Here is an 85,000-nt window from a genome sequence, read left to right on the forward strand (position 1 = left end):
AGCCCCCGCCCATCAACCCCAGCCGCCGCCAATCCTGCAAAATCCCCGGCCAGATCGAGTTCTGCTACGGCTGAGTTTCCCCGGACAGCCCTGCGGCGTGCGGGGAGAGGCGGAGTGCTCAGCTCCTACCTGCCATTGCCGCGGCACGCGCCGCCGGGACCGATATGGTAACCGCGCGGGCAGGCATGCGCGGCCGGGTTGGCGAAGTTCCTGAGGCAGCCGCCATTGGGGCCACGGTGCCAGCCGTCGCCGCAGCCGCCAGCGACCGCGATGACGTCGCCATTCGCGCCCGCACCGAACGGCGCCAGCGGCATGGCCTGGGCCGAGCCCGTGATCGCGCCGAGCGCGAAGGCTACGGCAAACAATGTGCGCATCATGTCTTGTTCTCCCGAATGCCGTTGCTTCAATGGCCGGCGGCGAATGCGATGCCGGCGCGCACTTCTGCGATTGCCTGGTCGATCAGCCCCATCGCTCTCTCGCGATGACCGCCTTTGTTCGGCTCAGCCTTGCCGAGCTCGGCGCGGGCCGATTGCAGGATCGCAACGGCTTCGTCCATGTGCGGCTGCGCGCCCAGCGCGTAACCGATGCAGAGGCTGGTCGCGATGGCGCCGCCGAGTACGAGGCTGCGGGGTAGAGAGGTTCGCATGTGATTGTCTCCTCCAGCGGGCGTCAGGCTGGGGCCGCCCGGTTGCCCGGATGCAGTCCCGTCTGTGGCGGGATATCGCATCCGCTATTTGAATAGGGTGGGCGCGTGTGGGCCGTCTTGGACTGTTCGGCGCTGGAAACGCGGCCACTTGGACTGACCGGCGCAGCTTGATTCACGTTGGCGTGCTGATAGCCTAGGGACACCGGCCTACGAAGTTCGGCAGGTTTTGTGCGCGATTTTTTCGACAAAGTCTTTCTTGGAAGTTCTTTCGATGTCCGTCATCAGGAAAGCGCTCTCGACCGACATGCTGCCGCAGGACTTGTCCGACCGGCAGCGCTTCATCCACTTCGCTGAATTGTTCGAGCATTTCTCCAACACCGGCGAGCTGGATCCAGCCTCCGACGTGCCGTTTCGCGCCACGATGAATTCGATCCATGTCGGGACCACCATGCTCGGACGCTGCGACGGCAGCTTCGTCACGGTGCGGCGTGAGAAGCGCCAGGTGATCGAGACCGGCGACGATCGTTTTTGCCTCGCGCGCAACACTGGTGATCGCACTTCACAAGTGATCCATCGCGGCCGAGAATTCACCATGCGGCCGGGGTCGATAGTGCTGCTCAAGCTGGACGAGCCATTCTTCGCCGCCGACGGCGCCAGCCAAAAGCGCTTCACCAACGTGCATCTGCCGGTCGATACGCTGCGGGCGATGGTCCCCGATGTCGACGACCTCGTCGGCTGCGAGCTCGAGCCCGGCGGCGCGCTGTCGCTGGCGATGGATTACAGCGATCTCCTGCTGCGCCATCCCGCTGCCGCCGACGAGGCCGGCATGGCGATCGCCACCCATTTGCTCGACCTCGCCGCGATCGGTCTCGGCGCCCGCAGCGATATCGCCGCCGCCGCGCAGCGCCGGGGCCTGCGCGCGGTGCGGCTCAAGGCCGTGCTGTCGGTCCTGGAGATGCGCTTCCACGAGCCGGATTTTTCCGCGCAGAAGCTCGCCGCCGCCGTCGGTCTGTCCGAACGCTACGTCAACGAGCTGCTGTTCGAGGCTGGCGCCAGCTTCACCACGCGCCTCAACGAACTCCGCCTGCGCAAGGCCGCCGACCTGCTCGCGCACCGCGAAGGCCGCATCAGCGACATCGCCTTTGCCTGCGGCTTCAACGATCTCTCTTATTTCAACCGCTGTTTCCGCAGGCGGTTCGGGCTGACGCCGACCGCGGCGCGGGGGAAGTGAGGGGGGCGCACCCTACAAAACATCGACCCGCGGCGGCGGATAACGCCGCGCCAGCGCTGACAGCGGTAAATGCCGCTCGCCGTCCGGCAATTCGAGAAAGGCCAGCACGAGCGGCCGCTTCCAGTCGCCGACGCCGAAATCCATCGCCATCCATTTTTGCGGCTCGGGGCCTTCGAGGCCCCGGACCCAGACGAAATAGCGGGGGAGGTCGTCGGCGTCAGCTTCCGTCGTGCGTCTCCTGGCCATCAAAGCTGCTCGCTGCATCACCATCCGTTGCGGTAGGATATAGGTATCGGCTCGCTGAAGTCGAACTCTCAGCTGCCGGTCCTGTAAGGCTGGACCGGTCGGTTAATGCGCAGGCCTGAAGATATGAACGAAGCCACGATCGATAGCTGGGGTGACGCCTCGGAAGTCACGAAAAAGCTGATTGGCTCGTGGTCCCTCAACCGGGTCATTGAAGGCCAGGCCACGATGCAGGGTATTGCGATCTTCACGCCACTGGACAGGGGGCGGCTGGCCTATCGCGAGCAGGGATATCTGAAGCTTGCGAACGGCACCATTGTGCAAGCCGAACGCGAATATTTCTTCAGCAACAGCGACGAAGGGTTCAAGGTCTTCTTCAAGGAAGATCCACCGCGGCTGTTTCACGAGATCTCACTGTCCGCGTCTTCCGGAGGAGCGCTGAGCGGACGCGCGGGCCATCTCTGCAAGCGCGACGACTATCAGTCGGCCTACATGTTCCTGCCGGATGGCACGTTCGTCGTCCGTCATGTGGCGTCGGGCCCGGGCAAGGACTACGCGATGAATACGACCTACACGCGTCTTGTGTGATCAAGCCGGTGCGATGGCGACGGCCGCGCCGCCTTTCACTGCCAGAGCTGGCTCTCCGCGACGCGGTTGATATCTTGGAGACGCCGGTTGGCGTCGGCGTTCAGATCGATACTCTCAACCAGCGTCAGCAGGCGGTGATAGGCGCCATCGGCGATTTCCACCGGCAGCGGGGCTTCGTCAAAAGTCTCGATATAGCTGCCGATGAGACCGCTGAGCAGGCGGCAAAGGCCGCGCTGGGCGGGATCGTCGCGGCCGAGGGTCTCGAGCTTTTGCTGGAATGTCCGGAAGCCGTGGTGCTGTTGCGAAAGCCATGCGTGCAGGTCGTTCATGTGAGCTCCTTCGAGTTACGGAAGAAGCTGCCGGTTTATACAGGAGGGATATGACGATTGCCAGTGGTGGGGGAGCGATCTTCGTTGAACCAGTCCGCCTTCGCCAAGGCTTCGGCGGGACAGCCTTCGCAGCTTCGCTTCGATGGCGCGGCGCTCGGCCCGCCCAGCCGTAGCTGCGAAGCAGCGAAGGCTGGTGCCCCTGGCCGGAATCGAACCAGCACTCCTTGCGGAACTCGATTTTGAGTCGAGCGCGTCTACCAATTCCGCCACAGGGGCCCTCGGTCGGTCCCCTCAACAGGGGCCTTGCGAAGCCGGCGGACTATAGCCATGGACAAAGCGGGGTCAACCCGCGCCAAAGTGATCCCAGCCGTTCTCGACAGCCGCATCGGCCGGGGTTAGAGGCTTAAGAAAGCAACCCACCGGAGGCTGCCGTGACGACCCAGAGTGCCGCACTACCTGCGTTCAAACCGGCGGCTGCCAGCCCCGCGCTGACCGCCGCACTTCTCGTCACGCTGATTGCGGCTGCGACCATCGCGGGCGCCTGGTTCTTCCAGCTCGTGCTCGGGATCGTGCCCTGTCCGCTGTGCCTGGAGCAGCGCTACGCCTATTATCTCGCGATTCCGCTCGGCTTGCTCGTCGCAATCGCGGCGCGAGGTGGCATGCCGCGGCCGCTGCTGCTCGCGGGGCTCGCGATCCTCGCGCTGGCGGCGCTCGCCAATGCCGGGCTCGGCACCTACCATTCCGGCGTCGAATGGGGTTTGTGGAAGGGCCCGACCGATTGCTCCGGTCCCGTCGTCAATCTCGGCTCCGCCGCCGATCTGCTATCGAAGCTCGACACCGTGAAGGTGGTGCGTTGCGACGAGGTGCAGTGGCGTTTCCTCGGCCTTTCGCTCGCCGGCTACAACGTGCTGATCTCGCTGTTGATGACCGCGATCGCCGCGTGGGGATTTGTGGCGACGGCGAAGCGCTAAGGCTTAATCGTCCACATCGTCCTGCGTGCGCCCGAACAGGTGCACGATGCCTGGCGTCGCGATCGTCACGAACACGAAGCGTGACAGATGATGGGCGCCGACGAAGATTGGGTCGATGTGCAGCGTCAGCGCCAGCGCCAGCATCGCGTCCATCGCGCCCGGGGCGAAGGCGACGACGGTGTCTGAAAACTTCACCTGCGTGGTGAGCGCCACGATCGCGACGAAGATGCCGGAGACGACTATCGCCACGGCAAACGAGCCCAGCGCCGCATTGATGTGGCCGGCGAGCGTCTTGATCCGCATCCGTGCAAAACGGCTGCCGATCAGGGCGCCGATGCCGATCAGCGCCACGCCGCGCACCCAGTTCGGCAGGCCGCCATCGACCCAGCCCGCCCCATGCAGCACGCTGGAGCCGATCATCGCGCCGAACATCCAGCTCGCGGGAAATTTGATCAGCCGCAGCACGAGCGCCGCAGCGAGTGAGGCCGCAACCAGCTCGACGAGGTCGAGCGGCGAGGCGATCGCCGTTGTCAACGACGGTGCCACGGAAGGCGCCACGCCCGCGATGGCCAGCACCATCGGTAGTGCCGCAGTGAGGATGATGACGCGCATGGTCTGCACCACGGCGATCCCCGGCAGGTCGGCGCCGCGCTCGACCGCCAGGATCGTGATCTGGGACAGCGCGCCGGGACTGCCGGCGAGGAAGGCCGAGGTGCGGTCCCAGCCATGGATCCGTTGGAGATAGTAGCTCGAGCCGAAGGTCGAGCAGAAGGTGGCGAGCGCAAGCAGCCCGATGGTGAGGGGATAGGCGCTGACCTGTTGAAGCAGATGGCGCGAGACGACCGAGCCCAGCGAGATGCCGAGCAGCACCAGTACGGTCTGGGTCAGGATCGGCGGCAGCATCAACTTGCGCCCGGCGATCGCGGCGATCCCGACCGCGATCATCGAGCCCGAGATCAGCCCGCCGGGAAGGCCCGCAAGCAGAAATATCAGGCCTCCGGCGGTGCCGATGACGAGTGTCTCCACCGTGCTCAAGATATTGGCACGGCTTGGCAATTCGAACGGCAGGGAGGCGGCGATCTGCTTCACACCACCTTATTGCAAATCAGCGAGAGGCGCACAATTGCAGGCTCGTCATGCCGCAATGCGTCCCGACTATTTCTGAACGAAATAGAAATCCTGTCGGCCGGACACGGAGCCGTAGCTGAACGGCTTCTGCTTGCCGCCGGTCATCTCGATCACGTCGTCGCGGACCGTATCGAACAGCCGCCGGACCTCGAGTCCCGGCACGCGAATATCCTTGATGAACGCCGTGGCGAACGGGCTGTGGGCGCCGTCTCCATCAAGCGCCACTTCGCCGTCCTTGGCCGCGAACACGACCAGCGTCCCGGCGTCGGGTTCGATTGGCGCCAGCCCGCGGGAGACCGAACGCGACGCGACGGACAATGTTCGCTTCATGCGGGCGGCGAACGGGTTGTCCCGGCATGCATCCAGAACGACCAGCCGCAACTTCTTGGCCCGTTCCGCAACGTTGAGGACCTGATCGAGCGCGATTGCTTCGAAAGACATGTCGCGATCCGAACTGATCGTCGCGTCGACGGGAATCAGGTAGTTGGTCCCGCCAATTTCTATGCCGTGACCTGCATAATAGATCACGGACCAGTCGGCCCTCTCGGCCTGTGTGGCAAAAGCGCGAAGCGCCTGAATGAGTTGATCGCGGTCGAGGTTGGTCCGCAGCGTGACGTTCTCGAAGCCCGTCGCCCTGAGCGCGTTGGCAACCTCGGCAGCGTCACGCTCGGGATTGGGCAACGAGGGAACATTTCTGTATCTGGAATTACCCAGCACCAGTGCGACGCGATGTTCGGATTCTTTCTGCCGGGGAGTGTCGAGCGCCGCGCCGTTCGCCGGGGCTGCAGGCGCCTTCGGCGGCAGCGGTGCGGCCGAGATCTGCGGATCGGCAGGAAGCTGCCCCTGTCGGGGCGGTCGGCTCTCGTGTTTCGTCGAGGCTGTGTCCTGCTTCGAGGGCGTCACCGCTTGCGTGGACGGCGCCGTGGCTTCGGTCTTGCAGCTACTGCGAAATGCCCTTCGTTCGGGGCCGTGCAGTCCACGAGCATCGGCCTGCTTTGAACATTCCTGCGCAAGGGAACGAGAGTTTGGTTCGACCTGCGCGTCTGCTGGCCCGGCGACACTCACTGCGACAACAAGACCAAGCAGGCGAACCCTCTTCCATCCGCTCATTCGACCCCTTGGCCCGTACCTGTTCAATTCGTAACCGCGCTTGCCGCCGAGCGCGGGGCCCTGAAGCAGTTCACCGCCACGACAGTGATCTGGTTCCCTCTGATCATAAGTGAACCAGCATTTGAGCCAAGTAGCGAGGGCCAAAAACACATGGGCTTCATCCTCCCCTGCGTCCGGAGGAGGATGAAGCCCAAAATGTCCGCGGCTACTTCTTGTCGGCGGCGGCCGGAGCGGGAGCAGCCATGCCGGCCTTCGCGCTCTTGACGCACTCCGAGCGGAATTTCTTGCGCTCCTTGCCGTGCAGGCCCTTGGCGTCGGCCTGCTTGGAGCATTCGAGCGACTCGGCCGAGTGCTCCTTCGGCGCCTTCTTGTCGGTGGGGGCGGCGGTCGTGGTCTTGGCGTCGGTCTTGGCCGCCGGCGCGGCGGCCTGGCCGAAGGCGGTGCCGGTGGCGAGCAGGGAGGCGAGGGCGATGGCGGCGAGGCGAGACGTGAAGGTCATGGTGTTGCACTCTTCTTGAGAGAATGGCGAAGGGTTGGGAACGTCGGCTCGTGTTGCTGAACGCGACATGAATAATCTGAACAGGGGGGATCACTATATTTTGGCGGCGGGTGCCATCGCTTCCTTGTCGCAACTCGCCGGCGCGCTAGGATAGCAGTCCTCGGTTCACTTCCCCCGGGGGAAGACCAAGGAGGAGACCAAGGATGACCATTCAATCAAAATTGTTGTGTGCCGTTGCGGTGTCGGGATTTGCCGCGCTGGTGGCGGCCGCGCCGGCCCAGGCTTTGACCTCGCAGGAGTGCAGCGCGAAATATCAGGCCGCCAAGAAGGACGGTTCGCTCGGCGCCACGAAGTGGAATGACTTCCGCAAGGCCCAGTGCGGTGCGGACGCGACGCCCGCTGCTGCACCGGTCGTTGCTGCTCCGGCCGCGCCTGCCGCTCCCGCCGAGCCGAAGGCCGCCGCGAAGAAGGAGGCGGCCCCTGCCGCTGCGCCGGCCTCGACGATGCCGACCATGCCGATGGGCAACGCGGTCTTCCCGAACGCGGTCGATGCGAAATACGCCAAGGAGACCGCCGGCAAGGCCCGCCTCCACACCTGCGTCGACCAGTACAACGCCAACAAGACCACCAATGGCAATGGCGGCATGAAGTGGATCGAGAAGGGCGGCGGCTATTACAGCGAATGCAACAAGAAGCTGAAGGGCGCCGCCTGAGCTTCGACATGATGCGATGGCCGGAGCAAAGCTCCGGCCATTTTATTTAGCCCAACAGCTTCTCGGCCGATTTCGCCACGAGCTGCGACCGTTTGCGCGGACCGCGCTCGACGAACAGCAGGCTCTGTCCGAAGATGAAGCAGTAGAACAGGAAGGCCTGTGCATCGGCCTCCTCGGCCTCGAGGCCGGTCGCGCGATAGAGCTCGGCGACGTGCCTAAGCCGCGCCGCATCCACGCTCGCCACCGCCGCCGCCGCGTTCTGGTCCGAGCGGGCCCATTGCCGGATCGCGAGCTCGATCGCCATGCCTTCCGGATTCAGCCGCTCGGAATACAGCTGGATCATCGCCTTCAGCCGCTCGCGGGGCGCCTCGCCGTCGAGGCTCGTCTGCTGCGCGATTGACGCTGCGCGTCCCTCCCGCCAGCGTTCCAGCATGGCCTCGAGCAGCGCGGCGCGGTCGGCGAAGCGGCGGTAGAAGCCGCCCTTGGTGACGCCGAGATTTTTGGCCAGCACCTCGACCCGCACCCCCTCGACCCCTGAGCGCGCGAGCTCGGTAAACCCTGCCTCGACCCAGACATCGCCCTTGCCGTCGCTCATGAAGGAAGCCTCACCGGTTCTTGATACGGTGCCGTATTGCTAGCGCGGCGAGGCCCTGATACGCTACCGTATCAAAAATCGAAAGGGCAGGGAGAACGGCGATGGAGCAGGAGGCGACCTATCGCGGCACGGTCTATCCGTGGCAGTGCGAAATCTCGGGCGTGCACATGGACCGTGAGCTGCGAAAGTCCGCGCCGTTCGCCGATGCCATCCGCCAAACCGCCTTGAGGCATCGCACTGAGCGGGCCGAGGCCTGAGCCGTGCCCCCGTTCGAGCCGAAGAATCCGGGTTATCGTGCGGCGGCCGTTGCCATGTTCGATCGCCAGCCGGCGATGCACGCGCTCGGTATCGTGATCGTCCGCCTTGCGCCGGGCGAGGCCGAGCTGGCGATGCTGCATTCGCCTCAATTCACGCAGCAGAACGGTTTTCTCCATGCCGGCATCATCACGGCCGGGCTCGACAACGCCTGCGGCGTTGCCGCCTTCACCCTGATGCCGCGCGAGGCCGACATCCTCACCGTCGAATTCAAGACCACGCTGCTCGCACCCGCCCAGGGCGAGCGCTTCGTCTTCAAGGCCGAAGTCGTCAAGCCGGGCCGGACGCTGACCTTCTGCGAGGCCAGGGCCTTTGCCGAGCACGAGGGCAAGACCAGGCTGATCGCCACCATGACCGGAACGTTGATGACGATGCTGCCACGTGAGGCTCCGCAGGCGCCGCGCACGTCCCCCGCGATGCGCGCCGATTGACAAGCCTGCCGTCGCATTCCTTGATGCGGCGGTCATGCTCGGAAGTCTTGGTCTCATTTTGCTCTGCCAGTTGATCGGCGAAGTGGTCGTGCACGGTCTCGGCCTGCCGCTGCCGGGTCCCGTACTCGGTCTGCTGTTGCTCCTGATCCTGCTGCTTGCCCGCGACCGTTTTTCGCTGCTCGCGCGTGGGCCCTTGCGCAACGATGGCGTCGAGACGGCGAGCAAGGGCCTGCTGGCGCATCTGTCGCTGCTGTTCGTGCCGGCGGGCGTCGGCGTCGTGCAGAAGCTCGACCTGCTCGCATCCCACGGCATCGCCATCGTCCTGGTGCTGGCGCTCTCGGTGGTGGTCACGCTGCTCGCGACCGTGCTGACCTTCCGCCTCGTCAGCCGCCTGTTGAAACAACAGGACGCGCGATGAAGGACAATCCGTTCTCGCTCTGGGTCTATCTCTCGCAGTCACCGCTGCTCTGGCTGACCGTGACGCTGCTGGTCTATGCCGGCACGGATGCGGTGTCGCTGGCGACGCGGCGGCATCCGTTCGCCAATCCTGTGCTGCATGCGATGTGGATCATCGGTGCGTTCCTGCTTCTGACCGGCACCTCCTACACGACCTATTTCGCCGGCGCGCAGTTCGTGCATTTCCTGTTGGGGCCTGCGACGGTCGCGCTCGCCGTTCCGCTCTACGAGAACCGCAAGCGCGTGGTGTCATCCATCGTGCCGATGCTGGTGGCCCTTGTTGCCGGATCGGTCACGGCTGTGGTGTCGGTGGTGCTGCTGGCCGAGTTCGCCGGGCTTCCGCGCGAAGTGGTCCTGTCGCTGGCGCCGAAATCGGTCACGGCCGGTGTTGCCATGGGCATCGCCGAATCCCTGCACGCCGATCCCTCGCTGGCGGCGGTCTCCGTTATCCTCACCGGCATCATGGGCGCGATTATCGTGACGCCGCTGATGAACCGGACCGGCGTCACCGATTACCGCGCGCGCGGCTTTGCCGCCGGTCTTGCGGCGCACGGCATAGGGACTGCCAGGGCGTTTCAGGTCGACGAGATCGCCGGGGTCTTTTCCGGTATCGCCATGAGCCTGAATGCTTTGGTGACCTCGTTCCTGGTCCCGCTGGCGGTCACGCTGCTGGTGCGATGACATTGCGGCGGCGACACTCTATATGGTCGGTAACAATTCGCAGTCCCGATCCGTATTTTGCGGGAGATGGGACCGAAACGGGACGAGATATGACTGTATTTCTGAAGAAGGGCCTTGTGCCGACGCGGCGCGCCGCACTGACGCTGATCGGGGCGGGTGCCTTCGCCGCGGGCGGGATCACCCTGGCACGCGCCGCCACCGACGATGACGAAGTGCTGACCGAAGCCAAGGTGCTGCGAGACCCCGACGTTCCCGTCGCCGGCAATCCCGACGGCAACATCAGCATCATCGAATGGTCCGACTACAATTGTCCCTATTGCCGCAAGCTCGAGCCCGAGCTGCGCCAGGTCATCCAGGACGACGGCAAGGTGCGGCTGGTGATGAAGGACTGGCCGGTCCTCGGGCCGGTGTCGGTCACGGCGGCCCGGATCGCGCTCGCGGCGAAATATCAGGACAAGTACCACAAGGCCCATGACGCCATGATGGGCGTCAGCTCGCGCCTGACCGAGCCGCGTATCGACGAGCTGCTCGCGGCTGCCGGCGTCGACATGGACCGGCTGAAGCGCGATCTCACCGACCATGCCAAGGACATCGACGCGGTCCTCAAGCGCAACAACGAGCAGGCCGAAGCCTTCGGCTTCCGCGGCACGCCGTCGTTCATCGTCGGCAAGTACCGCGTGCCCGGCGTGCTCAGCATGGCCGAGTTTGAGCAGGTCATTGCGGACGCCCGCAAAGCCAAGATGAACTGACGCCAACCGCCTCCATCGTGCTCAGCACGAAGGCGCCGCCGCGGACCCGCGACGGCGCCTTGTTCATGTTTGGCCGGTCGAAATTATTTCGACGAAATCCGGACCCAGTCCTTGTGCGCGCGATCTTGCAGCGCATTCCAGTCGGCCTTCGCGACATCCCAGTTCACGATGGTGCGATTGGCGGTCGCGACCTCGCCGTTGGCGACTGAGGACGTCTGCATGGAGTCATAGACATACACGCCGCAGCCGAGCAGCAGCGCACCCAAGATCATTCCAAAAAAAGTCTGCATCGCGAACCTCCGGTGACGGCTGATAACGTCGGCACGGCGCGATGGTTCCGCGGCCATGCGGCGCATCTAAGGACAGGTTGTTCATTTTCCATTCAGCCACGCCAGCAGCTCCGCGTTGATCTCGCGCGGATAGGTGTGGCTGAGATCGTCGATCTCGCGATAAATGACGTCGGCGCCGGCGGCGGAGAGCGCAGCTTGTGTTTGCCGCGCGGTCTGCACCGGAAACATCCAGTCGAGCTTGCCGTGAGTGATGAAGATGGGCAGGCCCTTGAGGCGCGCGGCATCCGCCATCTCCGCCATCAGCGGATGGAAGGTCGCCGACACCGGCGCGAGATGCGTGAAGGGCGAGGCGCCGTCGAGGCCGGAGACATAGCTGAAGGTGCCGCCATCGCTCATGCCGGTTAGCAGCATGCGCGAGGTATCGACCGTCCAGCGGCTGCGCACGGTTTCGAGGATGCGCATCAGGTTCGGCGTGTCGGCGTCATCGCCCATCAGCGCCCAGGTCGGACCGGTCGCAGTCGGTGCCACCAGGATCGCACCAAAACTGCGGGCATCGCGCAGCCAGCTCCACAGGAAGCCGCGGCCGTTGCCGCTGCCGCCATGCAGCGCCATCACCAGCGGCATGGCGCGATCGGGCGAATAATATTCGGGGACATAGACCGAGAAGCCGCCGCGGCTGCCGGGCTCGTTGTGGTCGTGGAAGATGCCGGTATCTTCGCTCGCGCCCGTTCCCAGTCGGGCCAGCAGATCCGCGTTCTCGCGATTGGCGGCGTTGAGAAAGAAGCTGCTCACGGGTGGAAACTGCACGGCCAGCGGATAGAGTGCCTCCTGCGCGCGCGGGACGTGGCGCAGCGCGCGGAACACGGCGACGAGATCGCCATTGCCGCGCTCGACCTCGCGAATGCCGGCAAAGGCGGCGAGCGTCTCGTTGCAGGCACCGTCGAGCCGGCTGCGCAAGCCGGCGAATTGTTCGGGCCATTCGCCGATCGCTGCGCGTGCGGCTTGTAGCGCCTCGTCCGGCGCGCCGATCGCATTCATCACCGATGCGAAGGCCGGCGGATGCAGATGCCGGGCGAAGAAGCCGAGCGCTTCCAGCGCGTTCAGCAGCGGCGGCAGCACCGTCACGATGTCGTCAACGACGGCCTCGGTCATCGCCGCTTCCCTAGCGTCAGTTCGGTGGTGTCAGTGCAGCTTCGGCGCCTTGAGCAGCTTGAAGCGATCGGTCGAGGTCACCGTGACGTCGAAGGTGACGCCTTCATGATGCACGGTCAGCGGTACGTCGACGCCGGCAGCACCGAGCCCCCACATCTTCTTGTAGAAGCCGGTCTGGCTCGTGACCTTCTCGCCGTCCACCGCCAGGATGACGTCGCCGGTCTTGAGCTCGGCGCGGGCGGCCGGGCCGTTGGCGGAGATCCCGATCACCACCACGCGGTTGTCGATCTCCGTCGAAAAGAGCCCGAGCCACGGGCGCGACGGCTTGTTGACGCGGCCGAACTTGCGCAAATCGTCGAGGATCGGCTTCAACAGGTCGATCGGCACGATCATGTTGACGTGCTCGGCCTTGCGTTCGCGTTCGCGCTCCAGCTGGAGCGAGCCGATACCGATTAGCTCGCCGCGCGCGTTGAGAAGCGCCGTGCCGCCCCAGTTCGGATGCGCGGGATGGGTGAAGACGGCCTCGTCCAGCAGGTACTCCCAATAGCCGGCGAATTCCTGCTTGGCCACGATCTGGCTTGCGACCGAGCGCGTGCGCCCGCCGGCGCCGCCGACCACGACGCGGTCGCCGATCTTTGTTTCCGCCGAGTTGCCGAGCGGCAAGGGCTCGACGTCGAGATGACCGAGCGCCTGCACCAGGCCAAAGCCGGTGACGGAATCAAAACCGAGGGCATGCCCTTCGACGACGCGCCCGTCGGCGAGGTGCAACCATACAGATTGCGCCTCGGTGATGAGATAACCGATGGTGAGCACCAGTCCGTCGTCGATCACGACGCCGTTGCCGGCGCGTTCGGTGCCCAGCGTCTCGGCGCTGAAGGCGTCCGGCGGGATGATGGCGTGCAGGCCGACGACGGATGCGAGCGCACGGTCGAGATCGAAACCGTAATCGCTCGCACGCGGCTGGTTGGCCGGCGGCACTCTCCATTCGGTCAGGGCGGGCATGGAGTTCTCCTGGCTGAGTGCGTCGCCCCGCTGTGGCTAGCGGAACGAGGCGCGAAGCACCGATAATTTAGGCCGTAGGAGGCCGTCTTGAAAGCCTCGTTCCCCAACTATTCCGGAGAGCGGCGTATGAAATCTTGGAAAGGCATGGGAACGCCTGCATAGGCGGCAAGCTGCCGCTGAATTCGGCCGGCACCGACCGCATGGCTGCTGTCCGGCGAGGTGCTAGGCGGGCTGCAATGAAGCTGCTAACCATTGCCGCTTCGTTTGACCAAGGGATCACGGACCGAAGCATGGACAACCGCAGCGACATCTGGCGTGGCGTCGACACGATCAAGGCGCGTTTCATCGACCTCAGCGACAAGGTCTGGGGCATGCCCGAAGTGTGCTATACCGAAGCACGCTCCGCCGCCGAGCATCTCGCCGAATTGCGCCACCAGGGTTTCCGCATCACCGAGAAGGTGGCGGGCATTCCGACTGCTGTGATGGGCGAATGGGGCGAGGGCGGTCCGGTCATCGCCTACATGGGTGAATATGACGCGCTGCCGGGCCTCAGCCAGGAGGCGGGCGTCGCCGAGCACCGGCCGGTCGAGACCGGCGGCCATGGCCATGGCTGCGGTCACAATCTGCTCGGCTCTGCCGCGCTGCTCGCCGCAACCGCGATGAAGGACTGGCTTGCCGAGAACAAGGTGCCGGGCCGCGTGCGCTATTACGGCTGCCCGGCGGAAGAAGGCGGCGCGGCAAAAGCATTCATGGTCCGCTCCGGCTCGTTCGAGGATGCCGACATCGCGATCACCTGGCACCCGAGCAGCCTATGGGAGGTGGCGGTGACGCCGTCCCTCGCGAACACGCGCGCCGATTTCATCTTCACCGGCCGCACCTCGCATGCGGCGGCCTCGCCGCATCTCGGCCGTTCCGCGCTCGACGCGGTGGAGCTGATGAATGTCGGCGTGAACTATATGCGCGAGCACATGCCGAGCGACGCTCGCGTCCACTACGCGGTGCTCGATACCGGCGGCATCGCGCCGAACGTGGTGCAGGCCCACGCGCGGGTGCGCTATTCGATCCGCGCCCGCGACCTGCCCGGCATGAACGAGCTGGTCGGGCGCGTGAACAAGATTGCGCAGGGCGCAGCCCTGATGACCGAGACCAAGATGGAGATGAAGATCATTTCCGCGGTCTCCAACATCCTGCCCAATGCTCCCCTGGAGCAGGCGCTGCACCGGGTCATGGAAGAGCTCGGCCCGCCGCATTTCGACGACGCCGACAAGAACTTCGCGACCCAGATCCGCGCGACGTTGACCGACAAGGACATCGCCGCGGTCTATTATGCGATCGGCATGGAGCCGACCGATCGGCCGCTGGCCGACTTCCTGGTGCCGCTCGATGCCAAGCGTAACCCGCAGGTCGGCTCGACCGATGTGGGCGATGTGAGCTGGGTGGTGCCGACCGTGCAGGTTCACGCACCGACGGTTGCAATCGGTACGCCGTTCCACACCTGGCAGGTGGTGGCGCAGGGCAAGAGCGGACACGCCCACAAGGCGATGGTGCAGGCGGCCAAGGCGATGGCCGGTATCGGCATCAAGGCCTTGACGGATCCGGAGCTGATCAAAGCAGCGAAGGCGGACCTTGCGAGGCGGACGGCCAAGACACCTTATGTCTGTCCGCTGCCGGACCACGTCGCGCCGCCGCTGAATATGTCCGTGGTGTAGAATTCCGTCTCGATACTTCGTCTGATCCGGCGAACAAATTTTCCGCAGTGCAACGTGGATTTCGGCGCGTTTTGACGCCGGATTGCCGAACGCTTGGGCTGCGGAACGCGGTTTTGCCCAACGGACAGCCAGAACACCGTTTGCATACACACGGTCGCAGTTGACGGGCGGCCTATTCAGTGTGCCATCTACTGCCGAACAAAACCCGGCGGCCGCCTCGCGGTCGCCTGCATCCATACGGGAACCAGACGGGGGACAACCATGCTGGATAAAGAACTGCGTTCGATGATCGGTGACGTGAAGGGCGGGCGGATGGATCGCCGTGCCTTCATCCAGCGCCTGGCTGCCGTCGGTCTCACCGCACCCCTCGCCAACCAGATCCTCGCGCTTGGCGGCGTCGCCATGGCGGAAGGTGTCCAGACCTACAAGCCGACCAAGCGTGGCGGCGGCGGTGCGCTGAAGCTGCTGTGGTGGCAGGGCCCGACTCTGCTCAATCCGCATTTCGCCACCGGCACCAAGGACCAGGACGGATCGCGCCTGTTCTATGAACCGCTCGCCTGCTGGGATCCGGACGGCAACATGAAGCTGGTTCTGGCGGCCGAAACCCCCTCGGTCCAGAACGGCCTGCTCGCCGCCGACGGCACATCGGTGACGTGGAAACTGAAGCCCGGCGTGAAATGGCACGACGGCAAGCCGTTCTCGGCCGATGACGTCGTGTTCACCTGGCAATACGCCAAGGACCCGGCCACCGCGGCCGTCACGATCGCGACCTATCGCGACCTCAAGGTCGATAAGATCGACGATCTCACCGTCAAGATCACCTTCCCGCAGCCGACCCCGTTTTGGGCCGATGCGTTCGTCGGCGCCGGCGCCGGCCAGATCCTGCCGAAGCATCTGTTCGCCGATTACATCGGCGCGAAATCCCGCGACGCACCGGCCAACCTCGCGCCCGTCGGCACCGGCCCCTACAAGTTCCTCGAGTTCAAGCCGGGCGATCTCATCCGCGGCGTGATCAACCCCGACTATCACATGGCGAACCGTCCGCATTTCGATTCGATCGAGATGAAGGGCGGCGGCGACGCTGTCTCGGCGGCGCGCGCGGTGATCCAGACCGGCGAATATGATTTCGGATGGAACATCCAGGTCGAGGACGACGTGCTGCTGCGCCTCGAGAAGGGCGGCAAGGGCAGGACCGTCTACGCCACCGGCGGCGACACCGAGTTCATCGCGCTCAACTTCACCGATCCCAACGTCGAGGTCGATGGCGAGAAGTCCTCGATCAAGACCAAGCATCCGCTGTTTTCCGATCCAGCCGTGCGCAAGGCCCTGTCGCTGCTGGTCGATCGCGAGTCCGTCAAGAAGGCGATCTACGGCCGCGCCGGCCGCACCAGCGCGAACTTCCTCAATGGTCCCGAGAAGTTCGTATCCAAGAACACCACCTGGGAGTTCTCGATCGAGAAGGCCTCGAAGATGCTCGATGACGCCGGCTGGAAGCCCGGTGCAGACGGCATTCGCGAGAAGGACGGCAAGAAGCTGAAGATCGTCTATCAGACCTCGATCAACGGTCCGCGCCAGAAGACTCAGGCCATCGTCAAGCAGGCCTGCCAGAAGGCCGGCATCGACGTCGAGCTGAAGTCGGTGGTCGCCTCCGTGTTCTTCTCGTCCGACGTCGCCAACCCCGACACCTACCCCAAGTTCTACGCCGACATCGAGATGTTCCAGATCCCGCTGAGCCAGCCGGATCCGTCGCAGCATATGCGCCGCTATCTCTCGACCCTGGTGGCGAGCAAGGAGAACAAGTGGCAGGGCACCAACTTCCCACGCTGGGTCAACAAGGACTATGACGCCGCGATCAATGCGGCGGATAGGGAGATGGATCCGATCAAGCGCGCGGCGCTCTACGTCAAGGCTAACGACCTGATGTGGGAGGACACGGTGTTTATCACCGTGATGCATCGCCTCAAGGTCGAGGCCGCCGCCAACACGCTGCGTCCGGTGATCTCGGGCTGGGCCAACGAAACCGACAATCTGTTCGACTGGTACCGCGAGGAATGATCCCCCAATTCTAGCCGGGGTCCTTCCCTCATGAGTCAATATATCCTGCGTCGTCTGATGATCGCGATCCCGAGCTTGCTCGGGATCTCGGCCGTCCTGTTTTTCGTGCTGGCGCTCGCCCCTGGCGATCCGTTCTCGGAACTGGCGACCAATCCGAACGTCCCGCCCGAAGTGCAGGCCGCCCTTCGCGCCAAGTTCGGCCTCGACGATCCGATCTATCTCCGTTACGTGCACTGGCTCAACGCCATGGTGCACGGTGACTGGGGTTTCTCCTTCGTCAGCCGGATGAACGTCGACACGCTGATCCTTCAGCGCCTGCCGGCCACGCTCTATGTGATCGGCTCGGCGCAGATCCTGGCGCTGCTGATCGCGATACCCGTCGGCGTCTATGCCGCGACGAAGCCCTATTCGCTGTTCGACCAGGTCGCGAACACGCTTGCCTTCGTCGGTTTCTCGCTGCCGACCTTCTTCACCGGAATCCTGTTCATCCTGATCTTCTCGGTCACGCTGGACTGGCTGCCCTTCGTCTACACCACCGACATCAAGGGCACCGGCATCCGCTGGGTGCTCGAGATGATCCGGCAGGCAATCATGCCGGTGGCGGTGCTCGGCCTGTTCCAGGCGGCGTCGATGACCCGTTTCGTGCGCTCGGCGATGCTGGACGTGATCCGGCTCGACTACGTCACGACGGCGCGTGCCAAGGGCCTCGGCCAGGCCACGGTGATCGTCAAGCACGTGATGCGCAACGCCATGATCCCGGTGGTGACGCTGATCGCGCTGCAGATGCCCGCCGTGTTCGGCGGCGCCATCGTCACCGAGCAGATCTTCCGTATCCCCGGCATCGGCTCGCTGCTGATCACCTCCATCCTGTCCAACGACACGCCGGTGGTGATGGCCGTCACCTTCGTCTTTGCGTGCCTCGTGGTCCTGTTCAATCTCATCGCGGACGTCCTGTATGGCTGGCTTGACCCTCGCATCTCCCTCCGCTGAGCGGCGCACCTACTCGCCCTGGCGCGAGACGTGGCGGCGCTATAGCCGTCACAAGCTTGCCGTGGTCAGTGCGTTCCTGCTCCTCATTCTGATCCTGGCGGTGGTGGTCGGCCCCTTCATCTGGCGGGTCAAGATCGACGACATCGATATCGTGGCGGGCCTGCAGGGGCCGTCGCTCGCCCATCCCTTCGGCACCGACGATCTCGGCCAGGATATTCTGGCGCGCATGATCTATGGCGGGCGCATCTCGCTCGCGGTCGGGCTCGCCGCGATGCTGGTCTCGGTGTTCGTCGGGACGCTGATCGGCTCGCTTGCCGGGATGTCGCGGGGTGCGCTCGGCCACGGCCTGATGTGGCTCACCGATTTGTTCCTGTCGCTACCGCAACTGCCGTTGCTACTGCTGCTGATCTATCTGTTCCGCGATGGGCTGAAGCAGGCGTTTGGTCCGGAAGGCGGCATCTTCGTCCTGATCGTGCTCGTCATCGGCGGCTTGCGCTGGATGCCGGTGGCACGCCTTGTCCGCGCGCAGTTCCTGTCGATCCGCGAAAAAGAGTTCGTCGAAGCTGCCCGTGCGCTGGGTGCAAGCCCGGTGCGGCAGGTGGTGAAGCACATCCTGCCCAACGCGCTCGGACCGGTGATCATCGCCGGCACCATCGACGTCGCCGCCGCCATCATCGCGGAATCGACGCTGTCGTTCCTGGGCCTGGGCTTTCCGCCGGACACTCCGACCTGGGGGCGGCTGCTGTACGACGCCAAGGATTTTCTCGATATCGGCCCGCACTGGGCGCTGTTTCCGGGCGGCGCGATCTTCATCGCTGTGGTCGCCATCAACTTCATCGGCGACGGCTTGCGTGACGCGCTTGATGCGCGACGGGTGATCTGATGGCGCCGCTCCTCGAAATCAAAGGGCTGAAAACCCATTTCTCCACCGACGACGGCATTTTGCAGGCCGTCGACGGCGTCGATATCTCCATCAACCGCGGCGAGACGCTCTGCGTCGTCGGTGAATCCGGCTGCGGCAAGACTGTCACGGCGATGTCGATCCTGAAGCTGATCGCGATGCCGCCGGGCCGCATCGCGGCAGGACAGATCATCTTCGAAGGCCGCGATCTCGTGCCGTTGACGAGCAATCAGCTCGACGAGATCCGCGCCAAGGAGATCGGCTTCATCTTCCAGGAGCCGATGACCTCGCTCAATCCGGTGCTCACCATCGGCGAGCAGATCGCCGAAAGCCTGCGCCGCCATGAGAACGTCACCAGGAAGCAGGCGCTCGAGCGCACCATCGACATGCTCAAGCTGGTGCAGATCCCGAACGCCGAAGGCCGCGTCCACAACTATCCGCACCAGTTCTCCGGCGGCATGCGCCAACGCGTGATGATCGCGATGGCGCTCGCCTGCAAGCCGAAGCTGATCATCGCCGACGAGCCCACCACGGCACTCGATGTCACCATCCAGGCGCAGATCCTCGACCTCTTGCAGGACATGAAGGAACGCTTCGGCATGGCGGTGATGTTGATCACCCATGCCATGGGCGTCGTCGCCGAGACCGCGCAGCACGTCGTCGTGATGTATGCCGGCAAGGTAGTGGAGGAGGCTGATGTCGACGCGCTCTTCGCCGATCCGGGCCATCCCTATACGCAGGGTCTGATCCGTTCGATTCCCCGCATCGATCTCGCTGCCGAGCACAAGGTGCGACTGGAGTCGATCCCCGGCTCGGTACCGATCCTGATCAATCCGCCGGTCGGCTGCCGTTTTGCTCCACGTTGCCGTCATGCCATGAGCGTCTGCACGGACAAGGAGCCGCTGTTGCGCGAAATCGCGCCCGGCCATCGCATGGCCTGTCACCTGGGAGATACGATTCTGGGAGCCGCGTCATGAGCGAACCCTTGCTCCGCGTTAGCGGCCTGAAGAAACATTTCCCCGTACTCGGCGGCCTGCTGTCGCGCCAGGTCGGCAGCGTCTATGCGGTCGACGGCGTGTCGTTCTCGGTCAACCGCGGCGAGACGCTCGGTCTCGTCGGTGAATCCGGCTGCGGCAAGTCGACGACGGGCCGCTGCGTGCTGCGCCTGATCGAGCCGACCGACGGCGAGGTCACTTTCGACGGCCAGGACGTGCGCAAGCTCGGCGGCAATGATTTGCGCGCGATGCGGCGGAACATGCAGCTGGTGTTCCAGGACCCGTTCGCCTCGCTCAATCCGCGCATGACGGTCGGCACCATCCTCGGTGAGGCCCTTATTATTCATAAGCTTGGTTCATCCGCCAAGGAGCGTGAGGAGCGCGTCGCCAGCCTGCTCGTGAAGGTCGGGCTCAAGGCCGAGCACATGCGCCGCTACCCGCACGAATTCTCCGGCGGCCAGCGCCAGCGCATCGTGATCGCGCGGGCGCTCGCGGTCGAACCCAAATTGATCGTCTGCGACGAGCCGGTGTCCGCACTCGACGTGTCGATCCAGGCCCAGGTCATCAACCTGCTCGAAGACCTCCAGGCCGAGCTCAATCTCACTTATCTCTTCGTCGCGCACGACCTCTCGGTGGTCGAGCATATCTCCGACCGTGTCGCGGTGATGTATCTCGGCCGCATCGTCGAGCTGGCGAAAGCCAGCGACCTCTACCGCAACCCGCAGCATCCCTACACCAGGGCGCTGTTGTCAGCGGTGCCGGTGCCTGATCCAAAACTCAAGCGCGAGCGTATACGCCTCAAGGGCGACGTGCCGAGCCCGATGAAGCCGCCGTCGGGCTGCCATTTCCACACCCGCTGCCCGATCGCCCAGCCGCGATGTTCGGAGAGCGCGCCGGAACTGAAGGAAGGCGCCGGCGGGCACTTCGTGGCGTGTCATCTCGCCTGAGGCCGCGCAAAGCGGAATGCGTGTTCATTTGTCGTGAAGCAGCCCGTGCTCCGAAAGGGCCTGCTTGAAAGCTTCCACTGAATTGTGGTGATGCGCGAACAGGCCCGCCTCGCGCGCGCCGGCAACATTGGCCGCGAGATCGTCGACGAACAGGACGCGCTCAGGCATCACGCCGAGCTCCGACAGGCAGAGGCGATAGCAGCGCGGATCCGGCTTCGCCGTCTTGAACTGGGCCGAGGTGTAGATCCGGGAGCCGAACAGCGGACGCAATTCCGGCAGCAGCGTGTCGATATGGTCGGCGACCAGCGTCGTGTTGTTGGTCAGGACGGCAATGTCGACGGTCTTGCGCAGACGGTCGACAATCTCCAGCATCGCGTGATCGACCCGCATCGAGCGGCGCCGCGCTTCCACCCATTCGTCGAGTGACAGCGGATAGCCGATGCGTTCGCCAAAGCTTCGCAAATAGTCCGCGGCATCGAGAGTGCCGGAGTCGCCGAGCAGCTCGAAGCCGCTGTCCCAGATCGCCTTGTGGACGGATTCGCTGCTGGTCCCCGCAAGCTCCGCGAGACAGGCCACCCGCTTCGCCCGGTCGTAGTCGCAGAGCACGTTGTCCATGTCGAAGAGGACGAGCTTGATTCCATCAGTCACAGCGGCACTCGCGGATTGGCCGAGCCTTTGGCCGTGATCGAAGTCATATCCTGCTCGAGCGCCGGCGCCAAATCCGAGATCGACGCCGGATCGCTGTGATGCTCGTGCCGAGAGTGGTCCGTCCCTACGGCTGCGATGTGCGGCGGCGGGCCAGTTGGTGCAACACCGTGTCGATGGCCGGGACCGCCCCGGTTTCGCGGAGCCAGGTATCGGCCAGCTCCCTGAGCTCGCCCGGTGTCAGCCCGAATTTGCGGCGGAAGGCGCGGATGAAGGTGGAGTCGCTGCTGAACCGCATGCCGACGGCGAGGTCGATCAGCCGCGTGTCCTGCGCTGCCGGGGACAACAGCTGCCGAAAGGCAAGATTGAGCCGCTGCTCTCTCACGTAATGCGCCAGCCCGTCATCCGCCTCGAACAGCCGGTAGAGGGTCGCGCGCGAGATCTGGAAATGGCGGCATAGCTCATCCGTGGTGAGCGCGTCGGTCTCGAGATTGTTGGCGATGTGGCGTTTGATCATCGTGAGATAGAGATGCCGCTCGGCGCGTTCGACACCTGCCGTAATGTCGGCCGTGCCGCCGGCGACCGCGGCAACGAGGTCGGCGATCGCTTCGATCGTGGCCTCGGTGCTGCCCATCTCGGGCTCGGTTGGCAGCGCGAGCGCCGCGTAATGGCTGGCGAGCAGGCGCGCGTGAGGGTGGTCCGACGGCAACAAGGTTGCTGTTGCCGAATCCGGATGCGCGAGCCGCGGCGCCAGCATTGACCGTTGCACAATGATCGCCATCAAGCGGGTACGCCCGCCGCCCCCGCGAAGCACCGTCCAGTTCGGTTGCGCCATGTCGATCAGGCAGATGTCGCCGGGCCCCACCGTCACCTCGCGCCGACCGGAGCTGAACCGCATCTCGCCTTCGATGCAGAGGGCGATCTGAAAGTGATCCATCGCGCCCCGGGCGATGTGCGCCGGCGTCCGGTCATATTGCTGGTCGCTCGCGCGCGTATCGACCAGCAACGCATTGCCGGTCATTATCGTCACGGTGGTGACATGGAAGTCGTCCTCCGCGGTGAGCGGAATGACATCGCAGATGTCGGCCGTCATAGCGCGCAACAGCCTTAGCGCATGCACCCCGCGCCCAGGCATGTCCGCCGGGATATTTTCGTTCACGGCCGTCTCGTCTGCATCACTCTACGACGGGGCCGCACCGCCCGGGATATTCGAAGACCGGCAGCACACCAACATCGCTTCGGCATGTAGCCATTGGGAAATCAGTGCGCAAGCGACATGGGCAACGCCGCCGGTCGGATTTGCGTGCCCCGCGCAGAATTCGCGCTGATGTGCCGTACATGCATCAGTGAGTGTCCAAATCCATGACTGAGACACCAGGCACATTGTGCGCGCGGGCGGTCTGCTAACGATCTGTTTGTTGTCGCGTGTTCGTTCGCGGCAAGATTCTTCGTCCGAGGCTCTCTTCATGACGACCAGATTGCGCCCGCCGTCCTGCCTGTCGATTGGGCGGACGGGCTCCCGGCTTGCGGCCCGCCGGCGGAGCCTGCGTCGCTCGCAATCGCGCGAGCCCGGTGGCGGGCTCATCGGGAAAGCGCGGGCCTGCCGGATTCTCGCCGTAGCGATCTTGCCGTATCTCGGCTCGACGTCGGCCGGCTTGGCTCAAATCGACAATTACGGGATTTGGACCGGGATCAACACCTCGCCCGGGCAGGCGATCGAATTCGACACCCTGACGAATGCTACGATCGGATCGATCGTTGCAATGGGCGGATTGCCTCAGAACGCCGTGTTCTCGCCTGATGGCCGTTTCGCCTACGTCGTCGCAGCCGCTGGCGAGGTCGACGTCATCGATGTTATCAGCCGAAATGTCGTTGCAATCATTCCGGTTACCGGTTCCTCCTTTGGACTGGCTCTCAGCCCGGATGGCGCGAGCCTCTACGTGACATCCCACGCAGGCAATTCAGTCACCGTCGTCTCGACTGCAACCAATCAGGTGGTCGGCTCACCCATTACGGTGGGGGCGGGTCCCTACGGGGTTGCTGTCTCGCCGGATGGAGCCCGGATCTATGTCGCAAACGAATCCGGGGGCAATATCTCGATCGTCGATACGGCGTCGAAAGCCATTATCGGCACCGTCACCGTAGGGTCGTCGCCTTCGGGAATCACAGTGTCGCCCGACGGCGGCAAGATTTACGTGGCCAGTCAAAGTGGGAGTTTCGTCTCCGTGATCGATGCGGGGTCGCAGTCGGTGGTTGCAACAATCCCGGTCACGGCAGCGCCCCTGAGCGTTGCGGTCAGCCCGGATGGCTCACGGCTGTATGTGACGACCCAAACCAATCAGCTCGTGGTGATCAACACGGCGACGGATACCGTGATCGCGGGGGTGACGTTGCCCGGCTCCAGCGCCGGCGTGACCGTGACGCCCGACGGAAGCCGCGTCTATGTTACGAGCGGAGCTGCGGTCTACGTGCTCGATACGACAACAAACACGATCGTGGGCACGGTCTCCGTTCCCATCGCTGACATCGGCAATGTCGGTACTGCTTTCCTCGGGCCGAACGTCATCGTCGCGCCGGGTGGGGCGCTCTCGGTTGCCAGTGACGCGGCGCTGACCACACTGGGCTTCGGGCAATACATCAATTTCAACGGTGGCACGCTGCGCTTCACGGGCGCGTTCAGCAGCGCGCGGACGGTCTCGTTGCTGGCCGGCGGCGGCACCATCGACACCAATGGTTTCAACGCGACCCTGTCGGGCCAGATCATCAACACGGGATCGCTGACCAAGGCGGGCATCGGCACGCTGACGCTGACCGGCGCCAACACCTACACCGGCGGGACGTTCGTCAACGCCGGCACGCTTGCGCTCAGCGGCATCGGCACATTGGGCGACGTCACGGGATCGACGACGGTCAACAGCGGCGGCGCGCTCGATCTCGGTGGCACGACGCAAACCCAGAGCGCCGTAAGTCTCAACGGCGGCACGCTCCAGAACGGCGGTCTCAACGCACCCATCACCTCGACCGGCGGCATCCTCAACGGCATCGGCGGCACCGCGAGCCTGACGACGACGGCCGGCCTCACCGTGCTGCTCGGCACCAACGGCTATACCGGCGCGACCACGGTGAACGGCGGGGTGCTCGACGTCGAAGGGACGATCACCGGCACCTCGGCGGTGACGGTGAATGCCGGCGGCGTGCTGATGGGATCTGGTACCATCGACCCGCTGGCGGTGACGATTGCCGCCGGCGGCACCTTCGCGCCGGGCAACGGCACGCCGGGCAGCTCGATGGGCATTATCGGAAATCTCGTGCTGCAATCGGGCGCGATGTACCTGGTGCAGATCAATCCGGCGACGGCGTCTTATGCGAACGTGAGCGGTAGCGCGACACTCGGTGGCGCCACGGTGAATGCGGTGTTCGCCACCGGCAGCTACATCGAGAAGAAGTACACCATCCTCACCACGGCCGGCGGCGTCTCCGGCAGCTTTGCATCGACGGTCGCCAGCACCAATTTGCCGGCGAACTTCACGACCGCTCTCAGCCAGGATACCGACAACGCCTATCTCAATCTCTCGCTCGCCTTCGTTTCCCCGCCGAACTCGGGCCTGAACGGCAACCAGCAGGCCGTGGCGAACACGCTGGTCAACTCCTTCAACACAAATGGCGGCATCCCGCTCGTCTATGGTGGAATGACCGCGGCGGGCCTGACCCAGGCTTCCGGTGAGCTCGGCACCTCCTCGCAGCAGACCACCTTCAATGCGATGGGCCAGTTCATGGGCCTTCTCACCGATCCCTTCGCGGCGCGAAATGGCGGTCCGGGTTCGTCCGGAGGCGCGCAAGGGTTCGCGGCGGAGGATGGCGAGCCGACCGCCTACGCCGCGCGCAGGCGCACCGACGCGTTCGCGATGGTCACCAAGGCGCCGCCGCAGAGTTTCGAGCAGCGCTGGAGCGTGTGGGCGACGGCCTTCGGCGGCGCGCAAGCAACAGTCGGCGGTGCGGTGACGGGGTCGAACGATACGACGAGCCGCATCGCCGGCACCGCAGTCGGCGTGGACTATCTGCTCTCGCCAAACACGCTCGCGGGCTTCGCGCTCGCCGGCGGCGGCACCAGCTTCAACGTCGCGAACGGCCTCGGCTCCGGCCGCTCCGACCTGTTCCAGGCCGGCGCCTATCTGCGCCACAACAACGGTCCGGCCTATGTCTCGGCAGCGCTGTCCTATGGCTGGCAGGACATCACCACCGATCGCACGGTGACGGTCGCAGGCGCCGATCGCTTGCGCGCCGAGTTCAACGCGAATGCCTGGTCGGGTCGCCTCGAGGGCGGCTACCGCTACGTCGCGCCCTGGATCGGCGGGATCGGCATCACGCCCTATGGCGCGGTGCAGTTCGTCACCTTCGATCTGCCGGCCTATGCCGAGCAGGTCGTCGCCGGCAGTGCGGCCTTCGCTTTGAGCTACTCCGCCAAGAGCGTGACCGATACGCGCAGCGAACTCGGCCTGCGCACCGATAAATCCTTTGCGGTGCCGGACGGCGTGCTGAGCCTGCGCGGCCGCCTGGCCTGGGCGCATGACTTCAATCCGGATCATTCGATCGCCGCCACCTTCCAGGCACTGCCGGGCGCGAGCTTCGTCGTCAACGGCGCGGCGCAGGCGCATGATTCCGCGCTCACCACCGCAGCGCTCGAGATGAGGTGGTCGAGCGGCTGGTCGGCTGCGGCGACGTTTGAAGGCGAATTCTCGAACGTCACCCGCAGCTACGCCGGCAAGGGCAGCGTTCGTTACGCCTGGTGAGCCTCACCCCTCCAGTGTGAAGCCCACCCGCAGCGTCACCTGGTAGTGGCGTACGGTGCCGTTTTCGATGTGGCCGCGGGTCTGCACCACCTCGAACCACTTCATGTCGCGAATGGTTTTGGCGGCGCGGCTGACGGCGCTCTTGATCGCATCCTCGATCGACGTGTCGGACGAGCCGACGAGTTCGAGGATCTTGTAGACGTGATCCGTCTCGGCTGTGGGCATGGCGCGTCTCCCCTTGGTTGCGCTGCGGCACCGCTGCCGCCAGCGCCCTCATCTGAACGAGCGCCAGCGTTTCCGGTTCCATCATCCGCGATGGCCGCATGTGCGAGGCGAGGTGGAGCGCGTCGCGCCCGCTGCTAAGCGCGGCTCATGGATTCGGCGCGGCGCGACAGGACGATCGTCTCTCTCTGCCTCGGCGTGACGCTGGCGTTGCAGCGGGTCTAGAGACGCTGTGGTGCAGCTTGCGGCAAGGCAGGCGCAGGCTGCGTCCGGCGCCACAGCAGTGTCAGCAGGAGAGCCAGCAATGCCATCAGTGCGAAGCCGCCGAGGGCTGGTGCGAAATGTTGATCGAGATCGGCCTTCTGCCCGAACTGCGCCGCAAGCAGCGCCGACTGCAGCAGACCATAGGCTCCCGCGAGCAGGATCAGCCCGTAAATGACGTTGCGCTCGCGAGGGCTCGCCATCTTGGGAAGATCGGGCAGGACCAAAGCGAGACCGATCCCGAGTATCGGCAGGTCATAGTCATAAGCGTAGGGACTGATCATCACCGATACCATCACGGTGACGCCGAGAGCGAATTTGGACGAAGCGCCGCGCATCGTTCCGAGAACGACAGCGAACAAGGCCAGCCCCGCAACGGCCGTCTGTCCCCAAAAGGCGGCGCTTGCGGGAAAGCCGGCCTTGTACAGTGCCGCATAGGTCGAGATCATGCGGAAGAGCGGATAAAAACCCTGATCGAGATAGCTCGCCGATACTCTGATTGCCCCTAACCATGCGAACCAGATCTGCCAGCCGAACAGGAGTGTGCAAAGCAGGGAGCTCGCCAATACGACGGCCGCAGCCGTTCCGAGCGCAATCCAGCGCCGTGTCACGAGCAGACAGACGCCGGCGGCAATCGCAAGATGCGGCTTGATCACCATGGCGCCAAGTGCGAGGCCGGCCAATAGCTGCCGCCGTTCGACGTTGAGGCAGACGAGTGCGATCAGCGCGCCGGTGAGAAAGCCATTCTGCCCGCATCCGATGTTGATCGCGAGCGCCGGAAGCAGGACCACCAGCACTTGCGCGAAATTCACGCCCGAGATCGCGCGCAGGGTTACGAGATAGAGCGCGAGTGTTGCGGTGGTGAACAGGAGATAGCCGACGCCGACCGGCAGGAACGCGAACGGCGCGAGCAGGAGACCGTATTGTGGCGGATAGGTCCAGGGCATGAATCGGGTCATGCCTCCGGCTGCCTCCATCTGCATCTTCAGCAGCGCCTCGAAGTGATAGACTTGGTCGAGGTCGCCGCGCCAGACGCGCTGCGCGACGATGTGGAAGGCGTCGAAATCGGCGAGGTCGCGATCCGCCCAGCCGCCCCAGCGGGCGAACCAGAACGTCTTGAACGCCACCATCGCCGCCAGCGTTACCAGCACGAAACGTACATAGGTCGTCCGCTTCGACGGCGAGAACTGAACCTGTTCCAGTGTTTCGGCGAGCATGGGGGCGGCGACCTCGAACCTGACGGATTGGGGCCGGGCGGGCAGGTCCGCAGATCCCTGCCAAACTGCCATCGGAGGCTTAAGGGACGGTAACGAATCCGGAAGACTTTCGGCGGCGGCGCCTCCCTGGCGGAATGGGGGCGCGGGGATCTGGCCCGGTTCGTCGCCGGTCTTGCGCCGGGATGACTCGATTTTCGGCCGCTCGACGTAAGAGACGTCTTTTCGAAATCGCCCGCGGGCGTCGGGTGGGCTCGCTTGCCCGTTCGGGGGGAGGCGAGCTAACCTCGGTGAGTTTCCCAGCATGTTCGATGTGCGGTGATGATCGAGCGTTGGACGAAGGGCGCTCTGGTTGCGATCGGCCTGTCTGCCGTGCCGGCGCTTGTTGTCGCGCAGGACGAGCTTCATGACGCGCCGCGCGGCCTGTCGCTGCAAGTCACCACCGATCCTTCCACGATCGCGTGCCGGAGGCTGGAGAGCGTCAATCCCGCCTCGCTCGTGTTCCTGCCGTTGCGCCGGACTTTCAACGATGATTTCGACGAGCATCCGCTGTCGCACGGACGCTGGGTGCCGCACTATGCCGGCGGCGCGGCGTGGCCGGAGGCGCGCTATTGGGGCGGCGACGGCTCCGACTTCAAGCGCAAGACCAGTGCTAACGGCGAGCAGCAGATCTATGTCGATCCGCGCTACGCTGGACGTGCCGGGGCGCCGCTCGGACTCGATCCCTTCAGGGTCAAGGACGGCGTGCTCTCGATCGTCGCCAGCCGAACGCCCCCGGAATTGAAGCCGCTGCTGTTCAACAACGATTACATCTCGGGAATCCTGACGACGCAGGGCACGTTCGCGCAGAAGCACGGCTATTTCGAAATCCGTGCCAAGGTGCCGGTCGGCCATGCGGTGTGGCCGGCGTTCTGGATGCTGGCGGATGATGGCGGCTGGCCGCCGGAGGTCGATGTGCTGGAAGGCCGCGGCGAGCGGCCCGGCGATCTCGTGATGACCACGCATTGGCGGATTCCGTCGACCCAGAAGATACAGTCCTGCGGCTTCGACTTCGCGGTCGGCGATGCCTCGAACGCCTTCCACAATTACGGTGTGCTGTGGGAGGACGATCGCCTGGTCTATTTCATCGACCGCGAGCCGGTGTCCGATATCAGGGTTCCCATTGGCTTCGATGATCCCATGTACATGATCGTGAATCTTGCGATCGGATCGAAATTCTTTCCCGGCGTCAGTCCTGTGGATGCGGAATCGCCACCGAGCGTCGCGTTCGAGATCGATCGGATTTCCGCCTATCAGATCGATATGGAGCAGGCGCGGAGATAGGGATGTTCGCAAAAGTCTCGCGGCGCGATTTTGCAAAACTCGCGGGCCTTACCGCGCTGGGCGCAGCGGCGGGCGTCAGGGCAGCGGAAAATGAGACGCCCGCATCGGTCGAACGAGGCGCGCCCTTCCCGAAGGATTTTCTGTGGGGTACGGCGACCTCATCCTACCAGATCGAAGGTGCCGTCAACGAGGACGGCCGCGGCGAGTCGATCTGGGACATCTTTAGCCACACGCCCGGCAAAATCGAGGATGGCTCCACCGGCGATCGCGCCAACGAGCACTATCATCGCTACAAGGAAGATGTCGCGCTGATCAAGGCGCTCGGCGTCAAGGCCTACCGTTTCTCGATCGCATGGCCGCGGGTGTTCCCCGAAGGAACGGGCCAGCCCAATCCGAAAGGGCTCGACTTCTACAACCGCCTTGTCGACGAGCTGCTCGCGAACGGCATCGAGCCCTATGCGACGCTCTATCACTGGGACCTGCCGCAGGCGCTCCAGGACCGCGTCGGCGGATGGTCATCGAGTGATACGTCGAAAGCCTTTGCCGACTACGCGTCATATGTCGCCGTGCACCTGACCGATCGCGTCAAAAATATCTTCACCGTGAACGAGGTCGGGCGTTTCGTGAACTTTGGCTATGGCTGGGGCATCGATGCGCCCGGCCTCAAGCTGCCGGCGGCCCAGCTCAACCAGGCCCGCCATCACGTTGCGCTGGCGCACGGGTTGGCGGTGCAGGCGGTCCGCGCCTCCGGGCGCGCGGGCACCCGCGTCGGTGCGGCCGAGAATATCGCTGCCTGCGTGCCCGCGATCGCGACACCAGAGAACATCCGGGCCGCCGAGATCGCGACGCGCGAGCTCAATGCCGGCTTCCTCGGCGTGGTGCTGGAGGGCAAATACACCGACGGCTTCCTCGCCTATGCCGGCGCCGACGCGCCCAAGTTCACGGCCGAGGAATTGAAGATCATCGGCACACCGAACGATTTCGTCGGCCTCAACATCTACGCGCCGCAGTTCTATGTCACCGCGTCCGACCGCGCGCCCGGCTTCCATGTGCTGCCGTTCCCGACCTCGTTCCCGCATATGAATTCGGAATGGCTCCGCGTCGGTCCTGAAGTGATCTACTGGGCGCCGCGCCTTGCGGCAAAGATATGGAACATCGAGAACATCTACATCAGCGAGAACGGCACCTCGTCCGAGGACAAGATCGCCTCCGACGGCCAGGTATACGATCTCGACCGCATCATGTTCCTGCGCAACTATCTCACCCAGATGCAGCGGGTGGTCGCCGAGGGCGTGCCGATCCGCGGCTATTTCCTCTGGAGCCTGATGGACAACTTTGAATGGATCTTTGGCTACGGCAAGCGCTTCGGGCTCTACCGGGTCGACTTCGAGACCCAGGCGAGGGTGCCGAAGCTGAGCGCGGCGTTCTATCGCGACGTGGTGGCGAGGAATGCGATTGGGGTGTGAGACCAGCCCCTACGGATCCAGCTCCGTATCCCAGTACAGATAATCCAGCCAGCTATCGTGCAGATAGTTCGGCGGGAACAGGCGGCCGTTGCGGTGGAGCTGGTGCACGGTCGGCGCGAACGCGTGCTGGCGTGGAAACATTTTTGCCTGCACCGGGGTGAGATTGCCCTTGCGCAGATTACACGGCGAGCATGCCGCGACCACGTTCTCCCAGGTGGTCTGGCCGCCTTTGCTGCGCGGGATGATGTGATCGAAGGTGAGGTCTTCGGGCGAGCCGCAATATTGGCAGGCGAAACGATCGCGCAGGAAGACGTTGAACCGGGTGAAGGCCGGATGCGTTGTCGGCTTGACGAAGGATTTGAGCGAAACGACGCTCGGCAGCTGCATTTGCAGCGTGGGGCTGTGAACCGCCTGATCGTAATGCGCGACGATGTTGACGCGATCGAGAAACACCGCCTTGATCGCGTCCTGCCACGACCACAAAGACAGTGGGTAGTAACTCAGCGGCCGGAAGTCCGCGTTCAGGACCAGCACCGGCCAACTGCCTTGCGAGACATGTGCGTTCAAGTAACGCTCCTGGCCTCCATGTACGCTGCGAAGCAGCATGTATTGACATACTACATGCAGCGTGACGGGATTGTGAAGCCCGTTGAGCGACTTATTCGGGTGCAAGCAATGCGGCGGCGGGGTGGCAAGCGCTCAAAAAGCCGCGATTGGGGAGGGGCTCAGGCCTGAAACGTCCCGATGGGGTCGCAGTGCCTCACTCCCGCACCCGTTCCAGCTTCTGCAGGCACCGCGTTGCGCGCACGACCGCCGGCATCTCCTCGTTCGGAAAGCTCGTCGTCCAGTTGGTGACGCCGACCTCGCCGACATAGATGTCGCCCTTCGAATCCAGTGCGATGCCATGCGGCGCCAGGAATTTGCCGCTGGCAACGCCCGGACCTTCTTCGCCGCCGAGCCGTGCAATGCGTTTGCCTTGCGCATCGACGATCGACAGCCGCGGGCCGAGATTGGGCACATTGCGGTTGATATCGAGGCCCGGGCCAAGCTCGCCGATCACGAAGGTCGGGTTCTTGGTCCCACCGCAGCAGCACAGCGCGCAGGGCCGGTGCAGATTGTTCCACTGCGTCTCGTACTTGCCCTCGCCGTTGAACACCTGAACGCGATGGTTCTCGCGGTCGGCGACATAGACCCAGCCGTCGGCATCGGTAGCGATATTGTGCACGATGTTGAACTGGCCGGGATCGGTGCCCGGCTCGCCCCAGCTTTTGATCAGCTTGCCGTCCGGCGTGTATTTGTGCACGCGCGCATTGCCATAGCCGTCGGAGACGTAGATCTCGCCCTTCGGCGACAGCGCGGTGTGGGTGCATCGGTGGAACGGCTCGCCGCTCATGAACGGCGCCGGCTTTTGCGGGATCCCGATCGTCAGCAGCACCTTGCCGTCGGTGGTGCATTTGCGCACGGTGTGGTCGCCGTCGTCAGTGCAATAGAGATTGTCGTCGGCGTCGATGTGCAGGCCATGGGCGCGGGAGAACAGGCCTTCGCCGAAGCTGCGCAGGAAATTGCCTTCGCGGTCGAGCACCACCATCGGATGGGCGCCGCGGTTGAAGACGTAGACGCGATCCTTGCTGTCGACGGCGACGGATGCAACGTCGGTCAGCGTCCAGCCGTCCGGCAGCTTTGCGAAATTTTCGACGACGCGGTAGCGGTGCTCGCCGGTGCCGAGGATGGCTGGCATTGGTTTTTCTCCTCTCGTCATTCCGGGGCTCGCCCCAATATCCCTTCCTCGATCGCCTTGATCTGGAGTGCAAGATATTTCGAGTTGATCCGGCACTGCGCCAGGCTGCCGGCGATGAACCACAGGCCGGGCTGCCCCGTGCGCGCATACATGTTGCGCAGTTCGAGCCCGTCACCAAAGCCCCAGACCGGGCCGACGCGATCGGCCACGCCATCGCCGAACAGCTTTCGCACCAGATATTCCTGCGGCTTGTAGCCGGTCGAGAGCACGATCAGGTCGGCGGGAATGGTCGAGCCGTCCTTCATCCGCGCGCCGTCGGCCGTGAAGCCTTCGATATCGGAGAACTGACTGAGTTTGATCGCGCCCTCGACAATGAGGTTGGAGCAGCCGACGTTGAAATAATAGCCGCCGCCACGGGTGAGGTATTTGAACTGCCAGCCGGTGCCGTCCTCGCCGAAGTCGAGCTTGAAACCGAGGCGGGCGAGGCCGTCCAGCAGCTCCTTGTCGAGCTCCTTTGATTGCTCGGTCAGCATCACATGGGTTTTCTTGGCGAGCGGCGTCGGCATCGAGGTGGCGATCAGATCATTGTCTTCGAGCGTGCCCTCGTTGTAGGTCGCGTACGCAAGTTGCGCCGACGGCTCGATATTGGTGACCAGCGTCGGTGAGCGCTGCACCAGCGTCACCGCTGCGCCGCTGGAGCAAAGGTCCTGCGCAATGTCGTGGCCGCTATTGCCGGTGCCGATGACGATCGCGCGCTTGCCGGCCCAGTTCTCGCCGTCCTCGTAGCGGCTGGAATGCAGCAGCGCGCCCTTGAAATTGTCGAGGGTCGGAATGTGCGGAATATTGGCGATGCCGCTGACGCCGGTCGCCATGATCACGTGGCGAGGATGCATGGTGTGCTTGCTGCCGTCGGCGCGCCGCAGCGTCACCGTCCAGCTGCCTTTTGCCTCGTCGTAAGAGCCGCCCTCGAACTCGGTGCTGGTCCAGAAGTTCAGCTCCAGCGCGTCGACATAGGCTTCGAACCAGTTGGCGAGCTTGTCCTTGGGGATATAGGTCGGCCAGTTCGGCGGGAACGGCATGTAGGGCATGTGATTGACCTGCACCTGGTTGTGCAAGGTCAGGGCGTGATAGCGCTTGCGCCAATTGTCGCCGATCCGCGTCTCGCGATCGACGATCAGCGTGTCGATCTGCAACTGCTTCAGCCGCGCTGCGATCGCGAGCCCGGCCTGGCCGCCGCCGACCACCAGCACGGTCGGGTCACGATCGGCGTAATCGCGCGAAGCGTTGCGCAGATCGAGCCAGTTCGGTCCGCGAAAATCGCGCGAATAGGCCTGGCCGCGCGGTCGCGAAATGCCGAGTTGTTCTTCGAACCCTTTGAGCTCGTCGAGTGCGGTGAGCAGCGTCCACGCCTTCAGCCGATCGCCGTCGGCGGGATCGGGCACCAGCCGGACGATACCGCTGCCGCGGCCGCGCCCGGTCTCGAAATTGAAGATGGCTTCGATATTGTTGGTGCCGGCGCGCGTTACCCAGCGCGGGGCCGCGCGGTTAGATGCGATCTTGAAGCTGGTGGCTGCCGCCTTGGGTGCGCGCGTTGTGAGCTCCCCCGCAATCGTATCCCGCCCGGCAAGCGTTTGCAGGTTCCAGCTCAGCGCCAGCACATCGCGCCAAAAGCTGTCGGCGAGGAAGAGATGGCCGAGCTCCGCCGGATCAGGCTGACCCAGCGTGCGCTCGAACCCGCCGAGCCAGGCTTGCGCGGCGGCGGAAATATCTTTTGTACGATCCAGCATGTGCGACCTCGTGGCCGTCTTCGCGGCGTTTCCTCTTGAGGTCGACGCTATACCGGTTCGGCAGTCGTCAAAAGCGCTTTACCCGAGCAGAGAGAGCATGTGGCCCTGCTCAGGCGGAATACGGCCCTTCAGCGTGTCGAGATAGACCTGCCGCACCGCCTCGGGGCCGCGACCCTCGATCACGCTCAGGCACTTCTCCAGCATCGGCGCGAAGCCGGACCACGCTGCGCCAAAACGCTGCTCGATGCCGCCAGGGCCCCACTCCTTGGCGCGCTTGCGGATCTGGTCGGGCGCGAAGAACCAGCGCGGCTTTGCACCGGGCAGCTCGCCTTCGTCGGCATCGGTCGCGCGATGCGTCAAACCGACGCGCACCGAGCATTTCATCTGGTCACCAAAGTGGCGGTGTAGTCCGGCGCGGAGTGCGCTGTTGCCGGCCATGTCAACGAAGGCAACGGGCGCATCCGATGGCAGCGACGTCACGCGGTCATAGGTGACGACCTCGTCGTAACATCCGAGCGAGGTGACGAAGCCGGTATTGCCTGATGAGGTCAGGCCGATCACTTTGCGCCCGCGCGTGTGCAGCTGATGCGCGAGCCCGAACGCGGTTTTGCTCGAGGCGCTCGAGAGCAAAATCGTGCGTGCGCCAAAGTCGTCGTTCTCGGCAAGGAAGTCGTCGACCAGGAATGACGGCATGAACAGCGGCCGCAGCAGCGCCTGGTAGTCGCCTTGCCTGCCCGCATAAGCGGGGTCGCCGCCGACGCGCGCATAGGCATTGTAGACCGGCGCCACGCCCTGGCGGTGCGCTGCGCCATCGCGCAAGCCCCGCTTGCTGACGTCGGTGGCCTCGATCACGAGATGCGTTGCCATCGGGAAATAGCCGAACAGCCGCTCGCCGACCGGGATGTTCGGATGCTTCGAGGCGATCACCTCGCCAAAGCCCCACACCGGAATGTTGCCGAAGCCGCTCGGTGCAGGAAAGAGCTGCCAGTATTTCAGCTCGTCGCCCATCACCGCATAGGTGATGTTGTTGGCGGTCAGCGCGAAGCGGTCGATTTTCACCAGCAGCGCATCCTGCGGCAGCGCATCTGTCGCAGGCAGCCCGGTCGCGATCGACTTACAGGTTTCGAGATCGTCCCGTGCAACGATGAAGTCGGTGGCTGTCATGATGTCAATCCCGGCTCTGCTCCGCGCCGGCATCTCATCGACGATGGGCGCCCCGTTTGCAACCTCAACATAGTTTTAAACGCTGTTCGTTCGCTGCCCGCTAGCTGTGGTTCGCCCAGTAAGGATCGCGCAGCTTGCGCTTGAAGATCTTTCCGGTCGCCTCGCGGGGCAGCGCGTCCAGAAACTGAACCTCTTTCGGCACCTTGAAGTTGGCCAGCCGCTCGCGCAGCCAAGCCTGCACCGCGGCGGCGGAGAGCTGCGCGCCTGTGTCCGGCTCGATGCAGGCGCACAGCCGCTCGCCATATTCCGCGTCGGGGATGCCGAACACCGCGCAATCGCGCACGCCGGGCATCGCGATCAGCACGTTCTCGATCTCGGCAGGATAGATGTTGACGCCGCCCGAGATCACCATGTCGCGCTTGCGGTCGCACAGGAACAGATAGCCGTCTCCGTCGAGATAGCCGACGTCGCCGACGCTGACGAGGCCGTCGCGGCCTGCTTCGGCGCGGGCCTGCGCCTTGCCGTGATAGTCGAAATCGGGCACGGCCGTCTGGCGCATGTAGATTTCGCCGATCTCGTTGGCACCGCAGAGGCTGCCGTCGTCGCGGAAGACTGTGACGATCCCGCCTTCGATGGCGCGGCCGACCGTGCCCGGCTTCTTCAGCGCCTCCTCGGCCGAGTGCCACACCGGAATGCCGGTCTCGGTCGAGCCGAAATATTCGTTGATGACCGGTCCCCACCACGCGATCATGTCGCGCTTGATCTCGGGCGGGCAGGGTGCGGCGCCATGCACGACGAAACGCAGTGACGAGAGGTCATAGCGCTGTCTCACGGCGTCGGGCAGCCGCAGCAGCCGGACGAACATGGTCGGCACCATGTGAATGTGGGTGACGCGGTGGCGCTCGATCAGCGCCAGCAGCTCCTCCGCGTCGAACCGCGCCTGGAGGATGATGGTGCAACCGCTGCGGAACGCCAGCATGCCGTAGGAATGTGGCGCCGAGTGATACATCGGGCCGTTGATCAGCACGATTTGGTTGTCCCGCGGCTTGATGCCATAGGCGATCGCGCCGACGCGTTCGGAGGCCGCTGCCTGCTCGGGCTGCATCGGCATGCGCCGCACGCCCTTCGGCATGCCCGTGGTCCCCGACGTGTAGATCATCGCCGCGGCCCGGCGCGGCGGCTCCTGCGTTTCCGGATAGCCGTCGCGCCAGCGGTCCCAATCGGTCAGCTCCGCCGAGACCTCGGTCAGATCAGCGGGAATCGCGAAGGTCGCTGCGAGCTCGGGCGGCGTCGCGACGACGAGAAGGCGGACATCCGACGGCAGGCCGGAACTGATCTGCGGCAGCAGATCGGCATGGCAGACCAGGATTTTTGCGCCGCTGTCGGTCAGGATGTAGCGGACTTCCTCGGCCTTGAGATGCCAGTTGATCGGCACCACCGGACTGCCCAGCGCGGCGGAGGCCGCAACCACCTCGAACAACGCAAAATCGTTGCGCAGCATCATGGCGACTGGGGCGCCCTCGGCCAGGCCTAGCCCGCGAAGCCCGCTCGCCGCCCGCCGGATGCGGGCCTGGATCTCGTCATAGCCGATCCGGTATTCGCCGCTGATGATCATGGCGTGTCCTCACTTGGCTTGAGTCTAGCGATCATCCAGCACGTCGCCAAACCCTACCCAGCTCTTGCCGTTGAAGCGCCGGAGCTGAAGTTGCTGGAACGGCAGATAGTCGTCGGGACCGGTCGTAACCGACATGCCCGGCAGCAGCAGCGGCAGCTTCACCTCTTTCAGTGAGGCCGCCTGGCGCATGATGTTGTCGCGGCTGAAATCGTCCTTGCAGGCCCTCAGCACCGTCATCAGCAGCGTCGCGTAGTGGTAGCCGGCCGCGTAGTTGGAGTTGGAGAGGTCCGCGGTCGGCATGTATTGCTTCATGAAGGCGAAGTACTCCTTCACGCCGGGATCGTCGGCCCATTGCCGGTCCATCGTGTCCTTCTGGTTGCTCGACGAGATCAGGCCGACCGCGTTGTCGAGGCCGGCCGGCTCGAGGAACGAGATCGACGACGCCGAGGTCGGCACGAAGAACAGCTCGGGCTTCCAGCCGATCTCGGCCACGCCCTTGACCATCTGCGAGGTGAATTTGCCGAGCACCACGCCGAACAGGACGTTCGCGCCTGACGCCTTCAGCGTCGAGAGCTGCGAGCTGATCGTCGGCGCGCTGGTCTCGTAGCTCGCCTCCGCGATGATCATGCTGGCGGCCTTGGCGCCAAGCGTGCGCTTGAAGCCGGCGACATAGTCGCGGCCGAAATCGTCGTTCTGGGACAGGATTGCGATCTTGGCGTCGGGCTTGGACTTCAGGATGTACTTGGCATAGACGACACCCTCGGATTCGTAGGCCGCCATGCCCGGCATCGTCCACGGGTTCTTCTGCGGATCGGCCCATTTCGTCGCGCCCGAGAGCACGAACAGCTGCGGCACCTTTTTGGCGTTGAGGTAGCGTTGCACGGCGCTGTTGGTCGCGGTGCCGAGCGAGCCGAACATCATCAGCACCTCGTCCTGCTCCACCAGCTTGCGGGTCTGCTCGACCGTCTTCGGCGGCGAGTAGGCGTCATCAAGCGTGATGAACTTGACCTTGCGCCCGTTGATGCCGCCTTCGGCATTGACCTTCTCGAAGAACGCCTCCTGCGTCCGTCCGATCGCGCCGAAGCCGGAGGCCGGACCGCTATAGGGCAGGGTCTGCCCGATGCGGATCTCGTCGCTGCCTTCGGCAAGGGCGCTCCCCGCGCCGAGCGTCAGCAACGACATGCCGATCAGTGCGGCTGCCAGCTTCATGATGTCCTCCCGTTGTTCTTGTCAGTCCAGTTTTCTTGTCGGATCAGGCCGTCAGGCGCTGGCGCGCAGCAGGAAATCCTGCCGGGCCTGATCGAATTCCGCCTTCATCCGGTCGACGAGGTCGGCGACCGGCGGCGCGTCGGTGATCTGGCCGATGCCTTGGCCCGATCCCCAGATGTCACGCCACGCCTTGGATTTCGAGTTGCCGCCGGAGCCGAAGTTCATCTTTGACTTGTCGGCGACCGGGAGATTGTCCGGATCGAGCCCGGCCGCGGCGATCGAGGGTCCGAGATAATTGCCGTGCACGCCGGTGAACAGGTTGGTGTAGACGATGTCGTGCGCGGCGTGCTGCGTCAGCGCGGACTTGTAGGCCTCGTCGGCATTGGCTTCCCGCGTCGCGATGAAGCGCGTGCCCATATAGGCGAGGTCGGCGCCCAGCGTCAGCGCGGAGGCGATGCCAAAACCGTCGCTGATCGCGCCCGACAGCAGGATCGCGCCGTCGAACCATTGCTTGACCTCGCGCACCAGCGCGAAAGGCGACAGCGTGCCGGCATGTCCGCCAGCGCCGGCGCAGACCAGGATCAGGCCGTCGACGCCCTGCTCGGCGGCCTTGCGCGCGTGCTTGACGTTGATGACGTCGTGGAACACCAGCCCGCCATAGGAATGTGCGGCCTCGACAAGCTCCGCCGGCGGTCGCAGCGAAGTGATGATGATGGGCGCCTTGTGCTTCACACAGGTCTCCATGTCCTTCATCAACCGGTCGTTGGAAGCATGGCAGATCTGGTTGACGGCGTAGGGCGCGACCTTCTTGCCGGGATTGCGCGACTTGTGTTCGCCGAGCTCGTCCTCGATGCGGCTCAGCCACTCGTCGAGCTTCTCGACCGGGCGGGCATTGAGCGCGGGAAACGAGCCGACGATTCCGGCCTTGCACTGGGCGATCACCAGCTCTGGCCCGGAGACGATGAAGAGGGGCGAGCCGACGACGGGCAGCTCCAGATTGTTCTTGAGCAGGGCGGGTAGTGCCATCCGATCCTCCTGACAACGCGCGTCAACGGCCTGCCGGCCGATTGTGAGCGCTTCCATGTCGATTGTCGCGCCGGCGGGGGTGTCCGCCGCCCAGCGCTTTGACCCCACTATAGGGTTGGACGGCGGACAGGGGATCGTTCAATATTGAACATGCGTATCTTCAAGTTTGAACGGAGCCGGGGGTGGACTGGGATCTCTGCAAGACCTTCGTCGCGGTCGCCGACACCGGCAGCTTCACTGCCGCTGCGCGACGGCTGCACGCCAGTCATCCGACCATCAGCCGCAAGATCGCGGCGCTGGAGGCGCAGCTCGGCACAAAACTGCTGGCGCGCGCCGCGGATGGATTCGTGCTCACCGCCGATGGGCGTACGCTCCGCGAACATGCGGAGGCGATGGCGGTCGCAGCACTCCGCGCCGAGGCCGCCGTTGGCGCCGGCGGGCGCAAGGCGCGCGGCACGGTCAAGCTGTCGATCGGAGCGACGCTGGCCTCGCACTGGCTGATGCCGCGGCTGCGGTCCTTCCTGGGCGCGCATGATCACATCCGGCTCGAGATCATTACCCACCCGTTCCCGGCCAGCGTGCGGCGCCGCGAGGCCGACGTCGTGCTGCGCCCGGTCGACAGCGGCGAAGAAAATCTGGTCGGCCGCAAGGTCGGCCGTCTCGGCACCGGCTTCTATGCCGCGCGGGATTATGCCGCCGGCCGCTCCTTGCCGGAACGGAGCGGCGAGTGGAAGGGGCACAGCGTCATCGGATTTGCCGACCAGGATTCCAACGCGCAGCTGGCGCGCTGGAGCGATACGATCACGCGTCAGGGCACCATGGTGATGCGCTGCTCGTCGCAGGGCGACATGCTGGCGGCGGTGCGGGCAGGAATCGGAATCTCCGCGCTGTCCTGCTTCGTGGCGGAGAGCTACCCGGACCTGGTGCGCGTCGCGCCGCAAAAACTCGTCAGCATCGCCGATCTCTGGCTGCTCGCTCATCCCGACCTGGTCGAGCTGCCCGCGGTGCGTGCCGTGGTCGACTTCGTGGCGGAATGCGCCCGTGCCGATCGTGAGCGGTTGCGCGGCTAGTTTGACCCCGTGAGCACGCCCTCGCGCTTCTTGATCACGCGATAATAGCTCCACCACAGATGCGCGGCCGCGCCGCGCAGCGGCCGCCATGGCTCTGCCAACGGCGCCATCTGCTTTTCCGTCGGCCGCGCCTGGAGCCCCAAGCCAACCTTGATTCCCTCCTGCACGGCGATGTCGCCGGCCGGCCAGGCATCGCCATGGCCGAGGCAGAACAGCAGATAGACATCGGCCGTCCACGGCCCGATGCCGGGCAACGCGATCAACGTGTGGTGCGCGGCCTCGGCGTCTTCTTCGGCGAGCACGTCGAGGTTCAGCCGCTGCGAGCTGATCTCGCGCGCAAGATGTTTCAGCGTCTTGATCTTGGCGGCTGAGAGGCCGAGCCGCCCCAGCCGGTCGGTGCGGGCGCGGCGCACCGCATCATGGTCGAACGGATCGAACGCCGCCGACAGCCGCCCCCAGATCGCCGCGGCGCTCGCGGTCGAGAGCTGCTGCCCGCAGACGATGTGCGCGAGCCCGGTAAAGCCCGGTTCGCGCCGCCGCAACGCCGGCATGCCCGCGATTTCGAGCACCGGCTTGAGCCGCGGATCGCGCTTGATCAGCGCGTGGACGGCCTCTTCGAGATCGGATTGGGTTTCGAGGTGGATGGTCATGATGACACCGGCTCGCGGCAATGCGGATTTCGCGTCCTGTGGACGGCTCGGGACGAGGAGATTAAGACCATACTATCGTGATCTCGGAAGCGCCGGATGACTTTGAGACATATTCCTGTGGAGATGGACGGCGAGAAAGTCGCCCTGATCGATGCCATGCTGGACCGTGTCGTCGCTGAGCATCGCGTCTTCCTGCCACTGGCCATCGAAAGCGGAAGCCGGGCCTGGGGTTTTGCCTCTCCCGACAGCGACTATGACTGCCGCTTTGTCTATGTGCGCCGGGCGGTCGATCACATCACGCCGTGGGCAAGTCGCGATGTCATTGAACTCCCGTTCGAGGGCGATCTCGATGCCAATGGATGGGATTTGCGCAAGGCGCTCCAGCTCCTGTTGAAGGGCAATGCGGTCATTGTGGAGTGGCTGTGCTCGCCGGTCGTCTATCGGGGGGAGGCCTGGTTTCGTGACGCGTTTCTGGCGTTTGCCAGAGAGGCGGCGAGCCGGGAAGCCGTTTGCCGCCACTATCTTCATCTCGGCGAGCGTCAGCGGCGGGTCTATTTCGGCGACGGAACGAGCGTTCCGCAAAAGAAGATCTTCTATGCACTTCGGCCCGCCGCCGCCTTGCGATGGCTGCGCATGCGTCCCGCTGAAGCCGTTGCGCCGATGAATTTTCCGACCCTCATGGAGGAGTGTGATCCGCCGGGCGAACTGAGAGCGGAAGTCGCGGGTCTCATGGAGCGGAAGGCGATTACGCACGAACTCGGCTCGGCACCCCTGCCGCTCGCGGTGGCCAGCTTCATCGATTCGGAATTCGAGCTTGCGCGCGGGGTGTTTGAGGCAGGTGCGGCAGGCGCATCGCAAGAGATGATCCTTCGGGCAGAGCAATTTTACCGCGGCGTGGTGGAACGCCTCGAACGGGAGAGCGGCACCACCCTTCCGTTCCGGCTCGACTGATGCCACCCGTTTTCCGATTTGCCCCCAGCCCGAACGGCCTTCTCCATCTTGGCCACGCCTACTCCGCGCTGCTGAACTTCGATCGCGCGCGCGAGGCCGGCGGGCGGCTGTTGCTGCGGATCGAGGATATCGATGCGACCCGCTGCCGGCCGGAGTATGAGACGGCGATTGACGAGGACCTCGCCTGGCTCGGGATTGTCTGGGAGACGCCGGTGCGGCGGCAGTCAGAGCATCTGGCCGATTATCGCGCCGCGCTGGAAAAACTCTCCGCGCTCGGCCTCGTCTATCCCGCTTTCGAAAGCCGCGCCGAGATCGCAAAGTTGGTGGCCGCGCGCGAGGCCGACGGGCTGTGGCCGCGCGATCCCGATGGTGCGCCGCTTTATCCCGGCGATGCGAAGGCGCTGGCCGCGGATGAGCGTGCGCGCCTGATCGACACCGGCGTGCCTTACGCGCTGCGGCTCGACATGGCGGCCGCCTGCCGGCGCGTCGGTGGCCTGACCTGGGACGAGCTGGGCGAAGGGCCCGATGGCGAGCACGGCCTCGTCCCGGCGCGGCCCGAGGCCTGGGGCGACGTCATCCTGGCCCGGAAGGAGACGCCGACCAGCTACCATCTGTCCGTGGTCGTCGACGACGCGCTTCAGGGCGTCAGCGAGGTGGTGCGCGGCCAGGACCTGTTTCACGCCACCTCGGTCCACCGCCTGCTCCAGGTCCTGCTCGGCCTGCCGCACCCCGTCTATCGCCACCACGCCCTGATTCACGACGAAGCAGGCCGGAAGCTGTCGAAATCGACGCGCGCGACCGGGTTGGGCGAGTTGCGCGCGGAAGGTATCTCGCCTGCCGGTATCCGCCGGTTGGTGGGATTAGGCTAAGTTTCTCTGGGGGTTAGCAAAACGCCGCCGTGACTCCGGGGGTTCCGCCGTGCCATGCTTGCCGAGGGGCCAGAGTTCGAAGGGGATACTTCGAAGGGGAGTTATGGCGGCGAAAACGCGTCCAGCGCGCACTACGCGGACGTCCAGGCAACCGCCTCGGAAGCGGTCCGGGGCGGCCCGCACGGTGCGCAAGCGCAGCACCAAGGTGGACGCGCCGGACGTGGTCCAGGCGGCGCTGGCCGCCTTTGCCCACGAAGTCCGCACCCCCCTGACCGGAATTCTGGCGATCAGCGACCTGCTCGCGACCTCCGATCTCGGTGAGCGGGAGCGGCGCTGGGCCGACACCATCAAGGCCGGCGCCGAGCATCTGGCGAGCCTTGCCACGCTGTTCGTCGATGCCGCCAGAACCGGCAAGGGGAAGGGCGGCAGCACGCTGCGGCAGGATTTATTCGATTTGCGGACGCTGGCGCGCAGCGCCGGCGATTCGCTGGCCGGGCGTGCTGCGGCGAAGGGCCTCCAGGCCCAGGTCGAGATATCCGATAAGCTGCCAGGGCTCGTGGTCGGCGATCCCGTCCGTTTGCGTGCTGCGCTCGAAAACCTGATCGACAATGCCGTCAAATTCACCGAGCACGGCGGCGTCGCGCTCGCGGTCGCGCCCTGGCGTTCCGCCAAGGGTAAAGCGAAGGGCAAGACGAAGGGCAGGGTGGGCGTCGCCTTCTCGGTCTCCGACAGCGGCATCGGCCTGACCATGGCCGAGATCAACCGGCTGTTCCGCCCGTTCACCCAGGCCAATGTCACCATCGCCTCGCGCTTCGGCGGCGCAGGCCTTGGGCTGTCCTCGGTGAAGCAATTGGCGCGCGCGATGGGCGGCGACATCTCGGTCGCGCCACGCCGCGGCGGCGGCGCTACTTTCACATTGACGATGTCGCTCGACGCGACGGGACCGGCCAGGTCCCGCAAATCGAAGGGCGAAGCCGAGGCGGATGCGGTGGCCGCGCTCCGCGTGCTCAGCGTTGAGGACAATCCGTTCGGCCGCGTCGTGCTCAATACGATCCTCACCGAACTCGGCCATCATGCCGAGTTCATCGGGCGCGGCGAGGATGCGGTGAACCGGCTGGAGCGGGGCACCTTCGACGCGGTGCTGATGGACATGGTGCTGCCGGGCATCAACGGCGTCGAGGCGATCAGGCGGATCCGTACCATGCCGGCGCCGCTGGCTCAGATCCCCATCATCGGCGTGTCCGGCCGCGGCGAGGACGAAGCGGCCTCGCGCGAGGCCGGCGCCGACGCCTTCCTGGTCAAGCCTGTGTCTCCGCGGGCTCTAGCGACTGCGCTGCTTGAAGCGAAACGCCGTGAGGAAGCCGCGACTTGATGATCGCGGCGTTGAGTTCGCCGCCGTAAACGAAGATCGCGGCGATGAAATACAGAAACACCAGCGCGATGATCACCGAGGCGAGCCCCGCATACATCGTCACGTAATTGTTGGCGAAGCGTGCCAAATATTGTCCGAACACGATACCCGAGATCAGCGACGCGACAATGGTGAAGACGATGCCGGGCAGGATCTGGAGGAAGCCGCGCCGGCCCGCCGGAAGCCAGGCGTGCAGGATGATCAGCGCCACCACCAGCGCGGCGATGGTGATGCCGTAGCGCAGCCAGGTCAGGATGCTCTCGTTGGATTCGACGAACAGCGGGATGTGCTGCCGCGCCGCCTCGATAAAGAGCGGGCCGAGCACGATCAGGAACGCCATGGCGAGCGCGGTGAAGGCCGCAACCAGCGTGTAGCCGATCGATTCCAGCCGCAGCCAGTACCAGCGCCGCATCTCCACCACCGCATAGGCGCGGTTGAGCGCGACGCGAAGCGCCTCGACGCCGTTCGAGGCGAAGTAGACCGACAGCACCGCGCCGATCGTCAGCACGCCGCTGCGGGTGGTGGTGAGCACATCGTGGATCTCGCCGGAGAGCGAGTCGGCGACCTGCTTCGGCCAGACCTGGAGCATCAGCCCGGCCGCCTGGTCGGCGAGCTCCTTGGAACCGAAGAAGCCGGCGAGCGAAGTCAGCACGATCAGGAACGGGAACAGCGCCATCAGGGACGACAGCGCGATGTGGCTCGCGATCGCCCAGCCGTCGTCGGCCAGGAACGTGTAGAGCGCGTCCATCACGACGACATAGATGTAGCGGATTGCCTTCACGCGCCCACCTACATCGCTGGTGCTGCTCCCTCTTCCCGCGCGCGGGAAGAGGTGAAGAAGGCAGACAATTGGCGCAAATCGAAAATCATTCAGCTACCATCTGATATTATTGGCTTAAAAGCCAGATCGCGAACGCGATAGCGGACCGGCGCGCACGGTGTTATCACCCCCCGATGGCATCTCTCCTGAGTACTTTCATCCTGCCGGTGGCAGCCGGCGCCGTGGCGTTGGTGCTGCTGCTCGGTCTCATCAACATGATGCGCGGCGGCTCGCCCAACACCTCGCAGAAGCTGATGCGCTGGCGTGTGCTGTTGCAATTCGTGGCGATCGTCATCGCCATGCTCTCGGTCTGGGCGATGGGGCGCTGAACATGGTCGTACTCAATCGCATTTATACGAAGACCGGTGACGACGGCACGACAGCGCTCGGAACTGGCGAGCGCCGTCCGAAATACGACCTGCGCATCGAGGCCTATGGAACGGTTGACGAGACCAATGCCGCGATCGGCGTGGTGCGCCTCCATACCAAGGACGCATCCGAACTCGACGCGATGCTCGGCCGGATCCAGAACGATCTGTTCGATCTCGGCGCCGACCTCGCGGTGCCCGAGCGTGAGGGTAAAGCGGAACGGCTGCGGGTGGTGGCAAGCCAGGTCGAGCGGCTCGAGCGCGACATCGACGCGCTCAACGACAGGCTGGCGCCGCTGACCTCCTTCGTGCTGCCGGGCGGCACGCCGGCCGCCGCCCATCTCCACGTCGCGCGTACGATATGCCGCAGGGCGGAACGGGTGATGGTGGAACTGGCGGCCCGGCCCAACGAGCCGGTCGGCGCGGCTGGCATCCAATATATGAACCGCCTGTCGGACTTCCTGTTCGTGGCGAGCCGCGCCGCCAACCATAACGGCGCCGGTGACGTGCTCTGGGTTCCGGGCCAGAATCGCTGACCCCAGAATCCCCGACCCATTGAGCCCGACATTTCTAAGGTCTAAAATGACCCCTTCGCGCGTTGACCGGGCCGGATCAGGCCTTTAGGTTCCGCGCCAGTTGAATAACCCCCTTCCCAAATTGAGTGAAAGAGGATCGATGAAGGTCTTGGTGCCGGTAAAGCGGGTGGTCGATTACAACGTCAAGGTCCGCGTCAAGAGCGATGGATCGGGCGTTGAACTCGCCAACGTCAAAATGTCGATGAACCCGTTCGACGAAATCGCGGTCGAGGAAGCGCTGCGCCTGAAGGAAGCTGGCAAGGCCACCGAGGTCGTTGTGGTTTCCATTGGACCGGCGCAGGCGTCGGAGACGATCCGTACCGGACTCGCCATGGGCGCCGACCGCGGCATCCTGGTAAAGGCCGACGGCATTGTCGAGCCGCTGGCCGTCGCCAAGATTCTCAAGAAGATCGCCGACGAAGAGCAGCCCGGCCTGATCATTCTCGGCAAGCAGGCGATCGACGACGACAGCAATCAGACCGGCCAGATGCTGGCCGCGCTGCTCGGCTGGTCGCAGGCGACCTTCGCCTCGAAGCTCGAGGTCGACGGTTCTGACTTCAAGGTCACCCGCGAAGTCGACGGCGGCCTGCAGACCGTAAAGCTGAAGGGACCGGCGATCGTCACCACCGATCTCCGTCTCAACGAGCCACGCTACGCCTCGCTGCCCAACATCATGAAGGCCAAGAAGAAGCCGATCGCGGACAAGACCGTCGCCGATTACGGCGTCGATATCACCGCGCGCCTCGAAGTTCTGAAGACGACGGAGCCCGCGGGCCGCAAGGCAGGCGTCAAGGTCAAGGACGTCGCCGAGCTTGTGTCGAAGCTCAAGAACGAAGCCGGGGTGCTCTGATGACGACGCTGTTGATCGCTGAACACGAACACGAGGTCCTCAAGGACTCCACCAACAAGGCGCTGACCGCGGCTTCCCAGCTTGGTGGCGACGTTCACGTGCTGGTCGCCGGCGGCGGGCAGGGCACCAAGGCTGCGGCCGAGGCGGCCTCGAAGCTCGCCGGCGTTGCCAAGGTGCTGGTCGCCGAGGGCGAGCCCTACGCGCACGATCTCGCCGAGCCGCTGGCCGCGCTGATCGTCTCGCTGGCGCCGTCCTATGACGCGATCATCGCGCCCGCGACCTCGCGCTTCAAGAACGTGATGCCGCGCGTCGCAGCCCTGCTCGACGTCATGCAGGTTTCGGAGATCACCAAGGTGGTCGCGCCCGATACCTATGAGCGCCCGATCTACGCCGGCAACGCCATCCAGACGGTGAAGTCGAAGGACGCCAAGAAGGTCATCACGGTCCGCACCTCCACCTTCCAGGCGGCTGTGGCCGGTGGCAGCGCCCCGGTCGAGAGCGTTCAGGCCGCGGCCGATCCGGGCCTGTCGTCCTTCGTCGGCGAGGAAGTCGCCAAGAGCGATCGTCCCGAGCTGACCTCGGCCAAGATCATCGTCTCCGGCGGACGCGCCATGCAGAGCCGTGAGAATTTTGCCAAATACATCGAGCCGCTCGCCGACAAGCTCGGTGCCGGTGTCGGTGCCTCGCGTGCGGCGGTCGACGCCGGCTATGCGCCGAACGACTGGCAGGTCGGCCAGACCGGCAAGGTCGTGGCTCCCGAGCTCTATGTCGCCGTCGGTATTTCCGGCGCGATCCAGCATCTGGCCGGCATGAAGGACTCCAAGGTGATCGTTGCGATCAACAAGGACGAGGACGCGCCGATCTTCCAGGTCGCCGACTATGGTCTGGTCGCCGATCTCTACCAGGCGGTTCCTGAGCTCACCGAGGCGCTCGGCAAGCTCGGCAAGTAAAAATGGAGTAAAAACACCGGCCGGAGTGCTACACTCCGGCCGGTGTTTCTTTTTCGAGGCGTTTTCTTTGGCGTGGGGCACGCCTTCGAAGCGATCAAATCTAGGTTTCGAGCCAAGGTTCTGATTAAATCGGACCTCCCGGCTTGGGGATAACAGGCGCGATGTGCGCGCCGTTCCGGTGGATGACATTATGGCGGCAGTGATCAAGAAGGTCGGCGTGATCGGCGCGGGGCAGATGGGCGGTGGCATCGCGCATGTTGCGGCGCTGGCCGGCTTCGACGTGGTCCTCAACGACATCTCGGCCGACCGTCTCAAGTCGGGCATGGCTACCATCAACGGCAATCTGGCGCGGCAGGTGTCCAAGAAGGGCGTGACCGAGGACGACAAGGCCAAGGCGATTGGGCGCATCACGCTCGCCGAAAAGCTGGACGGCCTCGCCGACTGCGACCTCGTGATCGAGACCGCGGTCGAGAAGGAAGAGGTCAAGCGCAAGATCTTCCACGAGCTTTGCGCGGTGTTGAAGCCGGAGGCGATCGTCGCTTCCGATACCTCCTCGATCTCGATTACGCGTCTTGCTGCCGCCACCGACCGGCCCGAGCGCTTCATCGGCATTCATTTCATGAATCCGGTGCCGCTGATGGAGCTGGTCGAGCTGATCCGCGGCATCGCCACCGACGATTCGACCTTCGAGGCCTCCAAGGAATTCGTCGCCAAGCTCGGCAAGCAGGTCGCGGTCTCCGAGGATTTCCCGGCCTTCATCGTCAACCGTATTCTGCTGCCGATGATCAACGAGGCGATCTACACGCTGTATGAAGGCGTCGGCAACGTCGAGGCCATTGATGCTGCGATGAAGCTCGGCGCCCACCATCCGATGGGCCCGCTGGAGCTTGCCGATTTCATCGGCCTCGATACCTGCCTGTCGATCATGCAGGTCCTCCACGAGGGCCTCGCCGACTCCAAATACCGCCCGTGCCCGCTGCTGGTGAAATACGTCGAGGCCGGCTGGCTCGGCCGCAAGACCCAGCGCGGCTTCTACGACTACCGCGGCGCCAAGCCGGTTCCGACGCGGTAGGACTCTCTCGTGCCCCGGACGCTGCGCAGCGCGTTAGCGGTGCGCTGCAGAGCCGGGGCCCAGAGGCGGCGTGCACACTGAAGCATGGGTCCCGGCTCTGCGGTGCGTCACCATAGTGCGTCGAAGACGCGCGTGAACGCGCTTATGGTGCCGCGCTGCGTCCGGGACACGAGCAGTGCTCAGCTACGGCATCCACTCTGTGACAATTCATGTCGCGTTAACCCATCGCCCCTAGTGTCCGCCCGGTACGAGGGTTTGCGTAATGGACATGATGGCGATGGTCAGCACCATGCTGGCCGCTCAGCAAGGCGCGACACAGTCGAATATCGCGGCGACGCTGATGAAGCAGAACGCGGACGCGGAGAAATCCACCGTCCTGACGCTGCTCGGCGCCGGTCAGCCCTCGCTCGCCAATGTCGGCTCAGGCGTCGGCGGCAACCTCAATATCTCGGCTTAAAAAGACGCAGCGGCTGGGCCCAACGCGCCCCGGATCAGCTTGAGCGCATCCTCGCTCGCCCATTCCGCCGGCCCCGCGATCGTCGCGATCTCGCATCCCTGCGGGTCGACCAGCACCGAGGTCGGCATGCCCAGGGCCCGGCCTATCGCCTTAAGATCCTGGAAAACCTTGGCTTTCTGATCGCTGAAATAGCCGAGCCGGGTCAGATTGGCCTCTTTCAGGAAGGTCTTGGGCTTCTCGGCGTCGCGGGTGTCGATATTGATCGCCACCACCTCGAAATTCGGGCCCGCAAGCTTGCCCTGGAGCTCGTCCAGCGCCGGCATTTCCTTCCGGCACGGCACGCACCAGGTCGCCCAGAGGTTCACCAGCAGTGTTTTGCCGCGGAAATCCGACAGTTTCTTCGGCTTGCCGTCGGAATCCTCGAAGGTGAGATCCGGCAGCTTCAGGGGGACGCTCGCCATGGTCAGGGCAGCCACCTCACCATGGGCGAGCGGGGCGATCTTTTGCGCCGTCGCCACCGCCGCCTTGCAGGCCGGATCGCCTGATGGCGCCCGGCTCAGGCCCAGCCCGTACAGCGCGGCAAAGCCGGCCAACCCTCCGATCGCCACGGTGGCGATGACGAGGGGGATCCGGCGCGTGGCGGAGGGCTTCGGGTCGAGCATATCGTTTGTCATCCGGTCGCAGATATGGCTATCAGAGGCCTCTTAATACGGCTGGCTGCGGCCAGCAAATCTGCGGCAAGCAAGGCGTGAGCAGGGGATCATGAGCAACAAGATGTGGGGCGGCCGGTTCTCGGAACGTCCCGACGAGATCATGGAAGAGATCAACGTCTCCATCGACGTCGATCGTCACCTCTTTGCCCAGGACATTGCCGCGTCCAAGGCCCACGCCGCGATGCTGGCCAACCAGGGCATCATCACGGCCTCTGATGCGAAAAATATCGGCAAGGGTCTAGACACGATTTTGTCAGAGATCGGCAAGGGCGACTTCACGTTCAAGCGTGCGCTCGAAGATATCCATATGAACGTCGAGAGCCGCCTGTCGGAGCTGATCGGCCCCGCCGCCGGCCGCCTGCACACCGCGCGCTCGCGCAACGACCAGGTCGCGATCGATTTCCGTCTCTATGTCCGCGACGTTCTCGACGAGACCGATGCCGCGCTCGCCGCGTTCCAGGCCGCGCTCGTCAATCGCGCGCTCGAACATGCCGCGACCGTGATGCCCGGCTTCACGCATCTCCAGACCGCGCAGCCCGTCACCTTCGGCCACCATCTGCTCGCCTATGTCGAGATGGCCGCGCGCGATCGCGGCCGTTTCCAGGACGCGCGCAAGCGGCTCAATGAATCCCCGCTCGGTGCTGCCGCGCTCGCCGGCACCTCGTTCCCGATCGATCGTCATGCCACCGCGAAGGCGCTCGGCTTTGATCGTCCGATGGCGAACTCGCTCGACGCGGTCTCCGACCGCGATTTCGTGCTGGAGACGCTGTCGGCGGCCTCGATCTGCGCCGTGCACATGTCGCGCCTTGCCGAGGAGATCGTGATCTGGACCTCGCCGCTGGTTGGCATGATCCGCCTCAGCGACAAGTTCACCACGGGCTCCTCGATCATGCCGCAGAAGCGCAATCCTGACGCCGCCGAACTGGTGCGCGCCAAGACCGGCCGCGTCATCGGCGCGCTCAACGGTCTCCTGATCGTGATGAAGGGCCTGCCGCTCGCCTATCAAAAGGACATGCAGGAGGACAAGCAGGGCGCCATGGAGGGTTTTGCCGCGCTGTCATTGGCGATCCGTGCCATGACCGGCATGGTCCGCGATCTCGAACCCGATGAAGCGAAGATGAAGGCCGCCGCAGGCGAGGGCTATTCCACCGCGACCGATCTCGCCGACTGGCTGGTACGGACGCTGAAGATGCCGTTCCGCGACGCCCACCACGTCACCGGCCGCATCGTGGCGAAGGCTGCCGAGGGCGGCGTGGCGCTGCACGAGCTGCCGCTCAAGGACATGCAGGCGATCGAGCCCAAGATCACCAAGGACGTGTTCGGGGTGCTCTCGGTCGAATCGTCGGTGAAGAGCCGGACCAGCTTTGGTGGCACCGCGCCGAAGAACGTGATGTCACAGGCCAAGGCCTGGGTGAAGCGGCTGGAAAAAGAGCGAAAATTGGGCTGAGGGCAAAATTTCGCTTATGTTTCATGGTCATCCGGCCCTCGCCAGAGCGTGCCAATCTCTGTATGGTGCGGCCCGCGTAGTGGGGATTTCGTCGTGACGTCAAAGTTTCGCCCGGCCGGCTCGGGGTGGGCCATCATTGTCTTGAGCCTGACGGCGCTCGCGCTTGCCGGTTGTGGCCGCAAGGGCCCGCTGGATCTGCCGCCGACCGCCTCCAGCGCGTCCACGGCCAACGTCGCCCCGCCGACCGACACCGAGACCGAAACCCAGAGGACGCCGAGCGTGTTCAATCCCACCTATGGTGCGGATGCGGGGCCTGCTGCGACCAAGGGCAAGAAAAAACCGTTCATTCTCGACCCGCTGCTGGACGAAAGACCCAGCAAGTAGACTGGGGCAACTGAGCCAACGCCATGAACCATTTCGACTATCGCAACGGCGTGCTGCACGCCGAGGCGGTGAACCTGTCCGAGCTGGCTGCGACCGTCGGCACGCCGTTCTATTGCTATTCGACCGCGACGCTCGAACGGCACTACCGCGTCTTCACGGAGGCCTTCGCCGGCGAGAAGGTGCTGGTCTGCTACGCCATGAAGGCGAACTCCAACCAGTCGGTGCTGCGGACGCTGGCCAAGCTTGGCGCCGGCGCCGACGTGGTCTCGGGCGGTGAATTGAAGCGCGCGCTGGCGGCGGGCATTCCCGCCAGCAAGATCCTGTTCTCCGGCGTCGGCAAGACCGAGGCCGAGCTTCGCGCTGCGCTTGCTGCCGACATCCTCTGTCTCAACGTCGAATCCGAGCCCGAGCTCGAGCTGCTGTCGCGCCTTGCGACCGAGATGGGCAAGACCGCGCGCATCTCGTTGCGCGTCAACCCGGACGTCGACGCCGGCACGCACGCCAAGATCTCCACCGGCAAGTCCGAGAACAAGTTCGGCATCCCGATCGTGCACGCCCGCGAGGTCTATGCACGCGCCGCTAAACTCCCCGGCATCGAGGTGACCGGGACCGACGTGCATATCGGCAGCCAGATCACCGACCTCTCCAGCATGGAGACCGCGTTCCGCATCCTCGCCGAGTTCGTACAGACGCTGCGCGCCGACGGTCACGACATTTCGCATGTCGATTTCGGCGGCGGCCTCGGCATTCCCTACTACATGGACCGTGAGGCGCCGCCGGCACCCGACGCCTATGCGGCCATGGTCAGGCGCGTCAGCCACAATCTCGGCTGCACGCTGATGTTCGAACCCGGCCGCATGATCGTCGGCAATGCCGGCATCCTGGTCGCCAAGGTCATCTATGTGAAGCACGGCGACGGCAAGAATTTCGTCATCATCGACGCCGCCATGAACGATTTGATCCGCCCGACGCTGTACGAGGCTCATCACGACATCATGCCGGTGACGCAGCCGGCCAAGGGCGCGGCGATGATCTCGGCCGACGTCGTCGGCCCGGTCTGCGAGACCGGCGACTATCTCGCGCTCGACCGCACGCTGCCGACGCCGAAGCCGGGCGATCTCATCGCGATCATGACCGCAGGCGCTTATGGCGCCGTGCAGGCCGGTACCTACAACACAAGGCCGCTGGTGCCCGAGGTGCTGGTGAAGGGCGATCAATACGCCGTCGTGCGTCCGCGCATCGAGGTCGAGCAGCTGATCGCGATGGACACGCCGGCGCCGTGGCTGTGAATTTGTAGCCCGGATGGAGCGAAGCGTAATCCGGGGTTGTCGCAGCGATCGGTGTCCCGGATTGCGCTTCGCTCCATCCGGGCTACGGGACCTGACAAGACGCCGGCGGGCCTATGCTCGCCGGCGTTTCTTGTTCGTCACGGCCCGTATTTCGGAGCCGGCTTCTGGTTGAAATCGTTCTCGTCGGTGACGCAGGTGAAGTTCGCCGCGTTGTTGGTGTCGCCGCTGCCGTTGTACTTCGCGACCTTGGGGAAGACGCAGAGCGGCCGGGTCATCTGAACCGCAGGCGGCGTATCGGCCACGAACTTCGCGGCGAGGATCGTGTCCGGCGCGACGCCGGCCTCGACCCATTTGACCAGCGGTGTGAGCGCATCGAACGTGTTGGGACCGGGGCCGCCGGCGCAATGGTACAGCCCGGGCACCATGAACAGCCGCGCGTAGCTCTGGGTCCGTCGCAGCGCCGGATTGCCGGGTCCGTTGCCGTGATCGAAGAAGCCGACCGGTTGGGCGCCCTGACCTTCATTCCCCACCAGCGCGAGGAAGTAATTGATGCTGCTCTGTGACGGGATCAGCGGGTCGGCCCAGCCGTGGTACATCAGCAGCTTGCCACCATGCCCTCTGAACTCGCCGAGATCGGTGCTGGTCGCGTTGAGCACCGCCGCAAGCTGATCATCCACCTTGTCGACGTCGCGGTGGAAATCGAAATTGGCAAAATTGGTTGCGCTTGCGGGGTAGCCGAAGCTCGGGCCGAACACCCAGTAGAACAGGCCGTCGAAGGCCGGTTCGGGAAATCGCTCCTGGAGGGCGAGGCCGAGGGCGAGGATATCGTCGGTCTCGTTGCCGCGTTCGGAGCCGGGATTGATGATCTGCCCGTTCACCGGGTCGATCGTGCCGGCGTAATAGCGCTGCATGGTCGTGACTTGGTCGGAGGTCAGGCATGCAGGCGGTGCGTTGCCACCGGTGCAGAGCAGGACCTTCGGGTCGAAATGACAATCGCGCGGATCGGTCAGGAACTGATCGGTCTTGGCGCCGCCGTCCTGGCCGACGCATTGCTTGAGCACGGCCTGGTTGATCAGCGTCATCTGGCCGGCCTGGATGAACCGGCCCGGGCTCGCATGCGCGTTCTGCCAGCCGTAGAGTCCCGCCATGTGCAAATGGGTACGGTTGAATGCGGGAGCGCCGGCAAGGATGCCGTCATAATCGTTGGGGAAGCGCTGCGCCTCCATCAGGGCGTTCTGGCCGCCGGTTGAGCAGCCGGCGAAATAGGCCCGTTGCGAGCGCTGGCCGTAGAATGCGTTGACGATCTCCTTGCCCCGCTCGGTCATCAGGTGGATCGCCCGATAGCCGAAATCCTTGATCCGCTCGGGATGTCCGAACAGGCCGGTCGAAGGGCTCGCGGGATCGCCGAATTGAGCGGCGAGAGGATTGCCCATGTTGCCGGCCGAGCCGCAGAACAGCGGGTTGCATCCCGAAGATCCGGTGCCGAGATCGCTGTTGGTCGCAGCAAAACCGGCCTGAATGCCGATGGCGAGCTCGTTGTAGGTGATCACGCCCTGGAAGCCGCCACCGCCGGTGCCGAGGAACCTGCCGTTCCACGTGCTCTCGGGCAGCCAGACCTCGATCTTGATGCTGGAGTCAGAGCTGGGGATCAGGGTTGCGGTGACGCGGCAAAAAGCGGGTAGGCCGGTGATCGGGCTCGCGCCAGGCGGGACGAAGGTGCCGGTCGTGTTATCGTCCGCCGAATTGATCACCGTGTGCTGCAGTTGCAAGGATCGAAGATTGGTGCACGCCGTCGCCATGGCGGGCGAGGTGATTGCGACACAGGCAAACAGGGCCATGGTCGCACCGACAAGTAAGTGTCGATGACGCTTCATTCCGTCCTCCCTGATTTTTTTGCAGTCGTGTAGAGGCGACAGGATAGCCCACAACGAATACAACTCAAGGATGAATCGTTACGTCGCGAAATAGTAGGTCAGCTCGCGCCTCGGTTGCGGGGACGTAGCCCGGATGGTGCGCAGCGCAATCCGGGCCTCTCGTCATCATGCAACAACCCGGATTACGCTGCGCTCCATCCGGGCTATAGGACTGGCGTCATTTCTTCCCGCCGACCACGACCCCCGCCTTCTTTTCGATCGGCTTGATCGCTGCGGTGAAATCGGACTCGGCGCCTTCCGCACTGATCACCGTCTCCCACAACCGCCCGACAGCGTCAGCGACCTCCATCGACAGGCCGAGCTGCTTCATCTCCTCGAGCGCGAGCCGCACGTCCTTCACCATCAATCCGGTAGCGAAGCCGAAGTCGAACGTTCGCGGCAGCACCGCGCGCGGAAACTTGTCGCGGCTGGCGGTGTTCATGCCCGAGCCTGAATTGATGACGTCGATCATCACGGCAGGATCGAGTCCGGCCTTCACGCCCATCACCACCGCTTCCGACGTCGCCACCATCGCGGTCGCCGAGAGGAAATTGTTGGCGAGCTTCATGGTCTGCGCTGCACCCGGCTTCTCGCCGATGAAGAACACCTTTCCGATCACGTCGAGTGCCGGTCTCAACAGCTCGAAGTCCGCCTTCGGCCCCGACACCATCACCGCCAGCGTGCCCTTCTCGGCGCCGCCGACGCCGCCGGAGACGGGGCAGTCGATCTGCACGATGTTGCGTTTTGCCAGAAGGCCGTGAATCTTCGAAGCCATCGTCGAGCCGACGGTGGAGAGATCGATGAAGCGTTTTGCGCGGCTCCCCTCGATCACGCCGTTAGCCCCCGTGGCGACCTCGAGTGAAGCTTGCAGTGAGGGCAGGCTCGCCATCACAGTCTCGACCTGGTCGGCGACGTCCTTCGGTGATGTCGCAGCGGTCGCGCCGCGCGCGACGAGCTTGTCCGTGACCTCCTTGCGGGTGTCGAACACGACGAGCTTGTTGCCGGCCTCGATTAGCCGCCGCGCCATCGGGAAACCCATGTTTCCGAGGCCGATGAATCCTATGTCCATGGTGTTGTTTCCTTATCCGTCGTCATTGCGAGGAGCGAAGCGACGAAGCAATCCAGGCTGTTTCCGCGGTGGGATACTGGATTGCTTCGCTTCGCTCGCAATGACGGAGCCATGCTTTGAGTGTTGCTTGTTGGGCTTACGCCTTCCCATCGATCTCCGCGAACACCTCGCGCGCGATGCGGAAGCTGTCGACGGCGGCCGGCATGCCGCCATAGATCGCGACCTGCATCAGGATCTCGCGGATCTCGTCGCGGCTGACGCCATTGGTCAATGCACCCTTGAGATGCGCGCGAAACTCGTGCTGGCGGTTGAGGATCGCGATCATCGCGATGTTGAGCATGCTGCGGGTCTTGCGCGGCAGCTCCTCGCGGCCCCACACCGTGCCCCAGCAATATTCGTTGAGCATCTCCTGGAACGGGCGGTTGAAATCGTCGACGCTCTTCAGGGCGTTGTTGACGTAGGCCTCGCCCAGCACCGCTTTGCGGACTTCCAGGCCCTTGTCGTGCATCTTCTTGTCCATGGCGTTTCCTCTATTTCCCTTGCGTTTTCCTCGGGGATGGCGCGCGGAAACTACGGGGTTGCGGCCGGCCAGTCACGTCCTCGTGTTATGCGGGAAAAGGGGTGTCTCCCGTACAGGAACGGATGCCTCAGTGCTGCCGTTGTGGTAGGCTTGGCTCTACCGGGCAACCTGGAGAGCTGATTGAACGGCGTCATCCCCGACCCGTCAGATCCGATCCGCGATGACGACGCTCTGTCGCGGCTGAAGCTGGCGCAGGCCCTCGATCGGGCCATCTATGCCATCGCGTGGGAGCGTGCCTGGCCGAATCTGGCGCGGCTGCTGACCGTGGTTGGCCTGTTCCTGGTGGTGTCTTGGGCCGGGCTCTGGCTGGCCTTGCCCTTCCTCGCCCGCGCCATCGGCCTCGTCGTTTTCGCCGGCATCGCGATTGCCGTGCTGTTTCCGTTGATTCGCTTCCGCTGGCCGAGCCGCGAGGAAGCTCTCGGCCGGCTCGACCGCGGCTCCGGCATCCGTCACCGCCCGGCCACCACGCTCACGGACACGCTGACCTCGCAGGACCCGATCGCAAAGGTGCTGTGGCAGGCGCAGCGCGAGCGCACGCTGGCCTCGCTCAAGCGCATCCGCGCCGGTCTGCCGCAGCCACGGCTGGCGCTGCATGATCCCTGGGCGCTGCGCGGGCTGGTGATGGTGATGCTGGTTGCGACCTTCTTCGCCGCCGGCGACGAACGCGCGATGCGGCTCGGCGCCGCCTTCGACTGGAACGGCGTGCTGGCCCCGACCAATGTGCGCGTCGATGCCTGGGTCACCCCGCCGCTCTACACCGGCAAGCCGCCGGTGATCCTGTCGGCCGCCAACAAGGAGGCCGCGGCACTGCCGGCCAGTGGTCCGCTCGCCGTGCCCGCCGGCTCGACCCTGATCGTGCGCTCCTCCGGCGGGAGCCTCGATGTCGTCGTTTCCGGCGGCCTCAAGGAGGTCGCCCCTGCGGATGCCACGCCCAAGGGCACCAACGAGAAGCACTTTACCATCAGCGGTAACGGCACCGCGCATGTCCGCGCGCCTTCCGGTCAGCCGCAATGGGCGTTCGCGGCGACGCCGGACCAACCGCCGACGATCACGTTGGCCAAGGATCCGGAGCGCCAGGCCCGCGGCGCGCTGCAGCTCTCCTACAAGATCGAGGACGATTACGGCGTTACCGGCGCCGAGGCGCAAATCGGCCTGCGCGCTGCCGATGTCGGCAAGGACGGCGCGAAGGAGGGCGATAGCAAGGTTGCCGCGCGGCCTCTGTTCCCGCCGCCGCAATTCCCGCTGGTGCTGCCGAATGCACGCACCCGCAACGGCGTCGGCCAGACGGTGAAGGATCTCAGCGAGGATCCCTATGCCGGCGCCGACGTCACGCTGACGCTCACCGCCAAGGACGAGGCCGGCAATGAGGCCAGGAGCGAGCCCTTCAACATGCGCCTGCCCGAGCGGCTGTTCACGAACTCGCTCGCCCGCGCGCTGATCGAGCAGCGCCGCATCCTCGCGCTCGATGCCAACAAGAACTCCGACGTCTACGCCGCGCTCGACGCGCTGATGATCGCGCCCGAATTGTTCACGCCGGATGCCGGCTGTTATCTCGGCCTGCGCAGCTTGGCGCTTCAGTTGGAGGCCGCCCGCACCGACGACGCGATGCGCGACGTGGTGGCGAGCATGTGGGCTTTCGCGGTCACCATCGAGGACGACGGTGTCGCCGGCAGCGTCAACGCGGCGCTGCGCGGGGCCCAGGACGCGCTCAAGCGGGCGCTGGAACGCGGCGCCAGCGAGGACGAGATCAGGGTGCTGACGCAGAAGCTGCGCGAGGCCATGGCCGGCAAGGTGCGCGATCTCGCCCGGCGCGCCGAGCAAAATCCGCTTGGACCCCGGCAGCCGTTCCCCGCCGAAGTTCAGCTCATCCTCGACAAGTCCGTCGAGCTGCGACAGAAGACCCAGAACGCCACGCCCGAGCAGCTCGAAGAGCTGGCGAAGCAGCAGGACGCCTTGCGCGATCAGCTTCAGGCCTATCGGAAGTCGGCGAACAACCGGGCGAAGACGGGCAATGACGGGGCCAACCAGTCGACGCGAGACCGTAAATGCGGAAGCTAGGACGCGTGCCAGTATTGAAGGCGATATCGATCGCCTGCCTCGCCTTCCTGTTGGGGGGCGTCTCGCCCGTTGCTGCCCAGCAGGATCAGGATGTCGATGCCCTGCTCGATAGCGCCGAAAAGGCGATGCAGGATTCCGGCGACAGCCTCAGGCAGAAGGAATCCGGCAAGAGCCTGAACAATCAATCCGAAGCCATTCAGAAGCTCGAGGACTACAAGCGGGCGACGGAACGGAGCCAGTCCTCCAATCGCGATCGCTCCGTCATCACGCAACGCGATCTCGACGACCTCTTGAAGCAGATCGAGAAGGCGGCGAAGGAAGGCAATAAAGAAGCCGCCCAGCGCATGCTCGAGCAGCTCGCGCAGATCATGGAAAATCTCCAGATGGCGCAGCCGGGACAATCCGGCGAGAGCGAGATGGAGCAGGCGCTGAACGAGCTCAGCGACATGATCCGCAAGCAGCAGCAATTGCGCGACAAGACTTTCAAGCAGGGGCAGGATTCCCGGCGTGACCGCTCGCGCGGCAAGCAGGGCGACCAGTCGATGTCGGACCTGCAGCAGGATCAGCAGTCGTTGCGCGACCGCCTGAAGAAGCTGCAGGACGAGCTCGCCAAGCGCGGCCTCACGCAGAAGGGACAAAAGGGCCAGAAGCAGCAAGGGCAGAAAGGCCAGCAAGGCGAGCAGGGACAGCCCGGCCAGAACGGCGACCAGGACGGCGACGATGGTGATGACGACGGCAGTCTGGACTCCGCCGACGGCGCCATGGGTGATGCCGGCTCGAAGCTCGGCGACGGCAATGCGGATGGCGCCGTGGACGCGCAGGGCAAGGCGCTCGACGCCTTGCGCAAGGGTGCGCAGAAGATGGCCGAGGCGATGCAGCAGGGCGATGGCGACGGGCAGGGCGATGGCCCCGGCAACCGGGCCGGCCGCCAGCAGAGCGGCGGCAATCAGACCGATCCGCTTGGTCGCCCGCTTCACGGCCGCGAGTTCAGCGACGATTACACGGTCAAGATCCCCGGCGAGATCGACGCCCAGCGCGTCCGCCGCATCCTCGAAGAGCTCCGCCGTCGCCTGAGCGATCCCTCACGCCCGCAGATCGAGCTCGATTATATCGAGCGGCTGCTGAAGGATTTTTGAGCGCTACGCAGCTCCCGTAGCCCGCATGAGCGAAGCGACATGCGGGACCAGCGGCCCCGGATATCGCTCCGCTCATCCGGGCTACGACACCGACCGCTACGCCTTTTTCGCCGCCAGCGCGTCCGCCACCGCGGTGCGGATATCGGCGACCGAGAACGGCTTTGTCACGACGTCATGGACCAGCGCGTTGAGGTTCGAGGCGCGCTCGCGCTGATCGGCAAAGCCGGTCATCAGCAAAATCGTCAGGTCGGGGAAATCGCGCGCGGCGGACAGTGCCAGCGCGATGCCGTCCATCACGGGCATCTGGATGTCTGTGAGCAGCAGATCGAACGCGCCGTCGGCGCTGGTCAGGATTTCCAGCGCCTCGGCGCCGTCCTGCGCCGTGACGGTCTCGTGGCCGTCCATGGCGATGGCGCGCGCCACCAGCTGGCGCATCGAATCCTCGTCGTCGGCGATCAGTACTTTAGGCATCAGATCGACCCTTGGGACGAACCTTCCCGTGCGGGACTCTACAAGCTGATTATACGCTGCCGCCGGCGATGTCGCGCCGGTTGAAGAAGCGAACGTCGATATTGCGGCCTTCCGGCGGCGGTGAGGCCAGGCGCGAGCGGAAGAAGGCGCGCTCACCGGGTTGCAGCACGGTCTGTTCCAGCACGGTATTCCAGGCGTAGATCTCAGCGCCTTGCGCGTCGCGTACCGCAAAGCGCAGCCGCGGGATATCGAGCGGCTTTTTGCCTTGGCCGACGATCACACCCTCGATCACCAGCACCTGCTTACCGTCCACGGTCTCGCTGGAGAGCTTGACGTCCTTGAAGGCCAGTCCGCGCAAATTCACGTCAAAGCCGGCCATCTTGTAGAACGCCGCCGTCTGCGGCAGCAGCCGTACCATGTCGCCGCGCCAGACGATGAGGGCCAGCACCAGCGCGCCCATGGCCGCGCAGGCGGTCGGCAGGCCGAAATAGGATTTTCGCGGCGCGACGGTCGGGACCTGACGCCTCACCCGTGCCCCGCGGCGGCTGCCGAACAGGCCACGGATCCAGGACTGGTGCTGCGCGCCGACGGCCTCCTCTTCGGCCTCCCGGGCGGCGGCCGACCACTCGTCCTCGATCTCCTTGGTGTCCTCGGCCGGCCAGTCGCCGGCAATCGAAGGGCTATCCACCACCGGCGTGTCGGCGTCGCCGTCGTCCTTGGCGTAGGAGTTCCACTCCGCGGCGAGGTCGGTCTGGTCGTCGGCCTGGCTGGCCGCGGCCATGGCCGGGACGGATGCCTCTTCGATGGCATCCTCGGCATGGGCGACCCAGGTCTCCTTGCAGCGGGAGCAGCGGACCGTCCGGCCGTTCGCCCCCAGGCTCGCAAGCTTGATGGCGTAGGATGTCGTACAATGGGGGCAGACGATATGCATGGGCGAGCCTTGATGCATGAACGAGGTCTTGAACGATTTTTGGACGAGTCTTGACGATGCCCTGCGGAACCGGGCGCCAGGATGCTACAAGGCGACCGTTAACGAACCGGAAACCATAACGGTCGCAAAGACCGTTGATTACGTGTGGCGGTGTGCCGCGGCGCGGCCCCCTCTCGAACGGAGCTGAACTTGGTTCGGTTCGAAAATGTCGGATTGCGTTACGGTCTGGGGCCGGAGATCCTGCGCGACCTCAGCTTCCAGATTCCGGCGCATTCGTTCCAGTTCCTCACCGGCCCGTCCGGCGCCGGCAAGACGTCACTCTTGCGCCTGTTGTTCCTGTCGCACCGGCCGACGCGGGGCCTCGTCAACCTATTCGGCCACGATATCTCGCAGCTCGGCAAGGACGAGATCGCCGACTTACGCAAGCGCATCGGTATCGTGCTCCAGGACTTCCGCCTGCTCGACCACATGACCACCTACGAGAACGTGGCACTGCCGTTCCGCGTCATGGGCCGCAGCGAGTCGAGCTATCGGAAAGAAGTCATCGATCTCTTGCGCTGGGTCGGGCTCGGCGAGCGTATGGATGCGCTGCCGCCGATCCTGTCGGGCGGCGAGAAGCAGCGCGCGGCGATCGCGCGCGCGGTGATCTCGCGGCCGCAGCTGCTGCTCGCGGACGAGCCGACCGGCAGCGTCGATCCGACGCTCGGGCGCCGCCTGCTGCGGCTCTTCATCGAGCTCAACAAATCAGGCACTGCCGTCATCATCGCGACCCACGACATTGCGCTGATGGACCAGTACGAGGCGCGCCGCTTCGTGCTGCACCAGGGACGGTTGCACGTCTATGAGTAGGACCGACGAGCGCGGCGTGCTGGTTGACCTCGGACAGGAGCGTCCGCAGCTTCCGGCCAGGGCGCGCAACATGTCGCCGATCGTGCCGCGCGCCTCGATCCAGGGCCGCGCGCTGGTCGCCGTCGTCGCCATCATGACGTTCCTGGCGTCGATGACCACGGGCACGGTGCTGCTGGTCAGCGCCTCCGCGGCAGAATGGCAGTCGGATGTCGCGAGCGAAATCACCATCCAGGTCCGCCCCCAGACCGGCCGCGATCTCGATCGCGACACCATTGCGGTCACCGAGGCCATGCGTGCGCAAGCCGGCATCGTCGAGGTCAAGCCGTTCAGCAAGGATGAGAGCGGCAAGCTGCTCGAGCCCTGGCTCGGCACCGGACTGTCGATGGACGATCTGCCGGTGCCGCGCATGATCATCGCACGCGTGCAGCCCGGCACGGCGCTCGACCTCGGCGCCCTGCGCGCCCGCGTGACGCAAGCGGCGCCGAGCGCCAGCGTCGACGATCACCGCGCCTGGATCGAGCGCATGCGCTCGATGACGAACGCCACGGTGCTCGCCGGTCTCGGCATCCTCGCGCTCGTCATCGTCGCCACCATCATCTCGGTCTCGTTCGCGACCCGCGGCGCCATGGCAGCGAACCGTCCGATCGTCGAGGTCCTGCACTTCGTCGGCGCCGGTGACCGCTACATCGCCAATCGTTTCTTGCGGCATTTCCTGCGACTAGGTCTCGAAGGCGGCGTGATCGGCGGCGGCGCCGCCATGCTGGTGTTCGGCTTCTCCGAGTCGATCGCCGGCTGGTTTTCAGGTACGCCCGTCGGTGACCAGTTCGCAGCTCTGCTCGGCACCTTCTCGCTGCGGCCGTCCGGCTACATCGTGCTCGCGGTGCAGGCGGTGCTGATCGGCGCCATCACCGCGGTCGCCTCGCGCCAGACGCTGTTCGCGACACTGAATGATGTCGACTAGGTCCGATAAACCGGACTCCACTTCGCCTCAAAACGTCCTAAAATCATCCGGGGAAGGGATCACCGACATCACATGACCTCGCCGACCGACGATCGATTGCCGAAAATGCCGCGCGGCTGGCTGCGTGCGGCATTGGTGTCGACGATTGCACTCGTCTTCGTCGGCGCGGCGGCGGGCTTCGTCGCGTTCCTCACGCAATTGCGCGGCGCGGAGATTGCGCCGGACCGCAAGGCTGACGGCATCGTGGTCCTGACCGGCGGCTCCTCGCGGGTGTCGGACGCGATGGAGCTTTTGGCGGCAGGCTACGGCAGGCGGCTGCTGATCTCGGGCGTGCATCCGACCTCGACGGCGAGCGACATCTCCCGGACCTTGCCGGAGAACCAGACCTTCATGACCTGCTGCGTCGACCTCGACCGCTCCGCGCTCTCGACCCGCGGCAATGCGGCGGAGACGCGGCGCTGGGCCGAGGGGCGCGGCTTCAAGTCGCTGATCGTGGTCACCTCGAACTATCACATGCCGCGCGCGCTGGTGGAATTCTCGCATGCGATGCCGGAGACCACGCTGATCCCGTTCGCGGTGGTCGGCGACAAATGGCGCGAGGAGCCATGGTGGACCTCGGCCTCCACCTTGCGGCTGCTGTTGTCCGAATATGTCAAGTATATCGCGGCCGAGCTCAGGGTGCGGCTGGAGGATTTCGGGATTGACCTTTCGCCCGAGATGTCGGAGCAGCCTGCAGGCCTGACGCCGAAGCGGCCCGCGACGGCACAGGCCAATTGATCGGATCGCCGATGTTCTTGATTTTCCTGCGCTCGCTCCTGTTCAACCTGCTGTTCTATGCCGTGCTGGTGTGTCTCGCGATCGTGGCGCTGCCGACCTTCGCATTGCCGCCGCGCGCGATGCTGACGGTCGCGCAATGGTGGGCGAAGGCGACGCTGGTCCTGATGCGCGTGGTCTGCAACATCAAGGTGGAATTCCGCGGTGTCGAGAAGATCCCGCAGGGGCCGCTGGTGATCGTGGCAAAGCACCAGTCGTTCTGGGAGACGTTCGTGCTGCCCGGCTTCTTCAATCGCCCGATCTTCATCCTCAAGCGCCAGCTGATGCAGATCCCTGTGTTCGGCCAGTTCCTGGTCAAGACCGGGATGATCGCGATCGACCGCAACGCCGGCGTGAAGGCGCTACTGGACATGACGCGGCGGGCGCGCGAAGCGGTGCGAAGCGGAAAGCAACTCGTGATCTTTCCGGAAGGCACGCGCCGGGCGCCGGGCGCCGAGCCTGACTACAAGACCGGCTTTGCGCAGATCTATTCGACCTGCGGCGCGCAGTGCCTGCCGATCGCGCTGAATTCCGGCCTGTTCTGGCCGCGCCGCACGTTCATGCGCTATCCCGGCACGCTGGTGGTCGAGTTCCTCGATCCGCTGCCATCGGGGCTGCCGAAGGACGAGTTTCTCTCTCGCGTGCAAACCGCCATCGAGGACGCGACCGGCCGGCTCGTCGAAGCAGGTCGGAAGGAGCAGGAGCAGCTGATCGGCCGTGCGCCGAGCTACGCTCCGTCGGAGAGCTAGCGGTTCTCTCGATCTTCCGCAGGAGCCGGCGCGTGCGCATCACCATGAAGCATGGTCGCGAGTTGATGCAGTTGCGTGTCGCGAAAGCCTTCGGCCTCGATCGCTTTCACCGTGGCCGTCACGTAGTCGCGGTTGGCGCCGGACTGTCCATGGCCCTGGACGACGTGGCGATGCTGATCGGCGAGCGACAGCCGACCGGCATATTGGACATGGCCGCGGTCGACGACATAGGCGAGGGCGGAGACGCGCTCGCGCGCATCGTTCTCCAGCCACACCGAGCGCATCACTTCGCGATAGACCGACGTGACCTGCTCGCGCGCCCGCAAATAGGCGACGACATCGGCGCGGTCCCTCTCGGCGACACGGAAAGCAATGCCGCGGCAGGCGCCGCCGCGATCGAGCCCGAGCACCAGGCCGGGCTTTTCGGGCGTGCCGCGATGCACGAAGGAATAGACACAAAGCGCGCGATGCTCGCCAACCAGCCGCGCCGGGACGCGTTCTTCGAATTCGAAGCCCGGCCGCCACATCAGCGAGCCATAGCCGAACACCCAGAGGTCGCCCTTGGCTGTGGTAACGGAGGGGAGGGTGATTTCCGACATTTCGGGCACGGCTACCAGAATGAAGGCCCCAAGCGAAGCGAATTCTCCGCCTTTCGCCGTGGCCGGACCTCGCTTACATTTGCCATCATCTGAGGTCAAAGGGTCGCCGCATGTCCGATATGACCGTTGCCGCAGGCCGTCGCTCCCGTTGGGGCCTTTTCATCGCTCCCGTCCTCGTCCTGATCCTCGCAGTCGCGTGGAGCTGTTTCTGGTTCTATGCGGCGTCGCAGGCCGAAATCGCCGCAGACGCCTGGCGCGCGCAGGAGGCCAAATCCGGCCGGATCTATGATTGCGCCAAGCGTTCGATCGCGGGCTTCCCGTTCCGCTTCGAGGTCCAGTGTTCCGGCGCCAGCGTCGCTCTGGTCTCGCAGAACGCGAGCAAGACGCCGTTCACGGCCAAGCTCGACAACATCCTGGTGATCGCCCAGGTCTACGATCCCAAGCGCGTCATCGCCGAATTCTCCGCGCCGGCGACGCTGACTGACGGCGTCACGCAAAACACCTTCGTGGTGAACTGGAGCAAGGGCCGCAGCAGCGTGGTCGGCCTCCCTGCTGTGCCGGATCGCGCCTCCATCGTGTTCGACGATCTTGCTGTCAATCGGCTCGATGGCAGCGTGCAGGTGCCGCTTGCGCGCGCAAAACAAGTCGAGCTGCACGGGCGTCTCGCGGATGGATCGCCGTCCGATCATCCGGTCATCGAGACCGTGTTCCAGATCGCGCAGGGCAGCATTCAGGGCGTGCATCCGCTGCTCGCCGAGCCGTTCGAGGCTGACACGCGCGCGAAGATCACGGGATTGTCCGACCTCACGCCAAAGCCGTGGCCGCAGCGCTTCCGCGAGATCCAGGCGGCCGGCGGCCATATCGAGATCGTGCAGTCGCGCATTCAGCAGGGCGAGATGATCGCGATCGCGGCGGGCACGCTCGGCCTTTCGGCCAATGGCCGACTCGACGGCGAATTGCAGATGACGGTGACGGGCCTCGAGCGCGTGATCCCGGCGCTCGGCATCGAGAAGATGCTGGACGAGGGCGTGCCGCAGGCAACGCTCGATCGTGTCGCGCCCGGCGTGAAGACCAAGGACCTCAACAATCTGTTCGGCGCGCTCGATCGCGCCGTGCCCGGCCTCGGCAAGGTCATCAAGCAGAACGCCAATGCCGGCGTTGCCGCCGGCATCAATTCGATCGGCACCGAGAGCACGCTCGAAGGCAAGAAGGCCCGCAGCTTCCCGCTGAAGTTCGTCGACGGCGCGGTACTGCTCGGCCCGGTCAAGGTCGGCGAGATTCCGCCGCTGTATTGATATTTCTCCCGTAGAACTGAACTCACGGTCCCTTCGCCGGATCGTGATTGCCCGGCGGGAATGCGACGCCGCGAACTCCGCTCTCTCTCCATGTCGGCCGCACGATGATGCGGTCCGCCCAGGCAGGAGAGATACCATGACCAAGTCCAAGCTGTTCGTTGTCGCCGCCGTCGCGATCTCGACCGCGCTCGCGACGCCCGCATTCGCGCAGTGGCAGTCGCAAGAGCCGGCTGCATACGCGGCCCAGTATCCGAATGGCGACCGCAACATCGCGAGCCCCGCAACACGGGAGACGATGGCATTCGTCCCCTCTCCGAAATCACCGCGCCCCACGGTGATGCGCGCGACCAAGGGCAAATAACCGCCGTCCACCACTTGCCCGTCGCGGAGTTGGGCCCGGTCATGTCCCGGTCGGGCCCAATGCGCGTTGCGCGGATGCATGACAATCGCGCACGTGCGGATCGGCAACGCCGCAAAAATATTCCGAACATGATCGTCAGGAAAACGTGATGCAGAAGATGCACGGGCCTGCGAATAATCGCAGTCGCATTCAAGTCATTCCACACCAGGGAAGCACGCCGGCGCCGGAGACGGCGCGAGGAAACGAACCAGCTTCCCCAGTGGAGGGATCAAGTGCGAATCATCAATTGCGGACTGATGCTGGGCATGCTCGCTGCCTGTTCAGGGCAGGCGCGTGCCGACGACAATGTCACAACCGAAATCCAGTCGCTGAAGGCCAAGCTGAAAGAGCTCCAGCAGAAGGTGGATTTGGAGGCGCGTAAGACGCGCCAGGTCGAAGCGCAGGCGAAGGCCGTCCCGATGCCGGCAACGTACAAGGCGCTGCCTGTCGATCCCTGTGCGGCCGGCAAGGTTTGCTACAAGGGCGTCACGCTGACATTCGGCGGCTGGGTCGATCTCACCGGTATCTACCGCTCGCGCAATCTCGCTTCAGACACCGGCTCGGTCTACAACTTCATCCCCTATCAGCAAGGCCGGAACTACTATATTCCGGAAACGCGCTTCTCCGCGCGCCAGAGCAGGTTCTCTGTGCTTGCCGAGGGCAACGTCGACCCCGATACGCATCTGGCCGGTTACGGCGAGATCGATTTCGAAGGCGCGGCGCAGACGGCGAGCTCGGTTGCGACCAACTCGTTCAATCCGCGCATGCGGCAGCTTAGCCTGGAGCTGGACCGCAGCGATCTCGGTCTTCATTTCCTCGCCGGGCAATCCTGGTCGCTGAACGCGCCGTCCAAGTCGGGCATCGATCCCCGCGGTGTCGATGCACCGGGCGTGATCGACTTCGAATCCGTTCCAGGATTCCTCGCCGCGCGGCAACCCGGTCTCCGCGTCTGGCAGGACATCGGACCCGAGTTCAAGCTGGCTGCGTCTGTCGAGAATGCCCAGACCGCGTTCTTCGGCGGCAACGTCCCGACCGTCGGCACACCCGCTGTCGGGCCGCAGGGCGTGCTGAATCCGAACCTCCTGGTCAATTTGACCGGGCCCGGCGGCAGCTTCTTCAACAACCTCAACAATGTCAGCCTGAATCAGGTGCCCGACGTCACGGTGAAGGCGGCGTGGGACCCGCGGCTCGGGCCGTACAAGCTGCACGTCGAAGGCTGGGCGCTCTACCGTCAGCTCCTCGATCGCTTCAACGGCGCCAACCACACCTACGATACCGGGAGTTTCGGTGGCCACATCAATGCCGAGCTGATTCCGAAAACCCTCGATCTCCAGCTCTATGGCGCGCACGGCGTGCTCGGCCGCTTCACGGCGACGCCGTTCCCCGACGCGGCGGTCGCGCAGGACGGCACCATCCTCCCGCTGACGATCACATCGGCTGCGGTCGGCCTGATCTGGCACGCAACGCCGAGCCTCGATGTCTACAGCTATGCGGGCCTGGAAAAAGCAAAAGCGAATTTCGCCAACGTCGGAACGGTGCCCTTCGGTTACGGCAATCCGCTCTACAACAACACCGGCTGCTTCACCGAGAACTCGCCGGCGGCGACCTGCAACGGCAATACCAGGGAGGTCCGGCAGATCACGGCCGGGATCTACGACACCATCTACCAGGGCAATTACGGCACGCTCAAAGCCGGCGTGCAGTATTCCTACACGCAGCGGATCGCCTTCAGTGGTGTCGGTGGTGCGCCAAAGACCGACGACAACGTCGTCATGACGCAAATCCGTTACTATCCGTTCTAGTCATACGAAGCCGTAGCCCGGATGGAGCGAAGCGCAATCCGGGTTTATTCGATGCGGTGTCAAGAGTCCCGGATTACGCTTGCACTCCATCCGGGCTACGTCGTCGGCTTATGGCTTGTTGCCGAGCTGCCCATGCTGGCGGCCAAAGTCTGCCGCCGCCGAATCCTGGCCGATCTCGACGATGCCGCGGCGGATCGCACGGGTGCGGGTGAAGTGGTCGAACAGCGCCTCGCCGTCGCCGCGGCGGATCGCGCGGGTCAGCTTGGCGAGATCCTCGGTGAAGGTGCCGAGCATCTCCAGTACGGCTTCCTTGTTGGCGAGGAACACGTCGCGCCACATCGTCGGGTCGGACGCCGCGATGCGAGTGAAATCGCGAAAACCGCCGGCGGAGAACTTGATGACCTCGGACTCCGTCACCTGTTGCAACTCGTCGGCGGTGCCGACGATGGTGTAGGCGATCAGATGCGGCAGATGGCTGGTGATCGCGAGCACGAGATCATGATGATCCGGCGTCATCACCTCGACCTTGGCGCCCATCGCCGCCCAGAAGGCGCGCAGGCGATCGGTGGCGGCAGCATCGACGCCCTCAGGCGGCGTCAAAATGCACCAGCGGTTGATGAAGAGCTCGGCGAAGCCCGAGTCAGGTCCCGAATGCTCGGTGCCTGCGACGGGATGCGCAGGCACGAAATGGATGCCCTTCGGCAGATGCGGCGCCATGTCCCTGACGATCGCGCCCTTGACCGAGCCGACGTCGGAGATGATCGCGCCGGGCTTGAGATATGCGGCGATCTCCTGCGCCACCGGCCCGCAGGCGCCGACGGGAATGCAGAGGATGACCAGATCGGCGTCCTTCACGGCTTCCGCATTGGTCGCCACGACCTGGTCGATGATGCCGAGCTCCATCACCCGCGCGCGCGTTGTCTCCGAGCGCGCGGTGGTGACGATTTCGCCGGCCAGGCCCTGGAGCTTCGCAGCGCGCGCGATCGAGCCGCCGATCAGGCCGAAGCCGATCAGCGCGACGCGCTGGAAGTGCGGTGTGACGCTCATTTGCCGGCCATGAAGTCGCGCAAGGCCTCGACGACGAGGCGGTTGGCCTCCTCGGTGCCGATGGTCATGCGCAGCGAATGCGGCAGGCCGTAATTCTTCAAGCCACGCAGCACCAGGCCACGCTTGGTGAGGTAAGCGTCGGCCTCGTCCGAGGTCTTGCCCTTTTCCGGGAAGTGGATCAGCACGAAATTGGCGACGCCCGGCGTGACCTTGAGACCGAGCTTGCCGATCTCCTCGGTGAGCCAGTTGCGCCATGTTTCGGTGAACTGCTTCGACATCGCCTGATGCGCGGTGTCCTCGATCGCCGCGACCGCGGCGTACATCGCCGGCGTCGACACGTTGAAGGGGCCGCGGATGCGGTTGACCGCGTCGATGACGTGCTCGGGGCCGAACATCCAGCCGATGCGCAGCGCGGCGAGGCCGTGGATCTTGGAGAAGGTGTGCGTCACCACCGTGTTCTCGGTGGTGGCGACCAGCTCGATCCCCATCTCGTAATCGTTGCGCGAGACGTAGTCGGAATAGGCGGCATCGAGCACCAAAAGCACGTGCGAGGGCAGGCCGGCGCGCAGCCGCTTGACCTCGTCGAACGGGATATAGGTGCCGGTCGGATTGTTGGGGTTGGCGAGCCAGACCAGCTTTGTCCGCGGCGTCACCGCCTTCAGGATGGCATCGACGTCGCAAGTGAGGTTCTTCTCAGCCGCAACCACGTTCTTCGCGCCGACCGCCATGGTCGCGATCGGGTAAACGAGAAAGCCGTGGGTCGTCGAGATCGCCTCGTCGCCGTGGCTGAGATAGGTGTGGGCGAGCAAATTGAGGATCTCGTCCGAGCCGGCGCCGCAGATGATGCGGTTGGGATCGAGGCCGAACGAACGGCCGATCGCTTCGCGCAGCACGCGCGAGGTGCCTTCGGGATAGTCTTCCAGATGTGTCGCTACGTTCTTGAACGCCTCGATCGCCTTGGGCGAGGGGCCGAACGGCGTCTCGTTGGCCGAGAGCTTGAACACCTTGCGGCCGGGCTCAGCGACCGGGCTCTTGCCGGGCGTGTAGGGCGCAATATCGAGAATGCCGGGATTCGGCACGGGGCGGGACATCTTCAACTCCGGAATGGCTTTAAGCGGTACGCGATTTACGATTTCGACCCGGTCGGGGGCACCGTATAGCGCGTTGCGTGGCTGCCGACGAGGGCCGTGGAGCGCACCGAGGCCCCCGCTTCGATCAGGGCAGCCTTGATTTTGTCGATGCTGCTCGCGCTCGTGACCGAGACCAGCAGCGCCGCGCCGTCGAAGGCGGTATCGGGCACCGCCACGATCTCGGCGAGCGGCGACAGGGCCCGCGCTACGTCGGCATTCCATCCTGATACGCGCACGCTGAAGGTCTCGACCTCCGTCACCAGCGCGCTGTCGGCGACGCGCGAGACCGCGAACACGGGCAGCGCGGCCGGATGGTCGGCGCGCTCGACGAAGGGCAGCCGCGCGATGATTTTCGGCGCACCGGCCGCTTCCAGCTCCAGCCACCACGGCGTGCGGCTCGAGGTCGCCGAGACCAGCGCCAGATCGCCCTTGGATTTCGCCACCGCCTCGACCGCCGCCTGCGCGCTGAAATGCGCGACGTAGGGCACGGTGAAACCAAAATGGAAGCGCGCGGAATCGCGCATCGCCGGCTCGCTCACCGAGATGTCGGCATGCACGGAGAACGGCGCCTGGACATAGGTGAAGGTGGCGATGATGACGCGCCAGATGCTCTCGACCGTGTCGAGCGGCAGGATGCCGCGATGGCGCTGCACGATGTCGCGCATCATGGAGGCCTCGCGCGCAGGCCGAAACGCGGAGCCGACCTCCTGCGTCTGCTTCACCTGGATCAGGCGGTCGATGATGTCGCCGCGCTGCATCAAGAGGCGGTGCATGCCCTCGTCGATCGCGTCGATCTCCTTGCGCAACTCCTGGAGCGATGGTGGCGCGGGCGGACGTTGGGACATATCTGACTGGGTCTGTTGAGAGGCGTTCCAAAGCGGACCGGCCGGAAGGCGGGGCCGCTGCGATCGGTGTCCTGATTAGGCAGTCAGGCCGGCGAAAGCAAAGAGAAATCACGGTCTTCTCGGCAGGCCGGACAGAGACGAATCCGGCTCATCCGGGCCGCGACTTGACGAAAACCGCCCGAGACAGTAAGTTTTGCCTGTTCCGTGGTCATTTGAGCCGGCCGGCTTGCAGCCACGTTAAAAAATTCGCTAAACAGGCCGGGGACGTTTTCGATCCCGGCCGAACCTATCGTTCAGGCCGGGTTTTTTATGGCCTGATGTCACTGCGATCTGAAGTCCGATCGCAAATGAGGTCGATGGTCAGATGGTTGGCGTCAAGTCTGTGCCGAGTCCCGCGATCAGTGCCGACGAACGGTCGCACGAGGTCGATCATCCGAGTTCGCAAGTCGCGCAGTTCGGCGCCGATCAGCCGCTGCGGCTCGATTGCGGCATCGATCTCACCCCGTTCCAGATCGCCTATCAGACCTATGGCGAGCTCAACGCCGACCGTTCCAACGCGATCCTGATCTGCCATGCGCTAACCGGCGACCAGCACGTCGCCAATGTGCATCCCGTCACCGGCAAGTCCGGCTGGTGGGACACGCTGGTCGGTCCCGGCCGGCCGCTCGATCCCCGGCACTACTTCATCATCTGCGCCAACGTGATCGGCGGCTGCATGGGCTCGACCGGGCCCGCCTCGATCAATCCCGCGACCGGCAAGGTGTGGGGCCTCGATTTCCCCGTCATCACCATTCCCGACATGGTGCGTGCGCAGGCGATGCTGATCGACCGGCTCGGCATCGATACGCTGTTCGCGGTGGTCGGCGGCTCGATGGGCGGCATGCAGGTGCTGCAATGGACCGCGGCCTATCCCAAGCGCGTCTACTCCGCGTTGGCGATTGCCTGTTCGACGCGGCACTCGGCGCAGAACATCGCCTTCCACGAACTCGGCCGCCAGGCTGTGATGGCCGATCCCGACTGGCACAATGGCGCCTACGCCGATCAGGGCATCCATCCGCATCGCGGCCTCGCGGTTGCGCGCATGGCCGCCCACATCACCTATTTGTCGGACGCCGCGCTGCACCGAAAATTCGGCCGGCGCATGCAGGACCGCGAGTTGCCGACATTCTCGTTCGACGCCGACTTCCAGGTCGAGTCCTATCTGCGCTACCAGGGCTCGTCCTTCGTCGAGCGCTTCGACGCCAATTCCTATCTCTATCTGACCCGTGCGATGGACTACTTTGACATCGCCGCTGACCACGGCGGCGCGCTCGCAAAGGCATTCGCGGACATCCAGACCCGCTTCTGCGTCGTCTCCTTCACCAGCGACTGGCTGTTCCCGACCTCGGAATCGCGGGCGCTGGTGCACGCGCTGAACGCGTCGAGCGCACGGGTATCGTTCGCCGAGATCGAGACCGATCGCGGCCACGACGCCTTCCTGCTCGACGTGCCCGAATTCCTCGACATCTCCCGCGCCTTCCTGCAATCGGCCGGCAAGGCGCGCGGGCTCACCGCGAAGAACGACTGACAAGGACGGCTAGCGATGTCTGAACAGCAAGTGCTGCCGCTGGGCGGCCTCACTGCGGATCAGTCCGGCCCATTTCGCGCCGACCATTTGCTGGTCGCCGGGATGGTCAAGCCGGGCTCGAAGGTGCTCGACGTCGGCTGCGGCGATGGCGATCTGCTCCAGCTGCTGGAGACGCGCGGCGTCGACGGCCGCGGCATCGAGCTGTCGCGCGAGGGCGTCAACCGCTGCGTCGCCAAGGGCCTTGCTGTTGTGCAGGGCGATGCTGACACTGATCTTGTAAATTACCCGGACGACGCCTTCGACTACGTGATCCTGTCGCAGACGCTGCAGGCGACGCGGCAGCCGAAAGTGGTGCTGGAGAATCTGCTGCGCATCGGCCGCCGCGCCATCGTCTCGTTCCCGAATTTCGGCTTCTGGCGGATGCGGCTCCAGCTCCTCATCGGCGGCCACATGCCACGCACCGACAATCTGCCGGCGACATGGTACGACACTGCCAACATCCATTTCTGCACCATCAAGGATTTCGTCGAGCTCTGCGACGCCATCGACGTCAAGATGGAGCGCGCCGAGGCGCTCGACCTCTACGGCCGCCCGCTGCGGCTGCGGCTGCCGTGGTGGGTGTGGAACATGTTCGGTGAGCAGGGGGTGTTTCTGCTCACGCGCGGCGGCAAGAAATAGCTCCTCGCAATGACGGAGTGTGTGATGACGCTGTCGCGCTAATGTCCCACCAGCGACCGCGGATCACGCACCGGCCATCGCCCCGCTTCCACCAGCGTCACGAACCGCTCCACGCTCTCGTTGAACAGCGCGGGCTCCTCCAAATTGAGCACGTGACCCGACTTCGGGAACATCGCGAGGCCGGCCGCCGGCAGGTGCTTCTTCAAAAACAGGCTCGCACCGATGCACGGATCGTCCTCGTCCCCGCAGATGATCAACGCGGGCGTAGCAACCTTCTTGATCGCGTCCGTCAGCGTGTAGATCGAGGGCCGGCCTCCCTGAAAGCCGCGCATCGTGTTGGCCGATCCCTTGGCATCGTGCCGCGCCAGCGCCGCGTAGAAATCGGCGTGGCCGCGCGGGTCCTTGACCAGGAAGGGAATCCGGCTCGGCGCCTCACGCGTGACTTTTGCGACTTCGGCAGAGCCTGATGTCTCGAACTGCTCGGCATTGGCGCGGCACTGCTTGCGCCAGGCGTCCAGGTTATCGAGCTCCGAGCCGGAGCCGACGCCGGCCAGCGTCATTGAGAGCGCGCGCTCTGGCGCATTCAATCCGATCTGGAGCGACGAATAAGCACCCATCGAGAGTCCCACGAGATGCGCGCGCTCGATCTTGAGATGATCGAGTACGGCGAGCGCGTCGGTGTAGAAATGCGTGTAGGTGTAGACCTCTCCTGCCGGCACGTCGGAGGGTGTGTAGCCGCGTGCGGAATAGGTGATGCAGCGATGGCCGCGCGAGAAATAACGCATCTGCGGCTCCCAATTGGTGAAGTCGGCCGCGAACTCGTGCAGAAAAATTATCGGCGTTCCCTGGCCCGCTTCTTCGAAATAGATGCGGACATCGTCCCTGGTCGTGGCGTGGGGCATTAACTGTTTCCCTCTCTTGAAGCCGTGATTTGAGGATCGCAGTTAATGTTGTTGTCCGCAATGCGGCAGCATCGAACCAGCATCGGCACAAAATCATCGCAGCTATTCGCCGCGCCGGTGTCTTGTTCTCGCCACATCCGGCGGCTTAACGGCCTGATCGATGTCGGCCACCGCACGGGCCGACTGGGAAGTGGGGTGTCAACGAAGGATGAAGAATGTTTGAGTTGTTTGCGTCTCGTCTGTCGCGTTGTGTTGTGGCGCTGGCGGTCTTCTTCACGGCGGTCGCCGTGGTCTCGTCTCCGGCCTCAGCGCGGCCGCATCATCGTCATAGCGCAGAGCGGCACGCTTACCTGCACCACGCCAGACATCATCATTATCGTCACCATGCGCGCAGCTCGCGCTTCGAGCGCAGCGCGGCGCAGTTGCAGGCGAGCGGATTCATGAACACGCAGGCCAGCTACGATCCGAATGCCAATGGCGGCGGCATGGGCAACATGCCCTATACGGGCGGCGGTGACAGGGGCATCGGCGGACACATAAGCCGCACCGGCAATTTGAGCCGCGCTGCCAACATGAGCCATGCGGTCAACAGCAGCAGCGGTGGCAACACTGCGAGCGCCGACATGGGCATGAGCAGCGGCTTCGGTGGTGGCTCGGGCCTGGTGTCCGAGGCACGCCGCTATGTCGGCGGCAATCCGACTGGGCGCGGCAGCCTGTGGTGCGCGCGCTTCATGAACATGGTGCTCGAGAAAACCGGCCACCATGGCACCGGCTCCGACATGGCGAACTCGTTCGCGCATTACGGCACGCGCGTCTCCGGACCGCAGGTCGGCGCCATCGCGGTGATGTCGCGCGGCGGCCGAGGCGGTCATGTCGGTATCATCACCGGCGTCGACGCGCAGGGCAATCCGATCATGATCTCCGGCAACAACGGCAACCGCGTCCGCGAGGCGCCGATCTCGCGCGGCCGGATCTATGCCTATGTGATGCCGAACTAACTTCCGTCATTGCGAGCGAAGCGAAGCAATCCAGAGTCCCTCCGCGGAAACAGACTGGATTGCTTCGTCGCTTCGCTCCTCGCAATGACGGAGTGTGTTGAGCCGGCGTGCCGTCACACCAATCTCGGCTCTTCCACCGCAACCGCGTCACCCACACCGATCTCGCCGTCGGCGATCACCTCGGCATAGATGCCGCAGTCCATGTGGCCGAGATCGCGCGAAAGCGTCGCTGGAATTTCGAGGTCGCGCATGGCGGTCTCGGGATCGACATTGACGGCCGGGCAGCGCTTGATGCGCTTGACCACTTTCAGCCGGGCCTGCCCGATCGCGAGGATCTCGCCGACGAGATCGAGCTCCGACCAGGCCGGCCAGCCATCTACGTAGAGATTACCGCGGAAGCGCAGGGGATGCACGGCGGTGCCGCCGAGCATGGTCTCGATGGCGCGGACGCTGTCGAGATTGATGATCGAGACGACCTTGCGGGCGACGTCGGAAAAGCTGTGGTCGCGGCCGGACAGGATTTTTGGCGGGCCCTTGAGCTCTGGCTGAAAATTCCCGCTGAAATAGCCCTCGATGGCGGCGCGTCCGGTGGCGGTCTCGAGATCGCCGCTGGCGACGATTTGGCCGTCCTTGCGGATAGTCAGGCGGTTGGTGGCGTCCTCGAACCGGCTGTCGAGGGTTGCCAGCCGCTCATTGCGCGCCAGCATCAGGAACTGGATTTTCGGTTTCCACTCGGGCGCTTCGGGATCGAACCCGCTCGGGCCGTTCTCGATGGCGTAGCGGCGGTCGGCGGGCAGGGTCTGGCCCGTCCGCAACGGGACACGGGCGAGGTGCTCCGGCGTCAGGCCCTTGATCGGGTAGCGGTAAAGTCCGGTGATCTCGGCGGTCTGGCTGGCGGTCATACCGCTACTTAGGGGATTCGAGCGCGACCCGCCAAGCGGGCGGATAAGCGCACGAAATTGTGAACTCGCCTCTTCCGATCCCAGGGCGCCCTTCCCACATCTGGGGCAGGCCGGCGCCAGCGCCGCCTGATAACGACCGTTACCGGTTGAGAAACGTCAATGCGGTAATCGGAAACCCAATGAAGATGCCGTTTGGAGTGCCTTAGAGGGCTCCATGGGCAGGCCGAGGGACAGAAAAGACCATGAATATCGACAAATATACCGAACGCTCCAGGGGCTTCGTTCAGTCCGCGCAGTCGCTTGCGGTGCGCGAGGGGCATCAACAGTTTTCCACCCTGCACGTTTTGAAGGTGCTGCTGGACGACAATGAGGGCTTGGCTTCCGGCCTGATCGACCGCGCCGGCGGCAATTCCCGCGCCATCCTGAAGGCGACCGAGGACGCCCTGAACAAGGTGCCAAAAGTCTCCGGCGGCGGTGCCGGCCAGATCTATCTCGCGCCCGAGCTTGTCCGCACCTTCGACGCGGCTGAGAAGGCCGGCGAGAAGGCCGGCGACAGCTTCGTCACCGTCGAGCGGCTGCTGCTCGGCCTGGCGCTGGAGAAGACCAGCGAGGCCGGCGCGATCCTGGCCAAGGGCGGCGTCACCCCGCAGAATCTCAACGCGGCGATCGAGGCGCTGCGCAAGGGCCGCACCGCGGATTCCGCGACGGCCGAGAACGCCTATGACGCGCTGAAGAAATATGCCCGCGACCTGACCCAGGCTGCGCGCGACGGCAAGCTCGACCCGGTGATCGGCCGCGACGAAGAGATCCGCCGCACGATTCAGGTGCTATCGCGCCGGACCAAGAACAATCCCGTCCTGATCGGTGAGCCCGGCGTCGGCAAGACCGCCATCGCCGAGGGCCTCGCGCTGCGCATCATCAATGGCGACGTGCCGGAGAGCCTCAAGGACAAGAAGCTGCTGTCGCTCGACCTCGGCTCGCTGATCGCGGGTGCGAAATATCGCGGTGAGTTCGAGGAGCGGCTGAAGGCCGTACTGCAGGAAGTCACTTCCGCCGAGGGCAACATCATCCTGTTCATCGACGAGATGCACACGCTGATCGGCGCCGGCAAGGGCGACGGCGCGATGGACGCCTCCAATTTGCTCAAGCCCGCGCTCGCGCGTGGCGAGCTGCACTGCATCGGCGCCACCACGCTCGACGAGTACCGCAAGCACGTCGAGAAGGATGCCGCACTGGCGCGGCGGTTCCAGCCGATCTTCGTCAGCGAGCCCACGGTCGAGGACACGATCTCCATTCTGCGCGGCCTGAAGGACAAGTACGAGCAGCACCACGGCGTGCGGATCACCGATTCCGCGCTGGTGGCCGCCACGACGCTGTCCAACCGCTACATCACCGACCGCTTCCTGCCCGACAAGGCCATCGACCTCATGGACGAGGCCGCCGCCCGGCTGAAAATGCAGGTCGATTCCAAGCCGGAAGAGCTGGATTCGCTCGACCGCGAGATCATCCGGCTCAAGATCGAGCAGGAAGCGCTCAAGAAGGAAAGTGATCTCGGCTCCAAGAGCCGTCTTGAGACACTCCAGAAGGAGCTGGCCGAGCTCGAGGAGAAATCTGCGGCGCTGACGGCGCGCTGGAGCGCGGAGAAGAACAAGCTCTCCGACGCCCAGAAGCTGAAGTCGGAGCTCGACGCCCTGCGCGTCGATCTCGCCGATGCGCAGCGGCGCGGCGAATTCCAGAAGGCTGGCGAACTGGCCTATGGCCGGATCCCGCAGCTCGAGAAGCAGATCGCCGACATCGAAGCACGTGAGAACTCCGGCGAGATGATGGAGGAGGCGGTTACCGCCAACCACATTGCGCAGGTGGTCTCGCGCTGGACCGGCGTGCCCGTCGACAAGATGCTGGAGGGCGAGAAGGAGAAGCTCCTGAAGATGGAGGAGCAGCTCGGCACCCGCGTCGTCGGCCAGGCTGAGGCTGTGCATGCGGTCGCTACCGCCGTGCGCCGCTCGCGCGCGGGCCTGCAGGATCCGAACCGGCCGACCGGCTCGTTCATGTTCTTAGGCCCCACCGGCGTCGGCAAGACCGAGCTGACCAAGGCGCTCGCGGAGTATCTGTTCAACGACGAGACCGCGATGGTCCGCCTCGACATGTCCGAATACATGGAGAAGCACTCGGTCTCGCGGCTGATCGGCGCGCCTCCGGGCTATGTCGGCTATGACGAGGGCGGCGCGCTCACCGAAGCGGTGCGGCGCCGGCCTTATCAGGTGGTGCTGTTCGACGAGGTCGAGAAAGCGCATCCTGATGTTTTCAACGTCCTGTTGCAGGTGCTCGACGACGGCCGCTTGACCGACGGCCAGGGCCGCACCGTCGATTTCCGCAACACGTTGATCATCATGACCTCGAACCTCGGGTCGGAGTATTTGGTGAATCAACCCGAGGGCGAAGACACCTCTGCCGTGCGTGAGCAGGTGATGGGAATGGTGCGCGGGCATTTCCGCCCCGAATTCCTCAACCGCGTCGACGAGATCATCCTGTTCCACCGCTTGCAGCGGAGCGAGATGGGCCGGATCGTCGAGATCCAGTTCGCGCGGCTCCGGAAGCTGCTGACCGATCGCAAGATCGTGCTGACGCTCGATGCTGCCGGCCGCGATTGGTTGGCTGCAAAGGGCTGGGATCCCGCCTACGGCGCAAGGCCGCTGAAGCGTGTGATCCAGCGTCACGTCCAGGATCCGCTCGCCGAGATGATTTTGGGCGGCGACGTCAGGGACGGCGACAACGTTGCGATCTCGTCCGCAGGCAACGTGTTGACCTTCAACGGCAAGTCGCCGCAGACCGCGGAGATCGCCCAGTTCGACGCGCCGGTGTCGAAGCGCAAGTTGAACTGATCACCGGCGCTCAGCGCTAAACAAAATCGCCCCGGAGAGGTCGTCCTTTCCGGGGCGAATTATTTTTGGCGGGGTGCGGCTCGCTTGAGCGATCACGCTATTTCTTCACCATCTTGTAGATCGCGTTCTCGATGTCCGAGCTGAAGTAGATGACGCCGGAGGCGCCGATGGCGACGCCTGTCGGGATGTTGCTGGGCAGGCCGCCGGGCGCGCCCGTCACGCGGCTTTGGCAAACGAAACTTGAAATTGTGGCGCAGTGAAATGACGTCGCACGACGACGTCGGTTTCAGACCAGGTTGCCTGGAAATGTCCGGTTGATTTCGGCTGGCTATGAAATCAGCGGTTGGTCACCTGCAACGGCCCACCCGTCGCATCCGACATCCTCGCGATGGCGCCGTTGCGGCCGCTCATCATGCCGTCGAGCCGGTCGCGTTCCTTCTCGAAGCCCGAGAGCATCGGGCCTTCCAGCGAGCGGCCGCGCGGCAGTTTCACGCGCAGCGGATCGACGAAGCGGCCGTTGACCAGGATTTCGTAGTGGACGTGGGGGCCGGTCGACGCGCCGGTCGAGCCGACGAAGCCGATCACCTGGCCCTGCCGCACTTTCTTGCCGGCTTCCATGCCCTTGGCGTACGCCGACATGTGGCCGTAAGCGGTCTCGTATCCGTTGTTGTGCTTGATGCGGATATACTTGCCGTAGCCGCCCTCGGTGCCGATCTTTTCGATCGCGCCGTTGCCGGCGGCGAAGATCGGCGTGCCGTAGGCGGTGGCCCAGTCGACGCCGGTGTGCATTTTCACGTAGCCCAGGATCGGATGGCGGCGGCCGCCGAAGCCCGAGCGCATGATCGCGCTGTTGACGGGCTTCCTGACCAGGAACTTCTTCGCGCTCTTGCCGGTTTCGTCATAGTAGTCGACGACGCCGTCGTCGGGGCTCTGGTAGCGATAGTATCTCTTGGTTTCGCCGCCGACGGTGAGCGAAGCGAACAATACGTCGTTCTTCTCGCTCGACGTCACGCCCTCGTCTTCGCCGGCGTAGAACACGTCGAATGAATCGCCCGGCGCCACCTTGCGCTGGAAATCGACGTCGTAGGAGTAGATCTTGATCATGTCGTCGATGACAGGCATCGGCACTTTGTTGCGGATCGCGGTCTCGTAGATGCTCTGGTAGAGCCGCACGCCAGTGCCGTCATCGTCGTCATCGTCATCGCTGTTGGCGTTGGCCGTGGCGTCGGCGACGGTGTTCATGCTGGAGACGTCGACCGCGACGTATTTGCCGAGATCGGACAAAGCCGCGATGGCTTCGACCATGGTGTCGTTTGCAACCACGACGCGATAGGGCTGGAGTCTGGCGCCGGGGCTTGCGGGCGCCATCAGGATGCGAAGCTTTTCGCCTTCCTTCAGGCCGCCGTCGCGGCCGCGGGGCCCGAGCGTCGCAGTGATCGCCTTGATCTCCTCGGCCGTCGCGCCGAGATCGCGCAGGACCGAGCCGACGCTGTCGCCCTTCTTGACCAGATGGACGCGTTCGCCGTTGGGATTGCCGCCGGTGATCTGCTCCTTGGTCTTGGGCAGCAGCGTGACGTTTTCCGGCACCACGCGCGTCTCGAAGCCGGCATAGGGATCGGACGGCGACGCTTCGCTGGCGTAGGCGCTTCTGATGTCGGACCTGTTGATATCGGACTTGCCGGTCGCGCCGGAGATGTCGGCGGTTGCATTGGCGAGCGAGGCGTAGCGCACCCCGCCATTGCCGCGCCAGTTGGCGGCATCGCGCACCCGCATCAGGATGTCGTCGAGCGCCACCACCGCGGAAATCTTGGCCTTCGGCAGCACCGGCGACAGGTCCTTGGTGACGAAGGAGACCTCGGCGTCGGGCTCGACGGCTTCCGGATTGTTCGGGTCTTCCGATGCGGCCTTCGGATCGGAGCCGACGTCGGTAAGAAGGCGCTGGGCGTTGAACGGCGGGATCTTCGCCGACAGATCGCTCGTCGTCATCGACAGATTGCCGGCGATCCGGACGAACGGGCGCACCCGCATCACGTCACGGTTGCCGACGCGGGCGACCGTCGAGACGCGCACGATGTTGCGCGAAGCGGTGGATTCATTCGGCGGCGGCAGGCGGTCGCTCTTGTGCAGCGTGGCGGCGCGATCGGCCGCGCCGAATGCGCCGCGCAGCGCGCCTTCGACGCGTTCCGGCACCTTGGCGAAGGTCATTTCGCCGTCGAGAGATGCGAAAACGGCGCCGCCGATCAGGGCTGCGCCGCAAAGTCCGGTCAGAATTGTCCCGCTGAACCATTGCACCGAGACGCGACGGCGATCGATGACGGCAGCTTCCGAACCATCGACGGACAGCGGCGGCTCGTGGCCGAGATCGATGATCCCGGTCTCACGCCCGTAAGCGCCGCGTGATGTCCTGTGGTTCAACCCAAGTCCCCCAATCAACGACCCAAGAGGTCTATAACAGCCAAGCCCATAACAGCCCGGTTTCGAGCCCCTCCCTGGTCGCCCTCTTCGAGGGGCATCGCAGGAAACGGCAAGCCGCACAGGCGTCCGCGGTCAGAAGGCCCCGATAACGGGCCGGCCGAAATCACGAACAGCTAAGCGGAAAAAGATATCTCGATGTCTCTCGAATGTCTGAAGAAGGCCGCTTCATCGCTATGATCGCCTTCCACTGACCCCACGCAAATCGCTGGCAGCCCCCACTGGCATCCCCGCGATTCAAGCTTGTCTCTTATCAGAACGCCGCGGGATTGTGGCTCAAGTACGGCGCCTAATAGGGAAAAGTTTCTGAATGGCCGGGCGCCCGGGGCCGTCTGGCTGGGGGCGGGAGCCCGGCCTGGCTCAGTGTGGAGCTCGGTCTGGCGTAGGGTGGAGCTCGGTCTCGCTTGGGACGGAGCTCCGCCTGTCTGGATGCCGGGGCATGTCTGGAAGGGCCAAGGGGGAGGGCGCCGGGGTCCGCCCGGGGAGGGCGACCAAAGCCGCTTCCGGAGCCCCTCCCGAGCCCCCTGGAGAGCGAACTTTTTTTGAGATTTTTTGCGGGTCAGGTTCGATCCGCTCGTTGGCCCCCTCTCTAATCGATTGTAATCGCTTGGTTTTTCGAGACGATCCACCGTGCGACGATTTGTTGACAATGGGCGTTGACAACTCCGATGGGTGGGGCCTATAAACCGGCCACTGAGCGCGGCGCCGCCGGGTCACTGACCAAGGCGAGCGAACGCGCCACTGATGCTCCTCACTTTGTTGAGTGCACAACAGCCGATGCAAATCGGTTGGAGTTCATTCATCGACGGTAAGGGTGTCGGAACCCTTCCACTCTGGAAGGTTGGGGCCTCCTAGGTCCCGGGCTGTTTGACAAGTGAAGATGAAGAAAGAGAAACGTGGACGGCGGAGTCCTTGCGGGTCTCGCATTTGAAAAGCTTCGGCTTTTCGGATCGGGACCGGACGAAAGACTTCGGCGGTACACGTTTCAAAGGTACACCATCGTTGCCCGCGATGTGAATCGCAGGCAGCAACGTCGACTTCGGTCGACAATGGTGGGACCTCGTCAAACGTTGTGATCAGCCGGTTCAAAGTTCAAGTCCAACTTGAGAGTTTGATCCTGGCTCAGAGCGAACGCTGGCGGCAGGCTTAACACATGCAAGTCGAGCGGGCGTAGCAATACGTCAGCGGCAGACGGGTGAGTAACGCGTGGGAACATACCTCTTGGTTCGGAACAACACAGGGAAACTTGTGCTAATACCGGATAAGCCCTTACGGGGAAAGATTTATCGCCGAGAGATTGGCCCGCGTCTGATTAGCTAGTTGGTAGGGTAACGGCCTACCAAGGCGACGATCAGTAGCTGGTCTGAGAGGATGATCAGCCACATTGGGACTGAGACACGGCCCAAACTCCTACGGGAGGCAGCAGTGGGGAATATTGGACAATGGGGGCAACCCTGATCCAGCCATGCCGCGTGAGTGATGAAGGCCCTAGGGTTGTAAAGCTCTTTTGTGCGGGAAGATAATGACGGTACCGCAAGAATAAGCCCCGGCTAACTTCGTGCCAGCAGCCGCGGTAATACGAAGGGGGCTAGCGTTGCTCGGAATCACTGGGCGTAAAGGGTGCGTAGGCGGGTCTTTAAGTCAGGGGTGAAATCCTGGAGCTCAACTCCAGAACTGCCTTTGATACTGAAGATCTTGAGTTCGGGAGAGGTGAGTGGAACTGCGAGTGTAGAGGTGAAATTCGTAGATATTCGCAAGAACACCAGTGGCGAAGGCGGCTCACTGGCCCGATACTGACGCTGAGGCACGAAAGCGTGGGGAGCAAACAGGATTAGATACCCTGGTAGTCCACGCCGTAAACGATGAATGCCAGCCGTTAGTGGGTTTACTCACTAGTGGCGCAGCTAACGCTTTAAGCATTCCGCCTGGGGAGTACGGTCGCAAGATTAAAACTCAAAGGAATTGACGGGGGCCCGCACAAGCGGTGGAGCATGTGGTTTAATTCGACGCAACGCGCAGAACCTTACCAGCCCTTGACATGTCCAGGACCGGTCGCAGAGATGTGACCTTCTCTTCGGAGCCTGGAACACAGGTGCTGCATGGCTGTCGTCAGCTCGTGTCGTGAGATGTTGGGTTAAGTCCCGCAACGAGCGCAACCCCCGTCCTTAGTTGCTACCATTTAGTTGAGCACTCTAAGGAGACTGCCGGTGATAAGCCGCGAGGAAGGTGGGGATGACGTCAAGTCCTCATGGCCCTTACGGGCTGGGCTACACACGTGCTACAATGGCGGTGACAATGGGACGCTAAGGGGCAACCCTTCGCAAATCTCAAAAAGCCGTCTCAGTTCGGATTGGGCTCTGCAACTCGAGCCCATGAAGTTGGAATCGCTAGTAATCGTGGATCAGCACGCCACGGTGAATACGTTCCCGGGCCTTGTACACACCGCCCGTCACACCATGGGAGTTGGTTTTACCTGAAGACGGTGCGCTAACCAGCAATGGAGGCAGCCGGCCACGGTAGGGTCAGCGACTGGGGTGAAGTCGTAACAAGGTAGCCGTAGGGGAACCTGCGGCTGGATCACCTCCTTTCTAAGGATGATCCTTCAGATAGCTTGCTATCTATCGGATCGTTTTAGAAACATCAGTGGCCAACGGTCGTCAGGATCGTTGAGCTGCATTGGCGGGATTTCGCCGTCTACGTTTCTCTTTCTTCGCGGACGAACACGCGCTGGGCCTGCATGGTTGCGGGATCCCGGTCCTTAGCTGGATATGCGTTAGGGGCTTGTAGCTCAGTTGGTTAGAGCGCGCGCTTGATAAGCGTGAGGTCGGAAGTTCAAGTCTTCCCAGGCCCACCACACTCATCGAGCGAGCATTCGTCTTCTGGTTATGG

Annotated in this window: 82 protein-coding genes, 3 tRNA genes, 1 rRNA gene and 1 riboswitch (1 of these 87 cut by a window edge); of the genes, 47 read left to right on the forward strand and 39 right to left on the reverse strand. The window is 64.4% G+C overall.

What is annotated here, in order from left to right; translation table 11 throughout:
* Positions 1-125: 125 nt before the first annotated feature.
* A complete protein-coding gene (locus BMW89_RS30800) occupies positions 126-377 on the reverse strand; it encodes a GCG_CRPN prefix-to-repeats domain-containing protein (protein ID WP_092033141.1) in 252 nt (83 codons plus the stop codon).
* A gap of 26 nt (positions 378-403) precedes the next feature.
* The gene (locus BMW89_RS30805) at positions 404-646 is read right to left on the reverse strand and encodes a hypothetical protein (RefSeq protein ID WP_092033145.1); all 243 of its coding nucleotides are present in this window, start codon (positions 644-646) and stop codon (positions 404-406) included.
* Positions 647-917: 271 nt separating this feature from the next.
* Here BMW89_RS30805 and BMW89_RS30810 point away from each other — a divergent pair, with 271 nt between their 5' ends.
* Positions 918-1,877, forward strand: a complete 960-nt coding sequence (locus tag BMW89_RS30810) for an AraC family transcriptional regulator (RefSeq protein WP_092033150.1) — start codon at positions 918-920, stop codon at positions 1,875-1,877.
* Between the two features lie 12 nt (positions 1,878-1,889).
* Here the strand turns inward: BMW89_RS30810 and BMW89_RS30815 are convergent, their stop codons facing one another.
* Positions 1,890-2,123, reverse strand: coding sequence for a hypothetical protein (locus BMW89_RS30815; protein ID WP_092033730.1), 234 nt, complete (start codon positions 2,121-2,123; stop codon positions 1,890-1,892).
* Positions 2,124-2,246: 123 nt separating this feature from the next.
* Here BMW89_RS30815 and BMW89_RS30820 point away from each other — a divergent pair, with 123 nt between their 5' ends.
* On the forward strand, positions 2,247-2,708 hold the full coding sequence (locus tag BMW89_RS30820; protein WP_092033155.1) for a DUF6314 family protein: 462 nt from the start codon (positions 2,247-2,249) through the stop codon (positions 2,706-2,708).
* Positions 2,709-2,743: 35 nt separating this feature from the next.
* Here the strand turns inward: BMW89_RS30820 and BMW89_RS30825 are convergent, their stop codons facing one another.
* Positions 2,744-3,037, reverse strand: coding sequence for a hypothetical protein (locus BMW89_RS30825; protein ID WP_092033158.1), 294 nt, complete (start codon positions 3,035-3,037; stop codon positions 2,744-2,746).
* Positions 3,038-3,228: 191 nt separating this feature from the next.
* Positions 3,229-3,313: transfer RNA gene (locus BMW89_RS30830), tRNA-Leu, on the reverse strand.
* 155 nt (positions 3,314-3,468) lie between these two features.
* Between BMW89_RS30830 and BMW89_RS30835 the strand changes: the two genes are divergently transcribed.
* Positions 3,469-4,008 (forward strand): disulfide bond formation protein B, encoded by a 540-nt coding sequence (locus BMW89_RS30835; RefSeq protein WP_092033163.1) that lies wholly within the window; start codon positions 3,469-3,471, stop codon positions 4,006-4,008.
* 3 nt (positions 4,009-4,011) lie between these two features.
* Here the strand turns inward: BMW89_RS30835 and BMW89_RS30840 are convergent, their stop codons facing one another.
* The 3 genes from BMW89_RS30840 to BMW89_RS30850 all read right to left on the reverse strand — a co-directional run bounded on the left by BMW89_RS30840 (position 4,012) and on the right by BMW89_RS30850 (position 6,745).
* Positions 4,012-5,097 carry an AbrB family transcriptional regulator gene (locus BMW89_RS30840; RefSeq protein ID WP_092033166.1) on the reverse strand — a complete coding sequence of 362 codons (1,086 nt, stop codon included), beginning with the start codon at positions 5,095-5,097 and terminating at the stop codon, positions 4,012-4,014.
* A 66-nt stretch (positions 5,098-5,163) separates the two neighbouring features.
* Positions 5,164-6,246 carry a caspase family protein gene (locus BMW89_RS30845; RefSeq protein WP_092033171.1) on the reverse strand — a complete coding sequence of 361 codons (1,083 nt, stop codon included), beginning with the start codon at positions 6,244-6,246 and terminating at the stop codon, positions 5,164-5,166.
* A gap of 205 nt (positions 6,247-6,451) precedes the next feature.
* The gene (locus BMW89_RS30850) at positions 6,452-6,745 is read right to left on the reverse strand and encodes a PsiF family protein (RefSeq protein ID WP_092033174.1); all 294 of its coding nucleotides are present in this window, start codon (positions 6,743-6,745) and stop codon (positions 6,452-6,454) included.
* Between the two features lie 203 nt (positions 6,746-6,948).
* On the opposite strand from BMW89_RS30850, the gene BMW89_RS30855 reads away from it, so the two are divergent.
* The gene (locus tag BMW89_RS30855; RefSeq protein WP_092033179.1) at positions 6,949-7,458 is read left to right on the forward strand and encodes a hypothetical protein; all 510 of its coding nucleotides are present in this window, start codon (positions 6,949-6,951) and stop codon (positions 7,456-7,458) included.
* A 46-nt stretch (positions 7,459-7,504) separates the two neighbouring features.
* On the opposite strand, the gene BMW89_RS30860 is transcribed toward BMW89_RS30855, so the two are convergent.
* Positions 7,505-8,053 carry a TetR/AcrR family transcriptional regulator gene (locus BMW89_RS30860; protein ID WP_092033183.1) on the reverse strand — a complete coding sequence of 183 codons (549 nt, stop codon included), beginning with the start codon at positions 8,051-8,053 and terminating at the stop codon, positions 7,505-7,507.
* 101 nt (positions 8,054-8,154) lie between these two features.
* Between BMW89_RS30860 and BMW89_RS38175 the strand changes: the two genes are divergently transcribed.
* The 5 genes from BMW89_RS38175 to BMW89_RS30880 all read left to right on the forward strand — a co-directional run bounded on the left by BMW89_RS38175 (position 8,155) and on the right by BMW89_RS30880 (position 10,685).
* The gene (locus BMW89_RS38175; protein WP_177196443.1) at positions 8,155-8,310 is read left to right on the forward strand and encodes a hypothetical protein; all 156 of its coding nucleotides are present in this window, start codon (positions 8,155-8,157) and stop codon (positions 8,308-8,310) included.
* Positions 8,311-8,313: 3 nt separating this feature from the next.
* The gene (locus tag BMW89_RS30865; protein ID WP_092033187.1) at positions 8,314-8,799 is read left to right on the forward strand and encodes a PaaI family thioesterase; all 486 of its coding nucleotides are present in this window, start codon (positions 8,314-8,316) and stop codon (positions 8,797-8,799) included.
* Between the two features lie 34 nt (positions 8,800-8,833).
* Positions 8,834-9,217 (forward strand): CidA/LrgA family protein, encoded by a 384-nt coding sequence (locus BMW89_RS30870; RefSeq protein WP_092033192.1) that lies wholly within the window; start codon positions 8,834-8,836, stop codon positions 9,215-9,217.
* A complete protein-coding gene (locus tag BMW89_RS30875) occupies positions 9,214-9,936 on the forward strand; it encodes an LrgB family protein (protein ID WP_092033197.1) in 723 nt (240 codons plus the stop codon). Before BMW89_RS30870 ends, BMW89_RS30875 begins: the two co-directional genes overlap by 4 nt.
* Before the next feature lie 89 nt (positions 9,937-10,025).
* Entirely contained in the window at positions 10,026-10,685 is a 660-nt protein-coding gene (locus BMW89_RS30880; RefSeq protein ID WP_177196444.1) for a DsbA family protein, read from the forward strand.
* Positions 10,686-10,768: 83 nt separating this feature from the next.
* Here the strand turns inward: BMW89_RS30880 and BMW89_RS30885 are convergent, their stop codons facing one another.
* The 3 genes from BMW89_RS30885 to BMW89_RS30895 all read right to left on the reverse strand — a co-directional run bounded on the left by BMW89_RS30885 (position 10,769) and on the right by BMW89_RS30895 (position 13,129).
* A complete protein-coding gene (locus tag BMW89_RS30885) occupies positions 10,769-10,975 on the reverse strand; it encodes a hypothetical protein (RefSeq protein ID WP_045005422.1) in 207 nt (68 codons plus the stop codon).
* Between the two features lie 81 nt (positions 10,976-11,056).
* Positions 11,057-12,127 (reverse strand): carboxylesterase family protein, encoded by a 1,071-nt coding sequence (locus tag BMW89_RS30890; RefSeq protein ID WP_092033206.1) that lies wholly within the window; start codon positions 12,125-12,127, stop codon positions 11,057-11,059.
* A 30-nt stretch (positions 12,128-12,157) separates the two neighbouring features.
* Positions 12,158-13,129: a S1C family serine protease gene (locus tag BMW89_RS30895; RefSeq protein WP_092033210.1), complete on the reverse strand. Its 972-nt coding sequence runs from the start codon at positions 13,127-13,129 to the stop codon at positions 12,158-12,160.
* 290 nt (positions 13,130-13,419) lie between these two features.
* On the opposite strand from BMW89_RS30895, the gene BMW89_RS30900 reads away from it, so the two are divergent.
* The 6 genes from BMW89_RS30900 to BMW89_RS30925 all read left to right on the forward strand — a co-directional run bounded on the left by BMW89_RS30900 (position 13,420) and on the right by BMW89_RS30925 (position 20,726).
* A complete protein-coding gene (locus tag BMW89_RS30900) occupies positions 13,420-14,838 on the forward strand; it encodes a M20 family metallopeptidase (protein WP_177196445.1) in 1,419 nt (472 codons plus the stop codon).
* A gap of 261 nt (positions 14,839-15,099) precedes the next feature.
* A complete protein-coding gene (locus BMW89_RS30905; RefSeq protein ID WP_092033215.1) occupies positions 15,100-16,893 on the forward strand; it encodes a peptide ABC transporter substrate-binding protein in 1,794 nt (597 codons plus the stop codon).
* 30 nt (positions 16,894-16,923) lie between these two features.
* Entirely contained in the window at positions 16,924-17,883 is a 960-nt protein-coding gene (locus BMW89_RS30910) for an ABC transporter permease (RefSeq protein ID WP_092033219.1), read from the forward strand.
* A complete protein-coding gene (locus tag BMW89_RS30915) occupies positions 17,849-18,766 on the forward strand; it encodes an ABC transporter permease (protein ID WP_092033223.1) in 918 nt (305 codons plus the stop codon). Before BMW89_RS30910 ends, BMW89_RS30915 begins: the two co-directional genes overlap by 35 nt.
* Positions 18,766-19,761 (forward strand): ABC transporter ATP-binding protein, encoded by a 996-nt coding sequence (locus BMW89_RS30920; protein ID WP_092033227.1) that lies wholly within the window; start codon positions 18,766-18,768, stop codon positions 19,759-19,761. Before BMW89_RS30915 ends, BMW89_RS30920 begins: the two co-directional genes overlap by 1 nt.
* On the forward strand, positions 19,758-20,726 hold the full coding sequence (locus BMW89_RS30925) for an ABC transporter ATP-binding protein (protein ID WP_092033231.1): 969 nt from the start codon (positions 19,758-19,760) through the stop codon (positions 20,724-20,726). The genes BMW89_RS30920 and BMW89_RS30925 overlap by 4 nt, the downstream gene beginning before the upstream one ends.
* A 24-nt stretch (positions 20,727-20,750) precedes the next feature.
* On the opposite strand, the gene BMW89_RS30930 is transcribed toward BMW89_RS30925, so the two are convergent.
* Complete coding sequence (locus BMW89_RS30930; protein WP_092033738.1) at positions 20,751-21,341, reverse strand: HAD family hydrolase; 591 nt, start codon at positions 21,339-21,341, stop codon at positions 20,751-20,753.
* A gap of 157 nt (positions 21,342-21,498) precedes the next feature.
* Positions 21,499-22,530: a helix-turn-helix domain-containing protein gene (locus BMW89_RS30935; RefSeq protein ID WP_092033235.1), complete on the reverse strand. Its 1,032-nt coding sequence runs from the start codon at positions 22,528-22,530 to the stop codon at positions 21,499-21,501.
* Positions 22,531-22,837: 307 nt separating this feature from the next.
* On the opposite strand from BMW89_RS30935, the gene BMW89_RS30940 reads away from it, so the two are divergent.
* Positions 22,838-26,161 (forward strand): autotransporter domain-containing protein, encoded by a 3,324-nt coding sequence (locus BMW89_RS30940; RefSeq protein WP_092033239.1) that lies wholly within the window; start codon positions 22,838-22,840, stop codon positions 26,159-26,161.
* A 3-nt stretch (positions 26,162-26,164) separates the two neighbouring features.
* Here BMW89_RS30940 and BMW89_RS30945 read toward each other — a convergent pair whose 3' ends face one another.
* Both BMW89_RS30945 and BMW89_RS30950 read right to left on the reverse strand, forming a co-directional pair.
* Positions 26,165-26,386, reverse strand: coding sequence for a dodecin (locus BMW89_RS30945; RefSeq protein ID WP_092033244.1), 222 nt, complete (start codon positions 26,384-26,386; stop codon positions 26,165-26,167).
* Positions 26,387-26,604: 218 nt separating this feature from the next.
* On the reverse strand, positions 26,605-27,861 hold the full coding sequence (locus BMW89_RS30950) for a glycosyltransferase family 87 protein (RefSeq protein ID WP_092033248.1): 1,257 nt from the start codon (positions 27,859-27,861) through the stop codon (positions 26,605-26,607).
* A gap of 318 nt (positions 27,862-28,179) precedes the next feature.
* On the opposite strand from BMW89_RS30950, the gene BMW89_RS30955 reads away from it, so the two are divergent.
* Entirely contained in the window at positions 28,180-29,181 is a 1,002-nt protein-coding gene (locus BMW89_RS30955; RefSeq protein ID WP_092033251.1) for a glycoside hydrolase family 16 protein, read from the forward strand.
* A gap of 2 nt (positions 29,182-29,183) precedes the next feature.
* On the forward strand, positions 29,184-30,647 hold the full coding sequence (locus BMW89_RS30960) for a GH1 family beta-glucosidase (protein WP_092033255.1): 1,464 nt from the start codon (positions 29,184-29,186) through the stop codon (positions 30,645-30,647).
* A gap of 9 nt (positions 30,648-30,656) precedes the next feature.
* Here BMW89_RS30960 and BMW89_RS30965 read toward each other — a convergent pair whose 3' ends face one another.
* From BMW89_RS30965 to BMW89_RS30995, 7 genes are all read right to left on the reverse strand, one after another.
* A complete protein-coding gene (locus BMW89_RS30965; RefSeq protein WP_018316280.1) occupies positions 30,657-31,214 on the reverse strand; it encodes an HNH endonuclease in 558 nt (185 codons plus the stop codon).
* 193 nt (positions 31,215-31,407) lie between these two features.
* Complete coding sequence (locus BMW89_RS30970) at positions 31,408-32,385, reverse strand: peptidyl-alpha-hydroxyglycine alpha-amidating lyase family protein (protein ID WP_092033259.1); 978 nt, start codon at positions 32,383-32,385, stop codon at positions 31,408-31,410.
* Positions 32,386-32,402: 17 nt separating this feature from the next.
* Positions 32,403-34,172: a flavin-containing monooxygenase gene (locus BMW89_RS30975; RefSeq protein ID WP_143062861.1), complete on the reverse strand. Its 1,770-nt coding sequence runs from the start codon at positions 34,170-34,172 to the stop codon at positions 32,403-32,405.
* 78 nt (positions 34,173-34,250) lie between these two features.
* A complete protein-coding gene (locus BMW89_RS30980) occupies positions 34,251-35,336 on the reverse strand; it encodes a DUF2855 family protein (protein WP_092033263.1) in 1,086 nt (361 codons plus the stop codon).
* Positions 35,337-35,436: 100 nt separating this feature from the next.
* The gene (locus BMW89_RS30985) at positions 35,437-36,951 is read right to left on the reverse strand and encodes an acyl-CoA synthetase (RefSeq protein ID WP_092033267.1); all 1,515 of its coding nucleotides are present in this window, start codon (positions 36,949-36,951) and stop codon (positions 35,437-35,439) included.
* Positions 36,952-36,975: 24 nt separating this feature from the next.
* Complete coding sequence (locus BMW89_RS30990; protein ID WP_092033272.1) at positions 36,976-38,160, reverse strand: ABC transporter substrate-binding protein; 1,185 nt, start codon at positions 38,158-38,160, stop codon at positions 36,976-36,978.
* A 51-nt stretch (positions 38,161-38,211) separates the two neighbouring features.
* The gene (locus tag BMW89_RS30995) at positions 38,212-39,186 is read right to left on the reverse strand and encodes an NAD(P)H-dependent flavin oxidoreductase (protein WP_092033741.1); all 975 of its coding nucleotides are present in this window, start codon (positions 39,184-39,186) and stop codon (positions 38,212-38,214) included.
* A gap of 182 nt (positions 39,187-39,368) precedes the next feature.
* On the opposite strand from BMW89_RS30995, the gene BMW89_RS31000 reads away from it, so the two are divergent.
* Positions 39,369-40,256, forward strand: coding sequence for a LysR family transcriptional regulator (locus tag BMW89_RS31000; protein WP_092033277.1), 888 nt, complete (start codon positions 39,369-39,371; stop codon positions 40,254-40,256).
* Here BMW89_RS31000 and BMW89_RS31005 read toward each other — a convergent pair.
* Positions 40,253-40,906 carry a DNA-3-methyladenine glycosylase family protein gene (locus tag BMW89_RS31005; RefSeq protein WP_092033281.1) on the reverse strand — a complete coding sequence of 218 codons (654 nt, stop codon included), beginning with the start codon at positions 40,904-40,906 and terminating at the stop codon, positions 40,253-40,255. The genes BMW89_RS31000 and BMW89_RS31005 overlap by 4 nt on opposite strands.
* A gap of 96 nt (positions 40,907-41,002) precedes the next feature.
* Between BMW89_RS31005 and BMW89_RS31010 the strand changes: the two genes are divergently transcribed.
* From BMW89_RS31010 to BMW89_RS31020, 3 genes are all read left to right on the forward strand, one after another.
* Positions 41,003-41,857 carry a nucleotidyltransferase domain-containing protein gene (locus BMW89_RS31010; protein WP_092033286.1) on the forward strand — a complete coding sequence of 285 codons (855 nt, stop codon included), beginning with the start codon at positions 41,003-41,005 and terminating at the stop codon, positions 41,855-41,857.
* Positions 41,857-42,726 (forward strand): tRNA glutamyl-Q(34) synthetase GluQRS, encoded by an 870-nt coding sequence (gene gluQRS / locus BMW89_RS31015; RefSeq protein ID WP_177196446.1) that lies wholly within the window; start codon positions 41,857-41,859, stop codon positions 42,724-42,726. The genes BMW89_RS31010 and gluQRS overlap by 1 nt, the downstream gene beginning before the upstream one ends.
* Positions 42,727-42,829: 103 nt before the next feature.
* Positions 42,830-44,098: an ATP-binding protein gene (locus BMW89_RS31020; protein ID WP_092033295.1), complete on the forward strand. Its 1,269-nt coding sequence runs from the start codon at positions 42,830-42,832 to the stop codon at positions 44,096-44,098.
* Here the strand turns inward: BMW89_RS31020 and BMW89_RS31025 are convergent.
* The gene (locus BMW89_RS31025) at positions 44,025-44,918 is read right to left on the reverse strand and encodes a YihY/virulence factor BrkB family protein (protein WP_092033300.1); all 894 of its coding nucleotides are present in this window, start codon (positions 44,916-44,918) and stop codon (positions 44,025-44,027) included. The two genes, BMW89_RS31020 and BMW89_RS31025, sit on opposite strands and share 74 nt — an antisense overlap.
* 173 nt (positions 44,919-45,091) lie before the next feature.
* Here BMW89_RS31025 and BMW89_RS31030 point away from each other — a divergent pair, with 173 nt between their 5' ends.
* The 6 genes from BMW89_RS31030 to BMW89_RS31055 all read left to right on the forward strand — a co-directional run bounded on the left by BMW89_RS31030 (position 45,092) and on the right by BMW89_RS31055 (position 49,229).
* Positions 45,092-45,286 (forward strand): twin transmembrane helix small protein, encoded by a 195-nt coding sequence (locus BMW89_RS31030; RefSeq protein WP_092033304.1) that lies wholly within the window; start codon positions 45,092-45,094, stop codon positions 45,284-45,286.
* Positions 45,287-45,288: 2 nt separating this feature from the next.
* Positions 45,289-45,861, forward strand: a complete 573-nt coding sequence (locus BMW89_RS31035; RefSeq protein ID WP_092033307.1) for a cob(I)yrinic acid a,c-diamide adenosyltransferase — start codon at positions 45,289-45,291, stop codon at positions 45,859-45,861.
* A gap of 139 nt (positions 45,862-46,000) precedes the next feature.
* Positions 46,001-46,750, forward strand: coding sequence for an electron transfer flavoprotein subunit beta/FixA family protein (locus tag BMW89_RS31040; RefSeq protein WP_092033311.1), 750 nt, complete (start codon positions 46,001-46,003; stop codon positions 46,748-46,750).
* On the forward strand, positions 46,750-47,700 hold the full coding sequence (locus BMW89_RS31045) for an electron transfer flavoprotein subunit alpha/FixB family protein (protein ID WP_092033315.1): 951 nt from the start codon (positions 46,750-46,752) through the stop codon (positions 47,698-47,700). Before BMW89_RS31040 ends, BMW89_RS31045 begins: the two co-directional genes overlap by 1 nt.
* Before the next feature lie 190 nt (positions 47,701-47,890).
* Positions 47,891-48,772, forward strand: a complete 882-nt coding sequence (locus BMW89_RS31050; RefSeq protein WP_092033319.1) for a 3-hydroxybutyryl-CoA dehydrogenase — start codon at positions 47,891-47,893, stop codon at positions 48,770-48,772.
* Between the two features lie 262 nt (positions 48,773-49,034).
* Complete coding sequence (locus tag BMW89_RS31055; RefSeq protein WP_092033323.1) at positions 49,035-49,229, forward strand: hypothetical protein; 195 nt, start codon at positions 49,035-49,037, stop codon at positions 49,227-49,229.
* Here BMW89_RS31055 and tlpA read toward each other — a convergent pair.
* Positions 49,226-49,891 carry a thiol:disulfide interchange protein TlpA gene (gene tlpA / locus BMW89_RS31060; protein ID WP_092033746.1) on the reverse strand — a complete coding sequence of 222 codons (666 nt, stop codon included), beginning with the start codon at positions 49,889-49,891 and terminating at the stop codon, positions 49,226-49,228. The two genes, BMW89_RS31055 and tlpA, sit on opposite strands and share 4 nt — an antisense overlap.
* 100 nt (positions 49,892-49,991) lie before the next feature.
* Between tlpA and argH the strand changes: the two genes are divergently transcribed.
* The 3 genes from argH (at position 49,992) to lysA (ending at position 53,062) form a co-directional block, all read left to right on the forward strand.
* Positions 49,992-51,389, forward strand: coding sequence for an argininosuccinate lyase (gene argH, locus BMW89_RS31065; RefSeq protein WP_092033327.1), 1,398 nt, complete (start codon positions 49,992-49,994; stop codon positions 51,387-51,389).
* Between the two features lie 93 nt (positions 51,390-51,482).
* The gene (gene lptM / locus BMW89_RS31070; protein WP_092033331.1) at positions 51,483-51,773 is read left to right on the forward strand and encodes an LPS translocon maturation chaperone LptM; all 291 of its coding nucleotides are present in this window, start codon (positions 51,483-51,485) and stop codon (positions 51,771-51,773) included.
* A gap of 23 nt (positions 51,774-51,796) precedes the next feature.
* On the forward strand, positions 51,797-53,062 hold the full coding sequence (gene lysA, locus BMW89_RS31075) for a diaminopimelate decarboxylase (protein ID WP_092033335.1): 1,266 nt from the start codon (positions 51,797-51,799) through the stop codon (positions 53,060-53,062).
* Between the two features lie 137 nt (positions 53,063-53,199).
* On the opposite strand, the gene BMW89_RS31080 is transcribed toward lysA, so the two are convergent.
* The 3 genes from BMW89_RS31080 to BMW89_RS31090 all read right to left on the reverse strand — a co-directional run bounded on the left by BMW89_RS31080 (position 53,200) and on the right by BMW89_RS31090 (position 56,564).
* Positions 53,200-54,936 carry a tannase/feruloyl esterase family alpha/beta hydrolase gene (locus BMW89_RS31080; RefSeq protein ID WP_092033340.1) on the reverse strand — a complete coding sequence of 579 codons (1,737 nt, stop codon included), beginning with the start codon at positions 54,934-54,936 and terminating at the stop codon, positions 53,200-53,202.
* Between the two features lie 217 nt (positions 54,937-55,153).
* The gene (locus BMW89_RS31085; RefSeq protein ID WP_092033344.1) at positions 55,154-56,044 is read right to left on the reverse strand and encodes an NAD(P)-dependent oxidoreductase; all 891 of its coding nucleotides are present in this window, start codon (positions 56,042-56,044) and stop codon (positions 55,154-55,156) included.
* 136 nt (positions 56,045-56,180) lie between these two features.
* Entirely contained in the window at positions 56,181-56,564 is a 384-nt protein-coding gene (locus BMW89_RS31090; protein WP_027514149.1) for a carboxymuconolactone decarboxylase family protein, read from the reverse strand.
* A gap of 180 nt (positions 56,565-56,744) precedes the next feature.
* Here BMW89_RS31090 and BMW89_RS31095 point away from each other — a divergent pair, with 180 nt between their 5' ends.
* Together BMW89_RS31095 and BMW89_RS31100 are read left to right on the forward strand one after the other, a co-directional pair.
* Positions 56,745-58,682: a TIGR02302 family protein gene (locus BMW89_RS31095; RefSeq protein ID WP_092033347.1), complete on the forward strand. Its 1,938-nt coding sequence runs from the start codon at positions 56,745-56,747 to the stop codon at positions 58,680-58,682.
* Positions 58,670-59,818 carry a DUF4175 family protein gene (locus tag BMW89_RS31100; protein WP_092033350.1) on the forward strand — a complete coding sequence of 383 codons (1,149 nt, stop codon included), beginning with the start codon at positions 58,670-58,672 and terminating at the stop codon, positions 59,816-59,818. The genes BMW89_RS31095 and BMW89_RS31100 overlap by 13 nt, the downstream gene beginning before the upstream one ends.
* Before the next feature lie 96 nt (positions 59,819-59,914).
* Here the strand turns inward: BMW89_RS31100 and BMW89_RS31105 are convergent, their stop codons facing one another.
* Both BMW89_RS31105 and BMW89_RS31110 read right to left on the reverse strand, forming a co-directional pair.
* Positions 59,915-60,289, reverse strand: coding sequence for a response regulator (locus BMW89_RS31105; protein WP_092033352.1), 375 nt, complete (start codon positions 60,287-60,289; stop codon positions 59,915-59,917).
* 49 nt (positions 60,290-60,338) lie between these two features.
* On the reverse strand, positions 60,339-61,220 hold the full coding sequence (locus BMW89_RS31110; RefSeq protein WP_177196447.1) for an MJ0042-type zinc finger domain-containing protein: 882 nt from the start codon (positions 61,218-61,220) through the stop codon (positions 60,339-60,341).
* A gap of 189 nt (positions 61,221-61,409) precedes the next feature.
* Between BMW89_RS31110 and ftsE the strand changes: the two genes are divergently transcribed.
* From ftsE to BMW89_RS31130, 4 genes are all read left to right on the forward strand, one after another.
* Complete coding sequence (gene ftsE, locus BMW89_RS31115; protein WP_027530605.1) at positions 61,410-62,069, forward strand: cell division ATP-binding protein FtsE; 660 nt, start codon at positions 61,410-61,412, stop codon at positions 62,067-62,069.
* Positions 62,062-63,030, forward strand: a complete 969-nt coding sequence (locus BMW89_RS31120; RefSeq protein ID WP_092033361.1) for a cell division protein FtsX — start codon at positions 62,062-62,064, stop codon at positions 63,028-63,030. Before ftsE ends, BMW89_RS31120 begins: the two co-directional genes overlap by 8 nt.
* A 72-nt stretch (positions 63,031-63,102) precedes the next feature.
* Complete coding sequence (locus BMW89_RS31125; protein ID WP_092033364.1) at positions 63,103-63,807, forward strand: YdcF family protein; 705 nt, start codon at positions 63,103-63,105, stop codon at positions 63,805-63,807.
* Between the two features lie 11 nt (positions 63,808-63,818).
* Complete coding sequence (locus tag BMW89_RS31130; RefSeq protein WP_092033368.1) at positions 63,819-64,592, forward strand: lysophospholipid acyltransferase family protein; 774 nt, start codon at positions 63,819-63,821, stop codon at positions 64,590-64,592.
* Here the strand turns inward: BMW89_RS31130 and BMW89_RS31135 are convergent.
* A complete protein-coding gene (locus BMW89_RS31135) occupies positions 64,589-65,191 on the reverse strand; it encodes a gamma-glutamylcyclotransferase (RefSeq protein ID WP_177196448.1) in 603 nt (200 codons plus the stop codon). The genes BMW89_RS31130 and BMW89_RS31135 overlap by 4 nt on opposite strands.
* 110 nt (positions 65,192-65,301) lie before the next feature.
* On the opposite strand from BMW89_RS31135, the gene BMW89_RS31140 reads away from it, so the two are divergent.
* The 3 genes from BMW89_RS31140 to BMW89_RS31150 all read left to right on the forward strand — a co-directional run bounded on the left by BMW89_RS31140 (position 65,302) and on the right by BMW89_RS31150 (position 68,688).
* A complete protein-coding gene (locus BMW89_RS31140) occupies positions 65,302-66,486 on the forward strand; it encodes a DUF2125 domain-containing protein (protein WP_092033375.1) in 1,185 nt (394 codons plus the stop codon).
* 136 nt (positions 66,487-66,622) lie between these two features.
* Positions 66,623-66,847, forward strand: a complete 225-nt coding sequence (locus BMW89_RS31145) for a hypothetical protein (protein ID WP_092033379.1) — start codon at positions 66,623-66,625, stop codon at positions 66,845-66,847.
* A gap of 272 nt (positions 66,848-67,119) precedes the next feature.
* Positions 67,120-68,688, forward strand: coding sequence for a hypothetical protein (locus BMW89_RS31150; protein ID WP_177196449.1), 1,569 nt, complete (start codon positions 67,120-67,122; stop codon positions 68,686-68,688).
* A gap of 108 nt (positions 68,689-68,796) precedes the next feature.
* Here BMW89_RS31150 and BMW89_RS31155 read toward each other — a convergent pair whose 3' ends face one another.
* The 3 genes from BMW89_RS31155 to BMW89_RS31165 are packed head-to-tail and all read right to left on the reverse strand — an operon-like array spanning position 68,797 to position 71,710.
* On the reverse strand, positions 68,797-69,735 hold the full coding sequence (locus BMW89_RS31155; protein ID WP_092033384.1) for a prephenate/arogenate dehydrogenase family protein: 939 nt from the start codon (positions 69,733-69,735) through the stop codon (positions 68,797-68,799).
* A complete protein-coding gene (hisC, locus tag BMW89_RS31160; RefSeq protein WP_092033753.1) occupies positions 69,732-70,826 on the reverse strand; it encodes a histidinol-phosphate transaminase in 1,095 nt (364 codons plus the stop codon). The genes BMW89_RS31155 and hisC overlap by 4 nt, the downstream gene beginning before the upstream one ends.
* Positions 70,827-70,861: 35 nt before the next feature.
* Positions 70,862-71,710, reverse strand: a complete 849-nt coding sequence (locus tag BMW89_RS31165) for a chorismate mutase (RefSeq protein ID WP_092033389.1) — start codon at positions 71,708-71,710, stop codon at positions 70,862-70,864.
* Positions 71,711-71,904: 194 nt separating this feature from the next.
* A riboswitch (SAM riboswitch) is annotated at positions 71,905-71,984 on the forward strand.
* A 90-nt stretch (positions 71,985-72,074) separates the two neighbouring features.
* On the opposite strand from BMW89_RS31165, the gene metX reads away from it, so the two are divergent.
* Positions 72,075-73,277 (forward strand): homoserine O-acetyltransferase MetX, encoded by a 1,203-nt coding sequence (gene metX, locus BMW89_RS31170; protein ID WP_092033394.1) that lies wholly within the window; start codon positions 72,075-72,077, stop codon positions 73,275-73,277.
* A gap of 15 nt (positions 73,278-73,292) precedes the next feature.
* Positions 73,293-73,955 carry a methionine biosynthesis protein MetW gene (gene metW, locus BMW89_RS31175; protein ID WP_092033398.1) on the forward strand — a complete coding sequence of 221 codons (663 nt, stop codon included), beginning with the start codon at positions 73,293-73,295 and terminating at the stop codon, positions 73,953-73,955.
* Positions 73,956-73,993: 38 nt separating this feature from the next.
* Here metW and BMW89_RS31180 read toward each other — a convergent pair whose 3' ends face one another.
* Positions 73,994-74,857, reverse strand: a complete 864-nt coding sequence (locus BMW89_RS31180) for an alpha/beta fold hydrolase (RefSeq protein ID WP_092033402.1) — start codon at positions 74,855-74,857, stop codon at positions 73,994-73,996.
* 215 nt (positions 74,858-75,072) lie between these two features.
* Between BMW89_RS31180 and BMW89_RS31185 the strand changes: the two genes are divergently transcribed.
* Positions 75,073-75,855 carry a TIGR02594 family protein gene (locus tag BMW89_RS31185; protein WP_092033406.1) on the forward strand — a complete coding sequence of 261 codons (783 nt, stop codon included), beginning with the start codon at positions 75,073-75,075 and terminating at the stop codon, positions 75,853-75,855.
* 113 nt (positions 75,856-75,968) lie between these two features.
* Here the strand turns inward: BMW89_RS31185 and BMW89_RS31190 are convergent, their stop codons facing one another.
* Positions 75,969-76,757, reverse strand: a complete 789-nt coding sequence (locus BMW89_RS31190) for an MOSC domain-containing protein (RefSeq protein WP_092033410.1) — start codon at positions 76,755-76,757, stop codon at positions 75,969-75,971.
* 242 nt (positions 76,758-76,999) lie between these two features.
* On the opposite strand from BMW89_RS31190, the gene clpB reads away from it, so the two are divergent.
* On the forward strand, positions 77,000-79,639 hold the full coding sequence (gene clpB, locus BMW89_RS31195) for an ATP-dependent chaperone ClpB (protein ID WP_092033414.1): 2,640 nt from the start codon (positions 77,000-77,002) through the stop codon (positions 79,637-79,639).
* A 97-nt stretch (positions 79,640-79,736) separates the two neighbouring features.
* Here clpB and BMW89_RS38610 read toward each other — a convergent pair whose 3' ends face one another.
* Together BMW89_RS38610 and BMW89_RS31200 are read right to left on the reverse strand one after the other, a co-directional pair.
* On the reverse strand, positions 79,737-79,859 hold the full coding sequence (locus BMW89_RS38610; protein WP_283805338.1) for a hypothetical protein: 123 nt from the start codon (positions 79,857-79,859) through the stop codon (positions 79,737-79,739).
* A gap of 116 nt (positions 79,860-79,975) precedes the next feature.
* Positions 79,976-82,054 carry a M23 family metallopeptidase gene (locus tag BMW89_RS31200; RefSeq protein ID WP_177196450.1) on the reverse strand — a complete coding sequence of 693 codons (2,079 nt, stop codon included), beginning with the start codon at positions 82,052-82,054 and terminating at the stop codon, positions 79,976-79,978.
* A 1,156-nt stretch (positions 82,055-83,210) separates the two neighbouring features.
* Here BMW89_RS31200 and BMW89_RS31205 point away from each other — a divergent pair.
* From BMW89_RS31205 to BMW89_RS31215, 3 genes are all read left to right on the forward strand, one after another.
* Positions 83,211-84,699, forward strand: a 16S ribosomal RNA gene (locus tag BMW89_RS31205).
* 189 nt (positions 84,700-84,888) lie between these two features.
* Positions 84,889-84,965, forward strand: a tRNA-Ile gene (locus tag BMW89_RS31210).
* A gap of 33 nt (positions 84,966-84,998) precedes the next feature.
* Positions 84,999-85,000 (forward strand) — tRNA-Ala (locus BMW89_RS31215) (it continues 74 nt past the right edge of the window).

The sequence above is a fragment of the Bradyrhizobium sp. OK095 genome (assembly GCF_900109945.1).
GTDB lineage: Bacteria > Pseudomonadota > Alphaproteobacteria > Rhizobiales > Xanthobacteraceae > Bradyrhizobium.

What these genes read in the sequence shown, in the direction of transcription:
- BMW89_RS31165 (WP_092033389.1), bottom strand. Translation starts at nt 71,710, where the DNA reads ATGTCCCAACGTCCGCCCGCGCCACCATCGCTCCAGGAGTTGCGCAAG.
- BMW89_RS30860 (WP_092033183.1), bottom strand. Translation starts at nt 8,053, where the DNA reads ATGAGCGACGGCAAGGGCGATGTCTGGGTCGAGGCAGGGTTTACCGAG.
- BMW89_RS31085 (WP_092033344.1), bottom strand. Translation starts at nt 56,044, where the DNA reads ATGGACATAGGATTCATCGGCCTCGGAAACATGGGTTTCCCGATGGCG.
- BMW89_RS30880 (WP_177196444.1), top strand. Translation starts at nt 10,026, where the DNA reads ATGACTGTATTTCTGAAGAAGGGCCTTGTGCCGACGCGGCGCGCCGCA.
- BMW89_RS30940 (WP_092033239.1), top strand. Translation starts at nt 22,838, where the DNA reads ATGACGACCAGATTGCGCCCGCCGTCCTGCCTGTCGATTGGGCGGACG.
- BMW89_RS30970 (WP_092033259.1), bottom strand. Translation starts at nt 32,385, where the DNA reads ATGCCAGCCATCCTCGGCACCGGCGAGCACCGCTACCGCGTCGTCGAA.
- lysA (WP_092033335.1), top strand. Translation starts at nt 51,797, where the DNA reads ATGAACCATTTCGACTATCGCAACGGCGTGCTGCACGCCGAGGCGGTG.
- BMW89_RS30875 (WP_092033197.1), top strand. Translation starts at nt 9,214, where the DNA reads ATGAAGGACAATCCGTTCTCGCTCTGGGTCTATCTCTCGCAGTCACCG.
- BMW89_RS30915 (WP_092033223.1), top strand. Translation starts at nt 17,849, where the DNA reads ATGGCTGGCTTGACCCTCGCATCTCCCTCCGCTGAGCGGCGCACCTAC.
- BMW89_RS31010 (WP_092033286.1), top strand. Translation starts at nt 41,003, where the DNA reads ATGACTTTGAGACATATTCCTGTGGAGATGGACGGCGAGAAAGTCGCC.
- BMW89_RS31055 (WP_092033323.1), top strand. Translation starts at nt 49,035, where the DNA reads ATGGACATGATGGCGATGGTCAGCACCATGCTGGCCGCTCAGCAAGGC.
- BMW89_RS30895 (WP_092033210.1), bottom strand. Translation starts at nt 13,129, where the DNA reads ATGCCCGCCCTGACCGAATGGAGAGTGCCGCCGGCCAACCAGCCGCGT.
- hisC (WP_092033753.1), bottom strand. Translation starts at nt 70,826, where the DNA reads ATGTCCCGCCCCGTGCCGAATCCCGGCATTCTCGATATTGCGCCCTAC.
- BMW89_RS31145 (WP_092033379.1), top strand. Translation starts at nt 66,623, where the DNA reads ATGACCAAGTCCAAGCTGTTCGTTGTCGCCGCCGTCGCGATCTCGACC.
- BMW89_RS30955 (WP_092033251.1), top strand. Translation starts at nt 28,180, where the DNA reads ATGATCGAGCGTTGGACGAAGGGCGCTCTGGTTGCGATCGGCCTGTCT.
- BMW89_RS31185 (WP_092033406.1), top strand. Translation starts at nt 75,073, where the DNA reads ATGTTTGAGTTGTTTGCGTCTCGTCTGTCGCGTTGTGTTGTGGCGCTG.
- BMW89_RS31130 (WP_092033368.1), top strand. Translation starts at nt 63,819, where the DNA reads ATGTTCTTGATTTTCCTGCGCTCGCTCCTGTTCAACCTGCTGTTCTAT.
- BMW89_RS31180 (WP_092033402.1), bottom strand. Translation starts at nt 74,857, where the DNA reads ATGCCCCACGCCACGACCAGGGACGATGTCCGCATCTATTTCGAAGAA.
- BMW89_RS31140 (WP_092033375.1), top strand. Translation starts at nt 65,302, where the DNA reads ATGTCCGATATGACCGTTGCCGCAGGCCGTCGCTCCCGTTGGGGCCTT.
- metW (WP_092033398.1), top strand. Translation starts at nt 73,293, where the DNA reads ATGTCTGAACAGCAAGTGCTGCCGCTGGGCGGCCTCACTGCGGATCAG.
- BMW89_RS30870 (WP_092033192.1), top strand. Translation starts at nt 8,834, where the DNA reads ATGCTCGGAAGTCTTGGTCTCATTTTGCTCTGCCAGTTGATCGGCGAA.
- BMW89_RS31100 (WP_092033350.1), top strand. Translation starts at nt 58,670, where the DNA reads ATGCGGAAGCTAGGACGCGTGCCAGTATTGAAGGCGATATCGATCGCC.
- BMW89_RS30910 (WP_092033219.1), top strand. Translation starts at nt 16,924, where the DNA reads ATGAGTCAATATATCCTGCGTCGTCTGATGATCGCGATCCCGAGCTTG.
- BMW89_RS31110 (WP_177196447.1), bottom strand. Translation starts at nt 61,220, where the DNA reads ATGCATATCGTCTGCCCCCATTGTACGACATCCTACGCCATCAAGCTT.
- BMW89_RS31050 (WP_092033319.1), top strand. Translation starts at nt 47,891, where the DNA reads ATGGCGGCAGTGATCAAGAAGGTCGGCGTGATCGGCGCGGGGCAGATG.
- BMW89_RS30925 (WP_092033231.1), top strand. Translation starts at nt 19,758, where the DNA reads ATGAGCGAACCCTTGCTCCGCGTTAGCGGCCTGAAGAAACATTTCCCC.
- BMW89_RS31190 (WP_092033410.1), bottom strand. Translation starts at nt 76,757, where the DNA reads ATGACCGCCAGCCAGACCGCCGAGATCACCGGACTTTACCGCTACCCG.
- BMW89_RS30920 (WP_092033227.1), top strand. Translation starts at nt 18,766, where the DNA reads ATGGCGCCGCTCCTCGAAATCAAAGGGCTGAAAACCCATTTCTCCACC.
- BMW89_RS31120 (WP_092033361.1), top strand. Translation starts at nt 62,062, where the DNA reads ATGAGTAGGACCGACGAGCGCGGCGTGCTGGTTGACCTCGGACAGGAG.
- BMW89_RS30850 (WP_092033174.1), bottom strand. Translation starts at nt 6,745, where the DNA reads ATGACCTTCACGTCTCGCCTCGCCGCCATCGCCCTCGCCTCCCTGCTC.
- BMW89_RS30950 (WP_092033248.1), bottom strand. Translation starts at nt 27,861, where the DNA reads ATGCTCGCCGAAACACTGGAACAGGTTCAGTTCTCGCCGTCGAAGCGG.
- BMW89_RS31080 (WP_092033340.1), bottom strand. Translation starts at nt 54,936, where the DNA reads ATGAAGCGTCATCGACACTTACTTGTCGGTGCGACCATGGCCCTGTTT.
- metX (WP_092033394.1), top strand. Translation starts at nt 72,075, where the DNA reads ATGGTTGGCGTCAAGTCTGTGCCGAGTCCCGCGATCAGTGCCGACGAA.
- BMW89_RS30930 (WP_092033738.1), bottom strand. Translation starts at nt 21,341, where the DNA reads ATGGACAACGTGCTCTGCGACTACGACCGGGCGAAGCGGGTGGCCTGT.
- BMW89_RS31155 (WP_092033384.1), bottom strand. Translation starts at nt 69,735, where the DNA reads ATGAGCGTCACACCGCACTTCCAGCGCGTCGCGCTGATCGGCTTCGGC.
- BMW89_RS30905 (WP_092033215.1), top strand. Translation starts at nt 15,100, where the DNA reads ATGCTGGATAAAGAACTGCGTTCGATGATCGGTGACGTGAAGGGCGGG.
- BMW89_RS30825 (WP_092033158.1), bottom strand. Translation starts at nt 3,037, where the DNA reads ATGAACGACCTGCACGCATGGCTTTCGCAACAGCACCACGGCTTCCGG.
- BMW89_RS30995 (WP_092033741.1), bottom strand. Translation starts at nt 39,186, where the DNA reads ATGGCACTACCCGCCCTGCTCAAGAACAATCTGGAGCTGCCCGTCGTC.
- clpB (WP_092033414.1), top strand. Translation starts at nt 77,000, where the DNA reads ATGAATATCGACAAATATACCGAACGCTCCAGGGGCTTCGTTCAGTCC.
- BMW89_RS30980 (WP_092033263.1), bottom strand. Translation starts at nt 35,336, where the DNA reads ATGACAGCCACCGACTTCATCGTTGCACGGGACGATCTCGAAACCTGT.
- BMW89_RS30960 (WP_092033255.1), top strand. Translation starts at nt 29,184, where the DNA reads ATGTTCGCAAAAGTCTCGCGGCGCGATTTTGCAAAACTCGCGGGCCTT.
- BMW89_RS30975 (WP_143062861.1), bottom strand. Translation starts at nt 34,172, where the DNA reads ATGCTGGATCGTACAAAAGATATTTCCGCCGCCGCGCAAGCCTGGCTC.
- BMW89_RS31005 (WP_092033281.1), bottom strand. Translation starts at nt 40,906, where the DNA reads ATGACCATCCACCTCGAAACCCAATCCGATCTCGAAGAGGCCGTCCAC.
- BMW89_RS30815 (WP_092033730.1), bottom strand. Translation starts at nt 2,123, where the DNA reads ATGGCCAGGAGACGCACGACGGAAGCTGACGCCGACGACCTCCCCCGC.
- BMW89_RS31030 (WP_092033304.1), top strand. Translation starts at nt 45,092, where the DNA reads ATGGCATCTCTCCTGAGTACTTTCATCCTGCCGGTGGCAGCCGGCGCC.
- BMW89_RS31105 (WP_092033352.1), bottom strand. Translation starts at nt 60,289, where the DNA reads ATGCCTAAAGTACTGATCGCCGACGACGAGGATTCGATGCGCCAGCTG.
- BMW89_RS38175 (WP_177196443.1), top strand. Translation starts at nt 8,155, where the DNA reads ATGGAGCAGGAGGCGACCTATCGCGGCACGGTCTATCCGTGGCAGTGC.
- gluQRS (WP_177196446.1), top strand. Translation starts at nt 41,857, where the DNA reads ATGCCACCCGTTTTCCGATTTGCCCCCAGCCCGAACGGCCTTCTCCAT.
- tlpA (WP_092033746.1), bottom strand. Translation starts at nt 49,891, where the DNA reads ATGCTCGACCCGAAGCCCTCCGCCACGCGCCGGATCCCCCTCGTCATC.
- BMW89_RS30805 (WP_092033145.1), bottom strand. Translation starts at nt 646, where the DNA reads ATGCGAACCTCTCTACCCCGCAGCCTCGTACTCGGCGGCGCCATCGCG.
- BMW89_RS30885 (WP_045005422.1), bottom strand. Translation starts at nt 10,975, where the DNA reads ATGCAGACTTTTTTTGGAATGATCTTGGGTGCGCTGCTGCTCGGCTGC.
- BMW89_RS31020 (WP_092033295.1), top strand. Translation starts at nt 42,830, where the DNA reads ATGGCGGCGAAAACGCGTCCAGCGCGCACTACGCGGACGTCCAGGCAA.
- BMW89_RS30990 (WP_092033272.1), bottom strand. Translation starts at nt 38,160, where the DNA reads ATGAAGCTGGCAGCCGCACTGATCGGCATGTCGTTGCTGACGCTCGGC.
- BMW89_RS31135 (WP_177196448.1), bottom strand. Translation starts at nt 65,191, where the DNA reads ATGTCGGAAATCACCCTCCCCTCCGTTACCACAGCCAAGGGCGACCTC.
- BMW89_RS31045 (WP_092033315.1), top strand. Translation starts at nt 46,750, where the DNA reads ATGACGACGCTGTTGATCGCTGAACACGAACACGAGGTCCTCAAGGAC.
- BMW89_RS30855 (WP_092033179.1), top strand. Translation starts at nt 6,949, where the DNA reads ATGACCATTCAATCAAAATTGTTGTGTGCCGTTGCGGTGTCGGGATTT.
- BMW89_RS31090 (WP_027514149.1), bottom strand. Translation starts at nt 56,564, where the DNA reads ATGGACAAGAAGATGCACGACAAGGGCCTGGAAGTCCGCAAAGCGGTG.
- BMW89_RS30900 (WP_177196445.1), top strand. Translation starts at nt 13,420, where the DNA reads ATGGACAACCGCAGCGACATCTGGCGTGGCGTCGACACGATCAAGGCG.
- BMW89_RS30945 (WP_092033244.1), bottom strand. Translation starts at nt 26,386, where the DNA reads ATGCCCACAGCCGAGACGGATCACGTCTACAAGATCCTCGAACTCGTC.
- BMW89_RS30820 (WP_092033155.1), top strand. Translation starts at nt 2,247, where the DNA reads ATGAACGAAGCCACGATCGATAGCTGGGGTGACGCCTCGGAAGTCACG.
- BMW89_RS30800 (WP_092033141.1), bottom strand. Translation starts at nt 377, where the DNA reads ATGATGCGCACATTGTTTGCCGTAGCCTTCGCGCTCGGCGCGATCACG.
- BMW89_RS30985 (WP_092033267.1), bottom strand. Translation starts at nt 36,951, where the DNA reads ATGATCATCAGCGGCGAATACCGGATCGGCTATGACGAGATCCAGGCC.
- BMW89_RS31040 (WP_092033311.1), top strand. Translation starts at nt 46,001, where the DNA reads ATGAAGGTCTTGGTGCCGGTAAAGCGGGTGGTCGATTACAACGTCAAG.
- BMW89_RS31125 (WP_092033364.1), top strand. Translation starts at nt 63,103, where the DNA reads ATGACCTCGCCGACCGACGATCGATTGCCGAAAATGCCGCGCGGCTGG.
- argH (WP_092033327.1), top strand. Translation starts at nt 49,992, where the DNA reads ATGAGCAACAAGATGTGGGGCGGCCGGTTCTCGGAACGTCCCGACGAG.
- BMW89_RS31035 (WP_092033307.1), top strand. Translation starts at nt 45,289, where the DNA reads ATGGTCGTACTCAATCGCATTTATACGAAGACCGGTGACGACGGCACG.
- BMW89_RS30810 (WP_092033150.1), top strand. Translation starts at nt 918, where the DNA reads ATGTCCGTCATCAGGAAAGCGCTCTCGACCGACATGCTGCCGCAGGAC.
- BMW89_RS30845 (WP_092033171.1), bottom strand. Translation starts at nt 6,246, where the DNA reads ATGAGCGGATGGAAGAGGGTTCGCCTGCTTGGTCTTGTTGTCGCAGTG.
- BMW89_RS30890 (WP_092033206.1), bottom strand. Translation starts at nt 12,127, where the DNA reads ATGACCGAGGCCGTCGTTGACGACATCGTGACGGTGCTGCCGCCGCTG.